This is a genomic window from Streptomyces sp. BK239 (genome assembly GCF_004217285.1).
Classification (GTDB): domain Bacteria; phylum Actinomycetota; class Actinomycetes; order Streptomycetales; family Streptomycetaceae; genus Streptomyces.
This window is the reverse complement of sequence record NZ_SHKS01000011.1, coordinates 114,213-209,300: the sequence shown is the minus strand read 5'-3', so window position 1 is coordinate 209,300 and position 95,088 is coordinate 114,213. Positions and strand designations below refer to the sequence as shown.

The window sequence follows — 95,088 nt, the reverse complement described above, 5'->3', positions numbered from 1 at the left end:
ACGCTGTTGAGTTCTCAAGGAACGGACGCTTCCTTTGTACTCACCCGAGAGACTCTCTCGTGGCTTTCCTCCGGGCGCTTCCCTTCGGTCTTGCGTTTCCGACTCTATCAGGGTTTTTCCGGCCCCCTGACCACTCTCCCGCAGGCATGCAGAAGATGATCCGAAGTAGGGATCCCACTGACAAGTTGGATGCCGCCCGGTCGAGCGCGCTCGTCGGCGTCGCTCACCCCCAGGCAGGTCTACGACTGTACAGCGGGCGGCGGAGCCGGGGCAAATCCCGTAGGCTACTGGTCTAGACCACCGTCTCACTGTCATGCGGAACCGGTAGTTCATGTGACATACCCTGCTGGACAGTGCGCCGTCCGGGTCTGGCAATGACGGCCCCTGTACATCTCCACCCCTGGGAGGCTTCCCATGACCACCGTCTCGTCCCCTCTGGCAGGACGCGCCATCGGACTGGCGTCGGTGCCGGATCCGGTCTTCTCCGGGGCCATGGTCGGCCCGGGGACGGCGATCGACCCTGTGCGCGAGCCTTCCGAGGCCGTCGCACCCGTGGACGGCGTCATCGTCTCCCTTCACCCGCACGCCTTCGTCGTGGTCGACGCCGACGGGCACGGTGTGCTCACCCACCTCGGCATCGACACCGTGCAGCTCAACGGCGAGGGCTTCGAACTCCTTGTGAACAAGGGGGACACCGTGACGCGGGGGCAGGGCATCGTGCGCTGGAACCCGGCCGCGGTCGAGGAGGCCGGCAAGTCGGCGGTGTGCCCGGTCGTGGCGCTCGAAGCCACGGCGGGCTCGCTGGCCGACCTCCGTGAGGACGGCGACGTGAAGACGGGCGACGTCCTCTTCTCCTGGCGCTGACGCCGGCTCCCGGCACTGACGCCGAGGCCGTCCCCATGACGGCGCCGGCCACGTAGGACAACCATCGCGGCGGCGGGACCCGCCGCACTATCGGAGACGGGTGAGATGGAGACAACGCTGCGAGGCGTCGGCGTGAGCCACGGTGTGGCCATCGGCGAGGTACGGCACATGGGAACGGCGGTGCTTGAACCGCCTGCCAAGCAGATCCCCACGGAGGACGCGGAGCGCGAACAGGGGCGTGCCCGCAAGGCCGTGGAGGCAGTCGCCGCCGATCTGATCGCGCGCGGCAACCTGGCCGGCGGTGAGGCCCAGGCCGTGCTCGAGGCGCAGGCGATGATGGCTCAGGACCCCGAGCTGATGGCGGACGTGGACCGGCGCGTCGCCGTCGGCAGCACCGCCGAGCGCGCCGTCTACGACGCGTTCGCCGCCTATCGGGAACTGCTCGCCGGCGCCGGGGAGTACCTCGCCGGGCGGGTGGCTGACCTGGATGACGTGCGGAATCGTATCGTCGCCCGGCTGCTGGGCGTGCCGATGCCGGGCGTCCCGGACAGCGACGAGCCGTATGTCCTGGTCGCCCGGGACCTGGCGCCGGCGGACACCGCTCTGCTGGACCCGACGCTGGTGCTCGGCTTCGTCACCGAGGAGGGCGGGCCGACCAGCCACAGCGCCATCCTGGCCCGTGCCCTCGGGGTGCCGGCCGTGGTGGCGCTGCCCGGGGCCGGTGAGCTGGCCGAGGGGACGATGATCGCCGTAGACGGCAGCACGGGTGAGATCTTCGTGAACCCGAGCGCGGAGAAGAAGGCGCGGCTGGAGGCCGCGGCGGCGGAGCGCAAGGCGGCGCTCGCGGCGTCGACGGGGCCGGGCGCGACCGCGGACGGTCACAAGGTGCCGCTGCTGGCGAACGTCGGTGGGCCGGCGGACGTGCCGGCCGCCCTCGAGGCGGGCGCGGAGGGTGTGGGCCTGTTCCGCACCGAGTTCCTGTTCTTGGACGACAGCAAGAACGCGCCGTCCGAGGAGAAGCAGGTGGAGGCCTACCGGCAGGTGCTGGAGGCGTTCCCTGAGGGCCGGGTCGTCGTGCGCGTGCTGGACGCGGGTGCGGACAAACCGCTGGACTTCCTGACTCCGTCGGACGAGCCGAACCCGGCGCTGGGCGTGCGCGGTCTGCGGACGCTGCTGGACCACCCGGAGGTGCTGCGGACGCAGCTGACGGCGCTGGCGAAGGCTGCCGAGGGGCTGCCCGTCTACCTCGAGGTGATGGCTCCGATGGTGGCGGACCGTGCTGACGCCAAGGCGTTCGCGGACGCGTGCCGTGAGGCGGGGCTGCGGGCGAAGTTCGGCGCGATGGTGGAGATCCCGTCGGCCGCGCTGCGGGCGCGTTCGGTTCTGCAGGAGGTCGAGTTCCTGTCGCTCGGGACGAACGACCTCGCGCAGTACACGTTCGCCGCGGACCGGCAGGTGGGTGCGGTCTCCCGGCTGCAGGATCCGTGGCAGCCCGCGCTGCTCGACCTGGTGGCGCTGTCCGCTGAGGCGGCCAGGGCCGAGGGGAAGAGCTGTGGTGTCTGCGGTGAGGCCGCGTCGGATCCGCTGCTGGCCTGTGTGCTGACCGGTCTGGGTGTCACCTCCCTGTCCATGGGGGCGGCGTCGATTCCGTATGTGCGGGCGACGCTGGCGAAGTACACGGTGGCTCAGTGCGAGCGGGCCGCGGCTGCGGCCCGGGCGGCGGACAGTGCCGAGGAGGCGCGCGCCGCCGCGCAGGCCGTGCTGTCCGGCGAGTAGCAGGCAGGGCCGTCGGTGAGGAGGGGCGCTCCGCCTTCGGGGGGAGCGCCCCTGCTGTGTCTCAGTGGTGGTGGTCCGGCGTCGGTCCCTGCCGTCCGGTGTCCTCGTGGTCGCCGAGGTCGGGCGGTGTGCAGTAGTCGACGCCCGGCTCGGGGGCGATGAGGTCGCCGGACTCGGCGTCGGTGCAGTAGGCGTCGAAGACCTCGCCGGCGGTCAGGGGCTGGAGTCCGTTGTCGCGCATGCGCCAGCCGTAGACGCGGTCGGGGGCGCCTGGGGCGGTGGTGCGCATGACGAGGCCGCCGGGGCTGTGGGTGGCCAGGCCGACGGCGAGGACGGTGGTGAATTCGAGGGCTTCCGCGTCGTCGAGCGGGGAGGAGCCCTGCGTCGTCCGGTCGGCGTGGAGTGCGGCGACGAGGGTCTCGGGTGTCCCGGTGACGCTGCAGACGAGGTGCCGGTCGCCCGGCGGCGCGCTGTCGAGGATGCGGGCGACCAGGTCGGAGGCCCGGTGGAAGGCGGTCCGGCCGAGGTCCTCGCCGCAGGTGGCGCAGGTTCCGAGGCGGGCCAGGAGGGTTGCCGCGTACTCCCAGGTCGCCTGGCGGACGGCTTCGTCGACGAGGGCGGGGACGAGGTCGGCGAGGGGCTGGCCCTCGTAGGGGAGGGTGGGCCCGGTGGTGGCGAGTTCCGCGGTGAAGAGGCCGCGGTGGGCCGGGACGTCGGGGTCCAGGCCCTGGACGGCGCAGAACTCGGCGTACTCCTGGGGGTCGAAGAGGGCGACGGTCGTGTGGATGCCTTGGAGGGCGCGGGTTTTGAGGAGGGACTCCACTTCTCGTAGGTAGGTGACGTGATCGTCGAAGGTGAAGCTGCGGTAGTGCCGCATGGCGTGGAAGTCGTGGTCGTCGGTGAGCAGGCCGATGGTGCCGGCGATCTCGCGGCGCAGGACGCGTCGCATGGTCTGGCGGTCGGTGTGTGCCATGGTTCCCCCTGTTGCGCACAGTCGATCAATGCTCACTCACAGTAATCGACGGTACTGACAACGGGTCCTGCGCGGGGGGGGTGCGGGCGTCAGGCCCGCTTGCGGGCCAGGTCCTCGTAGAAGTGCAGCAGGTCGAGGTCGTCGATGGATCCGGGGTTGACCGCCTTGTCGAGCGGGGTGCCCTGGAGGAGGCGCTTGACCGGGACCTCGATGCGCTTTCCGGTGAGGGTGTGCGGGATGCCGGGGACCTCGATGATCTCGTCGGGGATGTGGCGTGGGGAGAGCTGCTCGCGGATGGTCCGCTTGACGCGGTCGAGGAGGGCGTCGTCGAGGACTGCGCCGGGGGCGAGGTGGACGAAGAGTGGCATCCAGTAGCCGCCGTCGGGTTGTTCGATGCCGATGACCAGGGATTCCTTGATCTCGGGGAGTCGTTCGACGGCTTCGTAGATGTCGGCGGAGCCCATGCGGACGCCCTGGCGGTTGAGGGTGGAGTCGGAACGGCCGTGGATGACGACGGAGCCGCGTGAGGTGAGGGTGATCCAGTCGCCGTGGCGCCATACGCCGGGGTAGGTGTCGAAGTAGCTGTCGTGGTAGCGGCTGCCGTCGGGGTCGTTCCAGAAGCGGACGGGCATGGACGGCATGGGGTTCGTGACGACGAGTTCGCCGACCTCGTCGACGAGGGGCCGGCCGGCGGGGTCCCAGGACTGGAGGTCGGTGCCGAGGCCGGGGGCCTGGAGTTCGCCGGTGTGGACGGGGAGGGTGGGGACGGCTCCGGCGAAGCAGGAGCACACGTCCGTGCCGCCGCTGACGGAGGCGATCCAGAGGTCGGTCCGGACCTCGTCGTGGAGCCAGCGGAAGCCGTCGGGCGGGAGGGGGGAGCCGGTGGTGGCGACGCAGCGGACGGTGGAGAGGCCGAAGTCCCGGGCGGGGTGGACGCCGGCTTTGCGGCAGGCCATGACGTAGGCGGCGGAGGTGCCGTAGAGGGTGGCGCGGGTGCGTTCGGCGATGCGCCACTGGGCGGCGGTGTCGGGGTGGCCGGGGCTGCCGTCGTAGAGGACGACGGTGGTGCCGGTCAGGAGGCCGGAGACGAGGAAGTTCCACATCATCCAGCCGGTGGAGGTGTACCAGAAGAAGCGGTCCTCGGGGCCGAGGTCGCAGTGCAGGCCGAGTTGTTTGAGGTGTTCGACGAGGATGCCGCCCTGCGACTGGACGATGGCCTTGGGCAGGCCGGTGGTACCGGAGGAGTAGAGCACCCACAGGGGGTGGTCGAAGGGCACCTGTTCGAAGACGGGGTCCGTGTCCCCGGCGGTCAGGGACGACCACTCCAGGGCTCCTTCGGGCGCGTCGGTGCCGAGGAGGGGGATGTGGACGACGGCGCGCAGGGTGGGCAGTTCGCGGCGGAGTTCGGCGACGGTGTCGCGGCGGTCGTGCTCCTTGCCGCCGTAGCGGTAGCCGTCGACGGTGAACAGGACGACGGGTTCGACCTGCTGGAAGCGGTCGAGGACGCTGCGGGCGCCGAAGTCGGGGGCGCAGGAGGTCCAGACAGCGCCGACGGCGGCCGTGGCGAGGAGGGCGACGACTGCTTGCGGGATGTTGGGGAGGTAGCCGCTGATCCGGTCGCCTGGGCGGACGCCGAGGGCGCGCAGTTCGGCGGCGAGGGAGCCGACCTGGCGGCGCAGCTCGGACCAGGTCACCGGGCGGGGTTCGTGGGTCTCGTCGACATGCAGGAGGGCGGGTTCGTCCGCTCGGGTGGCGCTCGCGCGCAGGGCGTGCTCGGCGTAGTTGAGGGTCGCTCCGGGGAACCACTGGGCGCCGGGCATGGCGCGGTCGCCGAGCACGCGCGTGTAGGGGGTGGAGAAACGGACGTCGAACCACTGGGTGACGGCTTCCCAGAAGGTCTCCAGCTCGTCCACGGACCAGCGGTGCAGGGCCGGGTAGCCGCCTTCGGAGGGGGCTCCGTGGTGCTCGGCGGCCCAGGCCTGGAAGCGGGTGACCTGTGCTTCGTCGATGCGCTGCGGATCGGGCCGCCAGAGCGGCTCGGGGTTCACGGTCGGCATGGGGCGGCTCCCGGGACTGTGTGCGCGTCGTGTGCGTCGACCGCGCACGGGCTGGGGTGTGCGCGTGACGCGGCTGACACGGACGATGCCATGTGATCGACTTCAGCACCAGGGTGTGCCCCACACAGTCCCGGTCATGAACATGTGCTCTCAGCACGGGTGAACGGCAGTTGAACGCGGCTTGTGCATGGGGCGGTCAGTGACAGGGTGAGCAGCATGAACGGTCGTGACCTGGTGCGTTCGATGAAGGCGGTCGGTTCCGTGGGGGCGGCCCACGGGCTGGCCGCCGTGCGGGCCGCGTGGCGCAGGCGGCGCGCCGACGCGGACGGGTTGCCGACGCGGGGCGCCGAGCGGGCGCGGGTGCCCGGGCACGTGGTGGAGGCGGTGCCGGGGCCGGGCGGTGGGACGATCCGGTTCAGCCGCTCGGAGCTGCGGATTCACGTGGCGGTGAACGGGGCTGTGTTCTGGGGCTGGGACGGGGCCGGTCCGGAGCCGTCGTACGCGCTGGCCGGGGGCTGCCCGCAGGCCGATCCCCGGGCGGAGCTGGAGCCGGACAAGGACGGCGGCTGGCGGGTCGTGGCCGAACGGGTGACGGTCGTGGTGTCGCGGCACGGGGCGGTGGAGGTGTGCACGCCGGGCGGGGTGACTCTGCGGCGTGATCTGCCGCCGCGCTGGTGGGAGCCGGTGGACGGCGGGCCGGGGCGCTGGATGCAGCGGTCGGAGGTGGCGGCGGACGCGCGGTTCTTCGGCCTGGGCGGCCGGGCGTCCGGACCGCGTCTGCGTGAGGGCACGTACCGGCTGTGGAACACCGACCCCGGTCGCGCGTTCGGACGCGGTGAGGATCCGCTGAACGTGACGATGCCGGTGCAGTTGGTGGTGGCGGACGCGGGGTGCCATCTGGCGTTCCACGACTCGTCGTGGGACGGCACGGTGGTGCTGCGGGAGGGCGCGGAGGGGGCCGGTTCGGGGCATGACCGGCCCGGGGTGTGCGAGCTGCGGATGGACGGCGGTCCGTTGCGCTGCTGGGTGATGGTGGGCACTCCCGCGCGCGTGCTGCTCGCCTGGGCTTCGCTCACGGGGGCGCCCGCGGTGCCGCCGGCCTGGGCGTTCGGCCACCATCGCATGACGCCGGGTTCCGGCGGCGAGCAGGAGGTGCGGCGGGTGGTGGCGGGGCATGTGGAGCACCGCCTGCCGCTCGACGCGGTCCACCTGGGCGTGGGCCACCTCGACGGGCGGCGGGTGTTCACGGTCGACGAGGAGCGTTTCCCCAAGCTGCCGGTGCTCGCCGAGGAGCTGCGCCGGGACGGGATCCGTCTGGTGTCGGTGGTCGGTCCCGCGGTGCAGGCGGCGGCGGGCGACGCCGTCCATGACGGGGGTGCGGCCGCGGACGCGTTCGTGCGGGACGCCTCGGGGCGGGTCGTCGAGGGGGTGGCGTCGCCGGGTGAGGCGGTGTTCCCGGACTTCACGCACGCGCGTGTGCGTGCGTGGTGGGGAGGGCTGTATGCGGAGCGGCTGGCGCGGGGGTTCGCCGGGTTCTGGCACGACATGAACGAGCCGACGTCGTTGACCGCGTTCGGGGAGTCGACGTTGCCGCGGTCGGCTCGGCACGCCCTGGAGGGGCGGGGCGGCGATCATCGGGAGGCGCACAACCTCTACGGCCTGTGCATGGCCCGGGCGGGCTACGAGGGGTTGCGGGCGCTGCTGCCCGAGGAGCGGCCGTTGGTCGTCTCGCGGTCGGGCTGGGTGGGCCTGCAGCGCTACGGGGGCGTCTGGTGCGGGGGCGTGGCCGGCAGCTGGGCGGGGCTGCGGGCGTCGCTGTCGCTGGTCATGGGGCTCGGGCTGTGCGGGGTGCCGTACGCGGGGTCCGATGTGGGCGGTGTCGAGGGGACTGCGTCTGCGGAGCTGTATCTGCGGTGGTTGCAGCTGGGCGCGTACCTGCCGCTGTTGCGTACCCGTGCGGGCGGCCGGCCGGCCGGGGGTGAGGCGTGGGAGTTCGGCGCGGAGGTGCTGGAGCACGCGCGCGTGGTGCTCGCGGAGCGGCGCCGGCTGCTGCCGTACTTCGTGACGCTGGCGCATCTGGCGCGGCGTACCGGGGCGCCCTGTGTGCGTCCCCTGTGGTGGGGGGCGCCCGGGGACCGGGCGCTGCGGGACTGCGAGGACGCGTTCTTGCTGGGCGACTCCCTGCTGGTGGCTCCGGTGCTCGATCCGGGTGTGGAGCGGCGGGCGGTGCGGCTGCCGCGGGGGCTCTGGTACGACACGGCGACCGGGACGGCGTACACGGGGCCGGGGCGGGTGGTGGTGGACGCTCCTGTCGGGCGCGTGCCGGTGTTCGCGCGCGCGGGGGCCGTCATACCGGTGCGTGGGGAGGACGGGGGGACGGAGCTGGAGGTGTGGGCGCCGGCCCGGGGGCGGACGGGCGGCGGGCTGGTGGTGCGGGATGCGGGCGACGGCTGGGAGGCGCCCGAGATCGAGCGGTACGTCGCCCGCTGGGAGGGCGGTCGGGGGGTCGTGGTGGAGCGGGAGGGCCGGGCAGGCGAGGACGGCATGTGCGAGCCGTCCCACCCGGTACGCGTGCGCGGGCTGGCCTGAGGCGATCCTCGCGGAGCTCTGGGGCCGGCCTGACAAACCCCCGTCGTCCGCCCGCAGAGCGGGCGGGGGTTTGTCGGACAGGCCCTAGATGTAGCGGCCCTCGAAGAAGGCGCGTGCCGCCAGGGTGTGCAGGGGGAAGGCCAGTTCCTGCGGGCCGCGCAGGAGGTGCCAGCCGGCTGTCTCGTCGGTGGCGGCCGAGGTGGGGAGGCGGTCCGCGGGGCGCTCCGGCAGCAGGCCGAAGAGCAGGAGGTGGCCGTCGGGTGCGCTCATGGCGTCGGCGAGGCGCACGTCGCGGCTCTCGGCTTCGATGCCCGTCTCCTCCCTGAGTTCCCGGACGACGGCGTGCTTCCAGTCCTCGCGGTCGTCGATGTAACCGCCGGGCAGGGCGATGCCGCCGTCGGCGGGGGCGATGGTTCGGGTGACGACGACGAGGGCGGTGCCCTTGGTGTCGTAGACGGGCTGGAGGGCGACGGCGACCGGCAGGGGGTTGCGGTAGGCCACGCGGGCGCAGCCCGGGCAGGTGCGGGGCCAGCCGGTGACGCCTTCCCCGTAGGGCGCTCCACAGCTCGAACAGTGGGAGTCACGCGGGGAGTTGGAACTGGAGTGCTGAGTTTCGGACACGCGGCGGACTGTATCCGATCGGGGGACGCCGTCGCGCGCGGGTGACGCCGGCGGCGGTCCCGGCGCACCCCGCGGACAGGTACCCGGGCGGGGCTGTCCGTTCCCGGTCCGCCGTGCCACACTCCTGACGTTCCATCAGATTACCTACCTACGGGGGGTGTTGTGGCACGCAGGCGCATACCTGTGGTCGCCGGGTGGTTCACCGGGGAGGGCGAGGACTTCGCGCTCCTGGGGACGCGCTGCTCGGCGTGCGGCTCGGTGTTCTTCCCGCGTGAGGACACGTTCTGCCGCAATCCCGGCTGCCCGGGTGGGGAGCTGAGGGAGGTTCCGCTGTCCCGGAGGGGCCGCGTCTGGTCGTACACGGACAGCCGCTACCGGCCTCCGTCACCCTATGTGAGCGATCCGGAACTTCCCTGGGAGCCGTACGCGTTGATCGCTGTGGAGCTGGAGTCCGAGCGGATGGTGGTGCTGGGACAGGCGGCTCCCGGGGTCACCGTCGCCGATCTGACGGTGGGCGCGGAGGTGGAGGTCGTCCCCGGTGTGCTCGGGGAGGACGACGAGACGACCTGGACGACGTGGCAGTGGCGGCCCACGGGGGTGAGGGAATGACCGAAGACGTGGCGGTGCTCGGCGTGGGCATGCACCCTTGGGGCAAATGGGGCCGCGGCTTCGTCGAGTACGGGGTGGCGGCGGCCCGCGCGGCGCTCGCCGACGCGGGTCTGGACTGGCGGGACGTCGACGCCGTCGTCGGCGCGGACACGGTGCGCGGCGGCTATCCGGGGTACGTGGCGGGCGCGACGTTCGCCAGGGCGCTGGGCTGGCAGGGAGCCCGGGTCACCAGCGTGTACGCGGCGTGCGCGTCGGGGGCGCAGGCGATCGACGCGGCGCGGACGCGGATCCTCGCGGGGCTGGCGGACACGGTGCTCGTGGTGGGGGCCGACGCCGCGCCCAAGGGGTTCTTCCGTCCGGCCGGAGGAGACCGGCCGGACGATCCCGACTGGCTTCGGTTCCGTGTGCTCGGCGCGACCAATCCGGCGTACTTCGGGCTGTACGCGCGCCGGCGGATGGCGGTGCACGGGGACACGCCCGAGGACTTCGCCCAGGTCAAGGTGAAGAACGCCGCCATGGGGGCGCTGAATCCGAACGCGCGCTACCGCGAGCGGGTCACCGCGGAGGAGGTCGCCGCCTCGGCGGTGGTGGCCGATCCGCTGCGGCTGCTGGACATCTGCGCGACCTCGGACGGCGGTGCGGCCCTGGTGCTGTCCGGCGTGGAGTTCGCCCGGCGGCACGGCTCGGCGGATCCGGTGCGGATACGGGCCGTGTCCACGGTGACGCCCCGCTATCCGAGCACCGTGCTCGACCTGCCGGACATCGCGACCGACTCGTCGGCTGCGGTGGAACCGGCCGGCGGGTCGTTCAGGGCGTCGATCGCGGCGGCCGCCTACGAGGAGGCGGGCGTCGGCCCCGAGGACCTGTCGCTGGCCGAGGTGTACGACCTGTCGACGGCCCTGGAGCTCCAGTGGTACGAGGACCTCGCGCTGTGCGGTGAGGGCGAGGGGGCCAAGTTGCTGCGGGAGGGCGTGACGGCTCCCGGCGGTCGCATACCGGTGAACCCCAGCGGGGGGCTCGCCTCCTTCGGGGAGGCGGTGCCGGCGCAGGCGATCGCCCAGGTATGCGAGCTGACCTGGCAGTTGCGGGGCCAGGCGGGCGCTCGCCAGGTCGACGGCGCGCGCGTGGGGATCACGGCGAACCAGGGTCTTTTCGGGCACGGGTCGGCGGTGGTCGCCGTACGGTGAGCGGCGGCGCCTCGAGGGCCGGGCGCCGCCGCGCGCACGCCGCCGGCTACGCCGTGGTGACGGGACTGCGGCGGTCGGCGCCGTACTCCATGGCGTGCTGGACGACGCCCACCAGGATGTCCTTGACCGATTCCCGGTCGCGGGCGTCGCACAGCAGCACGGGCACGTCGTCCTCGAGGTCGAGGGCGCTGCGTACGTCCTCGACGGAGTGGCGGACAGTGCCCTCGAAGCAGTTGACGCCGACGATGAAGGGGATGTCGCGGCGTTCGAAGTAGTCGACGGCGGCGAAGCAGTCCTCCAGGCGGCGGGTGTCGGCGAGCACGACGGCGCCGAGCGCGCCCTCGGAGAGCTCGTCCCACATGAACCAGAACCGCTCCTGTCCGGGGGTGCCGAACAGGTAGAGCACGAGGTCCTCGCGCAGGGTGATGCGGCCGAAGTCCATGGCCACGGTGGTGGTGTGCTTGCGTTCGACGCCGGTGGTGTCGTCGACCGGGCGGCCGGCCTCGGTGAGGGACTCCTCCGTCCGCAGTGGTCTGATCTCGCTGACCGAGCCGACCAGCGTGGTCTTGCCCACGCCGAAGCCGCCGGCGACAAGGATCTTGAGCGTGACGGGCTCGACCGGGGGTCTGCCGCGCTCGGAGCGCCCGAGGATCATCGTTTGCTTCTCCTGCTCGAGGGGGTCACAGTGCCCGGAGGCCGTTGATCACGTCGCGGAGGATGCCCTCGTCCGGCAGTTCGGCCGGGGGCACGGGGCGGTTGACATGGACGAGCTCCGCGTGCACGAGGTCGCCGACGAGGACCCGGACGACGCCGATGGGCAGGTCGAGTCCGGCGGCCAGCTCGGCCACGGACTGCGGCGCCTCCTGGCACAGTTCCACGATGTGCACGTGCTCGGGGGACAGTGAGGGGTCGTCCTCCGCCTCGTCGGCGTGCGGCTCGGCGACGACGACCGCGATCAGGTCGAGGCGGTGCTGGATCGCGCTGGTCGTGCGTCCGCGCGTCATGGCGTACGGGCGGACGACCGGCCCGGCCTCGTCGTCGAACCAGCGGCTGCTTCCCTGACCGTCTGTGCTCATGCCGTCCCACTACCCGCCCGAGGGCAGATCGGTGCGCGGAGCGGTCGCCAGATGTGCGCCGACCCGCTTCACCAAGAGCGTCATCTCGTACGCCACCAGTCCGACGTCGGAGTCGGCGTCCGCGAGGACGGCGAGGCAGCTGCCGTCGCCGGCGGCGGTGACGAACAGGAACGCCTCGTCGAGTTCGACGACGGTCTGGCGGACGCCGCCGGCGTCGAAGTGACGGCCGACGCCCTTGGCGAGGCTGTGGAAGCCGGAGGCGACGGCGGCCAGGTGTTCGCCGTCCTCCCGCGTCAGGTCCTTGGACACGCCGGTCGCGAGGCCGTCGCCGGAGAGCACGACGGCCTTGCGGATGCTGCCGACGCGGTCGACGAGGTCGTCGAGGAGCCAGTTCAGTTCGCCGTTGCCGGTGGTGTGGCCGGTCGCCTTCGGTGCGGTCATCGACCGTCCCCCTTTGTCGTTCCTCGTGGTGCCGTGCCGCTGTGGGCTTCGTCGCCCGCGGCGTTCTCTGCGCGGCCGCGCTGCCAGCCCCGCTGGAGCGAGGCCATACGGCTGCGTACCTCGTCGGCGTCCCGGTCCGCCGGGTCCGCCGTGCGGTCGGCGGGGCGGGGCGCCGGGCCCTGCCGCAGTTGCGGGGCCAGGCTGGCCTGCCGTACGCGGCGCGGCAGGGCTCCCTGGACGCCGTCGGCGCCGCCGGTGGGCGCCGCGGTCTGCTGCGGGTCCCGCCGGGGAAGGGCGGGAGCCTGGGACGGTTCGTCGGCGGTACGGCCGGGGTGGTCGGCCGGGCCGGTGCTCCGGGGGATCTGGGGCGAGGCGCCTCGGCGTCGCGACGGCAGGGGAGCAGGGGCGTCGTCCTGCGGTCGCCGTGCGCCCGGACCGCTCGGGAACTCCTCGACGGCGTCCGCGCGCCGGGAGCGCCGGCCGGTGACGGGGCGGCCGTGGGAACTGACCAGCTTGGGCGTCCGGCGGTTCGGCAGGGACAGCGGGGCGACGGCGCCCTCCCCAAGGTCGGCCGGCTGCGGGCCGGGCGCGCCGCGGCGCTGGTCGGGGACCTCGGCGGCCGGTCCGTCCTCCGCTCCGGGCAGGGAGCGGCGCGGGACGAACAGGGCGCTGTGTTCCGCGTCGTTGCCCTCCAGACGGATCGGGAAGCCGTGGAGGGCGTCCAGGTCGACGGGCGCTTCCAGGTCGACGGGCGCTTCCAGTTCGACGGGGCCGTCCAGCAGTGCGGCGGGCACGCCCGGCAGTTGGACCGGGGTCCGCGACAGCGCGGCCCGGCGCGCGTCCGCGGGTTCTGCCTCCTTGGCGGGGCGGGGGCGGTCGAGGCGGAAGCCGATGCCGTTGGTGTCGGGGACGTCGTCGGTGAGCAGCGCGTCGGGGATGAAGATGACGGCGGTGGTGCCGCCGTACGGGGAGGGCTGGAGGGAGACGCGGACGTTCTGCCGCTGGGCGAGCCGGCTGACGACGAACAGGCCGAGCCGGTCGGTGTCGGAGAGTTCGAACTCGGGGGTCTCGGCGAGCCGGAGGTTGGCCTCCAGGAGCGCTTCGGGCGCCATGCCGAGGCCCCGGTCGTGGATCTCCAGGGTGAATCCGTTGGCCACCCGGTCGCCCATGACCTGCACGGCGGTGTGCGGCGGGGAGAACACGGTGGCGTTCTCCAGCAGTTCGGCCACGAGGTGGGTGAGGTCGGCGACGGCCGGGCCGGTCACGGCGACGCGCGGCAGCCGGCGGACCTCGATGCGCTCGTAGTCCTCCACCTCGGCGACGGAGGCCCGCACGATGTCCATGAGCTGGATGGGCTTGCGCCACTGCCGTGAGGGTGCGGCGCCGGAGAGGATCACCAGGCCCTCGGCGTGCCGGCGCATCCGGGTGGTGAGGTGGTCGAGGCGGAAGAGGTCGGCGAGTTCCTCGGTGTCCTCGGTGCGGCGCTCCATGGTGTCGAGCAGGGTCAGCTGCTTGTGCAGCAGGACCTGGCTGCGGCGGGCGAGGTTGACGAACACCTCGGAGACGCCGGCGCGCAGTTCCGCCTGTTTGACGGCGGCCTCGACGGCGGCGCGCTGAAGGGTGTTGAGGGCCTGGCCGACCTCGCCGATCTCGTTCTTGTCGTATTCGAGGCGCGGGACCTCGGTCTCGACGTCGACCTGCTCGCCGGCGGAGAGGCGGCGCATCACGCTGGGCAGGCGCACGCCGGACGCGTCGTGCGCCTCCAGCCGCAGCTGGCGCAGGTCGCGGATGTGGCCGCGGCCGATGCGCACCGACAGGTAGAGGGAGAGGAGCAGGGCGATCAGGCCGAAGACGCCGGCGACGACGGCCTTGACGATGACCCCGGTCGCCACGGGGCGGACGCGGTCCTGGTAGCGGTCGCTCGCCTGCTCGTCGAGGGTGCCGAGTTCGTCGAGGACGCCCGCGGCGGCGGTGTCCCAGCTCTTGGCGGTGACGCCGCGCGGCATCTCGCCCGGCGTCGCGGAGACGACGGCCTGCTCGGCGGAGCGCAGGGGCGCGGTGGTGGCGTTCTTCCAGAAGCTCTCGTAGCGGGCGCGTTCCGCGGCGGGCAGCTGGGCGAGGCTGATGTCGTAGACGATGTCGCGCTGGGCCTCGAGGTCGGAGACGTCGCGGATCTCCTGGCGGCTGAGCCGGCCGACGACCAGCGCGGAGCCGAGCAGGGCGTCCTCGCGGGAGAGCAGTTCGCGGGCGCGGGCGACGCTGACGAGGGCCCGGTACTGCTTGTCCATCTCCACACTGTCGACCACGTCGAGCTTGGCCAGCAGGGCGTAGCAGGGGTCGATCAGGCGGTTGTAGAGGTCCAGGGCCTGGGCGCGGGTGAGGCTGCCCTCCTCGACGCTGCGGCGCAGGGACGCCAGGCCGTCGAAGGCGTCGAGCACCGCGGTCAGGCCGTCGCCGTCGTCCTGGTCGAGGACGTCGCGCACCTCGTCGTCCTCGGCGTTGGAGCGGATCTCGGCGAGGGCCTGGTCGGTGGCGTTGCGGGTGCGCCGGAGCGCCGAGAGCGCGTCGGAGGCGCGGGGGTCGGCGAGGTAGACGAGGGTCTGGCGGCGTTCCTGCTGGACGTAGCGGACGGTGTCCTCGATCGGGTAGCCGACCTTCTCCACGACGTGCGACACGGTGAACAGGCGACTCGCCTCACGTCCCGTCAGCACCGTGGCGAAGCCCCAGATCGCCGTCAGGGAGAGCAGCGGCACGAGGAGCAGCGCCACGATCTTCCGGCGGATGGACTTCCCGCGAAAGCGCATGGCCTCCCCCAGCTCGGACCCCCACCGGTCAGGGGGTTCGCTCGTGCGTCAACAAACGGCGCGAGCCTACTACCGACACACAGTTAACTCGAAGAGGTGTCCGGAACCTGAACGTCCGTATCGACGTCGAGGCGTGACGGGTTGTCCTGGTATCGCGGTGGTTGGGCGCCGACGGGCCCGGTGTCAGGCCGATGAGGGAACCAGCGGGCACGGCGGGCGGGTTGGCCAGAATTTTTCCGAACCGGGGGAATCTTCGCCGCGTGTTCTTCGTCCTAATGATCAGGGGGCGGAACCGGCCACACGAGCCGCACGCCGTACCTGGGCGGCGTAAAAGAGCGCAAGCCGGGCAGCCAACTGGGGAGCCGGTCTTTTCGGGCCGGGGCAAGCTGTCTGCCGGCGGTGGGGAGTGACACGGTGATGGGCACGGCGGAGCGGCGCACGGCGAGCGAGCATACGGCGCGGTCCGGTGCTTCTGTGCGAGCGGGGAGCGGCGGCGGGAGAGCGGACGGCGGTGGCATGAGAGCCGAGAAGCGGGAGCGGCCCGTCCACCGGCCGTTGTGGGTCGAGGAACCGGCGCGTCGGCGTCGTCTTCCCGACCCGGTCCGTACAGCCGCCGTACGGGCGGTGATCATCATCGCTGTGACGCTGTTCCAGGCGATGGTCGCCTTCCTGTGCACCCTGGCCGGATCCTGGCTGGCCTTCCCCATGGTGATCAGCAGCGTGGTGAGCACGGTGGTGGCGACGTGGGGCGCGCTGGACGTCTGGGTGACCCGTCAGGTGTGGAACCAGCGCTACGGCGTGGTGTCGGCGCCGAGCAGCACCGCGCGGGCGCTGCGCCAGGAGCGCCGCCGTGCGCGCCGGCAGGCGCGGGCCGCCGCGCGCACCGAGCGGGGTCAGGAGCGGATACGTACGCGGGGCGGCGGGGCGGGACAGTTGTCCCACCCCTGAGCCGCACCTGATCAGGCGGTGGGGGCGGGCCGCTTGTACATGCGGGTCGCGGTGATCTCGCTGCGCACCGCCTCCCCCGCCTGGGGCTGCTGGGGCAGCCCCGGGCGGAGGTGTTCCTCGACGCTGATGTACTTCAGTCCCGCCCTCAGGTCGGCGTCGTTGCGCAGCCTGATGACCAGCGGGAACTCCGCCAGCGCCGTCGTGTCGAACAGGCCGGTGGTGTAGAGCAGCTGGACGCCGAGGGCGTCGGAGACGGCTCGCTGGAGTTCCAGCAGATAGGTCGCGTTGGCGCGGCCGATGGGGTTGTCGAGGAACAGCGTTCCGGCGTGCCGGTGCTTGTCCCGGCCCCGGTCGTTCGACCGGAGCGCGGCCATCGTGCAGTACAGCGCGATCGCGGCGGTGAGCAGCTGGCCGCCGGAGAACACGTCGCCCATCTGCCCGACGGGCACCCTCTCGGCCCGCAGCACGGCGTCCGGCTTGAGGATCTCGACGGCGACGCCCTTCGGCTGGAGCGCGGCGGCCACTCCGCGCAGCAGCAGGGACATGCCGTCGCGCCGCAGGTCGGAGTTCTTCTTCACGGCCGCGCGGGTCGCCTCGTCGATGACCTCGCCGAGCCGCTCGACGAGGGTGGCCTGGTCAGGCTCGTCGAAGCGGATGCGCAGGAACTCCTGACCCGACCACTCGCCGAGCCCCTCGGGCAGCCGGGACAGCCGCTGGGCGGAGCGGAGCGTGGCGAGCGCCGACTCGACCAGACCTCGCAGTCGGTCCACGATGGAGTCGCGGTTGCGTTCCAGCTGCTCCAACTCGTCGGTGAGGACGCGCAGTCGGGGCGCGAACGCGTCGGCCCACTTCTTGGCGTGCTCCGGCAGGGCGGCGGCGGGCAGTTCGCGGATCTGCTGCCGGGCGGGGGTGCGGACCTGCTCGTAGCGGGTGGAGTTGGCGTGCCGGACGAGGATGTCGCTCGCCTCGCGCACGGCGGACTCGGCGGCCGAGAGGTCGGCGGCGCAGCCGCGCAGGGAGCGGCGGGTCTCGGCGGCGGAGTGACGGGCCTCCTCCAGGGTGCCCGGGTAGGGCTCCGGCGTCTGCTGGTCGTCCTCGGGGGTGTGCTCGCGCAGCAGGTCGCGCAGCATCGCGGCGATCTCGTCGAAGCCGCCGGCCGCGTCCTCGGCGGCCCGATGGGCCTCCAGCAGCTCGGCGTGCGCCGCGCGGGCCTGGTCCAAAGCCTCGACGCGGGAGGAGAGTTCGGCGGTCGCGGTGCGCAGCAGCGCCTGGGCGTGCTCGGCGTCGCGAGGCTGGAGCTCCTCGGACAGTTCGGTGTGGGCCTCGCCGTCCTCGGGGGCGAGCCGCTCGGCTTCGCCGCGCAGCCGTCCGAGCTGCTCGCTCGCGGTCGACATACGGGTCTCCAGGAGCTGCACCAGCTCGTCGGCGCGGGCGGCGGCGGCCTGCCGGGACGGCCCGTCGGAGCCGTCGGGCGACTGGAGCAGCTGCTCCGCGCGCGTGCGGACCTTGTTGCTCAGCCGGTCCAGTTCGGCGCGGGCGGCGCTCTCGTCGCTCTCCGCGCGGGCCTGCTCGGCGCGCAGGTCGGCGCCGACGCCGACCTTCTCGTACAGCTGTGAGGCGGCCCGGTAGGCCTCGCGCAGGGCGGGCAGGGAGGCCTTGGGCGTCGCGTCGGCGTCCTCCGGTACGTCGTCGGGGGCGCCGGCGATCTCGGAGCGCTCGGCGCGCAGCGCACGCGCGGTGCGGCGGGCGTCGTCGGCGGCGCGCTGGGCGGCGCGGCGGTCCTCGTCGGCGGCGCGGGCACGCTCCAGGCAGGTCTGGGCGCGGGCCTCGGACTCGGCCGCGTCGTCGGCGAGTTCACGCAGTTTGACCTGCCAGCCGGCGCGTTCGCGCAGCCGGAAGGCGAGTCCGGCGAGGGCGTCGGCGGCGCGTCGGGCCTTCTGCGCGGCTTCCTGGCGTTCGTCGCGGACCTGCGCGGCCTCGGCGGCGGCCTCCTCGGACTCCGCGCGCGCGGTCCGCGCCTCGGCCAGCTCGGCTTCGGACTCCTCGGCGAAAGCGCGCGCCTCTTCCGCGGCCCGCGCCAGTTCGGTGAGCCGCCCGGCCGGGCAGCCGGTGCGCCAGGAGGTGAGGCGTGCGGCGAGTTCGCGGTCCTTGCCGAGCCGGGCGGCGAGCCTGCGGATCTCCTCGTCGCGCTCGGTGGCCCGGGCGCGCAGCGCCTGCCGTTCCTCGTCGGCGGCGTGCTCGTCGTGCATGGCCGGGTTCGGCGGCACGAGGAACACGTCCTGGCGGCCGGTGTCGGCGTCGGGCGCGGGGGTGGGGGCGAGCAGGGCGGCGGCGGTGCCGACCGCGACGGCGGAGCGGGGCAGCAGGGCGGCGTCGCCGAGCGCCTCGCGCGCGCGGGCGTGCGAGGCGGGGTCGGTGATGATCACGCCGTCGACCAGTTCGGGCCGGGCGGCGAGCACACGCGCGTGGTCGGCGGGGTCGACGGCCTGGGCGAGGTAGCGCCAGCCGGGCAGGGCGGGGATGCCGTGCTCGCCGAGGAACTCCACGGTGGCCAGGACGTCGGGGCCGGGCGGCAGCAGTCCGCCGTCGCCGAGGGCGCCGAGGATGCGGGAGTCGTCGGCGGCGGCGGTGCGCAGCTCGAAGAGCTGGCGTTCGGCGGAGGAGACGGCGTCGTCGAGGAGTTCGCGCAGTTCGTCGGCGTAGCGGTCCAGGTCCTCCGGGGCGAGTCCGGTGCCGGTCTGCTCCTCGCCCGACCGCGGCTGCGGGATGGCGCGGCGTTCGGTGGCGCCGGTGAGGCCCAGCAGTTCCGCGAGGCGTTCCTCGGCCGCCAGGGCCTCGGCGAGGCGGCGTTCGGCGTCGTGGGATCGCTGGGCGGCGGTGGCGGCGTCGGCCGCGCGGGCCGCGGTCAGTTCGGCGCGGGACTCGGCGGAGGCGGCCTCGCGCGCGTGCTCGGCGGTCCTGCGGGCCTCCTCGCGGGCGGTGTCCCAGGCGGCGACGGTCGTCTTCTCGGCGTCGCTGGCGGCGAGGGCGGCGCGTGCGGGGTCGGCGTCGGGGGCGCTGTCGTCCAGCCAGCCGGCGCGCACGGCTTCGGCGGTCTCCTGCTCGACCTCGGTGAGGCGCTGGCGCAGGTGCCCGATCTCGCTGCGGGCGCGCTGGGCCTCGGTGGCGGCGGAGGTGGAGTCCCGGTAGGCGGTCTCGCCGGCTTCCTGGAGGGCGGCGGAGCGCTCCTCCTCCTCGTTGGCGAGGGTTTCGGCGCTCTCGGCGGCGGCGTGCAGGGCGCGGACCAGGTCGACGGCGGCGCGGGCGCGGGCGGCCAGCGCGGGGGCGGCGTCGCGTTCGGCCTCCTGGATCGCGGCGGACACGCGTGCGACGCGGTCGGCGGCGGCGCGGTGGCGCAGGACGGCCTCGGCGGCCTGCCAGGCGGAGTGCAGGGTGCGCGCGTCGGCGAGTTCGCGTTTCTGCGCGGCGGCGGACTTCTCGGCGCCGGCCAGCGCCAACGACGCGTGCCGGTAGGCAAGTTCGGCGGCTACCAGGGAGCTGCGCTCGCGGGCGCCCTCGGAGTGCGTGACGGCGTAGGCGGCTGCGGTGACGCGCTGGGCGAGGTCGGCGGCGCGTGTCCGCTCCCGTACGCCCCGCGCGGACAGTCGCCGTGCCAGGGTGCGGGTGCGCCGTTCGGCGCCGGTGTGGACGTCACGCGCGCGTGTCCGCGCGTCGGCGGCTTCGACGATCCGCCCGAGGAGATCCACCGAGCCGGCGGTGAAGTCCCGTTCGGCGATCAGTTCGGCGCGCCGGCCGAGTTTGTTGCCGAAGCCGCTGACGAGGTCGGCGAGGCCGTCGGTGTCGCGGGTGTCGGTGACCGCCCGCAGCAGCAGATCGGTGAAGTCGGAGTCCTTCTTGACCGCGAACAGGCCGGCGGCTTCGCCCTCGTCGGCGTTCATCTCCCGCTGGTAGCGGAAGAGTTCCGGGTCGAGGCCCAGGTCGCCGAGGTGTTCGATCCACCGGTCGTGGATCTCCTCCCAGTGCACCTCCAGGTGCGGGTACGCCTTGCCGGCGTCGGTGAGGGCGTCCCGGAACCCCTTCATGGTGCGCCGGCGTCCCTGCGCCCCCGACTGCCCCTCCACGGACGGGCGTACGGCGGTGGACTCGGCGACGGGCAGGTTGTCCAGCGTGAGTCCGGGGCCGGGCCGGAAGGAGTACCAGGCCTCGGCGAACTTGCGCGGGTCGTTGGACACCTGGCGGCCGCGCCACTCGCTCACCTTGCCGACGACGACGCACTCGCCGGTCAGCACGTGCTGCCACTCCAGCGCGACGTGCCCGCAGTCGTCGGCGAGCAGGAACTTGCGCAGCACGCCGGAGCTGGCGCCGCCGAGTGTGTTGCGGTGGCCCGGGAGCATCACCGAGAAGATCAGCTTGAGCAGGACGGACTTGCCGCCGCCGTTCTCCAGGAAGAGCACGCCGGCGGGTGCGGGCCGGCGGGGTGGCCCGACGGGCTCCTCCTCGAAGAACTCCGCCTGGGTCGGGGCGGGTTCGGGCACGACGTCGCCCACGCCCCTCAGGTCGAGCACGGTGTCGGCGTAGCGCGCACCTGCGGGCCCGATGGAGTAGAGGCGGACGCGGGACAGCTCGTACATGGCGGACTCTCGTAGGTCTTCGGCAGATCGGTGGGGGGGCGGGCCACCGGGTTTCGGGGCCCGGGTGTCTCAGGAGTGGAACGGCAGTCCGGCGTCGGCCACCAGCTCCAGGTCGTCGCTCTCCTCGGCGGGCAGCAGCGTCGGCGAGCCGTCGGTGATCGGGACCACGCCCAGCTCCAGCAGCTCGGCCAGGGCCGCACTGCCGGCCATGTCCCGCACCTGGAGCTGGTAGCGGGCGGTGGTGCGGTAGGTGCCGCCGTTGTCGTCGCCGGTGCGCTGGAGGAACCCGGAGTCGGTGAGGAAGGCGACGGCCTTGCCGACGATCCCGGTCGTCGAACCCGCCAGCCGGCGGGCGTCCTTGGTGGCGCCGGTGGCGCTGCGCCGCACCCAGATCCGCCAGGCGGCCTCCAGGCCGGGCGCGTCGGTGGCCGGGTCGGTGTTCTCGCCCGCTTCCGCCGCCCGTTCCTCCAGCCGGCGGCAGGCCTGCCGGACGAAGGCGTCGACGCCGTTGACGCTGACCCGGCCGATGTAGCCGTCGTCGGCGAGGTCCTCGGGCCGCGGGAAGGCCATCGCGGCGACGGCGAGATGGGCGAGCCCGTGCAGGAAGCGGTCCGAGCCGTCGGCGGACGCCCGCCGCGCGTAGTCGCCCATCCGCACCGCGAACACGGAGTCCTCGGCCGCGGTCACGGCCATGCCCGCGCGCGGGGACACCTCCAGCACGACGAGGCCGAGCCCGGTGGCCACCGCGTCGGCGAGCCGGGCGAACGCCGGGTCCTCCCGGTAGCGCCGCAGCAGTTCGGTGTACTCCTGGTCCCGCGCGGGCTGCGTCTTGGGCTGCAGTCCGAAGGCGACGAGCCGAGCGGCGTCGGCGGCGTCGGCGGGGGTGACGGCGGCGGGCGCCGACGGGGCGGGCGCTTCCGTCTCGCTCCACTCGACGTGCTCGGTCACGGTGTCGGCTCCTTGCTGCGCTGGTGTTCGTCCATACGGTTCCCGGCCCTGCGTACGGGGCTCGGCCCTGCTCATGCCGCTTCCGTCCGGTCGGCGGCCATGCCCGCCGCGTCCAGCAGCGCCGTGCCCACTATCAGGTCGGCCCCGCCGAACTCGGGGTCGTCGAGTTCGGTGCCGTCGTCCACGGCGAACAGCAGCTTCTCCTCGCCCTGCCGGTAGGCGGTGCCGACCGCGGGGCTCGCCGCGTGCACCGCCAACAGCGCGACCAGGTACGGCAGATCGAGGTCGCCGGTGCGCCGCGCCTCGGCCAGGAGTCCCGACAGTCTGCGCGGCGCGTCGGCGGGCAGGTCGAGCAGCTCCCTGGCGGCGGCGAGCTGCTCCTCGCTGAACCGGCTGTCGTCCGGCGTGGCGATGAGGTCGGGTTCGGGCATCTCGGCGCCCAGGTGCTCCCGCTCCACCGGCGGCGTCAGCAGCAGGTCGACCAGGTCGCCCACGCGCACGGACGCGGGCGTGCGCAGTCCCGTGCCGCGGGCGAAGAACGCGTCGGTGACGCGTACGGCCTCTTCCAGGGGCAGCGGCAGCAGGGGGGCGAGGAGATGGCCGTAGAGGTCCGTGCCTGAGGAGGTCATCGGCGTGGCGAAGGCCTGCCGGTCCTGCTCGGCGCGGAAGAGGGGGCCCGCCTCCAGCAGCCGGGACTGGAGCTGGGTGTGCCGCCGGATGCAGTCCTTGACGATGTCGACGAGCTCGGCGGCCCGCCGCTTGTTGTCGGCGTCCTCGATCTCGTCACGGGCCTTGCGGATGTTGGTGAGGATCGCGTTCTCGTGGCGGTAGCGGTCGGCCACGTGGTCGAGGGCTTCGGCGATCATGTCGGGGACGGTGTGGAGCCAGTCCACCGCGCGTACGTTGCGCCGGGTCGCCTCCAGGGCCCTCCGCAGCGTCTCGGAGTACTGCACGGTGCGGTAGCGGGCCTGTTCGGCGGCGAGCTGGGCGTCGGCGAGGCGCCCGCGCCGGACGAGGACCTCAAGCTTGACCTCGGCGGCGATCTGCGCGCTGGTGACGTCGGTGTCGAGGGCGCCGACCAGGACGTTGACCGCCTCGTCGGTCGTGCGGAGGTAGACCGCGCCGCCGTAGCCGGGGACCTCCTCGATCAGCTTGAAGTCGTAGTCGCGGCGCACATAGGTGCCGTCGGCCGTGAAGGTGCCGTACACGGCGCGGAAGCCGCGGTCGACGCTGCCGACGTTGATCAGGTTCTCCAGGACCCAGCGGGCCACGCGCTCGTGTTCCTCGGCGGGCCGGGGCGGGGCTTGCGCGGCCACGCGCGGGACGAGGCGGGCGACGATCTGGTCGTGGTCGGCGCCGGTGTCGAAGTCCATGTTGAGGGTGACGAGGTCGATGGCCGCGAGGGCGATCTCCGCCATGCCGTACACCGAGTACTCGCCGGCCAGGTTCGCCTTGCGCGCGTCGAGGTCGTGGATCGGGGCGGTGCAGGCGAGCGCGCGCAGCCGCCGCGCCAGCCCCTCGTCGGCGGCCGGGCCCGGCGCCGGGCGCGGTCCCGCGCTGAGCTGGGGCGGAACACGGTCCGTCGAGTCCGTCGGTGCAGGCGAAGTCACGGTGCACAGACTAGGTCCTCGGTCTGACAACGACCCAAACGACGGCCTGCCGTCAGCGGCGCTCAGCCGGCGGCTCGCCCCTCGTCGCCCACTCTGCGCCGGTACACCTCCACGATGCGCCGCAGCGAGTCGTGGAGGTAGACCACGAGCAGTTCCTCCGCCGCGCCCCTGTCCCCGGATTCGAGCGCCCGGAGGATCTGCCGGTTGCGCGCGAGGTACGGCTCGTGCAGCCGGTGCGGGTCGTCGACGACGTGGAAGGCGAGCCGTAGTTCGGCGAAGACGCCGCGCATGAGTTCGTCCGTGCGGGCGCTGCCCGCCAGCGCCACCAGCTCCTGGTGGAAGTGGATGTTGGCGGTGCCCAGCCCCTTCCAGTCGTTCCCGGAGGCCGCAACGTCCCCCTCGGTGACGGCCGCCCTCAGGCGGTCCAGCCTGTACGGCGGCTCCCCGAGGCCGCGCACGACGGCGCACTCGACGAGGGCGCGCGTGCGGTAGATGTCCTCCACGTCCTCCACGGTCAGGACGCGGACGAACACCCCCCGGTTCAGCTCGTGGACGAGGAGGCGTTCATGGGTGAGCAGGCGGAACGCCTCGCGCAGCGTGTTGCGGGAGACGCCGAGCGCTCCGCCGACGCTGTCCTCGGACAGCCGGGTGCCGGGCGGGAAGTAGCCCTCGGCGATACGGCTCCTGAGGATGTCCGCGACCCGCTCGGCCGTGCTGGTGCGGCCCAGGAGGGCGCGGTCGTCGGCCAGTCCCGCCAGCTGCTCTGCCATGCCCGGAATTCAATCGCAGGGGGGAGCGGAACAACAGGGGTATTGAAGGATCGTTGAACGATCCTCTAGCTTCGGAGGTATGACCCTCATCGACTTGAACGCCGACCTCGGAGAGGGCTTCGGGCGCTGGCAGCTGACCGACGACGAACGCCTGCTGTCCGTGGTCACCAGTGCCAACGTGGCCTGCGGCTTCCACGCGGGGGACGCGCCCACCATGCGGCGGGTGTGCGAGCTGGCGGCCGAGCGGGGCGTGACGATCGGCGCGCAGGTCTCCTACCGGGACCTCGCCGGGTTCGGGCGGCGCGCGATGGACGTGCCGCCGGCCGAACTGACCGCCGAGGTGGCCTACCAGATCGGCGCACTGGAGGTCTTCGCGCGGGCGGCGGGCGCGCGCGTGGCGTACGTCAAGCCGCACGGCGCGCTCTACAACCGGGTCGTAGGCGACGAGGAGCAGGCCGCGGCCGTGGTCGCCGGTGTGCTCCTCGCCGGCTCCGCGCTGCCCGTGCTGGGGCTGCCCGGCTCCCGTCTGCTGGAGCTCGCCGCGCGGGCGGGCCTGCCTGCGGTCACGGAGGCGTTCGCGGACCGGGCGTACACCGAGGAGGGCACGCTGGTGCCGCGCGGGCTCGCGGGCGCCGTGGTCGCCGACCCGGACGCCGTGGTGGAGCGGTCGGTGGAGCTGGCCCGGTCCGGCACGGTGGCCTCCCTGGCCGGGCCGCGCATCGACGTACGCGCGCGTTCCCTGTGCGTGCACGGCGACACGCCCGGCGCGGTGGAGCTGGCCCGGCGGGTCAGGCGGCGGCTGGAGGAGGGCGGCGTGCGGGTGGAGGCGTTCGCATGAGAGCGCTGGCCGTCGGCCTGGACGCCCTGCTCGTCGAAACGGCCTCGGGCGAGGAGGCCCAGGCCCTGCACGCGGAGCTGCTGCGGCGCCGCGAGGAGGGCTCGCTCGTCGTCCGCGAGATAGTCCCCGCGGCGCGCACGGTCCTCCTCGACGGCCTGGCCGACCCGGTCCGCTGGGCCCGCGAACTGACCTCGGCGGCCGTCCCGCCCGCTCCCCCACGCTCGGGCGCGGTGGTCGAGCTGCCGGTGCGCTACGACGGCCCCGACCTCGCCGACGTGGCCGCCCACTGGGGCGTCCCGGAGCCCGAGGTGGCTCGGGTCCACGCCGCCACCGAGTTCCGGGTCGCGTTCTGCGGCTTCGCCCCCGGGTTCGGCTATCTCACCGGCCTGCCGGCGCGCTACGACGTACCGCGCCGGGCCACTCCGCGTACGGCCGTCCCGGCGGGCTCGGTGGCGCTGGCCGGGCCCTACACGGGCGTGTACCCGCGCTCGTCGCCGGGCGGCTGGCAGCTGATCGGCACCACGGACGCGGTGCTGTGGGACCACACGCGCGTGCCCGCGGCGCTGCTCACACCGGGCACACGGGTGCGTTTCGTGCCGGCGGGCCAGGGGGACGCCGTATGACCGATCGCGCGCTCACCGTCGTCCGCGCGGGGGCGCTCACCACCGTTCAGGACCGCGGCCGTCCGGGGCACGCACATCTGGGTGTGCCCCGCTCGGGCGCGCTGGACGCGCCGGCGGCGGCGCTCGTCAACCGGCTGGTCGGCAACCCGCCGGAGGCGGCCGTGCTGGAGACCACGCTCGACGGCTGCGCCGTGCGCACCCGTTCCCCCGTCACCGTGGTCGTCGGCGGCGCGCCCTCGGCCGTCACGGTGGACGGCCGGCCCGTCGCCTGGGGCGCGCCGGTGCACGTGCCGTCCGGGGCGCTGCTGGACGTCGGGCCCGCCCTCGCCGGGGTGCGCGGCTACCTGGCCGTGGGTGGCGGCGTCACCGTGGAGCGCGTCCTCGGCAGCCGTTCGACGGACCTTCTCTCGGGCCTGGGCCCCGCACCCCTCACGGACGGCGCGGTGCTGCCCCTGGGGCCGCCGCCCGCCCCGTACACACGCGTGGACGTCGCCCCTCAGCCGGCGCCGCCTGCCGAGCTCGTCCTGCGGGTGAGGCCGGGCCCGCGCGACGACTGGTTCACCCCGGAGGCGGTGCGCGTGTTCACCACGCGCGTGTACCGCGTGTCGGCGTCGAGCAACCGGATCGGGCTGCGCACGGAGGGTCCGGCGCTGGAGCGTGCGAGGGCCGGGGAGCTTCCCAGCGAGGGCATGGTGCTGGGGGCGGTCCAGGTGCCGCCGGACGGCAGGCCCGTGGTCTTCCTGGCCGACCATCCGACCACGGGGGGCTACCCGGTGATCGGTGTCGTCCACCGGCCCGATCTGGCCCGTGCCGCGCAGGCGGTGCCGGGGACGCCGACGCGCTTCGTGGCGGTCCGCCCCCGCTTCACCGCGCTCCGGACGACCGGGACCCGGTAGAGCGCCGAGCGACCGGAGGGCCGGGCGGCGTCCATCTCCGCCTGGCCGGCCGGCCACCGCCCGTTCACCCGGCGGACGGACGTCCGCCGCCCGCCCCTGCCGTCGGGGCCGTCGTCACATGGCCGAGGCCGCGTCCGGTCCGATCCTGCTGCGTACGGCCGTCTGGACCTCGGCCTCCTCGGCCGGGTCGGCGGCGAGCCGGCGCAGCCGTTCGACGACCCGGGCGTCGCCGGTCTCGGCGTGCCGGGCGGCGATCTCGCGGGTGGTCTCCTCGCAGTCCCACAGGCATTCGACGGCGAAGCCCGCGGCGAAGGAGGGGTCGGTGGCGGCGAGTGCGCGGGCACAGCGGCCCCGCAGATGGGACGACGCGGTCTCGCGGTAGATGTGCCGCAGCACGGGGGCCGCGCACGCGATGCCGAGCCGCCCGGCGCCGTCGACGAGGGTCCACAGGGTCGGGGCGTCGCAGCCCTCGCCCCGGACGGCCTCACGCAGGGCGCCGAGGACGAGGTCGCCGTCGTGGGCGCCGCCCCGGCAGGCGAGCACACGGCCGGCGGCGGCGCCGAGGGCGTCGGGCCGGTGGACCCAGCCGCGGGCGCGGTCCACGGCGGCCGGCACCCGCATGCGTTCGAAGGCGTCGACGGCCGCCTCCACCACGGCCGTCGAGCCCGCCACGACGGCCCGTTCGATCAGGTCGAGGGCGCCTGGATCGTCGCTGTCGGCGAGATAGCGCAGGGCGGTGCACCTGGCGCCGTCGCCGCCGTCCCGTGCGGCCCGCACGATCTCCGGCCGGTCCTCGGGGCCGGCCACCGCGGCCAGACATCGGGCCGCGGGGACATGGAGCGCGGCGCCCCGGTCCAGGCCCTGCTGGGCCCAGTCGAAGACGGCCTGGACGCTCCAGCCGGGCCGGGGCCCGGTGGGCCTCATCTGCCGCTGCCACCGGTCGAAGGAACCGGCTTCCTGGGCGGCTCGCACCCGCGTGGAGACGTACTCGCGCGGGTCCTCCGCCCACAGCCGCCACGGCCGCGGCTCGAAGGCGTCGCGCACGGCGACGACCAGTTCCGCCTCGCCCTCGGCGTCGGCGGCGAACCGTGCGAGCACCGGGGCGGCCAGGGCGCGCAGCCCGGCGTCGTCGTCGCGCAGGGCGAGCTCGTCCAGGGCCCAGGCCCAGTTGGAGCCCGAGGCGGCGTAGCGGCGCAGCAGTTCCAGGGCGTCCCGCCTGCCGTAGGAGGCGAGATGGCCGAGGACGGCCAGGGCGAGGCCGGTGCGGGACTCCTCGGTGTCGAAGGCGTCCTCGACGTCGAAGAGGTGCGCCTCGATCTCGTCCAGCTCGCCGCCGAGGTCGAGGAAGAGCCGGGCGTAGTAGAGGGAGCGGTTCTCCACCTGCCAGTCGTGGCGGGGATCGCGCAGCACACAGTGGTTGAGGGCCGCGAGCGCCTCTCGGCGGGGCGCGGTGAGCGCGTGCAGCGTGCCGTCGCCGCGGCCCCGCTGCAGCAGGCCGAGCAGCGTACCGCTGGGCGCTATGACCGGATCGAACATGGGAAACAGCCTCACATCAAGCGTCGACGCAACCGGGGAACACGCGTTACCTGGCCACGTGACAACACGTCGGGGCGCCCGCCGTCTCTTGCTTGTGGTAGACCATCTCTCTCTGCCTCTCGTCGGTGGCCCATGCGGACCGTGTCACGGCCCGCGCGGTGCGGCAACACCTGCCCATCCGTCGCGTCCGTGAATCACGACGTCATGATGACCCGGCTGTTCTGCCTGCCGCGACCGATATTTCCGGCGGCCTCGTACCGCCTCCCCCGTGTTCGTCGTCCAGTCCGGTCGGGAACGTCGTTCCGGCTGATCAGGGACTGCCGGTGCGGTGGCCCCCGAACAGTTCGAGCAGCTCGGCCCGGTCGAACATCCTGGCCGTGTCGACGGCCGAGGGGGTGCCCGCGGCCGGGTCGGCGCCGGCCTCGACGAGGGCCTTGACGACCTCCGTCTCCCCCTTGAAGACGGCTCCCGCGAGCGGGGTCTGGCCTCGGTCGTTGATCCGGTCCGCCTCGGCGCCGCGGGCCAGCAGGGCCCGTACGGCCTCGGCGTGGCCGTGGTACGCGGCGAGCATCACGAGCGAGTCGCCGCGGTCGTTGGTGAGGTTGGCCGGAACGCCCGCGTCGACGTAGGCCACGAGCGTCTCCGTCTGTCCCTGGCGGGCCAGCTCGAAGATCTTGCTCGCCAGCTCCACGACCTCGGGGTCGGGGGCTTCGGTCATCGTCGGACCGCCTCTCGTCACAGCCGTTCAGGTGAATCGCCAGGGTACTGGCTCGCCCGGCACATGGCGGGCCGCGCGAGAGGCAAAGATCAGCGCGAGACCCGTTCGACGCAACTCCGCTGCTCAGCCACCCCGACGAGACTTCCGCCGACCGAGCGAAAACTCCCGAAATTCACCCAGTTGCACCTTTAATCGTATAGACACATCCTGTGATCCTGGAAGTACTCATGGTGACTGTCCCCACGAACCAGGAGAGCCCAAATGATCCTGTCCATCTCAGGTGTGGTCCTGCTCGGCATCATCGTCTTCCTGTTCTTCCGCAAGGACGGGCTGAAGGCGTCGCACGCCCTGGTCTCGGCCCTGTTCGGCTTCTACCTGGCCAGCACGGCCCTCGCCCCCAGCATCAAAGCCGGCGGCGAGAGCCTGGCCGGACTCCTGGGCGGCATCAAGTTCTGACGCCGTCCGGCTCCGCCGCCCCGTCCCCGCCGTCCGATCCGTCCGCCCCCACCTCCAGGAGACCGCAGTGGCCCGGCGCCCCCTCCCCCGCATCCTGAGCACAGGCAGCGCGCAGATCGCCCGGAGCCGGGAGCTGGCCCGGACGGCGGCGGACAGCGCCACCGACATCCTGCACCCGCTGATCACCGTCGCCCGCGGTCTGCGCCGGCTGGCCGCGGCCGGCCGGCTGAAGTGGGCCGAGACACCCAAGGACCGGCGCGGTCCGCTGCTGTTCCTGGCGGCCTCGGTGGTCCTGGTGGTGGCCCTCGTCCCCTACGGCCCGCTGCTCGCCGTCATCACCCTGATGGCGGCGGCAGCCTGGCAGGGCCGGGACCGCACCCCACCGGTCCCCGAAGGCCCCGACGAGTCGCAGGCCCAGCGGCTCCGGTCGCTGTACGAGGCCCTCGTCCCGTACTTCTCGACGGCCGAGGACCCCGCTCCCCTGTACGCCCACGGCGGCGACTGGGAGAAGGCCTTCCCGGAGTACGAGTTCGACGGGTCCGGCCGCGTCGCCCACCTCGCGGTCCACTACCCGGCGTACTTCCCCGACGGCGAGGCCGAGCCACGCGCGCGCGTGGAGCACCTCCTCGCCGCCAAGTCGGGCCGCGGCCGCGAGTACCTCTTCGACTGGGACGAGGAGGGCAACACGCTCACCCTGCGCGTCCTCGCCCCGCTCCCCACCGACATCGCCGCCCAGCGTTTCGTCACCGCCCCGGGCGAGACGGTCCTGGGCTTCACCGACCCCTCCCACGTCCTGCGCACCCTGCCGCTCGCCCACGGCGAGGAGCGGCGGGACGTCCCGCCCGTCGTCTGGCGCACCGGCGTCCGCTCCACCGAGCCCCACCTCCTGGCCGTCGGCCGGCCCGGCAGCGGCACCTCGACCCTGCTGCGCTCCCTCGCCCTTCAGGCCCTCCAGTATGGCGACGTCCTGATCGTCGAGGGCGGCGGCACCGGCGAGTACGCCTGTCTCGCCGGCCGGGACGGCGTCCTGGGCGTCGAGGTGGGACTCGCCGGTGCGCTGGCCGGCCTCGAATGGGCGGCCCAGGAGACGGAGCGCCGGCTGATCGCCGCGAACCAGGCCCGCCAGGAGGGCAACCCCCCGCCGGACGACGTCAAGCGCCCGCTGTGGATCGTCCTCGACCGCCCCACCGCGTTCACCCACCTCGCCGAGGCTGAGGGCCGCGAGGACCCGCAGACATTCCTCCAGGTCCCGCTGCGGCACGGCCGCGCGGCCTCCGTGACGGTGGTGGTGGCCGAGCAGTTCGACAACCTGGACGCCCTCAGCGAAGCCGTACGGCAGCACACGCGCGCGCGTGTCGTCCTCGGGCCCGCCTCAGGCAGGCAGCTGGAGGCGATCCTCGGCGCGCCCGCGCACACCACTCCCGTCGACGACGTCCCGCCCGGGCGCGGCTACGCCCGGCTCGGCGCGGGACCGGTGCACCGCCTCCAGGTACCGGCGACCCCGGACCCCTACGACGACGCGACGAGCGACGCCCACCGGCAGGCGGTCCTCGACCTGCTGCCGCCCCGCTCGACCCCGGCGGACGCCGAGGCGCCGCCGGTCCCGGCGGAGCCCGTGGCTCTGGAGAGCTCGTAGGGGTACGGGCGGGGCCTGCCGCCCGCACCCTTGCCGCACCGGCCGGGCCGGGCCCCGTCTATGCGACGAACGTGCGCGGGGCCTCCCCGCCCGCCGTCCCCCCGCTCTGCACGATCCGGGCCGCCGCCGCCAGCCGTGCCGCCGCCTCGTCGGCCACCGCTCCCCCCACGGTGAACGGCAGCCGCACATAGCCTTCGAAGGCGCCGTCAACCCCGAAGCGCGGTCCGGACGGCACCCGGACCCCGACCCGCTCGCCCGCCTCGGCGAGCCGCGACCCGGACAGCCCGCCGGCCCGCACCCAGAGCGTCAGGCCGCCCCGGGGCACCTCGAACTCCCAGTCCGGCAGCTCCCGCCGCACCGCGGCGACCAGCGCGTCCCGGTTCTCCCGGGCCTGACCGCGCCGCAGCTCCACGGCCTGCTCCCAGCCCCCGGTGCTGAACAGCCAGTTCACCGCCAGCTGCTCCAGCACCGGAGTGCCCAGGTCGGCGTAGGCGCGCGCGGCGACCAGGCTGCGGATGACGTCCGGAGCCGCCCGCACCCAGCCGATGCGCATCCCGGCCCAGAAGGCCTTGCTGGCCGAGCCGACGGTGATCACCGTGGACCCGGCCGGGTCGAAGCCGCACACCGGGCGGGGCATGGCGGCGGCCGCCTCCTCGTCGAGCCACAGCTCGCTCATCGTCTCGTCGGCGACCAGCACCGTCCCCGCCGACCGGGCCGCCTCCACGAGCCGCCGCCGCTGGTCCTCGTCGGCGAGGGCGCCGGTGGGGTTGTGGAAGTCGGCGACGACGTAGGCGATGCGTGGCGCGGCCTCGCGCAGGACCTGCCGCCAGCGGTCCATGTCCCATCCGGTGAGCCCTTCCGCCATGGCGACCGGGACCAGCCGGGCCCCCGCCTCCCGCATCAGCTGGAGGATGTTGGCGTACGACGGCGACTCGACGGCGATGCGTTCGCCCCGCCCGCCGAACAGATGGCAGATCGCGTCGATGGCGCCCATGGCGCCGGTCGTCACCATGATCTGCTCGGGCATGGTCGGGATCCCGCGCGCGGTGTAACGCTCGGCGATCATCGCCCGCAGGGCGGGCAGCCCCGCCGGGTAGTCGCCGTGCGTGTGGGCGTAGGGGGGCAGCTCTTCCAGTGCGCCCCGCACGGCGCGGGTGAGCCACGGCTCGGGGGCCGGGAGGGCGGCGCAGCCCAGGTCGATCATCGAGCCCAGGGTCTCCGGCGGCAGGGGTTCGAGCCCGCGCGCGGGGACGGGGTTCCCCGCCGGGACGGCCGTCCAGCTGCCGGCTCCACGCCGGGACTCGAGAAAGCCCTCCGCGCGCAGCGCCTCGTAGGCGGCGGCGACGGTCGTACGGCTGACGGACAGCGCCAGGGCGAGCTCCCGCTCGGCGGGCAGCCGGGCCGCGACCGGGACGCGGCCTTCGAGGACCAGCAGCCGGACGCCGTCGGCGAGGGCGCGGTAGGCGGGCGGGCGGCGCGTGCCGGGGCCCGCCGGACGGTCCTGCTGCGAGTTGAGCAGCCGCGCCAGTTGCGCGGCCCCCACCGCGGAGGTCCACTGCGCCATGATTACCAGTCCACCTTCCCCAAATTGGCCATGGATGGAGTTTCCTCCCCCGCCCCAGAGTGTCATGAGTCAGGCCACTACCACCACCAGGGGGACCACTTGTTCACCAACGGCCACCATCTCGTCCGACGGCTGGTCCAGCTGTACGCCGGCCTCGCGCTCTACGGCATCAGCTCGGCCATGCTCGTCAGGTCCGGCCTGGGGTTGGAGCCGTGGAACGTGCTCCACCAGGGGCTCGCCGCGCACACCGGCCTCTCCATCGGCACCGTCCTGATCATCGTGGGCGTGATCGTGCTGCTCACATGGATCCCGATGCGGCAGCGCCCGGGGCTCGGCACGGTGTCCAACGTGGTCGTCATCGGGATCGTGATGGACGGGGCGCTCGCCGTCATCCCCGAGGCGCACGGTCTGTCCGTGCGCCTGCCCATGCTGGTGGCGGGGGTCGTCCTGAACGGCGCGGCGACCGGCAGCTACATCGCGGCGCGCTTCGGGCCGGGTCCGCGCGACGGACTGATGACGGGACTGCACCGGCGGACGGGCCACTCGATCCGGATGATCCGCACGGCCGTCGAGATCAGCGTCGTGGCGACCGGTTTCCTCCTCGGCGGCACCGTGGGCGTCGGCACCCTGCTGTACGCGCTGTCGATCGGGCCGCTCGCACAGTTCTTCCTCCGGGTGTTCGACGTGCCCGCGGCACCGGCCGGCAGCACGATCGTTGCCGCGAGGCCACCCCGTGGAGCGATACTGCGTCCGTGACCGTCCTCCTGCGCCACCCGTACCTCGACCATCCGGGGCCCATTCCCTTCGCCCACCGTGGCGGGGCCGCGGACGGCCTGGAGAACACCGTGGCGCAGTTCCGGCGTGCGGCCGAGGCGGGCTACCGCTACATGGAGACCGACGTGCACACCACGCGGGACGGCAGACTGGTCGCCTTCCACGACGCGACGCTGGACCGGGTGACCGACGGGGCGGGCCGCATCACCGAGCTGCCGTGGGCCGAGGTGCGGCACGCGCGCGTGGGCGGCGCGGAACCGGTCCCCCTTTTCGAGGAACTCCTGGAGACCTTCCCCGGGGTGCGCTGGAACGTCGATCTCAAGGCGGAGCCCGCGCTGCACCCTCTGCTCGACCTGATCGCGCGGGCCGACGCCTGGGACCGGGTCTGCGTGGGCTCCTTCTCCGAGGCGCGGGTGCTGCGCGCGCAGCGGCTGGGCGGACCGCGCCTGGCGACCTCGTACGGCACCCGGGGCGTGATCGGCCTGCGGCTGCGGTCGTGGGGCGTGCCCACGGCGCCGCGCCGCTCGGCGGTGGCCGCGCAGGTGCCCGAGACCCGCTCGGGCATCCCGGTCGTGGACCGCCGTTTCGTGCGCGCCGCCCACGCGCGCGGGCTGCACGTGCACGTGTGGACGGTCAACGAACCGGATCGGATGCGCCGGCTCCTGGATCTCGGCGTCGACGGCATCATGACCGATCACATCGACACGCTGCGGGAGGTCATGCAGGAGCGGGGCGTGTGGGCCTGACCCGCGCCTTCAATGACTGCCGTCGCGGCATGTGATCACCGGCGCGGGGAAACCGGCACCCGAGAAGATTTAGCGCTCAACGCCAAAGGGCGGTAGTGTACGCGTTTGGCCTGCACGGCGTACCGTTACCGCGCGTCAAAGATGCCGAAACGCTGGGTGACATCTGCTTTCAGATGTGACAAACCGGGCGCCTGTGGGTACTGCAATGGTTGACAAGGCTGCGGCTACGACGGCGACGCATGACCCGGAACGGGACACGGAACGGGAATCTTTACCGCCGACCGGACGTTGACCGGATGACGACGACAGCGACACCTGTCCTGTGGGCGACAAGCCCGGGAGGCACGATTCATGAGTGAGCGAGCTCTTCGCGGCACGCGCCTCGTGGTGACCAGCTACGAGACGGACCGCGGCATCGACCTGGCACCGCGCCAGGCCGTGGAGTACGCATGCGAGAAGGGGCACCGCTTCGAGATGCCCTTCTCGGTCGAGGCGGAGATCCCGCCGGAGTGGGAGTGCAAGGTCTGCGGTGCCCCAGCACTCCTCGTGGACGGCGACGGCCCTGAGGAGAAGAAGGCCAAGCCCGCGCGTACGCACTGGGACATGCTGATGGAGCGGCGGACCCGCGAGGAACTCGAAGAGGTCCTCGAGGAGCGGCTCGCCGTTCTGCGGTCCGGGGCGATGAACCTGGCGGTGCATCCCCGCGACAGCCGCAAGTCCGCCTGATCCTGGGCGGCAGACATAACGACCGCGGGCGCCGCACATCGAAAGATGTGCGGCGCCCGCGGTCGTCGTGTGTCCGCTCCGGCGGGGCGGAGGGCGAGCCCCCGCAATCAGGAGTTGTCGTCCCGGACGACCTCGCCCTGGACCACCTTGCCGTCCGGGCGGTGGATGCGCGCCTGCTGGAAGGCGTCGCCCAGGACGCCCGAGCCGGCATCGCGCAGCTTGCGGTCCACGGTGCGCTGCGTGTAGCGGCCGACGGCCTTCTGGACCGGCGGAAGCAGCAGGAGCAGTCCCGCCGCGTCGGACACCAGGCCCGGGATCATCAGGAGCAGGCCGCCGAGCATCGTCAGACCGTTGCCGCCGCCCCGGGTGGGGGCCGTGCCGCGCTGGATCGCCTCGTTCAGGTTCTGGAAGGCGCGCCGGCCGGCCCGCTTGATGACCACCGCGCCGAGGACGAGCCCGGCGAGGAGCAGCATGAAGAGCGCGAGCCCGCCGGCCGCGCCGGCGACCACGGACAGCAGCCAGATCTCCAGCACCAGCCACGCGGCGAACCCCAGGGGCAGGAACGTCCGCAGCCGGGAGCGCCGGGGCCGGGGCTGCTGAACGGGCTGCTGCACGGAGTACGCGGGGGTCGGAGCGCCAGTCGTCATGCGTCCAGTGTGCCTGGACCCGGCTCAGAGCGGCATAAGGGGACGATCAGCCGTCGCTGTGCGGCTTCTCGGATGCCGCCGGGTCCTTCGTCTCGTCGCTCGCCGACGGCTGCGGACGCTGCGGGACGGCGGGTCTGCCGGTCCTGGCGGGCTTGCCCGCGATCTTGCCGACGCGTTCGCCCACGCCCCACGCCGTGACGCGCCACAGCGCCTCGACGAGGATGTCGCGGCTCATCTTGGAGTCGCCGAGTTCACGCTCGACGAAGGTGATGGGCACCTCGACGACATGGAAGCCGGCCTTGACCGCGCGCCGGGCGAGGTCGACCTGGAAGCAGTAGCCCTGGGAGGCGACCCCGTCGAGGCCGAGCCCCTCCAGGGTCTCGCGGCGGAACGCGCGGTAGCCGCCGGTGATGTCGCGCAGCGGGAGGTCCAGCGCGAGGCGCGAGTACAGGCTGCCGCCGCGGGAGATCATCTCGCGGGACTTGGGCCAGTTCACGACCCGGCCCCCCGGTACCCAGCGGGAGCCCAGGACCAGGTCGGCGCCCTTGAGCGCGGTGAGCAGCCGGGGCAGCTCCTCGGGCTGGTGGGAGCCGTCGGCGTCCATCTCGATCAGTACGCCGTAGCCGTTGTCCAGGCCCCAGCGGAAGCCCGCGAGGTAGGCGGCGCCGAGGCCTTCCTTGCCCTTGCGGTGCAGCACGCGCACGTGGTCGTCCACGGCGGCCAGCTCGTCGGCCAGCTTGCCGGTGCCGTCGGGGCTGTTGTCGTCGGCCACGAGGACGTGGGCCTCGGGGACGGCCTTGCGCACCCGGCCGACGATGGCCTTGATGTTCTCCGCCTCGTTGTAGGTCGGAATGATCACCAAGGCCAGGCCGAGCGGGCCGAACTTCCTCCCCCGGTCCTGTGCCGCGAGAGTCCCGTCGCCGTCGTTCACTGCTGCCCCTTCGAGTCCGTACGCAGGGGACCACCATAGTGGCCGCCGCCTGCGATGACATGGCGGGACCTTTCATAAGGTGGTGTCGTTTTCCGAAGATCGGGGTAAGTAGGTCTTTTCGGCGTCTTCGGAAGCCCTCGCTCCGTCAGGGAACGCGCGGGGCGCGCGTACGCGTCGGGGTGAGCCCGCGGTGTGACGCGTCGCTGCGGATGGGGGCCCGGCGCCCTTCGGGCCGACCTGGGGCCCGCTGGCTGCGGGTCGACCTAAAGCCGTTGTCTACTGAGCGCCCGGGCCCCACCCGGGTCACACCTCCCCGACCGGCCGGAAAGTTCCCTCGCGCGCGGCGCGGGCGCTGAGCCTGGCTCCCAGTGACGGCGGCCCGGTGGGGCGCACCGTCCCTGACCCAGCGGCGCCGCGGCGAGTGCGCGAACGTTCGCCGGCGGGGTGTCCGGTGGTGGACCCGGCCGAACCTACCGGCCCCCCGCCGTCGGCTGTCAACAGCCGCCCTACCTGCGGGTCTTCGGTCAAAGCGCTGGTCAGCGCGGAGACGGCGGGGTCCGCGGGGCGGCGCGCGGACGGGTGATCTTCGCCGCTCCGCGCGGCCGGATCACTCGCCCGGCCGTACGAACACCGTCCGTCCCGCGACCACCGTACGCAGGCATACGGGCAGGTCGGCGCCCGGGGTGAGGTCGGGCAGGCCGGGAGTTCCGGAACGGGGGTCGGTGGACCAGCGGGCGACCCGGTCGTCGGGCGCCTGCACGACCAGGTGGTCCGTGCGCCACACCGCGTAGTCCGCGGGCGCCCCGGGCACCAGGACCCCGGCGTCGTCCCGCCCGATCGCCCGCCAGCCGCCGCGGGTGTGGGCCGTGAACGCGGCGCGCACGGAGACGCGGTGCTCGGGGGTGCGGTGGAAGGCGGCGGCCCGGACCGTGCCCCAGGGGTCGAGCGGGGTGACGGGGCTGTCGGAGCCGAAGGCGAGCGGCACCCCGGCGCGCAGCAGGGCCGCGAGGGGGTTCAGCGAGCGGGCCCGTTCGACGCCGAGACGCTGGGCGTACATGCCGTCCTCGCCACCCCACAGGGCGTCGAAGGCGGGCTGGACGGAGGCGGTGAGGCCGAGTTCGGCGAACGCGGCGATGGTTTCGGGGGTGAGCATCTCGGCATGCTCGACGCGGTGCCGGGCGGCGCGGATCCGGGCGAGGCCGACCTTCTCCGCGGCGGCCCGCACGCCCTCGACGACGGCGGTGACGGCCGCGTCGCCGATGGCGTGGAAGCCCGCCTGGAGCCCCGCCTCGGTGCAGGCCGCGACGTGCTCCGCGACCTGGCGGGCGTCGAGGTAGGCCTTGCCGGTGTGGGCGGCGTCGGTGTACGGGGCGTGCAGGCAGGCGGTGTGGGAGCCGAGCGCGCCGTCGACGAAGAGGTCGCCGGCCGCGCCGAGGGCGCCGAGGGCGCGCGCCTTGGCCGCGCCGTCCGCGCCCTGTTCGGCCCAGTAGCCGACGATCCGGGGGCCCGCCTCCTCGGCGGCGAGCCGCAGCAGGCCGGCGAGGTCGTCCTCGGAGGAGATCTCCGGTCCGGCGCACTCGTGCACCGAGCCGATGCCGAGGGAGGCGGCGTGGGCGAGGGCGGCGCGCTGGGCCTCGGTGCGCTGCCCGGCCGTCACGGCCGCGAACGCGGCGGCGCGTACGGCGTGGTGGGCGTCGGCGGTGAGCGGGCCGTCCGCGGGACGGGCGGCGAGGCTCGGGACCAGGTCCAGCAGGGCCGTGGTGACGACCGCCGAGTGGACGTCGATGCGGGACAGGTAGAGGGGCCGGCCGCCGGTCGCCTCGTCGAGTTCCGTGCGCGTCGGGGGACGGCCGCCGGGCCAGCGGGAGGCGTCCCAGCCATGGCCGAGCAGCACCTTGTCACCCGGCCTGGCCGCGGCGAAGTCCCGCACCCGGGCGAGGGCCGTCGTCAGGTCGGGCGCGGTCGACAGGTCGAGGCCGGTCAGGGAGAGGCCCGTGGCGGTGGTGTGCACATGGGCGTCGGTGAAGGCGGGGGTGACGAGGGCGCCGTCCAGGTCGACCACCTCGTCGACCCCGTCGGCGAAGGCGTCGGCCGCCCCCTCGGAGCCGACCCAGGCGACCTGGCCGCGCTCGACGACCATCGCGGTCGCGAACGGGTCGGCGGGGCTGTGGACCTCTCCACGGCGGAGCAGGACGGTCTTCGGCTCGGGGGTGCGCTCACTCATGGGCACCAGTCTCGCGCCTCGCCGGGCCCGCCCCGCACACGGGCCCCGTCAGGCGCGCCCGGCCGGTCCGTCCGCCGGGTCTGCCGGACCCGGGCGGCCGGGCGTCGTCATATCCGCGGCGGCCGGGCCTCGTACGGCGTGGACAGGACGACCGTCGTACGGGTGGAGACGCCCGCGAGGGCGCGCAGCCGGCTCAGCAGCTCCTCCAGTTCGTGCGGGGTGGCCACCCGCACCTTGAGGATGTAGTTCTCGTCGCCGGCCACGCTGTGGCAGGCCTCGATCTCGGGCACGCCGGAGAGCCGGTCGGCGATGTCGTCGGGCGCGCTGGGGTCGAACGGTTTCACCGAGATGAAGGCCGTCAGGGGCAGCCCGACCGCTTCCGGGTCCACCACGGCCGCGTAGCCGCGGATGACGCCGCGCTGCTCCAGCCGGCGCACCCGCTGGTGCACGGCCGACGTGGACAGGCCCGTGGCCTTGCCCAGGTCGGTGTAACTCATCCGCCCGTCCTTGACGAGCAGCTGCACGATCTGTCGGTCCAGCTCCTCCATGGCGCAAGAACCTACAGTGCGCCCGATCTCCGCGTATACCTATGCAGCCCAGGTCATACGCGGTTCGGGACAGAACGAGGGGGTGTGCGGGAGACGCGGGCGGGGCATGTGGAGAGACGCGGGGACGGGCATCTGCGTTTGGCATGTGACGAACGCCACAGCGTACGCCGACGGTACGTCTGTTCCTCGTGGTTACCGCCGAGACGTGCAGGGAAGTGCTTGCTGTGGTCGAGGCCGCAGTGCCGTCACGGCCCAGCCCTAGGGGGAGAGTCCCATGCAGAGTCTTAAGCGCCCTGGTCGCACCGCGCCCAAGCGGCTCCAGCCGGTCGCCGTCGAACCCGAGCCGGAGGGCGTCGAACCCGACGACCCGGCCGACGAGTTCGACGCCTACGACACCTTCGAGATGTACCGGGTGATCTGCCCGGACTGCGCGCAGCCCATCGCGCTGCTGGCGGACGAGGAGGTCCTGCCGGAGCACGCGCTGTGCGCCTCGCCGTGGAACCCCTTCGGGCTCACGGTCTGCGCCGGCACCGGACGCGCGGCGGCCGAGGCCCGCCCGGCGGACGCGTCGGCGGAGCCCCAGGAGCAGGACACCGCGCTGCTGTTGACGCTCCCTCAGGGGCTCGACTGGCGTACGCAGCCCTTCTCGCACGTCGGCGGTCCGGGCTCGCGCCCCATCCGCGTGCAGGTGCTGCGCCGCCAGGCCGCCTGAACCCCTGGCCCCGTCCGGCCGCCTCGAATCCCGCCCTCGCCCCGGGCCACGGCATCCGCAGACCGCCGTGGTGCGGGACCGGCATGCCCGCGGCCGTCTTGGACGGCGGCCCCGGTGAGGTGACCGGCCCCCGGGGGAACACGGGCCTCCCCCGGCTGACGAGCCGTGACCTGGAGCCGAGGGTGCGCGTTGGCCTGGTATGACCCCCACCCACACGGCGGCACCCGGGCGGCACCGCCAGCTGTTCGTCCCCGCGCCGGCAGGAGCGGTCCCACCGGCTCCGCCGGCCGCGCAGGACCCTCCGATCTACCGTGACCTGATCCGGGTGTGGGCCGAGCGGGGCCGCACCCTCCCCGGGCGGCACGACCCGGAGTGGGTGCGGCTGGTGGCCCCGCTGGTGCGGCCGGGGCAGTTCAGCGGGTCTCCGGACCCACTAGGTGACGTGCGATGACCATGCGCTGGACCTGGTTCGTGCCCTCCACGATCTGCAGCGCCTTGGCTTCGCGCAGATAGCGCTCGACGGGGAAGTCGGCGGTGTAGCCGTAGCCGCCGAGGACTTGCACGGCGTCGGTGGTGACCCTCATCGCCGCGTCGGTGCAGTGCAGCTTGGCCATGGCCGCCTGCGCCGCGAACGGCCGGCCGGCGTCCCGCAGCCGCGCCGCCGCCAGGTACAGGGCGCGACCGGCCTCGACCCGGGTCGCCATGTCGGCGAGCAGGAAGCGCAGCCCCTGGAAGTCGGCGACCGGCCGGCCGAACTGCCGCCGGTCCCGGGCGTAGGCGACCGCCTCGTCGAGTGCCGCCTGAGCCACCCCGACCGCGCAGGCGGCGATGCCGAGCCGGCCGGAGTCGAGCGCGGCCAGGGCGATCGCGAAGCCCTGACCGACCTCACCGAGGCGCCGCGCGTCCGGGACGCGCACGCCGTCGAAGTGGAGCTGTGCGGTGGGCGAGCCCTTCAGTCCCATCTTCCGCTCGGGCGGCGCGGCGCTCAGCCCGTCGGCGTCGCCCGGCACCAGGAACACGGTGATCCCGCGCCGGCCCTCGCCGCCGGTGCGCGCCATGACCGTGTAGAAGTCGGCGATGCCGCCGTGCGTCGTCCAGGCCTTGGCGCCGGTGATCACCCAGGTGTCGCCGTCGCGCACCGCACGGGTGCGCAGGGAGGCGGCGTCCGAGCCGGAGGCGGGCTCGGAGAGGCAGTACGCGCCGAGGAGCCCGCCGCCGAGCATCGCGGGCAGGTGTGCGGCCCGCTGCGCCTCGGTGCCGTGGGCGGCGAGCGGGTAGGCGGCCAGGGTGTGGACGCTGATGCCGAGACCGACGGTGAGGCGGGCGGCGGCGAGCTCCTCCAGGACCTGGAGGTAGACCTCGTAGGGCTGGTCGCCGCCGCCGTGGGCGGAGTCGTACGGCAGACCCAGCAGGCCCGCTTCGGACAGCAGGGTGAACAGCTCGCGCGGGAAGCGGCCGGCCTCCTCGTCCTCGGCGGCCGTCGGGACGATCTCGCGGCGTGCGAGGTCACGGACGAGTGCGAGCAGGTCACGGGCCTCGTCGGTCGGAAGCGGCCGGTCCACCGGCGGCGGGAAGCGATCGGGCACGGTGACTCCTCTCCTCGCCGGCCGGCGGCCTCGCGCTGTGAGTATGCCCGCGGGCGGTCGCCGCCGCACGGGCGGACGGGCCGTCGGCGGTCAGCGCACGCGGGCCGCGCGGCCCGGTCTCACGCGTCCTCCCGCTGGGCCTCCTTCGGGGCGGGGAAGGCGGGGTCGAGTTCCTCGATCGCGCGCAGGGCGCCGCCCAGGGTCCGCACGAGGAGTTCGCGCATGGTGTCGCGGGTCAGCCCCCGGGGGCGGTCGATCCAGTCGAGGGTGGCGCCTTCCACGCTGCACACCCAGGAGAGCAGGCCCATCCGGGGCAGCGAGGGGATGTCGGCACGGCCGTAGGCGCCCTCGGCGATGGTGACCACGAAGGCCTCGCGCACGCCGTCCCGGATGCCGTGCACCTCGGCGTCGAAGCCGACGCCGCCGCTCACGATCGTGCGGTAGGAGGCCTGGTGGTCCTCGGCGAAGCGCAGATAGCCGTCGATCGTGCGGTGCACCCGGTCGAGCTGGGGCAGCTCCAGGCCGCTCGCCGCGAAGGAGACCAGTTCGGCGACGGAGTCCTGGATGATCGCCAGGTAATAGCCGCGCTTGGACTGGAAGTAGTAGTAGATCAGCCCCTTGGCCACGTGCGCCTGCCGGGCGATGTCGTCCATCGAGAGTGCGTCGTAGGACGTGTCGGCGAACAACTTCCGCCCGATGGCGATGAGTTCGGCGCGACGCGCGAGTGAGCGCTCGGTACCGCGCGCCCGGGGACGGGCGGCGTCGCGCTGGTGACTGATATTCAACTCGACCCTGGTCTCCAACGGTCGGCGGGACGACGTCAGTATGTCAGGTCGAAGCGTGGGTCAGGTCACACCGGTCACCGACCGGAGGGCGGCACTCCGAGCCGGTGTCAGACCAGCTGGAGCTGGGCCACGAGCATCGCGAGGACCACCACGAGGGTCCACCCCAGGACGTGTTCGAAGATCTTGGGGCCGTCGTCCTGAGGGCCGCCGGTGCGGGCTCGGGCGGGGGCGGTCGCGATGTGTGCGGTCATGACGTCTCTTCGCTGGCTCTCTGCTGGCGGTGCGGGCGGGTGCCGGACTCGGTCTGTCCACCTTGCCACCGAAAAGGGCTTTTGCGGCAGAGAGCTTGCTCACACGAATCACACGGCTCGGCGGCTCAGCGGTCAGCGGTCAGCGGTCAGCTGCTCGTACGCGAACGGCCCCCGGCCATGTGCGCCGGGAGCCGCCGCGCGTGAGGTCAGCGCACGCCGACCGCCGCCAGCGCCGTGCGCTGCGCCGCCGTCGGACGGGCCGGGAAGTAGAGGTAGCAGACGCCTCCGCTGCCGGAGACGACCTTGCCGCCGGCGTTGAGGCGCTTGGTCCGCAGCCACACGTTCTCGAACTCCCGCCGCCGGTAGACGCGCCGCACCTCCGCGTTGGTCGGAGAGGCCGGGTCGTTGGCGATCACGTCGCCGTCCACGGTGAAGCCGATCACGGTCATCAGATGGCCGGCGGTGCCGTAACCCGCGCCGGTCAGCTCCTCCTCGATGAAGGACTGGGACGTCATGGCCGGGATGCCGGCCGCGATCAGCGTCTCGAGCTCGGTCAGCGAGCCGAGCCGGGTCACGACGCCCTGGAGGCCCTCGAAGGTGGCCGCGTAGGCGGCGTTGAACGGCCAGTTGCCGCAGCCGGCGTACTGGTGGTCGTAGGTGTACCGAGCGGCGTGGCAGACCTGGGGGTCGGCGTAGGAAGGGTTCACCCAGGCCAGCTGGCCTGGGGTGAGGCGACCACCCCAGTACTCGATGATCATCTGCGAGGAGGTGGGACTGCACCAGGCCTCGCCGCCGTCGTCGTACTCCGGGTACTGGCCCTCGTGCGTCTCCTGCGAGTAGCGGGGCACCTCCAGCTCCCGGGCGACGCCGGGCACGGAGGCGGGGACGGTGAAGCGGTCGGGGACGTCGGAGCCCATCGCGCCGAGTCGCCACACCGCCGGGCTGGTCTGCGCGCCGGGCCGGCGGTAGAGGGTCAGGCGCAGCCGGTACGAGACGAGGCGCAGACCGCCTGAGGCGTCGTCGACAGCGACGGTGTCCGTCCAGACGGTGCTCTTGCCGTCGCTCTGCCCGGCCACCGAGGCCCGCTTGACGTCCTGGTCGCCGGACGCCCATCGGCCCAGCACGTACCAGGGGGTCTCCGTGCCGTCGGAGTACGTGCCCTCGAACTCGACGGCGATCCAGGTGCCGGCGGGGGTGCTCGCGTTCCAGGAGGCGATCGCCTCGGTCGCGGGGACGGGCAGTCGGTGGACGGGGGACGTCCAGGTCGCGTACTCCCAGCGAGCGGTGGTCCCGGTGTGCGGGTCGGTGTGGTCCAGGACGCCGAGCGGAGTGTCGACCACGATCGCGGGCCGGTCTCCCGCGACGGCCCGGACGCCCTGGGCGACACCGGAGCGCCAGTCGTCGTACGTGGTCCAGGCCCGGTAGTCGACGGGGCGCGTGGGGGCCGTCGTCGCGACGGGCGTCACGGCGTCCGGTCCGGCCGGGTCGACGGCCGCAGCGGACCCGGAACCGCCCGCCACGGCGGCGCCGACCGCGGCGGCGAGGACGGACCTGCGGGAGGGCCGGTCGGCGGCGGGCGCGCACCGGTCCGCGGTGCGGGAGAGCTGGTCGGTCCCGCCGGGGCCCTGGTCGGTCCCGCTGAACGGCTGTTCGGCTCTGCTCATGGACGGAAGACTCCCCGGGGGGTGCGGGACGGGTCCGGTACGACGGTAGTGCGCCCACTATGAACGCGGACGCCCGGGCCCGCCAGCACCCGCACCCGTGCCACGCCGCCCGGCCCGGCGAGGAGCGACCGAATAGACTCGTACGCCACCGGACAAGCCCCGCACACGCCGCACGCCCGTCAGGCGCGCCACCTCACCCGCCCCCTCGGGCCCGCCACCGGACAAGCCCTTCTGGAGCCGTCATCCACCAGCTCGCCGCCCGGCTCCGCCGGCTGCCGCCGTCCTGCGGTCCGGTCCGTCTCGTGGGCGTCGACGGACACGCCGGATCGGGGAAGTCCACCTTCGCCGCCCGGCTGGCCGAGGCCCTCGGCGGTGCGCCGGTCCTGCACCTCGACGACATCGCCAGCCATGACGAGCTGTTCGCGTGGACGCCGCGTCTGATGGCCGAGGTGATCGAGCCGCTCGGCCGGGGCGAGACGGCGCACTACTCCCCCTACGACTGGCGCGCCCGCCGTTTCGCCCCGCCCCGGCCGCTGCCGCCGGCCCCCGTGGTCCTGATGGAGGGCGTCGGCGCGGGCCGTCGCGCGCTGCGGCCGTACCTGGCGCGGCTGCTGTGGATGGAGATGCCGCCCGAGGAGGCCTGGGCGCGCGGGCGGGCACGTGACGGAGAGGAGCAGCGGGAGTTCTGGGACGGCTGGGTCCGGGCCGAACTGCGTCATGTCGTCGAGGACCCTTCGCGCCCCCATGCCGATGCGCTGGTACGGCAGTTGGGCGAGGGATACGAGGTGCTGCCGGGGCCTGCGGCGCGGTCTGGTCCGGACCGCGATGTCACGCACCGTGAGGATCCGCGTTCGATGTGGTGAACCTGTGAAGGGACTTGCGCTCGAACTTCGCCAACTGCTCCGGCGACGCTTGACCGGTGGCCGGGGCAGGACTTACGTTCTCAATGTGCGGCAATCGAAGCCGCCCGAAGGACACGAAGCCCCCGGTTGTTCCCCCGTGACCGGGGGCTTCGTTCTGTCCGCGCCCCGTTCCCGCGCCCCTTTTCGAGCGCGATGTGACGCCAGGCTCTCACTCAGCGTCACCGTGCTGTCATGCGCCCCCTCTGCTCCCACCTGGCCGGACGGCCCGTGCGGCACCCTACGGCGGGCCACGTCCGCGCGGGTACGATGCCCTCGGTGCGACCTGGGACAGCCGCTAGCACCTTCCAACTCCGGTCCGCGGCACAGCGGTTCGACCACCGGCGGGCGACGGTCCGGCGGCACACCGACGGGGGCAGGGTCTGTGGGGGACGTGATGGACTTCGGCACGCAAGGCCCCGACGCCCCGGCCGACCTGGCCTGGCTGCGCGGCGTGGACGCCTACACGATGGGCGCGTATCCGCAGGCGGAGGAGGAGTTCCGAGCCGCCGTGCGGATGGACCCCGGCATGGCCGACGGCTGGCTGGGCCTGCACGCGCTGCGCGTCGACACCACCACCGCGCTGCTGCGGATGTTCCGTCACCGCGACCGCTTCGGCGAACAGCGCACCCGGCACCGCCGGACGCTCAACTCCTGGTACTGGCTGGGCTGGTGGGTGCAACCGGTGCTGGAGAGCCCCCGCGACCTGCTGCTGGCGCACGCCTCGCACTGGCTGGACGGCCGCCATGTGCCCGAGCTGGACCGGGCGCTCGCCGGACTCCCGCCCGTCGACACCGACCACCAGGTCCGCTTCCTGCACGCCTGCCGCGCCTATCTGGTCAAGGACTGGGAGCAGCTCGCCCGGCACACCGACCCGCTGATCGACGACCCGCTGCTGGGCATCGAGGCGGGCCTGTTCGGCGGCATGGCCCGGGTCCGCCTGGAGATGTACGGGCAGGCGGAGCCCCTGCTCTCGGCGGCGCTGATGCGTTGCCGCAGCGAGCAGCCGCAGCGCAAGGAACTGCGGTACTGGCTGGCCCGCGCCCATGAGGGCACCGGCCGTTCCGCGGCCGCCCTCCCCCTCTACCGGGCCGTGCACCGCGTGGACCCCGCGTTCATGGACACCTCGGCCCGGCTGGCCGCGATCGCCGAGGGCGACGGCTACGACGATCCCGCCGACTTCGCCGCGGTCGCGCTGACCGGCGCCGGCCAGGACGCCGGGGACGGGCCGGACGGCCTGGACCCGCTGTTCGGAACGGAGGGGCGGGACCTCAGGCTCCCCGAGCCCGCCGATCTGCCGCCGGCCGGACCGCTGCCGTCGGCGGTAGACCCGGCGGTGCGCGCGAGGACGCTCGGGGCCACGACCCTGCCCGCCGGCCCCACCGACCCGGCCCTCCTGGAGGAAGCGCTCGCGGAGCTGGAGCGCATGGTGGGCCTGGAGCCGGTGAAACGTCAGGTCAAGGCCCTGTCGGCGCAGCTCAACATGGCGCGGCTGCGGGCCGGGCAGGGGCTCCCGGTGCAGCCTCCGAAGCGGCACTTCGTCTTCTCCGGCCCGTCCGGCACCGGCAAGACCACGGTGGCCCGCATCCTCGGCCGGGTCTTCTACGCCCTCGGGCTGCTGGGCGGGGACCATCTGGTGGAGGCGCAGCGGGCCGATCTGGTCGGTGAGTACCTCGGCCAGACGGCGGTGAAGGCCAACGAGCTGATCGACTCCGCGCTCGGCGGGGTGCTCTTCGTCGACGAGGCGTACTCACTGTCGAACTCCGGTTACGGCAAGGGCGACGCGTACGGGGACGAGGCGTTGCAGGTGCTGCTGAAGCGGGCCGAGGACAACCGGGACCACCTGGTGGTGATCCTGGCCGGCTACCCGGAGGGGATGGACCGGCTGCTGGCCGCGAACCCGGGCCTGTCGTCCCGCTTCACGACGCGGGTCGACTTCCCGTCGTACCGGCCGCTGGAGCTGACCTCGATCGGCGAGGTGCTCGCGGCGGAGAACGGCGACGTGTGGGACGAGGAGGCGCTGGAGGAGCTGCGGTCCGTCGCGGGGCATGTCGTCGACCAGGGATGGATCGACGAGCTGGGGAACGGGCGGTTCCTGCGCACGCTGTACGAGAAGAGCTGCGCCTACCGGGATCTGCGGCTGTCGGCCTACCCGGGGAGGCTGTCGCGGGACGACTTGTCGACTCTGCGGCTGCCGGACCTGATGCAGGCGTACGGAGAGGTGCTGTCGGGCCGGGGCCCGCAGGACCCTCCGGGGATGTGACCCGGAAGGGCCCCGCGGGCGACCGCCTCTCAGGGCGACACGCCTAGGTCGTGTTTCGAAAGACGCCGCCGGGCAGGCGGGACTTTCGAAACGCGCCCTAGGTCGCCATCACCACCTCGGGGACGCCGGGGGCGGACCGGTGGGCCGGGTCGCGTACCTCACCGACCAGCAGTTCGAGTACGTCCTCCAGGGCCACCAGGCCCAGGACCTTGCCCGAGCCGTCCACCACCTGCGCCAGGTGGGTGGCAGCCCGGCGCATGACCGTCAGCGCGTCGTCGAGCGGCAGGTCCGGGCGGAGCGTCGTCATCGGGCGCCACACCTGCTGGGGCACCGCCCGCTCGGACTCCTCCAGGTCGAGGACGTCCTTCACGTGCAGGTAGCCCATGAAGGCGCCGTTGCCCGCGCCGACGGGGAAGCGGGAGTAGCCGGTGCGGGCGGTCAGCCGGACGATCTCGCCGGGGGTGACCGACGGGCTGACCGTCACCAGGGACTCGCGCTTCAGCAGCACGTCCGTCACCGGGCGGGAGCCCAGCTCGAGAGCGTCCTCCAGCCGCTCCTGCTCCTCCGGGTCGAGCAGGCCCGCCTGGCCGGCGTCCTCCACCAGCCGGTTGAGCTGCTCGCTGGTGAAGACGGCCTCGATCTCGTCCTTCGGCTCCACGTGGAAGAGCCGCAGCACGGCCTGGGCGCAGGCGCCGAGGGCGACGGTGATGGGCCGACACAGACGCGCGAACCAGACCAGGCCGGGGCTGAGCCACAGCGCGGCCTTCTCCGGGGCGGCCATGGCGAGGTTCTTCGGGACCATCTCGCCGATGACGAGGTGGAAGAAGACCACGGCCGCGAGGGCGATGACGTAGGTCAGCGGGTGGATCACGCCCTGCGGCAGGTGGATCCACTCGAAGACGGGTTCCAGCAGGTGCGCCACCGTCGGTTCGGCGACCGCGCCCAGGGTGAGCGAGCAGACGGTGATGCCGAACTGGGCGGCGGCCATCATCTGCGGCAGGTGCTCCAGGCCGTGGAGGACCTGACGGGATCGGGCGGTGCCGAGTGGTTCGATCTGGCTGCGGCGCACCGAGACGAGCGCGAACTCGGCGCCGACGAAGAAGCCGTTCGCGAGCACGAGGAGTCCTGCGAAGACGAGTTGGAGGACGCTCATCGGGCGGCCTCCACGGCCGCGCCGGTGCGCACCAGGCGGACCCGTTCGGCCCGGTAGTGGCCGACACGGCGCACCGACAGCCGCCAGCCGGGCAGTTCGGCCCGGTCGCCGACGGCGGGGATCCGGCCGAGCAGGTCGGCGACGAGCCCGGCGACCGTCTCGTAGGGTCCCTCGGGCGCGTCCAGGCCTATGCGCCGCAGGGTGTCGACGCGGCAGCTGCCGTCGACGTCCCAGGCGGGCCTGCCGTCCTCGGGCGGCACGGGGGCGAGTTCGGGCGTGTCCAGCCCGTCGTGCTCGTCGCGGACCTCGCCGACGATCTCCTCGACGATGTCCTCCAGGGTCACCACGCCGGCCGTGCCGCCGTACTCGTCGACGACGACGGCGATGGGCTGCTCGCTGCGCAGCCGGGCCAGCAGCGGCTGGACGGGGAGGGTCTCGGGGACGAGCAGCGCCGGGCGGGCGATGCGGCCCACGGGGGTGCGCAGCCGGTCCTGGACGGGGACGGCCAGGGCGTCCTTGAGGTGGGCCATGCCGACGATCTCGTCGATCTTCTCGCGGTAGACGGGGAAGCGGGACAGGCCGGTGGCGCGGGTCAGGTTGACCACGTCCTCGGCGGTGGCCGACGCCTGGAGGGCGCTGACCTTCACGCGCGGGGTCATCACGTGCTGCGCGGTCAGCTCGGCCAGGGACAGGGTCCGCACGAAGAGGTCGGCGGTGTCCTGTTCGAGGGCGCCGGCCCGGGCGGAGTGGCGGGCCAGGGAGACGAGCTCGCCGGGGGTGCGGGCGGAGGCCAGCTCCTCGGCGGGCTCGACGCCCAGGGCGCGCACCAGCCGGTTGGCGACGGCGTTGAGGCCGGCGATGACCGGTCGGAAGAGCCGGGCGAAGACATGCTGCGGGCCCGCGACGAAACGCGCGACCTGCATCGGCTTGGACACCGCCCAGTTCTTCGGGACGAGCTCGCCGATCACCATCTGCACGGCGGACGCCAGCAGCATGCCGACGGCGACGGCGACACCGGAGACGGCGCCCTCGGGGACGCCGACGGCGGTGACGGGGCCGTCGAGCAGCTCGGCGAGCGCGGGTTCGGCGAGCATGCCGACGACGAGCGAGGTGATGGTGATGCCGAGCTGGGTGCCGGAGAGCTGGAAGGACAGCTCCTTGAGCGACTCGACGACCGTGCGGGCCCGTCGGTCGCCTTCGGCGGCGGCCTTCTCGGCGTCCGGGCGCTCCACGGTGACCAGGCCGAACTCGGCGGCCACGAAGAACCCGTTGGCGAGAATGAGCAGGAACGCGGCTGCCAGGAGCAGCAGGGGCGTTGTCATGATGCCGCCGCCTCCATGTCGGAGGGGGCGGCGCAGGTACTACAGGACGAACCGTCCATCGCCGGAGAGGGTCACTCCTCGGTTAGCAGGAACCCCTGTGCACCCGGCCGGGCGCCACAGGGGTGGAGGCGAAAGGGGAACGCCTCCGTCACCAGATTAATCAAGACAGGCGCTTTTGCGGCAGGGCGGGCGGCCCCGAGTCAGCCCTGATCCTTCCCCGGGCCGGACTCGGGGTCGCGGACGGAGCGGTTCTCCACGAGGGCGCGCAGGGCGCGCGCGTCGGCGATGGCCTGCTGTTTGGCGATCCCGGGCTGGATGCCGAGCGCGGGCAGGCTGGTGCCGTCGCTGAGGTCGAGGAACACCCAGGGGTCGCCCGGCCGGAGGTTCACCCGGAGGATCTCCGCCCAGTCCAGACGCCGCCTGCTCGCGATGTTGACGACGGTGACGCCGGTGTCGTCGGCGACGACCCGTACCCGGGCGAGCTGGGCCAGCACCCAGAAGATGAGGCCGCCGGTGACGATGAAGCTGAGCCGCTCGCCGGGGCCGAGCTGCTCCAGGAGCAGCGCGATCCCGGAGATGACGACGAAGATCACCGCTCCGGCCGTGAGAAGCACCACACGGGTGCGTCCGGGCCGGAAGGTGACGGGGAGGGCGGGCAGGTCGGACATCGCTGCGTATCCCCCGGGGTCAGAGACGGCAGGCGTGGATGGCCGTGGTGAGGATGGCGCGGGCGCCGATCTCGTAGAGGTCGTCCATGATCCGCTGGGCCTCCTTGGCGGGGACCATGGCGCGGACGGCGACCCAGCCCTCGTTGTGCAGCGGGGAGACGGTGGGCGACTCCAGGCCCGGAGTGAGCGCGACGGCCTTCTCCAGCTGCTCGACGCGGCAGTCGTAGTCCATCATCACGTACGTCCGGGCGACGAGGACGCCCTGGAGGCGGCGCAGGAACTGCTGCACCTTGGGCTCGGCCTCGTCGGGCTCGGCGCCGGTGCGGCGGATCACGACGGCCTCGGACTTCATGATGGGCTCGCCGAAGACCTCGAGGCCCGCGTTGCGCAGCGAGGTACCGGTCTCGACGACGTCGGCGATGACCTCGGCGACGCCCAGTTCGATGGCGGTCTCGACGGCGCCGTCGAGGTGGACGACGGAGGCGTCGATGCCCTCCTGGGCGAGGTGCTTGGCGACGATGCCCTCGTAGGAGGTGGCGACCGTCTTGCCCTTGAGGTCCGCGAGGGTGTTCGCGGTGCCCGGCTTGGTGGCGTAGCGGAAGGTGGAGCGGGCGAAGCCGAGGGGGAGGATCTCCTCGGCTTCGGCGCCGGAGTCGATCAGCAGGTCGCGGCCGGTGATGCCGATGTCGAGGCGGCCGGAGGAGACGTAGATGGCGATGTCGCGGGGGCGGAGGTAGAAGAACTCGACCTCGTTGCCCGGGTCGACGATCCGCAGTTCCTTGGACTCGCGGCGCTGCTGGTAGCCGGCCTCATGCAGCATCTCCCCCGCAGGTCCGGACAGGGAACCCTTGTTGGGGATGGCGATGCGCAGCATGGGGTCGGCTTCCTTCGCGTGGTGTGTCGGCGTGGTGTTGACGGACGCGGGTCACAGGTGGGCGTAGACGTCGTCGAGGGAGATCCCCCGGGCGACCATCATCACCTGGACGTGGTACAGCAGTTGCGAGATCTCCTCGGCGGCCGCGTCCTTGCCCTCGTACTCGGCGGCCATCCAGACCTCGGCGGCCTCCTCGACGACCTTCTTGCCGATGGCGTGGACGCCCTTGCCGACGAGTTCGGCGGTGCGGGAGGTGGCGGGGTCGCCGGTGGCGGCCTTCTGCTGGAGCTCGGTGAAGAGCTCCTCGAACGTCTTCTTGGACATGGTGTCGCCCACTGTACGCGCTGTGCCGACCGGCCTAATGCCACGGTTCGGATACTGAGCGCAGGGTGGCCGCCGTGGCCACCGCCGCCGTCACCGCCTCGTGTCCCTTGTCCTCGTTGGAGCCCTCGATGCCGGCCCGGTCCAGGGCCTGTTCCTCGGTGTCGCAGGTGAGGACGCCGAAGCCGACGGGGACGCCGGTCTCGACGGAGACCTGGGTGAGGCCCTGGGTGACGCCCTGGCACACGTACTCGAAGTGGGGGGTGCCGCCGCGGATGACGACGCCGAGGGCGACGATCGCGTCGTAGCCGCGTCCGGCGAGGACCTTGGCGACGACCGGGAGTTCCCAGCTGCCGGGGACCCGGAGCAGGGTCGGCTCGTCGATGCCCAGGTCGTGCAGGGCGCGCAGGGCGCCGTCGACCAGACCGTCCATCACCTTCTCGTGCCACTGGGCCGCGATGACGGCGACCCTGAGGTCGCCCACATTGCGTACGGACAGTTCGGGTGCGCCCTTGCCGCTCACGTTCTCGTCTCTCCTTGGTGCTCGTCTTGCCGGTTTGCCGCTTGCTCGGTTGCCGCTCGGTCGCGGCTACTGGTTGCCGCAGGGGGACACGGGGGCCGTGTCCAGCCAGGGCAGGTCGTGTCCCATCCGGTCGCGCTTGGTGCGCAGGTAGCGGATGTTGTGCTCGCCCGCCTGTACGGGCATCGGCTCGCGGGCGCTGACCTTGAGGCCGTGCCGGACGAGCGCGTCGGTCTTCTCGGGGTTGTTGGTCATCAGGCGGACGCCGCGCACCCCGAGGTCCTCCAGGATCCGCGCGCCGGCCGCGTAGTCCCGGGCGTCGGCGGGCAGGCCGAGCTCCAGGTTGGCGTCGAGGGTGTCGTGGCCCTGCTCCTGGAGTTCGTAGGCGCGCAGTTTGGACAGCAGGCCGATGCCTCGGCCCTCGTGTCCGCGCAGGTAGACGACGACTCCGCGGCCCTCGGCCTGGATGCGCTCCAGGGAGGCGTCGAGCTGGGGGCCGCAGTCGCAGCGGGCGGAGCCGAACACGTCGCCGGTGAGGCATTCGGAGTGGACGCGGACGAGCACGTCCTCGCCGTCGCCGATGTCGCCGTGGACGAGGGCGACGTGCTCGACGCCGTCGACGGTGGAGCGGTAGCCGTACGCGGTGAACGTGCCGTGGACGGTGGGGAGCCGGGTCGCGGCCTCGCGGCGGACGGTGGGCTCGGCGGAGCGGCGGTAGGCGATCAGGTCCTTGATGGAGATGATCGTCAGGCCGTGCTTGCGGGCGAAGGGGATGAGTTCGGGGAGCCGGAGCATCCGGCCGTCCTCGCCGGCGATCTCGACGATCGCGCCGGCCGGGCGCAGGCCGGCGAGCCGGGCGAGGTCGACGGCGGCCTCGGTGTGGCCGTCGCGGACCAGGACGCCGCCGGGCTTGGCGCGCAGCGGGAAGACATGGCCGGGCCGGACGAAGTCGCCGGGTCCGGCGACGCCGCCCGCGAGGAGCCGCAGGGTGGTGGCGCGGTCGGAGGCGGAGATGCCGGTGGTCACGCCGTGCGCGGCGGAGGCGTCGACGGAGACGGTGAATGCGGTCTTCATCGACTCGGTGTTGTCGGCGACCATCTGCGGCAGGTCGAGGCGGTCGAGTTCGTCGCCCTCCATGGGCGCGCAGATCAGGCCGCGGCACTCGCTCATCATGAAGGCGACGATCTCGGGGGTGGCCTTCTCGGCGGCGATGACGAGGTCGCCCTCGTTCTCCCGGTCCTCGTCGTCGACGACCACCACGGGACGGCCGGCCGCGATGTCGGCGACGGCCTGCTCGACGGGGTCGAGGGTGAAGTCCTCGACGGCGTCACCGGGGTACGTGATCTGTGCCGGGTTCATGCCGGCGCTCCTTCCAGGGCGGGCCGCGGTCCCCTGCGGGAGCGCAGCCACCAGTCGCGCATGCCCCACAGGACGAGCGCGCCGTAGATGACGTAGACGAAGCCGGAGAAGGCGTAGCCGTTGGCGAAGTTCAGGGGGACGCCGACGAGGTCGACGAGGAGCCAGGCGAACCAGAACTCGACCATGCCGCGGGCCTGGGCGTACATGGCGACGATGGTGCCGACGAAGATGTAGGCGTCGGGCCAGGGGTCCCAGGACAGGTCCGGGTAGGCCTTGAAGAGGAGGGCGACGGCGACGGTGCCGGCGGCCGCTGCGGCGAGCATGGCCGCGCGCTCGGTCCAGGTGGCGAAGCGGGGGGCGATGTGGCCGTCGTCGGTGCGGCCCTTGTCGCGGTTCCACTGCCACCAGCCGTACAGGGCGACGACCATGACGACGGCCTGCTTGCCGGCGCTGCCGGTGAGGTGGCCGAAGAAGGCGCCGAAGAGGATCAGGCCGGAGAGGAACTGGACGGGCCAGCTCCAGATGGAGCGGCGCCAGCCGAGGGCGAGGGCGACCAGACCGAAGATGTTCCCGATCATGTCCGACCAGAGGATGTGCTGGTCGAGGAGGGTGAACGCCTCTGAGTTGAGCCAGTTCACCGGGTGCCTCCCTGACCGGCCATCAGCCGCTCGACGTACTTGGCGACGATGTCCACTTCGAGGTTGACCGGGTCGCCGGGCTGCTTGCGGCCGAGCGTGGTCAGGGCGAGGGTGGTGGGGATGAGGCTGACGGTGAAGTAGTCGGGGCCGGCGTCGACGACGGTGAGGCTGATGCCGTCGACGGTGATGGAGCCCTTCTCCACGACGTACCGGGAGAGACCGGCGGGGAGCGAGACCTTGACGATCTCCCAGTGCTCGGACGGCTTGCGCTCCAGCACCTCGCCGGTGCCGTCGACATGGCCCTGCACGATGTGCCCGCCGAGGCGCGCGCCGACGGCCGTGGGCCGTTCCAGGTTGACGCGGGAGCCGACGGTCAGGGCGCCGAGGCTGGAGCGGTCGAGGGTTTCCGCCATGACGTCCGCGGTGAACTCGTCGCCCTCGTGTTCGACGACGGTGAGACAGACCCCGTTCACGGCGATGGAGTCGCCGTGCTTCGCGCCGTCGGTCACGACGGGGCCGCGCAGCCGGAAGCGGGAGGCGTCGCCGAGATTCTCGACGGCGGTGACCTCACCCAGCTCTTCGACGATTCCGGTGAACACTTCCCGGGTCCTCCTGCCTCTTCGGGCACGGACTCCGGGGCTGTCGAGACGACAGAAGTACGGGCGAGGACACCGGGGGCGACGCCGGACAGACCCGTCCGCGGACGGGTACGTATACGGCGGCGCGCACGAATGCCCGCCCGCCGCGCACTGCCTCCCATCCGGACTTTAACCGTCGGTCCAGGAATTCCACCTGGTCAACCGGTCGCTGGAAGCGACCGGGTCGCGGACTGTAACCGCCGGTTCGGACTTTCACCGACCCCGGAGTGCGCTGCTTTAGGTACAGGGCCAGTGTGCCACGCCGGATCCGCGTCCATACGGGTGAAGAATGTGGGGTGCCTCACAGGGATTGGTCCGTACCTATTGACGCATTGGTCTAGTCCTCTTAATGTCGACGGACACGGCCCCGGCGGCGGTGACGACGGCCCTTGCCCGCCGCCGGGGCCCCTGGCGCCGCGCGTCACCTGGCGCGCGAAGCCCTCAGCGCGCCTCGGGCGTCGCCCCGAACAACTCCCCCTGAGCGGACTGACGCGCCGTCAGCAGGGCGCCGTGCAGCACAGCGCCGCCGCCCAGGACGCCGGGCCGCACCTCCGTCGGCAGCGGCGCCATCCGCCGCAGCCGCTCGGCCACCCGGGCGGCGAGCGCCTCCCCGCCCGCCTGACCGACCTCGCCGCCGAGCACCACGCAGCCCGGGTCGAGGACCGCGACGACGGACGCCACCCCGATGGCGACCCGGTCGGCCAGCACGTCGAGGAACCGCACGGCGACCTGGCTCCCCGCGAGGCCGGCCGCCTGTGGCGCCTCGCCCTCCGGTCCAACGCCCCGCTCCCCCACCGCGGCCACGGCCCACCGCACCAGAGCGGCGGCGTCCGGCTCACCGGCCGCCGCCCTCCGCTCCGCCACCGCCCGGCCGCGCGCCGCCGGCACTCCGCACTCCCCCGCCAGCCCCACGATCGCCGCCGAGCCCGCCAGGCTGTGGAAGCCGCCCTCGCAGTCCCTCGCCGAGGGGAGGGCGGCCGTGCCCGGCACCGGGAGGAAGCCGATCTCACCCGTGCCGCCGGAGGCCCCCCGGCGCAGGACGCCGTCCAGGACGACGGCCGCGCCGGTGCCGTGGCCCAGCCAGAGCAGGACGAAGGTGTCGCGGTCCCGGGCCGCGCCCGCGTACTGCTCGGCCAGGGCGGCGAGGTTGGTCTCGTTCTCGACGCTGACGCGGGCCTCGGGGAGCCGCTCCTGAAGGGCGGCGACCAGCCGGCGGTGCCAGGCGGGCAGGCCGGAGGAGACCCGCAGTTCGCCGCTCGCGGGGTCGATCAGGCCGGGCGCGCCGATGCCGACGGTGTGCAGCCGGTCGGCGCCGGCCTCCTTCACCGCCCGCTCGACCAGCGTGACCGCCTGCTCCACCGCGGGGCCCGTGCCGGCGTCGTCCCCGATCGGCGCGGACGCCTCGGCGAGGACCCGGCCGAGCAGGTCGGACACGACGACGGTGACGCCCTCGGTGCGCACGTCCAGCGCCGCGAGCTGGGCCCGGCCGGCGACGATGCCGTAGACCCTGGCGTTGGGGCCGCGCCGCTGCGCGCCGGTCTCGCCGACGACCTCGATCAGCCCGGAGGCGGCGAGGCGCTCGACGAGGTCGGCGACCGTCGGCCGGGACAGACCGGTGAGCTCCTTCAACTGCCCGGCCGTCAGGGGGCCTTCGTCCTGCAACAGCCGCAGGGCGAGCCGGTCGTTGATGGCCCGGGCGGTGCTCGGGGATGCGGGCATGCGGGGAATCCTCCCATGGGGAGCCGGCGTCCGGCTCCTGACGGCCCCCTATTTATCAGGCAGGCTTCCTGATAGTTTACGGCGCGCACCGTACGACGGTCCGGAGAGGGGACAGAGAGCATGAGCGAAGTGATCTGCGCACCCGCGGAGGTGAAGCGGGCCCGGTACGCCGTGGCCGCCGTCTTCGCCGTGCACGGCGCGGTCACCGGCTCCTTCGCCACCCGCGTCCCCTGGATCCAGGACCACGCCTCGGTGAGCGCGGGACAGCTCGGGTTCGCCCTCGCCTTCACGGCGTTCGGCGCGTCGTGCTCCATGCCGCTGGCCGGCCGGATCTCCCACACGCTGGGCAGCCGGGCCGCGCTGCGCGCGCTGATCGCGTCGTGGACGCTGGCCCTGGTGCTGCCCTCGCTGGCGCCGAACCTGCTCACCCTGTGCCTGGCGATGTTCGTCTACGGCGCCACGGCCGGCATGGCCGACGTCGCCATGAACGCGCTGGGCGTGGAGGTGGAGCGGCTGCTCGACAAGTCGATCATGTCCGGGCTGCACGGCCTGTGGAGCGCGGGCGCGCTGGTCGGTTCGGCGGGCGGGACGCTCGCGGCGCACCTCGGCGCGGACGCGCGCGTGCACCACGCGCTGGCGGCGGCCGTCCTGACGGTGCTCGGTCTGCTGGCCTGCCGCTGGGTGCTCGACGTGCGGCCCACCGAGGACGAGGAGCCGCCGCCACGGTTCGCACTGCCGCCCCGCTCGGCGCTGCTGATCGGCGCGGTCGGGTTCTGCGCGGTGTTCGCGGAGGGCGCCGCACTGGACTGGTCGGCCGTGTACCTGCGCGATCAGCTGGAGTCGTCGGCCGGTGTCGCGGCGGCCTGCACGACGGGCTTCATGCTCACCATGGCGGTGGCCCGGATCGCGGGCGACACGGTGGTGAACCGTTTCGGCGCGGTGCGCACCGTACGGGTGGGCGGCGTGCTGGCGGCGCTCGGCGGCCTGCTGATCGTGTTCGGAGGTCACCCGGCGGTGGCCACGGGCGGGTTCGGGCTGATGGGCCTGGGCATCGCCGTCGTCGTCCCGCTCTGCTTCGCGGCGGCCGGGCACAGCGGGCCGAACCCGAGTCAGGCCATCGCGGGCGTCGCCACCATCACGTACACCTCCGGCCTGATCGCGCCGAGCCTGATCGGCGGGGTGGCGCAGATGACGAGCCTGGTGGTGTCGTTCGGCGTGGTGACCTTGCTGGCCTGCGGCCTGGTGGTGTTCGCGGGGGTGCTGCGCGGCGGCGAACGGATGCCCGAGGGGGCCGCCGCACGGGGCGAGACGGTGGCCGAGCCCCGCGCCTGAGGGGTTCGACCAGGGGGCGGACGGGCAAGCGGTCGGTTGCATTCCGGTTTTCGCGTGAGAATGGGCCGGTCATCCGCACCCGCACGAAAGCGAAACCGCACCATGGATCTCGGCGTCGGCTGGAAACTTCACGGAGACGGCCGCGTCCCCGCGCCGGGCGCGGTGGTCCGCCCCGACGAGCGGCTCTCCTGGCCCCGCACGGTGGGGCTGGGCGCGCAGCACGTGGTCGCGATGTTCGGCGCGTCCTTCGTCGCGCCCGTCCTGATGGGGCTCGACCCGAACCTCGCGATCATGATGTCGGGCGTCGCGACCGTGATCTTCCTGCTCGCCACCCGCGGCCGGGTGCCCAGCTACCTGGGCTGCTCGCTGTCCTTCGTGGGCGTGGCGGCCGTCATCCGCGCCCAGGGCGGCACGAGTGCCACGGTCACCGGTGCGGTGCTCGTCGTGGGCGTGGCGCTGTTCCTGGTGGGGCTGGCCGTGCAGCGGTTCGGCGCGCGGATCATCCACGCCGCGATGCCGCCGATCGTGACCGGCGCGGTCGTGATGCTGATCGGCTTCAACCTCGCCCCGGTGACCGCTTCCACCTACTGGCCGCAGGACCAGTGGACCGCGCTGCTGGTCATGGCGTTCACCGCGCTGGCCGTGGTCTGCCTGCGCGGCTTCTGGTCCCGCGTCGCCATCTTCCTCGGCCTGGTCTTCGGCTACGCCGTCTCCTGGGCGTTCGACCGGATCTTCGGACGGATCCACTCGGCGGACGCGAGCGGCAAGGTCACCGACCACTGGCGGCTGGACCTCTCCGGGGTCGGCCGGGCGGACTGGATCGGCCTGCCCTCCTTCCACGGACCGAGCTTCCAGTGGTCGGCGATCCTGGTCGCGCTGCCGGTCGTCATCGCGCTGGTCGCGGAGAACGCCGGGCACGTCAAGGCGGTCGGCGAGATGACCGGCGACCCGCTCGACGACAAGCTCGGCACGGCGATCGCGGCCGACGGCCTCGGCTCGGTGCTGTCCACCGCCGTCGGCGGCCCGCCGAACACCACGTACTCCGAGAACATCGGCGTGATGGCCGCGACCCGCGTCTACTCGACCGCCGCCTACTGGGCCGCCGCCGGTTTCGCGCTGCTGTTCGGCCTGTGCCCCAAGTTCGGCGCGGTGGTGGCCGCCGTCCCGGGCGGCGTCCTCGGCGGGATCACCGTCATCCTGTACGGCATGATCGGCCTGCTCGGCGCGCAGATCTGGACCAACGCGGGCGTCGACCTGCGCAACCCGCTCAACCTGGTCCCGGCCGCCGCGGGCATCATCATCGGCGTCGGCAACGTCACCCTGACGTTCACCGACACCTTCTCCCTCAGCGGCATCGCGCTCGGCACCCTCGTCGTCATCGTCGGCTACCACGCGCTGCGCGCCTTCGCCCCCGCCCACCTCAAGACCCAGCAGCCCCTGCTGGACGAGGGCACCAGTTCCTACGACGACCCCGAACGCGCCAGCTCGTAGGCGTACGACGGGCTGAACGACCCCGCCTCGCCCTTGCAGCCGTCGGACTCGCCCGGCAGTTTCACCCACAGGTAGGCGTCGACGCGGGCCTCGCCGGTGTCGAGGGTGGGGGCCCGGCCCACCGCACGGCCGTCCGGGTCGCACCACTCGCCGCCGGCGGGCGCGCCGTTGCCGTTGCGGCTGGTGTCGATGACCGCGCCGAGTCCCGCGGGGCCGCCCAGCGCGGCGAGGACCTCGCGGGCGTAGGCGACCTCGTCGGCGGTGCGCTGGTAGTTGGAGACATTGGTGAAGATCCCCGCGGACGACGCGGAGGCCGCGCCCGCCTGCCTGAGCAGGTCCGCCTGCCGCGCCGGCCCGTTCCAGTGGGAGTGGCCGGCGTCGTAGTAGACGCGGGCCCGGGGGTCGGCCGCGGTGAGGACCCGGCCGGCGCGGGCCAGCGAGGCGAAACGGGCGGCCCGCCGCTCCGCCGGGAGGCAGTCGGCGTAGGCGATCGCGTCGGGCTCCAGGATGACGACGACCTCCCCCGAGCCGAGGCCGGCGGCGAACCGGTCGATCCAGGCGTCGTAGGCGTCGAGATCGGGTGCGCCGCCCCCGGACGCCCCGCCGCAGTCCCGATCGGGGATGAGGTAGGGCACGAGGACCGGCACCCGGCCCTGCGCGGCGGCGCCCGCGGTGACGGCGCGGACCCGGGAGGTGATCGTGTCCGGCGTGTGGTCGACGAACCACACCGCGGCCGGCCGGCTCGCGATGCGCGACTCGATGACCGCGCGGCGCGCGTCGCCCGGGTTGGCCCGGACCCAGTCCGCGACCTGGGACTCGGGGTGGCGGTAGAGCCGGCCCGGGGCGGCCGCCCCGCGTCCCTTCCGGCGGGCCGTGACAGTGGGCGCGGGCGAGGCGCTCCGGCCGGCCGCGGGCGTCCTCCCGGAAACTGACGGGGAAGGCGACGCGGCCGGGGACGGGGAGACGGGCGCGAGGGCCCGGGGGCCGCTCGTCTCCCGCCGAGGCTCACTCGCCCTGCCCCGGCGTGCGTCGCCGGTGTCGTCTCCGTCGCCGGACGACGCCACCACGGCGGCCGCCGCGGCCAGGGCGACGGCCCCCGAGGCGACGGCGACCACGACGCGCCGCCGGACGGCCCGTCGCTGACGCGGTACTCGCACGGTGCTGCTCCCCCTCCCGCGCGACGGGCACGTCCCCCGTTCCGGGGAAGCCCCGGGCCCGCCGGCGCGCGAGTCAGCCTAGGGCTGCGACCCTTCCCCCATGCCGCACTCGGAACAGTCCGCCCCACCCGTCACCCCGGCCGCCGCCGTTCTCGACGGGGTGCTCGCCCGGATGCGCGACCTTGACGCGGCCCTGCCACCGCGGGACGGGATCGCGGTCTTCAACCGGGTCTGCCTGGCCGTCAGGCGGGAGGCCGAACGGCGCGTCGGCACGGGCCTGTTCGCGACCCCCGGCGCCGCCGGCACGCTGGACGTTCGGCTCGCCGAGCGCTACCTCACGGCGGTCGACGCGGACGCCCGCGGCCACCGTCCGCCGGCCTGCTGGCGCCCGCTGTCGCAGTTCCGCCGCCATCCCGGCGTACGGCCCGTGCAGTTCGCACTCGCGGGCATGAACGCGCACGTCGGCCACGACCTCGCGCTCGCCGTCGTGGACGCCTGTCGTAGTCGCGGCTGCGAACCGGCGGACATGGAGGACGAGTTCGACCGCGTGGGCGATCTCCTCGTCACGCTGGAGGAGCGCATCCGCGAGGAGCTGACGCCGGGCCCCGACCTTCTGCGGATCGCCGATCCGCTCACCCATCTCCTGGGCTCGTGGAGCCTGGAGCGCGCCCGGGACGCCGCCTGGTCCGCGGCCCGCGCCCTGTGGGCCCTGCGCCGACTCCCGGACCTCGCCCGGGAGTCGGCCGACCGCCTCGACGCGGCGGTCGGCTTCGCCGGCCGGATGCTGCTCACCCCGCTGTGAGCCCGGCCCTCAACGCGCCTCAGTCCTCCGGGAGTTCCACCGGGGCGATCTCGTCGTACAGGTCACCCGGGCCCGGATTGGTCGCGTCGGTCGCCCCGCCGAAGTGGTGCATCACTCCCCAGACCGCGTTCAGCGCGGTCTGCACGGCGCCCTCGGCCCAGCCCGCGGTCCAGGAGATGTCGTCGCCGGCGAGGAAGATGCCCCGCTTGTCCTCGGGGAGCCGGTCCTGCATGAAGTGGGTGAACAGGCGCCGCTGGTATCGGTAGTGACCGGGCAGGTTGGCCTTGAACGCGCCCATGAAGTAGGGCTCGTTCTCCCAGGAGACCGTCACCGGGTTGCCGATGACGTGCTTCCTGATGTCGACGTTCGGGTAGATCTCGCCGAGCGACTTCAGCATGACCTCCATCCGCTCGTTCGCGGACAGCGGCAGCCACTTCAGGCTGTCGTCGCACCAGGTGTACGACAGGCAGATCACGGCGGGCTTGTCGGGGCCGTCGTCGAGGAGGTAAGTCCCGCGCGTCATACGGTCGGTGAGCGTCATCGACATGACGTCCCGGCCGGTGCTCGCGTCCTTGTCCAGCCAGAACGGCCGGTCGACGGGCACGAACAGCTTGCTGGACTCCATGTAGTGGGTACGCTCGATCGCCGTCCAGTGGTCGATCGGGAACAGCGAGTCGTCGCAGGCGATCTTCGACAGCAGCATCCAGGACTGGGCGGTGAAGATCGCCGCCCGGTAGGTGCGGATGTCTCCGTCGGCGTCCGTCACCGTGATGCGGTTGCCGGCCGTGCGGTGCAGCCGGGTCACGGCGGGGCGGGGCTCGCCGCCCTCGTGCAGGCTCGCCAGCGAGGTGCCGTACGGCCAGTGCACGATCTTCTCCGGCTCGCGCTCCCACAGGCGCAGCGGCAACTGCTGACTGCCGCCGACGATGCCGCGGTGGTGGTCGTCGGCCTCGGTGTAGACGACGCGCAGGATCTCCAGGATGGAGTTGGGGAAGTCGGTGTCCCAGCCGCCGGTGCCGAAGCCGACCTGGCCGAAGATCTCGCGGTGGCGGAAGGACTTGAACGCCTCGGAGTCGCAGAGGAAGCCGTAGAAGGTCTGGTTGTCGAGCTTTTCGACGAGCTTGGACCAGATCTCGCGGATGCGCGGCACGTCCCGCTCGCGCAGGGCGCGGTTCATGTCGCTGAAGTCGGCGCCCTCTTCGAGGCACTTCGCCCAGGCCTCCGCGACGTCCCGGTAGACCTGGGGGAGGTCGTCGATCGTCTCGGCGTAGTGGGACTCGCCCTTGAGGTCGACGACGGTCGAAGGCGTCGCCTCCGAGAGGGGGTTGGGGAACGGGCGGGTCTCCAGACCCACCAGGTCGATGTAGTGCTGGAGCGCCGTGGAGGACGGCGGGAAGCGCATCGCGCCCATCTCGGCGGTGAGCGAGGGGTCGCAGCCCTCGAAGCCGACGGTGCGCAGCCGGCCGCCGATGCGGTCGGCCTCGTATACGACGGGCTTGAGGCCCATCTTCATCAGCTCGTACGCGGCCACGATGCCGGACAGTCCGCCGCCGATGACCGCGACCTCGGCGCCGTGCTCGGTCGCCGGGATCTGGCCGAGCCCCGCCGGATGGGCGAGGAAGTCGTCGTAGGCGTACGGGAAGTCCGGGCCGAACATGGTGATCGGCGGCTGCTGCGCGTCGGTGTGCTCGACGGCGTTGGGCACCGTGGACGTCATGGGGTGCGGACTCCTTGCGGCGAGGAAGAGCGGGGGGCGGGGGCGGCCGGGGGCCGGGTCAGACCAGGGAGCCGTAGAGGCCGGGGCGGCGGTCCTGGAGGTAGGGGTTCGCCTCGCGGGAGGCGGCGAGGAAGGCGGGGTCCACGTCGGCGAACACCAGTTGCTCCTCGCGTCCGGCGCGGGTGCGGGCGACGCCGTCGGGGCCGGCCAGCGTGGACAGCCCGACGAACTCGAACTCCCCTTCCACACCGACTCGGTTGACGTACGCGACGTACATCTGGTTCTCGAAGGCGCGCACCGGGATCATCGACTCGGCGACGAACTGGAAGGGGTGCATCTGCGCCGTCGGCACCACCAGGAGGTCGGTGCCGGCCAGGGCGTGGGCGCGGACGTTCTCCGGGAACTCGACGTCGTAGCAGACGAGGAGGCCGACGGTGAGGCCGTTCAGCTCGGCCTGGACGACCTGCTGCCCGCCGGGGGCGAAGTGGTCGCGCTCGAAGCAGCCGAAGAGGTGGGTCTTGCGGTAGCCGGCGAGGCGGGCGCCTTCGGCGGAGATCAGCTGGACGGAGTTGTGGACCGTCGCGCCCTCGCGCTCCGGGTAGCCGTACGCCACGGCGAGCCCGTGCCGGCCGGCGATCTCGGCGACCGCGTCGGCCGAGTCGCCGTCGGCGGGCTCGGCGAGACGGGCGATGTCGTCGCCGATCGCGTACCCGGTGAGGAACATCTCCGGCGTGACGAGCAGGCCCGCGCCCGCGGCGGCGGCCCGGCCGGCGGCCTCGTCGAGGACCTTGAGGTTCTCGGCGACCGAGCCGGGCCGGCCGGAGCTCTGGAGCAGGGCGGTGCGCATGCGTGATCCTCACCGGGGGCAGGGGTGATTGTGGGGGCCACGTAGACGGTACGGGCGTCGCCCTCGGCGGAACAAGAAGCACCCGTTGCGCGCTGACCAGCGGTTCGTTGCGTCGATTCCGGGCGGGGCGGCGATTCGTTGCAGGCACCGGGGTGCGCTTCAACGGCAGCGCGTTCGCGCCGGTCTCACCGCCCGTGCCGCGAGCACCGCCGCCGCCAGCAGGTACGGCGCCGCGAACAGCGCGAACGTCGTGGTGTGGGCGCCGGTGGAGGTGAGGGCGGTCGCGTAGGCGGCGTAGACGGCGATGGTGGTCAGCTCGGTCGCCAGGCCCGCCAGCGAGGTGACGGTGGCCCGGCCGGTGCCCTCGATGCGCTGCTGGAGGCGGGCGTCGGCGAGCACCGTCGCCAGCTGGAAGCCGCCGAAGGCCGCGGCCACCAGCGCGATTCCGGCCGGTGTCCCGGCGGCCGCGCCGGCGGCGAGGGCGAGCGCGGAGACAGCGAGCAGCGCGGCGAGCCCCTTGGGCGCGCTGCCGAGGCGTTCGGCCGGACCGGCGAGCAGGCTGCCCGCCGTGACGCCCGCCCAGATCACCACGAGCAGGTAGGGGACGGTCGCGTCCGCCACGCCGGTGTCCCTGGCCAGCAGGGGGGTGTACTCGTCGAGCGCGCCCCAGACCGCCCCGACGGCCGGGACGAGCAGCAGCGCCCCGCGCACGGAGCGGTCACGGCGCACCTCGCCGAGCCCGGACCGCAGGGCGGCGGCCCAGCCGGCAGCCGCCCCCTCGCCCGCTCCGGAGGCGGGACCGGCGGCCGGGTGGCGGTGTTCGGGGAAGCGGGTCGCCGTCGCGGCGCAGAGCAGGCAGGCCAGGACGCTGGCCGCGCCGACGGCCGGGTAGCCGTGGGCCGCGAAGACCGGGCCGGCCGCGGCCATGGCCGTCATCGCGGCGGCCTGTCCGGCCGCGTGGGCCCGGCCCATGATCCGGGCGTAGGTGTCCGCCGCGCCGAGCCGCTCCAGCTCCTCGTAGACCAGGGCCTCCAGCGCCCCGGAGGCCAGCGCGCCGCGCGCGCCCCACAGGACGAAGCCGAGCGCGAAGGCCCAGTACGAGGGGAAGAGCACCCACAGGGCGAACCCGGCCCCGCCGAGCAGCGGGCCGAGCCACAGCAGGGTCCGGCGGGAGACGGCGTCCGCCCAGGCGCCGGAGGGCACCTCCAGCAGCACGCCGGTCGCCGACCACAGGACGAACAGCGAGGACGTCTGCCAGACGGACAGCCCGGTGTCGGCGAACAGCAGCGCGTACACGGGGTAGAGCAGGACGAACTCGTCGAGGAACGCGTAGACGTACAGCGTGGCCGTGAGACGGCCGGGGGTGGGTGACATGGGGCCTTCCCGGAGGGGGCGGTTCGGACGTCGTGGACACGGCGTCCGAGGCGGCCCTCGGGAGGCGTGAGCGGTGGATCAATGTCGCCAGGTCATGAAGCCGATGCTAGCCCCGACCGACCTGCCGGCCACCGGAATTTCCCCGACCCGCGCGATCCGCGTGAGCGTCGCGCGGCCGGCGGTCGGGCACCGGCGGTGCCGGGCTGGGCCTCGCGGCGGTCGACCCGGCGGCCCCGCCCCACGGCTCAGCCCGGCCCGGCGGCCGGCGTCACGTCGGGGAGCCCGACGAGAAGCGTCTCAGGAGCGGGGACAGGACCAGCACCGACTTGGTGCGCTCCACGAACGGCTCGCCCGCGATGCGTTCCAGCACGCGTTCGAAGTGGCGCATGTCGGCCGCGAAGACCTGGGCCACCGCGTCCGCGTCCCCGGTGACGGTGGACGCGGCGACGACCTCCTGGTAGCGCTCCAGGCCCCGCTGGATGGTCTCCGGGGAGGTGTTGCGCCGACAGTAGATCTCGACGAACCCCTCGGTCTCCCAGCCGAGCGCCGCCGGGTCGACGCGGACGGTGAAGCCGGTGATGGCCCCGGTGGCGCGCAGCCGGTCCACGCGCCGTTTCACGGCGGGGGCGGAGAGGCCGACCAGCTGGCCGATGTCCGCGTAGGAGCGGCGGGCGTCCTCGGCGAGGGCGTGCACGATGCGTTCGTCGAGATCGTTCAGCACGGCGGTTGGTTCACTTCACTTCTGACGCAGCTGACGCTGCTTGCGGTGCGAGACGGGAGCGGCGGTAGCCGTAAAGGAAGTAGAACACGAGCCCGACGGCCATCCAGACGCCGAAGACCACCCAGGTGATCGCGGACAGGCTGCCCATCATCCAGACGCAGAAGGCGAAGCCCAGAACGGGCAGAAACGGCGAGAGCGGGACCCGGAAGGTGCGGGACATCTGCGGGCGCGTCCGGCGCAGGACGACGACGGCGACGTTGACCAGCGCGAAGGCGAACAGGGTGCCGATGCTGGTGGCGTCGGCGAGCTGCCCGAGCGGGACGGCGGCGGCGAGGACGCCGCAGAACAGGGAGACGATCAGCGTGTTGGCGCGGGGCGCGCCGGTCCTCGGGTGGACGCGGGAGAACACCTTGGGCACGAGTCCGTCGCGGGACATCGCGAAGAGGACCCGCGTCTGGCCGTAGAGCACGGTCAGGACGACGCTGGCGATAGCGACGACGGCGCAGAACGCCAGCAGGGTGCCCCAGAAGGTCTGCCCGGTGACGTCCCGCATGATCTGGGCGAGCGCGGCCTCGGAGTCGTTGAAGCTCCGCCAGGGCCGGGCGCCGACGGCGACGGCGGCGACGAGGACGTACAGCGCCGTCACGATGACCAGGGAAAGCATGATCGCGCGGGGCAGGTCGCGCTGGGCGTTCTTCGCCTCCTCGCCGGCGGTGGAGGCAGCGTCGAAGCCGATGTACGAGAAGAACAGCGTCGCCGCCGCCGCGCTGACGCCCGTCATGCCGAGCGGCATGAAGTTCTCGTAGTTGCCCGAGCGGAAGCCCTGGACGCCGATCGCGCAGAACATCACCAGCGCGGCGATCTTCACGACGACCATGACGGTGTTGGCGCGGGCGGACTCCCGGGCCCCGCCGAGCAGGAACGCCATGGCCAGCAGGACGACGACGAGGGCGGGCAGGTTGAACACGCCTCCGTCGCCCGGCGGGGCGGACAGCGCGGCCGGGATGGTGACGCCGAGGGTGCCGTCGAGCAGTTCGTTGAGGTACTCGCCCCAGCCGACGGCGACGGCGGCCACCGACACGCCGTACTCCAGGACGAGGCACCAGCCGCAGACCCAGGCGACGAGTTCGCCCATCGTTGCGTACGCGTACGAGTACGAGGAGCCGGCGACCGGGATGGCGCCCGCGAGCTCGGCGTAGGACAGCGCCGAGAACAGGGCGGTGAGGCCGGCGATCACGAAGGAGAGGGTCACGGCGGGGCCGGCCTTGGGTACGGCCTCGCCGAGGACGACGAAGATGCCGGTGCCCAGCGTGGCGCCGATGCTGATCATGGTCAGCTGCCAGAGGCCGAGGGAGCGCCGCAGGGCCCCTCCCTCACCCTGACCGCCTTCCGCCACCAGGCGTTCCACGGGCTTGCGCCGCATCAGACCGGCGACCGGACCCGGGGGCGGCGGGGCGGCCTGGGTGCGGTGGTCGGGGGGTGCGCCATGGTCGAGCACGCTCTGACTCCTTCGTCGCTGCCTCTCGACGCGAGGGGACCGCGCGGGCACACCTGCACCGGGCAGGAACCCACCGAGCGGGGTCCCCGCCACGCCACGTACAGCGCACGACACTATGACCCGGGACGTCGCAGGTGTAATGCAGCAACCATGCGCGCACACACAGAATCGTTGCGTTCCTGGCGACGAGGTTGCACATCTGTTGCAGGCTGCCCGAGGGCACCCTGAGGGGCGCGGGGAACTGCGCGACCAGCCACAGCCTCCCCGCACCCGAAATCCGGCCCCGCCTGCGGAGCTACCAGCTGGCGTGCAGCGGCTTGCCCTCCGCGTAGCCCGCCGCGCTCTGGACGCCGACGACGGCGTTCGCGGCGAACTCCGCCAGGGAACCCGCGCCGGCGTAGGTGCAGGAGGAGCGTACGCCCGCGATGATCGAGTCGATCAGGTCCTCGACGCCCGGGCGGGCCGGGTCGAGGAACATGCGGGAGGTGGAGATGCCCTCCTCGAACAGCGCCTTGCGGGCGCGGTCGTAGGCCGACTCCTCGGCGGTGCGGTTGCGGACCGCGCGCGCGGAGGCCATGCCGAAGGACTCCTTGTAGGCGCGGCCGTCCGCGTCGTGCTGGAGGTCCCCGGGGGACTCGTAGGTGCCGGCGAACCAGGAGCCGACCATCACGTTGGACGCGCCGGCCGCCAGGGCCATCGCCACGTCGCGCGGGTGGCGGACGCCGCCGTCGGCCCACACGTGCTTGCCGTGGCGGCGCGCCTCGGCCGCGCACTCCAGGACGGCGGAGAACTGCGGCCGGCCGACGCCGGTCATCATGCGGGTGGTGCACATGGCGCCGGGTCCGACACCGACCTTGACGATGTCGGCGCCCGCCTCGATCAGGTCCCTGACGCCCTCGGCGGAGACGATGTTGCCCGCGACGATCGGGACTCGGGGGTCCAGGTCGCGCACCAGCCGGACGGCGTTGATCATCGACTCCTGGTGGCCGTGCGCGGTGTCGATGACGAGCGTGTCCACGCCCGCGTCGAGCAGCAGCTTGGCCTTCTCGGCGAAGTCGCCGTTGATCCCGACGGCGGCGGCGATCCGCAGCCTGCCCTCGGCGTCGGTGGCCGGCGTGTACAGCGTCGCGCGCAGGGCGCCCTTGCGGGTGAGGATGCCGGCGAGCCGGCCCTCGGAGTCCACGGCGGGGGCGTAGCGCCGGTTGCGGCGGTCGAGGGTGTTGAAGGCCTCACGCGGGTCGATGTCCGCGTCGAGCAGCAGCAGGTCCTTGGACATGACCTCGCTGAGCTGTGTGAAGCGGTCCACGCCGGTGAGGTCCGCGTCGGTGACGACGCCGACGGGGCGGCCGTCCGCGTCGACGACGACGCCCGCATTGTGGGCGCGCTTGGGCAGCAGGGCCAGCGCGTCGGCGACGGTCTGGTGGGGCGCGAGCACGATGGGGGTGTCCAGGACCAGGTGGCGGCCCTTCACCCAGGAGATGACGTCGGTGACGACGTCGAGGGGGATGTCCTGCGGTATGACGACGAGTCCGCCTCGCCGGGCCACGGTCTCGGCCATGCGGCGGCCGGCGACGGCGGTCATGTTGGCGACGACCAGCGGGATCGTGGTGCCCGTGCCGTCCGGTGAGCTGAGGTCCACGCCCTGCCGCGAGCCCACGGCACTGCGGCTCGGCACCATGAAGACGTCGTCGTAGGTCAGGTCGTGGGCGGGCTGGATGTCGTTGAGGAAACGCACGTGCTGCACATCCCGGTCGATCAGAGGTGACCCCCGGGCAGGTAGCCAGGGGGGAGAAGCACGTACTTCATTCTCCCACGGGGCCCGTGGCACGCCGCCCGGTCGGATCGTCCAGGGGATCCGCGCCGCCGTTAGGAGGATCGTCCGAGGGCCAGCACCACGGAGAGGGCGGGCGCCCGGTCCACCGCCGAGGAGAACACCGCCTGCGCGATCTCCCACTCCTCCGGCCGCGCCTTCGCGTACGGCGTCCAGTTCCGTACGACGACGAGCACGCCCTCGGTGTCGGGGCGGGCGGGCAGGTCGCCGAGGCTGTCGGCGAGGGCGTCCCAGTTGCGCCCGAACCGGTCGGGCAGCTCGAGGTCGCGGACGCAGCGGTCCATCAGGTCGGCCTTGTCCTCGACGCCGTCGAGGTCCAGCGTGAGCACGTGATCCGTCATCCAGGCACCGCCCTGCGCGAGTCGTGGTCTCCGGTTCCGGGGACGGCCGCCCGGCCGTCCCCGTGTCTGACGTTACGTCAGGAACCGTCGGGATCGGTGCGGTTGAGGGCCGGTTTCGGCATCGGTCCGGCCGTCATCAAATAGTCCGCGGCCGAGGTGTCCGTCACCAGGCTGGTGACGAGCCCGGACCGCAGCACCGCGTCGATCGCGGCCGCCTTGCGCTGCCCGCCCGCGATCGCGACGACCTCGGGGACGCGGCGGAGCTGGTCGGCCTTGACGGTGATGCACCGCTCGCCCAGATCGCGCCCGACCCGGCGGCCGTCCGCGTCGAAGAGGTGCGCTGACATCTCGGCGGCGACGCCGAGCGAGGCGTAGTGGCCGCGTTCCTCGTCGCTGAGCATGTCGTGCACCGTGGAGATGCCCGGCTCCCAGGAGCCGATGGAGACGCAGGCGACCGTGACCTTGTCGAAGTACTCGAAGGCCCGGGCGATCCCCGTCTGGTGGCGCAGCGCGGCCGCGGTGGCGGCGTCCGGCAGCAGCATCGGCGCGTAGATGGGGTGCGCGTCGCCGCCGGACACCTGGGCCGCGCGGCGGACGGCCTCGACCGAGCCGCGCTCGGCGGTCCCGGCGTCGTACACGCCGGTCAGCTGCACCACCGTGCACGGAGGCAGCCGGTCCAGCGCCGCCGCCATATGGATGGTGGAGCGGCCCCAGGCCAGGCCCAGGACGTCCCCCTCGTTGACGAGTTCGCCGAGCAGGTCGGCGGCCACTTCTCCCAGGTTCTCCGGGTCGGGCGACTCCTCGACGTCCGCCGGGGACTCGACCACGACGGCGTGCCTGAGGCCGTAGCGGGCGCGGAGCGCGTCGGAGCGCTCGGCGTCCAGTTCGGCCGGCACACGGATCTCGATGCGCACGAGATCCCGTTCGAGAGCGGTTTCCAGGACCCGGGCCACCTTGAAGCGGCTGACGCCGAACTCCTCCGCGATCTGGATCTTGGACTTGCCCTCGAGGTAGAAGCGGCGGGCCATGGCCGCCGCCTGCACCAGCTCAGCGGGTCCCATCCGCATGGCTGACCGGCCCGCCGACATACCCGACACGGCGATCTCCTCACTGCTGTTCACACTTGGATTCGCCGTTCATCCTTGCAGATCCGGCGCATTCGATCAGTCCCGATGAAAGCCGTTCACGTACCTGTGGCTCAGTGGTCGCACGCCCAGGAGGCCTTGGCGGTGGCCGCTTCCGCCTGCGTGCGCAATGCACGTACCGCTTCGGCCGGGTCCTCGGCGCCGTAGACCGCCGACCCGGCCACGAACACGTCGGCGCCGGCTTCCGCGCACCGCTCGATCGTCGAGGCCGAGACACCGCCGTCCACCTGGAGCCACAGCTGCAGGCCGTGCTTGCCGATCAGCTCCCGGGTGCGGCGGATCTTGGGCAGCATGATGTCGAGGAACGCCTGCCCCCCGAAGCCCGGCTCCACCGTCATGATCAGCAGCATGTCCAGCTCGGGCAGCAGGTCCTCGTACGGCTCGATGGGCGTGGCGGGCTTGAGCGCCATGGACGCGCGGGCGCCCTTCGCCCTGATCTCGCGGGCGAGGCGGACGGGCGCGGCGGCCGCCTCCACGTGGAAGGTGACCGACGAGGCGCCCGCCTCGACGTACTGCGGGGCCCAGCGGTCGGGGTCCTCGATCATGAGGTGGCAGTCCAGCGGGGTGTCCGTCGCCCGGGCCAGGGACTCCACCACGGGCACGCCGAGCGTGAGGTTCGGGACGAAATGGTTGTCCATGACGTCGACGTGGAGCCAGTCGGCTCCTTCCACCGCCTTCGCCTCGTCCGCGAGGCGGGCGAAGTCGGCGGACAGGATGCTGGGGTTGATCTGCGCGGCCATGCCTCCAAGCCTGCCATGCCCTCCGGGGGTTGGTGGCACCGGTCCGGTCGCTGGTCCCCGTGGGGCCGGCCGTGGGCACGGAGCGGGTCCCCGTCCGGCGTCAGGCGGTGCGGCGCAGGATCGCCAGGTACATGGCGTCCGTGCCGTGCATGTGGGGCCAGAGCTGGACGTCGGGGCCGTCGCCGAGGGCCGGTACGTCCGGGAGCAGGGGGCGGGCGTCGATCAGCTCGGCCCCGGGGTGCTGCTTGAGGACGTCGGCGACGACGGCGCGGGTCTCGGCGAGGTGCGGCGAGCAGGTGGCGTAGCCGACGACGCCGCCGACGCGCACGGACTCCAGCGCGGAGCTCAGCAGCCCCCGCTGGAGGGGCGCGAAGCCCTCCAGGTCCTCCGGCCGGCGCCGCCACCGCGCCTCGGGCCGGCGGCGCAGGGCGCCGAGGCCGGTGCAGGGCACGTCCACCAGCACCCGGTCGAAGGAGCCGGGCCGCCACGGCGGGCGGGTCCCGTCGGCCGCGATGACCTGGTACGGGCCCGGGTTGCCGTCCAGTGCCTTCGCCACCAGGCCCGCCCGGTGCGGCTGCTTCTCGGAGGCGAGGAGCAGCGCCCCGCGCTCGGCCGCGAGGGCCGCCAGCAGCGCGGCCTTGCCGCCGGGCCCGGCGCAGCCGTCGAGCCAGCGCTCGTCGCGTCCGTCCAGTGGGGCGGCGGCGAGCGCGAGCGCGACGAGCTGGCTGCCCTCGTCCTGCACGCCGGCCCGCCCCTCCCGCACGGCGTCGACGGCCCCGGGCTCGCCGCCCTCGGTCAGCCGCACGGCGTACGGCGACCAGCGGCCCGGCACTGCGGCCTCCTCGCGCAGCAGCTCGTCCACGGTGGACCGGCCGGGCCGGGCGACCAGCGTCACCTCGGGCCGCTCGTTGTCGGCCTCCAGCAGGTCCTCGATGCCGTTGCGGCCGCCGCCGAGGGAGTCCCACAGCGCGGAGACGACCCATCTCGGGTGCGAGTGGACGACGGCGAGATGGTCCTCGGGGTCGTCGTCGTAGGGCGGGGCGACCTGCTCCAGCCAGGTGTCGAGGTCGTGCTGCGCCACCTTGCGGAGCACGGCGTTGACGAACTTGGCCCGCCCGTCCCCGAGCACGACCCGCGCGAGCTCGACGGATGCGGAGACGGCGGCGTGGGTCGGGATGCGGGTGCCGAGCAGCTGGTGCGCGCCGAGGCTGAGCACGTCCAGCACCGGCGGGTCGACCTCCCTGAGCGGCCGGTCGACGCACGCCGCGATCACGGCGTCGTACGTTCCCTGCCGCCGCAGCGTCCCGTACACCAGCTCGGTGGCCAGCGCGGCGTCCCGCCCGTCGAAGTCCCCGCCCTCGCGCGCCTTGCGCAGCAGCGGCGGCAGCACGAGGTTGGCGTACGCGTCCCGCTCGTCCACGGCCCGCAGCGCCTCGAACGCGAGGATGCGGACGGGGTCCTTCTGGGGCCGGCGGTAGGGCTTGCCGGTGGAACGGGGCCGGGGACGGCGGGGCTGATCGCTCACGAAAAAGGTGCTCCGGGTGAAGGTGAACCAGACTCCCCCAGCGTACGCGGCACCCGTCGGGCCCGGACCGCGGGCCGGGGCCCGCCCAAGCCGGGGCCGGCGCCCCCGCCCGTCGGGCCCGGGGCTCAGCCGCCTACGTGCTCGCCCTCCGTGATGCGGGCGCCGCGGGCCCAGTCCGCCGCGCTCATCGGCTTCTTGCCCTGGGCCTGGACCCACAGCAGCTCGACGGCGTGCGAGCCGGTGCCCACGTGGACGCTGTTCTTGCCGACGGCGAGCGCGCCGGGGGCGATGTCGTCGCGGCCCGGGACCGGACGCACCTGGATCAGCTTCAGCCGCTCGCCCCGGAACGTCGTCCAGGCGCCCGGCGCGGGCGTGCAGCCCCGCACGACCCGGTCGACGCGCAGCGCCGGCGCGGCCCAGTCGACGCGCGCGTCCTCCACGGTGATCTTCGGGGCGAGGGTGACACCGTCCTGCGGTTGCGGCACGGCCTTCAGAGTGCCGTCCTCGACCCCGTCCATCGTCGCCGCGAGGAGACCGGCGCCCGCGAAGGCGAGCCGCGTCAGCAGGTCCCCGCTGGTGTCGGTGGCGCGGACCTCCTCCGTCACCGTCCCGTAGACGGGCCCCGAGTCCAGCCCCTCCTCGATGAGGAACGTGGAGGCGCCGGTGATCTCGTCCCCCGCCATCACGGCGTGCTGCACGGGCGCGGCCCCCCGCCAGGCCGGCAGCAGCGAGAAGTGCAGGTTGACCCAGCCGTGCGCCGGGATGTCGAGGGCCACCTTGGGGAGCAGCGCGCCGTAGGCGACGACGGGACAGCAGTCCGGCGCGATCTCCCTGAGCCGCTCCAGGAACTCCGGCTCCTTCGGCCTGGCCGGCTTGAGCACCTCGATGCCGGCCTCCTCGGCCCGCTGGGCCACCGGGGAGGCGACCAGCCGCCGTCCCCGCCCGGCCGGGGCGTCGGGCCGCGTGACGACGGCGGCCACCTCGTGCCGCCCGGAGGCGATCAGGGCGTCCAGGGCGGGGACGGCGACCTCGGGGGTGCCGGCGAAGACGAGCTTCATGGGTGGGACGGGCCTCTCGGACGGGTCGGACGGCGGGCAACGCCCAAGTTTATTGGGGGCCGGGCGCACCGCCTGAAGGCGAGTACGGGATGCCGTGTGCCGCAGGTGTTGCTTCCGCCGGCGACCGCCCGGAGGCAGGAGAGGTACGCCTGCCCGCCATCGGTCGCGCGCACCCCGCGCAGGGGGCGTACGCATATGCCCATACGCCCCCACACCGTGACCAGCGGAGCGAACCCGCGTTGGTCAAGAAAGAGTTGACCACACCGGACCGCGCCCCACCGCGGCCCGCCCCTTTCTCCTCATCGCCGGTTCGAGAGGCTTGTTCATGGCCGACCACGCAACCCACGACGCCCAGGCCCGGGCCAGCCTGCACTTGCTGGTACGGGACATCGAGCGGGTCCGCCGACAGGTGGACGCGCTCCGCACCCTCACCGCCCAGCTGGGCAACGTCTACCGACCGCGCCGCTCCGGCCCCTCCACGGGCTTCGTCGTCTACGGACGCGCCCCCGCCCCCACCGTCCGCCTCGCCCAGGAGCTGCGGGACAGCGTGGAGACGCTGGTGACCGCGGCGGTGGACTTCGACCGTTCGCTCGGCTTCTCGTGGGACGCGGTGGGCTCCGCGCTCGGCGTCACCAAGCAGGCGGTCCACCGCCGCTACGGCGCCCGCCGCGCCGCCGCCCAGACCGCCGCCGCGGAGCCCGAGCGGGCGCCGGAGCCCACGGGCGGCCGCACGGTGAACGTGGGCGCCGGGATCGCCGCGGTCCCGACCGTGCCGGCGGCCCGCTCCATGCCGACCCAGCCGACGGCGGGCAGCCCGTCCCTGCGCGAGGAGGTCCGCCCGACGGCCTTCCCCGGCCCCCGCAACGGCTGACGCCCCACCCCGCCACCCCTGCCCTCTCGCCCCTGCGAGAGGGCAGCCCGCCTCACCGCTCGACCCCGTCGGCCACCGGATGGCCCGCCGCCTTCGGCGAGCCCGCGGCCGCAGGGCCGACGTGACCGGCCGGCGCGACAAGGACGTCCGGCCCGCCCGACCGAGGCCACCCGGCCGACAACGCGGAGCATCCCGGCCGCCGGGAACCGCCCCTCAGCCGATGTCCGGCGGGTCGATCCTTACCCACACCGGGGTGCCCGCGCCGCTTCCCGCGGTCGGGCCGCCCGTGCCGCCGCTGCGGGCCATGCGGGCCGCCTGGGCGGTCTTCAGCGCTGCGGCCAGTGCGGCTCCGCGACCCGGTGGGACACGGATCAGCGCCCGTTCCCAGTGTTCGCCGGGCGGTGGCGCGCCGGGGCGGCGCGGCCGGCCCGCCGGGGTGGGCGGCACGGGGACGGGCCCCAGCACCTCCGCCTCCCGCGGCAGCTCCACCGCGCCCAGGAACGCCGCGACCGCCTCACCCGCTCCCGTCACCGACGCCATCCGCGACACCGGCGGGAAGCCCAGCTCGGCCCGCTCGGCCAGCTCCCGCACGGCGTGGCCGACCGGGTCCCACCGCACCAGCGCCTGCACGGGCCGCAATGTCGGCTCGGCGACGACGACCACCGTCCCCCCGTCCCCCTGCGGCCGCACCAGCGAGGCCGCCGCGATCCAGCGCCGCAGCGCGTCCTCCCCGGCCCGCAGGTCGGGCCGCCCCAGCATGGCCCAGCCGTCCAGCAGCAGCGCGGCCGCGTACCCGCCCTCGGCGACGGGTTCCGCGCCCGGCGTGCTCACCACGAGCGCCGGCGCCCCCGGCACGGTGTCCAGCACGTGTTCGCGCCCCGAGGTGCGCACCGGCACCGCCGGGAACGCCCGCCCCAGCTCCTCGGCGGTCCGCCGCGCCCCCACGACCTGGGCCCGCATCCGGAACCCCCCGCACTCCGGGCAGTGCCACGCACCCTCCTCACGCCCGCACCAGCCGCACGCCAGGGCGGTGCCGCCGTCCCGCGCCTCGAGCGGTCCCGAACAGTGCCCGCAGCGCGCCGGCGCCCGGCAGTCCGCGCACGCCAGCCGCGGCACATAGCCCCGGCGCGGCACCTGTACCAGCACCGGCCCGTGCCGCAGCCCCTCCCGCACGGCCTGCCAGGCGAGCGTCGGCAGCCGGGCGGCGCGCGCGGCCTCGTCCCGGGCGAGATCCTGGTCGCCCACCGTCCGCACCAGCGGAGCCGCCCGCCGCACCTGCTCCCGCCCCGCCGCCAGGGGCCGCGCCCACCCGCTCTCTACGAGCTGGGCGCCCTCCACGGTGCAGCTCCAACCCCCCATCAGGAAACCGCACTTGTCCTGCGTGGCACGCAGCATCAGCACATCGCGGGCGTGCGGCTGCGGAGCGTGCTGCTCGCTGTGGCTGTCGTCGCCGTCGTCCCAGACGGCCACCAGCCCGAGGTCGCGCACGGGGGCGAACATGGCGGCTCGCGTCCCGACGACGGCCCGTACGGCCCCGCGTCGCACGGAGAGCCACTCCCGGTACCGCTTCTGCGGCCCGGCGTCGGCGGTCAGCAGCGCGTGCCGCCCCTCGCCCAGCAGGGCGGTCAGCGCGGCGTCCACGCGCGCGGCGGCACGCCCGTCCGGCACGACGACGAGGGCGCCGCGCCCGGAGGCCAGCGTCGCGGCGACGGCCCGCGCCAGCTCCTCGCCCCACTCGGGCCCGGGCAGAGCGTTCCACACGGCCCGTGGGGACGCGCCGGAGGCCAGGGCCTCCAGGAACGCGGGCCCGTGCTCGTAGCGCGCCCAGGTGCCCGCCTCGGGGCTCCTGGGCGGCGGCAGCGGCGCGGGCGAGGGCTGCTGTTCCGCCTTGGCGCTGCGCGGCGGCACCGCGAGCTGCAGCACGTCGGCGAGGCTCCCCGCGTACCGGTCGGCGACGGCCCGCGCCAGCCCGAGCAGTTCCGGGCTCAGCACCGGCTCGGGCGACACCACCTGGGCGAGGGCCGCCAGCGGGCCGGAGTAGTCGGACGCGGCCAGCCGCTCGACGAGGAAACCGTCGATGAGCCCGCCGCCCTCGCGCCGCCCCTCGCGCACCCGCCCCCGCCCGGCGCCGAAACGCACCCGCACCCGCACCCCCGGCTGCGCCTCGGCGTCCAGCTCGGCCGGCACCGCGTAGTCGAAGTAGCGGTCGAGGTGCAGCACACCCTTGTCGACGAGGACCCGCGCGACCGGCAGCTCCCCCGCCAGCGCGGCTCCCCGCCAGGTCCGCGGCTTCGCCCGGGGCGCCTTCGCCTTGCGCACGCTCTCCCGGATCAGCGCGAGCTGCTCCGGCGCCGCCGCCTCCCCGGCCCCGCCGCCCCCCTGCCCGTTGTCGCTGCTCACGCTTGCATTCTTACCAAACGGCACCGACAACCACGGCCCACGCACGCGCCGAGGCCCGGCCCCCCTCGAAGGGGACCGGGCCTCGTGCGTGGGTCGGAAGCGGCTACGGCCCCGAGGGCCCCGCCTCCCGTGTCACAGACCCGCGGCCTCGCGCAGCGCGTCCACGCGGTCCGTGCGCTCCCAGGTGAACTCGGGAAGCTCACGGCCGAAGTGGCCGTACGCGGCGGTCTGGGCGTAGATCGGGCGCAGCAGGTCGAGGTCGCGGATGATCGCGGCCGGGCGGAGGTCGAACACCTCGTCGATGGCCTTCTCGATCTTCTCGGGCTCGATGGTGTGCGTGCCGAAGGTCTCGACGAAGAGACCGACCGGCTCGGCCTTGCCGATCGCGTAGGCGACCTGGACCTCGCAGCGCGAGGCGAGACCGGCGGCGACCACGTTCTTGGCGACCCAGCGCATCGCGTAGGCGGCCGAGCGGTCGACCTTGGACGGGTCCTTGCCGGAGAAGGCGCCGCCGCCGTGCCGGGCGAAGCCGCCGTAGGTGTCGATGATGATCTTGCGGCCGGTCAGGCCGGCGTCGCCCATCGGACCGCCGATCTCGAAGCGGCCGGTGGGGTTGACCAGCAGACGGTAGTTCTCGGTGTCGAGCTTGATGCCCTCGCCGAGGAGCGCCTGCAGCTCCGGCTCCACGACGAACTCGCGGATGTCGGGCGTGAGCAGCGATTCCAGGTCGATGTCGGACGCGTGCTGCGAGGAGACGACGACCGTGTCCAGGCGGACCGCCTTGTCGCCGTCGTACTCGATGGTGACCTGGGTCTTGCCGTCGGGGCGCAGGTAGGGGATGGTCCCGTTCTTGCGGACGTCCGACAGGCGCTTGGACAGGCGGTGCGCCAGGAAGATCGGCAGCGGCATCAGCGTGGGCGTCTCGTCGGACGCGTAGCCGAACATCAGGCCCTGGTCGCCGGCGCCCTGGCGGTCCAGCTCGTCCTCGTCGCCCTCGACGCGGGACTCGTACGCCGTGTCGACGCCCTGGGCGATGTCGGGGGACTGCGCGCCGATGGACACCGAGACGCCGCAGGAGGCGCCGTCGAAGCCCTTCTTGGAGGAGTCGTAGCCGATCTCGAGGATCTTCTCCCGGACGAGCTGGGGGATCGGCGCGTAGGCCTGGGTGGTGACCTCGCCGGCCACGTGCACCAGACCGGTCGTGATCAGGGTCTCGACCGCGACCCGGGAGGTCGGGTCCTCGCGCAGAAGCGCGTCGAGAATGGTGTCGCTGATCTGGTCAGCGATCTTGTCGGGGTGACCCTCGGTCACGGACTCCGAGGTGAACAGGCGACGGGACACAACGCTCCCTGGGGTTGCAGCGGCTGCTGGCTGATCATAGGCGGACGCGTCGGAGGCTGCGCCCGGCGTCGTCCGAGAAACAGTTTATCGGTCTGGCTCGTCCACCGGTCCTGGTGTCTCGCCTCTCGGGAGCACTGTGACCTGCGGCACGCGCATTCTGCACAATGCGGTACGCCCTTGGCCAGGGGGCACGCCCCGATCACGAAGGTTCCCACCGACGGTGGGGCCATGCGGCGGCTCCACGGAGGATTCACCCGGGGGTTCATCCGAGGCGACGCGCCACCAGGTCCCACACCGTGTCGGCGAGGGCTTCCTTCGGGCCGTGCGGCACGGGCGTCTCGCTGCCGTCGGCGCCCAGCACGACCGCCTCGTTCTCCTCGGCGCCGAAGGTCTTGCGCTCCCCCACCTCGTTCACCACGAGCAGATCGCACCCCTTGCGGCGCAGCTTGGCCCGGCCGTTGGCCAGGACGTCGTCCGTCTCGGCGGCGAAGCCGACCACGACCTGGCCGGGGCGGGCGCGCTCGGCGGAGACCTCCGCGAGGACGTCGGGGTTGCGCACCAGGACGATCGGGTCGGGTTCCTGGCCGTCCTTCTTCTTGATCTTGCCGGCCCGGTATGCCGCCGGGCGGAAGTCGGCGACGGCCGCCGCCATGACGACCGCGTCGGCGTCCCCGGCGGCCTTCAGGACGGCCTCGCGCAGGTGCACGGCCGTGTCGACGTGCACGACGTCGACGCCCGCCGGGTCGGGCAGGGCGGCGTTCGCCGCGACCAGGGTGACCCGGGCACCGCGGGCGGCGGCGGTGCGGGCGAGGGCGTAGCCCTGCTTGCCGGAGGAGCGGTTGCCGAGGAAGCGCACGGGGTCGAGGGGCTCGCGGGTGCCGCCGGCGCTGACGACGACGTGCCGTCCGGCGAGGTCGGGCTCCCGCACCCCCCGGGCGAGGACGCGCCGGCAGACCTCGAAGATCTCGGCCGGGTCGGGCAGCCGCCCCTTGCCGGTGTCGACGCCGGTGAGGCGGCCGACGGCCGGTTCGACGACGACGGCGCCGCGGCGGCGCAGCGTCGCCACGTTCTCCTGGGTGGCCGGGTGCTCCCACATCTCGGTGTGCATCGCGGGCGCGAAGACGACCGGACAGCGGGCCGTGAGCAGAGTGTTGGTCAGCAGGTCGTCGGCGAGGCCGTGGGCGGCCCTGGCGAGCGTGTCCGCGGTGGCGGGGGCGACGACCACCAGGTCGGCGTGCTGGCCGATGCGGACGTGCGGGACCTCGTGGACGTCGTCCCAGACCTCGGTGGAGACGGGGTTGCCCGAGAGGGCGGACCAGGTGGCGGCGCCGACGAAGTGCAGCGCGGATGCGGTGGGCACGACCCGGACGTCATGGCCGGACTCCGTCAGTCTGCGCAGCAGCTCACAGGCCTTGTAGGCGGCGATGCCACCGCTGACTCCCAGTACGACCTTCGGCTTGTCCACCGTCTCTCCCCGGACTCGGCGCCCGCACTCCGTGGCTCCGGCGTGCGGGTCCATGCTGCCATCACGGCGGGGGCCGGCCACCCGCCTCCCCCGAGCAGACCACAGGCCCGGCAGAGAAGACTGCCGGGCCTGTGGAAAAACCTACTGCGAGCTGAAAATACTACTGAGCCGGGCCTTCGATGGCCTCGGAGGTCAGCAGGCCCGCGTTGATCTCGCGAAGGGCGATCGAGAGCGGCTTCTCGTGGACGTGGGTGTCGACGAGCGGACCGACGTACTCGAGGAGGCCCTCGCCGAGCTGCGAGTAGTACGCGTTGATCTGGCGGGCCCGCTTGGCCGCGTAGATCACGAGGCTGTACTTCGAGTCGGTGGCCTCGAGGAGCTCGTCGATCGGCGGGTTGATGATGCCCTCGGGCGCGGAGATGGAAGAGGACACGCTCTACCTTCCGATGGATGGGAAACGAGGAACGGTGATCACAGTCGCGATCACACGCCATCCGTCAAGGCTAGCAGCTCACGCGCCACATCCTCGACGGAGGTGTTGACCAGGGTCTCGTCGAACTCGGGCTCGGCCGCGAGTTCGATCTTCGCCGCGTCCAGACGGCGTGCGATCACCTCGGGCGGCTCGGTGCCCCGGCCGGTGAGCCGGCGGACCAGCTCCTCCCAGGAGGGAGGGGCCAGGAAGACCAGCTGGGCCTCGGGCATGGACTCGCGGACCTGCCGGGCGCCCTGGAGGTCGATCTCCAGGAGCACGGGCTCGCCCGCCTCCAGCCTCTCCAGCACGGCGGCCCGGGGGGTGCCGTAGCGGTTGCCGGCGAACTCGGCCCACTCCAGCAGCTCGCCGTTGGCGATCAGCTTGTCCATCTCGTCGTCGGTGACGAAGAAATAGTGGACGCCGTGCCGCTCGCCGGGGCGCGGCTTGCGGGTGGTCGCCGACACCGAGAGCCAGAGCTCGGGGTGCTCCTTGCGCATATGCGCGACGACCGTGCTCTTGCCGACCCCGGAGGGGCCGGAGAGCACGGTCAGCCGCGGACGTGCGTCCGGGGGTACGGGGGACGTCCCCCGGGGTGTTGCAGCCATACAGCGATTATTCCAGTTGTCACGCGGTGCCCGGGACGGTCCTCCCGGAGCACCCGGGACTCACTTGGCGGTCTCGCCGAACTCGCGCTCCAGGGAGGCGATCTGGTTGGAGCCGAGACCGCGCACGCGACGGCTCTCGGAGATGCCGAGACGCTCCATGATCTGCTTGGCGCGGACCTTGCCCACGCCGGGGAGCGACTCGAGCAGGGCGGAGACCTTCATCTTGCCGATGACGTCGTTCTCCTGGCCCTGCTTGATGACCTCGTGAAGGGAGGCGCCGGAGTGCTTGAGTCGATTCTTGACCTCGGCCCGCTCCCGGCGAGCCGCGGCGGCCTTCTCGAGCGCGGCTGCGCGCTGTTCGGGGGTAAGGGGCGGAAGAGCCACGCCTACGTCACCTCGGATGTCGAACTGTCGGATACGGACCGGTGAGGAACCTAGTCGCCCCACACCTGGTGAGCGACGAGCAACACGCTCGCCCGTTCACTCTCCGTCGGAGACTAGCGGCCAACTCCGCCGGAGTCAGCGAGAACCAAGGAAAAGTCCTGGTCAGCCTCCGCCAGGACGGACATTCGGGACAAAATGCCCCGGATTCGGGGCTGTATTCAGACTCACGCCCCCGGCGGGCCGTCCGACCGAGCCCCCGGTCGGACGGCCGGAGAGGCTCAGACGGCCGTCACGGCTGCGCGGATCTCCTGTGCGAACCGTTCCGCGGCGTCACGCAGCGCGACCACGTCGGGCCCGTGGCGCAGCACACCGCGGCTGACGTTCGGGACGACGTTGCGCACCGCCCCGCGGAAGACCCGCGGCAGATCGGCCGGCGTCGCCCCCTGCGCCCCGATGCCGGGCGCGAGCAGCGGGCCGTTGACATCGAGGTCGTACGCGGACAGGTCGCCCAGCGTGGCGCCGACGACCGCGCCGAAGGAGCCGAGGGGCTCCTCCCCCGCGTTCTCGGCGGCCAGGTGCGCCAGCATCGTCGCGCCCACGTTCCGGCCGGCGTGGTCCTCCACACGCACCGCGTGCTGCACCTCGCGGCCCTCCGGATTGGAGGTCAGCGCCAGCACGAACAGTCCGGCGCCGCTCTCCCGCGCCATCGCCACCGCCGGCGAGAGCGAGCCGTAGCCGAGGTACGGCGAGACGGTGAGCGCGTCGGAGAACAGCGGCGCGTCCTTGTGCAGGAAGGCCTCGGCGTACGCGGCCATGGTCGAGCCGATGTCGCCGCGCTTGGCGTCCATCACGACCAGCGCGCCGGCCGCCCGCGCCTCCTCCACCGACTTCTCCAGCACGGCGACGCCGCGCGAGCCGAAACGTTCGAAGAAGGCGGCCTGCGGCTTCAGGACGGCGACCCGGCCGGCCAGCGCCTCGACGACCGTCCGGCTGAACCGCTCCAGCCCGGCGACGTCGTCGTTCAGGCCCCACTCGGCGAGCAGGGAGGCGTGCGGGTCGATGCCGACGCACAGGGGGCCGCGCTCGTCCATGGCCCGGCGCAGCCGCGCACCGAAGGGCTCCAGGGTCATACCGTCCTCCTGACGTCGGCGCCGACCGCGTCGGCCAGCGTGGCGTAGGGGCTGGTGCGCAGCCGGGCCGCGAGCCCCTTGTGGATCGCGCGGCCCCAGAAGGGCCCCTCGTAGACGAAGGCGCTGTAGCCCTGGACGAGCGTGGCGCCGGCGAGGATGCGCTGCCAGGCGTCCTCGGCGCTCTCGACGCCTCCGACGCCCACCAGGGTGATCCGGTCGCCCACGCGCGCGTAGAGGCGGCGCAGCACCTCCAGGGAGCGTGCCTTGAGCGGGGCGCCTGACAGTCCGCCGGTCTCCTTGACCAGCGCGGGAGCCGATGTCAGTCCGAGGCCCTCGCGCGCGATGGTGGTGTTGGTGGCGATGATGCCCTCCAGACCGAGTTCCACGGCGAGGTCGGCGACCGCGTCGACGTCCTCGTCGGCGAGGTCCGGGGCGATCTTCACCAGCAGCGGCACCCGGCGGGTGGTCACCGTGCGGTCGGCGGCCTCGCGCACGGCGCTCAGCAGGGGGCGCAGCGCCTCGGTGGCCTGGAGGTTGCGCAGTCCGGGGGTGTTGGGCGAGGAGACGTTGACGACCAGGTAGTCGGCGTACGGCGCGAGACGCTCGGTCGACTTCACGTAGTCGCCGACGGCCTCCTCCTCGGGGACGACCTTGGTCTTGCCGATGTTGACGCCCACGACCGTCTTGAAGACCGGCTCGCGGGAGGCGAGGCGGGCGGCGACGGCCAGCGAGCCCTCGTTGTTGAAGCCCATGCGGTTGATCAGCGCACGGTCGGACACCAGCCGGAACAGCCGCTTCCTGGGGTTGCCCGGCTGCGCCTCACCGGTGACCGTGCCGATCTCGACGTGGTCGAAGCCGAGCATCGCCATGCCGTCGATCGCGACCGCGTTCTTGTCGAAGCCGGCGGCGAGCCCGAAGGGGCCGTGCATGCGCAGTCCGAAGGCCTCGGTGCGCAGCTCCCGGTGGCGGGGCGCGAGGGCGGCGGCGACGAAGGTGCGCAGGACGGGGACGCGGGCGGCGAGGCGGATCCAGCGGAAGGCGAGGTGGTGGGCCCGCTCGGGGTCCATCCGCTTGAAGACGAGAGTGAAGAAGATCTTGTACATGATTCCCTCATGAAGAGCCCTCATGACGAGGGGGACACCGTTTCCGGTGTCCCCCTGTGGGCTGCTAGTCGCGGGCCGCGGTCAGGTGTTCCGCGTGTTCCTGGAGCGAACGGACGCCCACGTCACCGTGGTTGAGGGCGTCGATGCCCTGGACGGCTGCGGCGAGCGCCTGCACCGTCGTCAGGCACGGCACGGAGCGGGCCACGGCCGCCGTGCGGATCTCGTAGCCGTCGAGACGGCCGCCGGTGCCGTAGGGGGTGTTGACGATGAGGTCGACCTCGCCGTCGTGGATGAGCTGCACGATGGTCTTCTCGCCGTTCGGGCCGGTGCCCTCGTACTGCTTGCGCACGACGGTGGCCTTGATGCCGTTGCGCTTGAGGACCTCGGCGGTGCCGGAGGTGGCGAGCAGCTCGAAGCCGTGGGCGACCAGTTCGCGCGCCGGGAAGATCATCGAGCGCTTGTCGCGGTTGGCGACCGAGATGAACGCGCGGCCCTTGGTGGGCAGCGGTCCGTAGGCGCCCGCCTGCGACTTGGCGTACGCCGTGCCGAAGACGGAGTCGATGCCCATGACCTCGCCGGTGGAGCGCATCTCGGGGCCGAGGACGGTGTCGACGCCGCGCCCGGAGGTGTCCCGGAAGCGGGTCCACGGCATCACGGCCTCCTTGACGGAGATCGGCGCGTCCAGCGGCAGTTCGCCGCCGTCGCCGGTCGCCGGGAGGAGCCCCTCGGAGCGCAGTTCGGCGATGGTCGCGCCGAGCGAGATCCGGGCGGCGGCCTTGGCCAGCGGCACCGCGGTCGCCTTGGAGGTGAAGGGGACCGTGCGGGACGCGCGCGGGTTGGCCTCCAGGACGTAGAGGATGTCGCCGGCCATCGCGAACTGGATGTTGATCAGGCCGCGCACGCCGACGCCGTGGGCGATGGCCTCGGTGGAGGCGCGCAGGCGCTTGATGTCGAAGCCGCCGAGGGTGATGGGGGGCAGGGCGCACGCCGAGTCGCCGGAGTGGATGCCGGCTTCCTCGATGTGCTCCATGACGCCGCCGAGGTAGAGCTCGTCGCCGTCGTAGAGCGCGTCGACGTCGATCTCGATGGCGTCGTCGAGGAAGCGGTCGACGAGGACCGGCCGGGAGGGGCTGATCTCGGTCGACTCGGCGATGTAGGACGAGAGCCGGGTCTCGTCGTAGACGATCTCCATGCCGCGTCCGCCGAGGACGTACGAGGGCCGCACCAGGACCGGGTAGCCGATCTCGTCGGCGATGGCCTTGGCCTCGGCGAAGGTGGTGGCCGTGCCGTGCTTGGGGGCCGGCAGACCCGCCTCGGCGAGGACCCGGCCGAAGGCGCCGCGGTCCTCGGCGGCGTGGATCGCCTCGGGCGGGGTGCCGACGATCGGCACGCCGTTGTCCTTGAGCGCCTGCGCCAGGCCCAGCGGGGTCTGGCCGCCGAGCTGGACGACGACGCCGGCGATCGGGCCGGCCTGCGCCTCCGCGTGCACGATCTCCAGCACGTCCTCGAGCGTCAGCGGCTCGAAGTACAGGCGGTCGGAGGTGTCGTAGTCGGTGGAGACGGTCTCCGGGTTGCAGTTGACCATCACGGTCTCGTACCCGGCGTCGGACAGCGCGAAGGAGGCGTGGACGCAGGAGTAGTCGAACTCGATGCCCTGGCCGATGCGGTTGGGGCCGGAGCCCAGGATGATGACGGCCGGCTTCTCGCGCGGGGCGACCTCGCTCTCCTCGTCGTAGGAGGAGTAGAAGTACGGGGTCTTCGCGGCGAACTCGGCGGCGCAGGTGTCGACCGTCTTGTAGACGGGGCGGACGCCCAGGGCGTGCCGCACCTCGCGCACGACGTCCTCGCGCAGCCCGCGGATCTCGGCGATCTGCTGGTCGGAGAAGCCGTGCCGCTTGGCCTCGGCGAGCAGGCCTGCGTCGAGGCGGTCGGCGGCGGCCAGCTCGTCGGCGATCTCCTTGATCAGGAAGAGCTGGTCGACGAACCAGGGGTCGATCTTCGTGTAGTCGAAGACCTCCTCGGGCGTGGCGCCCGCGCGGATGGCCTGCATGACGGTGTTGATGCGGCCGTCGGTGGGACGGACCGCCTCTTCGAGCAGCGCGATCTTGTCGCCGGGCTCGCCCACGAAGGTGAACTGGCTGCCCTTCTTCTCCAGCGAGCGCAGCGCCTTCTGGAAGGCCTCGGTGAAGTTGCGGCCGATGGCCATGGCCTCGCCGACCGACTTCATGGTGGTGGTCAGCGTGGAGTCGGCGGAGGGGAACTTCTCGAAGGCGAACCGGGGGGCCTTGACGACCACGTAGTCGAGCGTGGGCTCGAAGGAGGCCGGGGTCTCCTGGGTGATGTCGTTGGGGATCTCGTCGAGGGTGTAGCCGACGGCGAGCTTGGCGGCGATCTTGGCGATCGGGAAGCCGGTCGCCTTGGAGGCGAGGGCCGAGGAGCGCGACACGCGCGGGTTCATCTCGATGACGATGACGCGGCCGTCCTCGGGGTTCACCGCGAACTGGATGTTGCAGCCGCCGGTGTCGACGCCGACCTCGCGGATCACGGCGATGCCGACGTCGCGCAGGATCTGGTACTCGCGGTCGGTGAGCGTCATCGCCGGGGCGACGGTGATCGAGTCGCCGGTGTGCACGCCCATCGGGTCGAAGTTCTCGATGGAGCAGACGACTACGACGTTGTCGTTCTTGTCGCGCATCAGCTCCAGCTCGTACTCCTTCCAGCCGAGGATGGACTCCTCCAGGAGCACCTCGGTGGTCGGGGAGAGCGTGAGGCCCTGGCCGGCGATGCGGCGCAGCTCCTCCTCGTCGTGGGCGAAGCCGGAGCCGGCGCCGCCCATGGTGAAGGAGGGGCGCACGACGACCGGGTAGCCGCCGAGCGTGTCGACGCCGGCGATGACCTCGTCCATGGTGTGGCAGATGACCGAGCGGGCGGACTCGCCGTGGCCGATCTTGCGGCGGACCTCCTCGACGACCTCCTTGAACAGGTCGCGGTCCTCGCCCTTGTTGATGGCCTCGACGTTGGCGCCGATCAGCTCGACGCCGTGCTTGTCCAGGACGCCGCTCTCGGCGAGGGAGATCGCCGTGTTGAGGGCCGTCTGGCCGCCCAGGGTGGGCAGCAGGGCGTCGGGGCGCTCCTTGGCGATGATCTTCTCGACGAACTCGGGGGTGATCGGCTCGACGTAGGTGGCGTCGGCGATCTCCGGGTCGGTCATGATCGTCGCCGGGTTGGAGTTCACGAGGATGACCCTGAGGCCCTCGGACTTCAGCACCCGGCACGCCTGGGTGCCGGAGTAGTCGAACTCGGCGGCCTGGCCGATGACGATCGGGCCGGAGCCGATGACCAGGACGGACTGGATATCGGTGCGCTTAGGCACGCTGGCCCTCCATCAGAGAAACGAAGCGGTCGAACAGGTAGGCGGCGTCGTGCGGGCCGGCGGCGGCTTCGGGGTGGTACTGGACGGAGAAGGCCGGCTGGTCCAGCAGCTGGAGCCCCTCCACGACGTCGTCGTTCAGGCAGACGTGGGAGACCTCGGCGCGGCCGAACTTCGTCTCGCTGACCTGGTCGAGCGGCGCGTCCACGGCGAAGCCGTGGTTGTGGGCGGTGACCTCGACCTTTCCGGTCGTTCGGTCCTGCACCGGCTGGTTGATGCCGCGGTGGCCGTACTTCAGCTTGTAGGTGCCGAAGCCGAGGGCGCGGCCGAGGATCTGGTTGCCGAAGCAGATGCCGAACAGGGGCGTCCTGCGCTCCAGCACCTCGGTCATCAGCGCCACGGGACCGTCCGCGGTGGCCGGGTCGCCGGGACCGTTGGAGAAGAACACGCCGTCGGGGCGCACGGCGTACACCTCGTCCGCGGTGGCCGTGGCGGGCAGGACGTGCACCTCGATGCCGCGTTCGGCCATGCGGTGCGGGGTCATGCCCTTGATGCCCAGGTCGATGGCGGCGACGGTGAACCGCTTCTCGCCGACCGCGGGGACGACGTACGCCTCCTGGGTGGCGACCTCCTCGTAGAGGCTCGCGCCCTTCATCTGCGGCTGGGCCTGCACCCGTGCGACGAGGTCGGCCTCGGCGGCGATCGCCTCGCCGGAGAAGATCCCGGCCCGCATGGAGCCGCGCTCGCGCAGGTGGCGGGTGAGGGCGCGGGTGTCGATGCCGGAGATGCCGACCACGTTCTGTGCGACCAGCTCGTCGTCGAGGGACCGCTTGGCCCGCCAGTTGGACGGCACGCGCGCGGGGTCGCGCACGACGTAGCCGGAGACCCAGATGCGGCGGGACTCGTCGTCCTCGTCGTTCCAGCCGGTGTTGCCGATCTGCGGGGCGGTGGCGACGACGATCTGCCGGTCGTACGACGGGTCGGTCAGGGTCTCCTGGTAGCCGGTCATGCCGGTGGAGAACACCGCCTCGCCGAAGGTCTCCCCCACGGCCCCGTAGGCGCGGCCGCGGAAGATCCGGCCGTCCTCCAGGACGAGTACGGCGGGAACCTTCGAGGTCCCCCTGGTGGAGGTCGTCATCGTGCGCCTTCCGTCGTGTTGTTCTTGGTCATTGAGTTGATGGCGTCGACCCATGCGCGGTGTTCGGCCGCGTGGTCGGACCGGAAGCCGGAGTCGATCAGCCGGTCGCCGTGCGCCCAGGTCACCACGAGCAGTCCGCCCTCGGTGAGGACCTTGCCGGCGATGCCCTTGCCGAGGACCGCCTCGCGCAGCGCGCCGGCCGGGATGAAGAAGTCGCTCGCGCCGGGGCGTACGACGTCCACTCCCGCGTCCGTGAGGGTGAGCTCGACACGGCTGCGGGCGCCCAGGCCCTGCGCCACGATGCGGTCGAGCCACTGCCCCGCGGTGGTGGAGCCGTGGTAGCGGCCGCTCATGGTCAGTCTCGCCGGGCCCGGGTCGTCCGGCGCGGACGGCAGCTCGGGCAGGTCGCCCTGGAGCGTGCCGCGCCACTTCCAGCCCTCGCGCATCAGCCAGTAGACGAGCGCGACGAACAGGGCGAGGCCGACGACCCAGCCGGCGCGGGCGGCCCAGTCGGTCACTTCGGCCGACTCCTTGTCGGCCGCCAGCAGGATCACAGGTGTCACGTGAGCTTCCCGTCGACGAGGGTGGCCTTGCCCCGCAGCCAGGTGTGCGTGACACGGCCCGGCAGCTCGCGCCCCTCGTAGGGGGTGTTGCGGCTGCGCGAGGCGAAGCCCGCGGGGTCCACCTGTCCACGGTATGCCGAGTCGACGAGCGTGAGGTTGGCGGGCTCACCTGCCGAGACGGGACGCCCGTGGCCGCCGGCCCGGCCGATGCGCGCGGGCGCGAAGGACATGCGGTCGGCGACCTGGGCCCAGTCCAGCAGGCCCGTGTCGACCATCGTCTCCTGGACCACCGACAGCGCGGTCTCCAGGCCGACCATGCCCATGGCGGCCGCGGCCCACTCGCAGTCCTTGTCCTCGTGCGGGTGCGGGGCGTGGTCGGTGGCGACGATGTCGATGGTGCCGTCGGCGAGCGCCTCGCGCAGGGCGTGCACGTCACGCTCGGTGCGCAGCGGCGGGTTGACCTTGTAGACGGGGTTGTAGGAGCGCACCAGCTCATCCGTGAGGAGGAGGTGGTGCGGGGTGACCTCGGCGGTGACGTCGATGCCGCGGGACTTGGCCCAGCGGACGATCTCGACGGAGCCGGCGGTCGACAGGTGGCAGATGTGGACGCGGGAGCCGACGTGCTCGGCGAGCAGGACGTCCCGGGCGATGATCGACTCCTCGGCCACCGCGGGCCAGCCCCCGAGGCCCAGCTCGGCCGAGACGACGCCCTCGTTCATCTGGGCGCCTTCGGTCAGCCGCGGCTCCTGCGCGTGCTGGGCGACGACCCCGCCGAAGGCCTTCACGTACTCGAGGGCGCGCCGCATGATCACGGCGTCGTCGACGCACTTGCCGTCGTCGGAGAAGACGGTGACCCCGGCGGCCGACTCGTGCATGGCGCCCAGCTCGGCGAGCTTGCGGCCCTCCAGGCCGACGGTGACCGCGCCGATGGGCTGTACGTCGCAGTAGCCGTGCTCCTTGCCGAGCCGGTAGACCTGCTCGACCACGCCGGCGGTGTCGGCGACCGGGAAGGTGTTGGCCATGGCGAACACGGCGGTGTAGCCGCCGGAGGCGGCGGCGCGGGTGCCGGTGAGGACGGTCTCGGAGTCCTCGCGGCCGGGCTCGCGCAGATGGGTGTGCAGGTCGACCAGGCCCGGCAGCAGCACCTTGCCCGCCGCCTCGACTACCTCCGCGCCCTCATCGGACAAGCCGGTCCCGACGGCCGCGACGACCTCGCCGTCGATCAGGACGTCCTGCGGCTCGCCGCCGAGCACCTTCGCACCACGGATCAGGATCTTGCTCATGGTCGCTTACTTCTCCTCGGTGGAAGCGGTGGTACGGGCGTGGCTGACGGCGGGTTCGTTGCCGCCCAGGAGCAGGTACAGGACGGCCATGCGGATCGACACCCCGTTGGCGACCTGTTCGACGACGGTGCACCGGTCGGAGTCGGCGACCTCGGCGGTGATCTCCATGCCCCGGACCATCGGCCCGGGGTGCATCACGATCGCGTGCTCGGGCATCCGCGCCATGCGGTCGCCGTCGAGGCCGTAGCGGCGGGAGTACTCGCGCTCGGTCGGGAAGAACGCGGCGTTCATCCGCTCGCGCTGGACGCGCAGCATCATCACCGCGTCGGACTTGGGCAGCGTGCTGTCGAGGTCGTACGACACCTCGCAGGGCCAGGTCTCCACGCCGACGGGCACCAGGGTGGGCGGGGCGACCAGGGTGACCTCGGCGCCGAGGGTGTGCAGCAAGTCGACGTTGGAGCGGGCGACCCGGCTGTGCAGGACGTCGCCGACGAGGGTGATGCGCCGGCCGGACAGGTCCTGGCCGAGGCCGGCGTCCCGTCCGACGAGCCTGCGGCGCATGGTGAAGGCGTCCAGCAGGGCCTGGGTGGGGTGCTGGTGGGTGCCGTCGCCGGCGTTGATGACGGCCGCGTCGATCCAGCCGGAGTTGGCCAGGCGGTAGGGGGCCCCGGACGCGCCGTGCCGGATGACGACGGCGTCGACGCCCATGGCCTCCAGCGTCTGGGCGGTGTCCTTCAGGGACTCGCCCTTGGAGACGCTGGAGCCCTTGGCGGTGAAGTTGATGACGTCGGCGGAGAGGCGCTTCTCGGCGGCCTCGAAGGAGATCCGGGTGCGCGTGGAGTCCTCGAAGAAGAGGTTGACCACGGTGCGGCCGCGCAGGGTCGGCAGCTTCTTGATGGGCCGGTCGGCGACCCGGGCCATCTCCTCGGCGGTGTCGAGGATGTGGACGGCGTCGTCGCGGGTGAGGTCGGCGGCCGAGATGAGATGACGCTGCATCTGTCAGGCTCCGTTGAAGACAAGTGAGGACAAATGAGACAGGGAGGACTTTTCGGGCATGCGAGCGCGCGGAGGCGCGCACGCGCGGCAAAGGCCGGACAGCTACTGCTGCGCGCCCGGGGCGGTCTGCTTCGCACCGAGCAGCACGGTGTCGCGACCGTCCTCCTCGGCGAGCTGGACCTTGACCGTCTCCCGCAGCGACGTGGGGAGGTTCTTGCCGACGTAGTCGGCGCGGATGGGCAGTTCGCGGTGGCCGCGGTCGACCAGGACCGCGAGCTGCACCGCGCGCGGGCGCCCGATGTCGTTCAGGGCGTCGAGGGCGGCGCGGATGGTGCGGCCGGAGAAGAGCACGTCGTCGACGAGGACGACCAGCTTGCCGTCGATGCCGTCACCGGGGATCTCGGTGCGGGCCAGCGCGCGCGGCGGATGCATGCGCAGGTCGTCCCGGTACATGGTGATGTCGAGCGAGCCGACCGGGATCTTCCGCTCGGTGATCTGCTCCAGCTTGGCGGCGAGCCGGCGGCCGAGGAAGACGCCCCGGGTCGGGATGCCGAGGAGCACCACGTCGTCGGCGCCCTTGGCGCGCTCGACGATCTCGTGAGCGATACGGGTCAGCACCCGTGCGATGTCAGGGCCTTCGAGGACGGGCCTCGCCTCTGACGCTTGCGTGTCCTGCTGCTTGTCCATACGAAACGGACCTCCTTCTCCGCCTCACGGGACGGACCTTAAAGGACGTCGGATTTGCGCCATCCACCGTAGCAGGCCCCGGGGACGCCCCCGATCACCCCCTTGGCGTAATCGGCCATCGATACCACGGAAGCGTCGGGGTGGACCATTCGGCTTGACGCAGAAGAATCACGCTGCGTAACCTCACAGTGAGTTACCAACCGCGCGGCATGGAAACCAAGCTCCAGTCGCGTCGACCCAGTGCCGGGAGCCATATGTCCAGCGAATACGCCAAACAGCTCGGGGCCAAGCTCCGGGCGATCCGCACCCAGCAGGGCCTTTCCCTCCACGGTGTCGAGGAGAAGTCCCAGGGACGCTGGAAGGCGGTCGTGGTCGGGTCCTACGAGCGCGGCGACCGCGCCGTGACCGTGCAGCGGCTCGCGGAGCTGGCCGATTTCTACGGCGTCCCCGTGCAGGAGCTCCTTCCCGGCACCACCCCGGGCGGCGCGGCGGAGCCCCCGCCGAAGCTGGTCCTGGACCTGGAGCGGCTGGCCCATGTGCCGGTGGAGAAGGCCGGCCCCCTTCAGCGGTACGCGGCGACGATCCAGTCCCAGCGCGGTGACTACAACGGCAAGGTGCTCTCGATCCGCCAGGACGACCTGCGCACGCTCGCCGTCATCTACGACCAGTCGCCCTCGGTCCTCACCGAGCAGCTGATCAGCTGGGGCGTCCTGGACGCGGACGCGCGTCGCGCCGTCTCCCACGAGGAGGGCTGAGCCCCAACGGGCCCAGCAGAAACGTACCGCCGGGGTGGCCGGAACCTGATGGTTCCCGCCACCCCGGCGGTTTTTCGTGACGGTCGCACGCCTCTCGCGTGAGCTGCGTCCGGGCGCGGTCCCCCGCGCCCCCGTGTCTAGCCTCTGCGGAGGGTCGGCTTGAGCTCCTTCAGACGGCCGAGGAGGCCGTTGACGAACGAGGGCGACTCGTCCGTGGAGAACTCCTTCGCCAGCTGCACCATTTCGTCGAGGACGACGGCGTCCGGCGTCTCGTCGACCCAGACGAGCTCGTAGGCGCCGAGCCGCAGGATGTTGCGGTCGACGACCGGCATCCGGTCCAGCGTCCAGCCGACCGAGTACTGGGCGATCAGCTCGTCGATGCGCTTGGCCTGCTCGGCGTAGCCCTCGACCAGCTGCATCGTGTACTCGCTCACCGGTGGCTGCCGGGTGTCGGCCCGGGAGAGCCGGATCCAGTCCGCGAGGACGGTCAGGACGTCGACGCCACGCTGGTCGCCCTCGAAGAGGATCTGGAAGGCGCGCTTGCGGGCCGTGTTGCGGGCGGCCACGGTTAGCTGTTCACCCGGCCGAGGTAGTCGCTCGTGCGGGTGTCGACCTTGATCTTCTCACCGGTGGTGATGAAGAGCGGGACCTGGATCTGGTGGCCGGTCTCCAGGGTGGCGGGCTTGGTGCCGCCGGTGGAGCGGTCGCCCTGGACGCCCGGCTCGGTCTCCTGGACGACCAGCTCGACGGCGGCGGGCAGCTCGACGAAGAGCACCTCGCCCTCGTGCTGGGCGACGGTGGCGGTGAAGCCCTCGATCAGGAAGTTGGCGGCGTCGCCGACGGCCTTGCGGTCGACCATCAGCTGGTCGTAGGTCTCCATGTCCATGAAGACGAAGTACTCGCCGTCCATGTACGAGAACTGCATGTCGCGCTTGTCGACAGTGGCCGTCTCGACCTTGACGCCGGCGTTGAACGTCTTGTCGACGACCTTGCCGGAGAGCACGTTCTTGAGCTTGGTGCGCACGAAGGCCGGGCCCTTGCCGGGCTTGACGTGCTGGAACTCGACGACGGACCAGAGCTGGCCGCCTTCGAGCTTGAGCACCAGGCCGTTCTTGAGGTCGTTCGTGGAAGCCACGGTTGCGGAATCTCCTGGACTGACGTGGACGACCCCGGGCCACGCGTCCAGCCGATGAGCTAGAGCGCGAGCAGCTCCTTGGTCGTGATGGTGAGTAGCTCGGGTCCGCCGTCCGCCTCGGGGCGCACGACGAGCGTGTCATCGATCCGGACCCCGCCCCGCCCCGGGAGGTGGACCCCGGGTTCGACGGTGACCGGCACGCAAGCGTCCAGTTTACCCATGGCCGCGGGAGCCAACTGCGGGTCCTCGTCGATTTCGAGTCCGACCCCGTGCCCGATGAGCGCCGGGAGGCGTTCCGAATAGCCCGCGCAGTCCAGGACCTGGCGTGCGGCGCGGTCCACGTCCCGGTGCGCGGTGCCCGGCACCAGGCTCTCACGGCCGGCCCGCTGGGCGGCGAACACCAGGTCGTACAGCTCGATCTGCCAGTCCGCCGGTGAGGTGCCGATGACGAAGGTGCGGCCGATCTCGCAGCGGTAGCCGCGGTAGGAGGCGCCGAGGCAGACGGAGAGGAAGTCGCCCTCCTCCACCCGCCGGTCGGTGGGCCGGTGCCCGCGCCGCCCGGAGTTCGGGCCGGTGCCCACGGACGTGGGGAAGGCGGGCCCGTCGGCGCCGTGGTCGACGAGACGGCGCTCCAGTTCGAGGGCGAGGTGGCGTTCGGTGCGGCCGACGAGGATGGACTCCAGCAGCTCCCCCAGGGCCTGGTCGGCGATCTCGGCGCCGATGCGCAGGCAGGAGATCTCCTCCTCGTCCTTCACCACCCTGAGCTGTTCGACCGCGCCGCCCAGATCGGCGAGGCGGATCCGGGGGGCGACGGAGCGCAGGGCGCGGTGCCGGGTGACCGTGAGGTGGTGCTCCTCGACGGCGAGGCGGTCGCCGCCGGCGCCGCCGGCCGCGAGGAGGCCCACGGCGGCCACGGCGGGGTCGCCGCCGGCGCCGGGGAGGGTGTGCACCTTCAGGCTGTCGTCCGGGCGGGCCTCGGCGGGGCGGTCGTCCGGCGGCCCCGCGCACACGAGGAGGTCCTCGTCGCCCAGCAGCAGGACGGCTCCCCGCGGGGCCGCGCCGGCGAGGTACCTGACGTTGGCGGGCCGGGAGATCAGCGCTGCCGCGTTGCCGGACGCGTGGCAGCGTTCTTTCAGTCGTGTGCGACGGGTCGCGTACACCTCTGACATGTGTCGAGCCTAGGAGCGGTGGCCGGAAACCGCCGGTCGGGCTGCGCCGAGCGGGGACCGGCGTCAGCGGCCTACCACTTCGGAGGGCTGGCGATCGCCCTCGCCAGCACCTCGTCCAGGACCCTCGCCGTGGTGGGCACGTCGAGCTGGGAGTTGTCGATGATCGGCAGGCCGGAGCCGTACCAGCCGGCCATCCGGCCGTGGATGCGGGCCACCTCCTCGTCGGTGAGGCGGCGGTTGCCGGAGCGTTCGGCGTTGCGCTCCAGGACCACCTCCAGGCCGGGGAGGAGGACGACCGGCAGCAGCCCGGGACCGACGTGCCGCTTCCAGCCGCCGAGGCCGACGGCGGGGCGGTCGGGGAAGATCGCGTCGTCGAGAACGCAGGAGATCCCGTTGGCGAGGAAGTTGCGCGCGGCGAAGCCGCAGGTGCGGCGGGCCAGGCGGTACTGGGCCTCGGAGTGGTCGTTCCAGCCCGACTGGGGGTCGGCGAAGCCCGAGCGGAC

At 73.1% G+C, this 95,088-nt stretch carries 84 protein-coding genes and 1 riboswitch (1 of these 85 cut by a window edge); of the genes, 22 read left to right on the top strand and 62 right to left on the bottom strand.

All coding sequences use genetic code 11. From position 1 onward, the window contains the following. Window positions 1–414 precede the first annotated feature (414 nt). Together EV567_RS27165 and ptsP are read left to right on the top strand one after the other, a co-directional pair. Window positions 415–864 (top strand): PTS glucose transporter subunit IIA, encoded by a 450-nt coding sequence (locus EV567_RS27165; protein WP_130444656.1) that lies wholly within the window; start codon window positions 415–417, stop codon window positions 862–864. A 105-nt stretch (window positions 865–969) separates the two neighbouring features. Next, the gene (gene ptsP, locus EV567_RS27160) at window positions 970–2,640 is read left to right on the top strand and encodes a phosphoenolpyruvate--protein phosphotransferase (protein WP_130444654.1); all 1,671 of its coding nucleotides are present in this window, start codon (window positions 970–972) and stop codon (window positions 2,638–2,640) included. 61 nt (window positions 2,641–2,701) lie between these two features. Here ptsP and EV567_RS27155 read toward each other — a convergent pair whose 3' ends face one another. Both EV567_RS27155 and EV567_RS27150 read right to left on the bottom strand, forming a co-directional pair. Then, on the bottom strand, window positions 2,702–3,613 hold the full coding sequence (locus EV567_RS27155; RefSeq protein ID WP_130444652.1) for a hypothetical protein: 912 nt from the start codon (window positions 3,611–3,613) through the stop codon (window positions 2,702–2,704). Window positions 3,614–3,702: 89 nt separating this feature from the next. Continuing rightward, a complete protein-coding gene (locus EV567_RS27150) occupies window positions 3,703–5,670 on the bottom strand; it encodes an acetoacetate--CoA ligase (RefSeq protein ID WP_130444650.1) in 1,968 nt (655 codons plus the stop codon). 216 nt (window positions 5,671–5,886) lie between these two features. On the opposite strand from EV567_RS27150, the gene EV567_RS27145 reads away from it, so the two are divergent. Continuing rightward, the gene (locus tag EV567_RS27145; RefSeq protein ID WP_130444648.1) at window positions 5,887–8,259 is read left to right on the top strand and encodes a glycoside hydrolase family 31 protein; all 2,373 of its coding nucleotides are present in this window, start codon (window positions 5,887–5,889) and stop codon (window positions 8,257–8,259) included. A gap of 84 nt (window positions 8,260–8,343) precedes the next feature. Here EV567_RS27145 and EV567_RS27140 read toward each other — a convergent pair whose 3' ends face one another. Continuing rightward, window positions 8,344–8,880, bottom strand: a complete 537-nt coding sequence (locus EV567_RS27140; protein ID WP_130444647.1) for an NUDIX domain-containing protein — start codon at window positions 8,878–8,880, stop codon at window positions 8,344–8,346. 183 nt (window positions 8,881–9,063) lie between these two features. Here EV567_RS27140 and EV567_RS27135 point away from each other — a divergent pair, with 183 nt between their 5' ends. After that, window positions 9,064–9,489 (top strand): Zn-ribbon domain-containing OB-fold protein, encoded by a 426-nt coding sequence (locus EV567_RS27135; RefSeq protein ID WP_130444684.1) that lies wholly within the window; start codon window positions 9,064–9,066, stop codon window positions 9,487–9,489. After that, the gene (locus tag EV567_RS27130) at window positions 9,486–10,676 is read left to right on the top strand and encodes a lipid-transfer protein (protein WP_130444645.1); all 1,191 of its coding nucleotides are present in this window, start codon (window positions 9,486–9,488) and stop codon (window positions 10,674–10,676) included. Before EV567_RS27135 ends, EV567_RS27130 begins: the two co-directional genes overlap by 4 nt. Window positions 10,677–10,722: 46 nt before the next feature. Here EV567_RS27130 and EV567_RS27125 read toward each other — a convergent pair whose 3' ends face one another. From EV567_RS27125 to EV567_RS27110, 4 genes are read right to left on the bottom strand one after another with little or no spacing between them, the layout of a single operon-like run. Further along, window positions 10,723–11,331 carry an ATP/GTP-binding protein gene (locus tag EV567_RS27125; protein ID WP_130444643.1) on the bottom strand — a complete coding sequence of 203 codons (609 nt, stop codon included), beginning with the start codon at window positions 11,329–11,331 and terminating at the stop codon, window positions 10,723–10,725. A 25-nt stretch (window positions 11,332–11,356) separates the two neighbouring features. After that, on the bottom strand, window positions 11,357–11,752 hold the full coding sequence (locus tag EV567_RS27120) for a DUF742 domain-containing protein (RefSeq protein WP_130444641.1): 396 nt from the start codon (window positions 11,750–11,752) through the stop codon (window positions 11,357–11,359). Between the two features lie 9 nt (window positions 11,753–11,761). Further along, window positions 11,762–12,193, bottom strand: a complete 432-nt coding sequence (locus EV567_RS27115) for a roadblock/LC7 domain-containing protein (protein ID WP_130444639.1) — start codon at window positions 12,191–12,193, stop codon at window positions 11,762–11,764. Continuing rightward, window positions 12,190–14,997 carry a nitrate- and nitrite sensing domain-containing protein gene (locus EV567_RS27110; RefSeq protein ID WP_130444637.1) on the bottom strand — a complete coding sequence of 936 codons (2,808 nt, stop codon included), beginning with the start codon at window positions 14,995–14,997 and terminating at the stop codon, window positions 12,190–12,192. Before EV567_RS27110 ends, EV567_RS27115 begins: the two co-directional genes overlap by 4 nt. A 417-nt stretch (window positions 14,998–15,414) precedes the next feature. Here EV567_RS27110 and EV567_RS27105 point away from each other — a divergent pair, with 417 nt between their 5' ends. Further along, the gene (locus tag EV567_RS27105) at window positions 15,415–15,945 is read left to right on the top strand and encodes a hypothetical protein (RefSeq protein WP_130444682.1); all 531 of its coding nucleotides are present in this window, start codon (window positions 15,415–15,417) and stop codon (window positions 15,943–15,945) included. An 11-nt stretch (window positions 15,946–15,956) separates the two neighbouring features. On the opposite strand, the gene EV567_RS27100 is transcribed toward EV567_RS27105, so the two are convergent. The 4 genes from EV567_RS27100 to EV567_RS27085 all read right to left on the bottom strand — a co-directional run bounded on the left by EV567_RS27100 (window position 15,957) and on the right by EV567_RS27085 (window position 23,904). After that, entirely contained in the window at window positions 15,957–20,576 is a 4,620-nt protein-coding gene (locus EV567_RS27100) for a hypothetical protein (RefSeq protein ID WP_130444635.1), read from the bottom strand. Between the two features lie 69 nt (window positions 20,577–20,645). After that, a complete protein-coding gene (locus EV567_RS27095; RefSeq protein WP_130444633.1) occupies window positions 20,646–21,524 on the bottom strand; it encodes a hypothetical protein in 879 nt (292 codons plus the stop codon). 71 nt (window positions 21,525–21,595) lie between these two features. Further along, window positions 21,596–23,134: a hypothetical protein gene (locus EV567_RS27090; RefSeq protein WP_130444631.1), complete on the bottom strand. Its 1,539-nt coding sequence runs from the start codon at window positions 23,132–23,134 to the stop codon at window positions 21,596–21,598. Between the two features lie 62 nt (window positions 23,135–23,196). Next, window positions 23,197–23,904: a GntR family transcriptional regulator gene (locus EV567_RS27085; RefSeq protein WP_130444629.1), complete on the bottom strand. Its 708-nt coding sequence runs from the start codon at window positions 23,902–23,904 to the stop codon at window positions 23,197–23,199. A 79-nt stretch (window positions 23,905–23,983) separates the two neighbouring features. Here EV567_RS27085 and EV567_RS27080 point away from each other — a divergent pair, with 79 nt between their 5' ends. From EV567_RS27080 to EV567_RS27070, 3 genes are read left to right on the top strand one after another with little or no spacing between them, the layout of a single operon-like run. After that, entirely contained in the window at window positions 23,984–24,742 is a 759-nt protein-coding gene (locus EV567_RS27080) for a LamB/YcsF family protein (RefSeq protein WP_130444627.1), read from the top strand. Then, complete coding sequence (locus EV567_RS27075; RefSeq protein WP_130444625.1) at window positions 24,739–25,365, top strand: allophanate hydrolase subunit 1; 627 nt, start codon at window positions 24,739–24,741, stop codon at window positions 25,363–25,365. Before EV567_RS27080 ends, EV567_RS27075 begins: the two co-directional genes overlap by 4 nt. Further along, window positions 25,362–26,261 (top strand): biotin-dependent carboxyltransferase family protein, encoded by a 900-nt coding sequence (locus EV567_RS27070; RefSeq protein ID WP_130444623.1) that lies wholly within the window; start codon window positions 25,362–25,364, stop codon window positions 26,259–26,261. The genes EV567_RS27075 and EV567_RS27070 overlap by 4 nt, the downstream gene beginning before the upstream one ends. Window positions 26,262–26,375: 114 nt before the next feature. Here EV567_RS27070 and EV567_RS27065 read toward each other — a convergent pair whose 3' ends face one another. Together EV567_RS27065 and EV567_RS27055 are read right to left on the bottom strand one after the other, a co-directional pair. After that, window positions 26,376–27,797: a HEAT repeat domain-containing protein gene (locus EV567_RS27065; RefSeq protein ID WP_130444621.1), complete on the bottom strand. Its 1,422-nt coding sequence runs from the start codon at window positions 27,795–27,797 to the stop codon at window positions 26,376–26,378. Between the two features lie 310 nt (window positions 27,798–28,107). Continuing rightward, complete coding sequence (locus EV567_RS27055; RefSeq protein ID WP_130444619.1) at window positions 28,108–28,515, bottom strand: ankyrin repeat domain-containing protein; 408 nt, start codon at window positions 28,513–28,515, stop codon at window positions 28,108–28,110. 261 nt (window positions 28,516–28,776) lie between these two features. On the opposite strand from EV567_RS27055, the gene EV567_RS27050 reads away from it, so the two are divergent. Together EV567_RS27050 and EV567_RS27045 are read left to right on the top strand one after the other, a co-directional pair. Next, on the top strand, window positions 28,777–28,971 hold the full coding sequence (locus EV567_RS27050; RefSeq protein WP_130444617.1) for a hypothetical protein: 195 nt from the start codon (window positions 28,777–28,779) through the stop codon (window positions 28,969–28,971). Window positions 28,972–29,038: 67 nt separating this feature from the next. Beyond that, window positions 29,039–30,607, top strand: a complete 1,569-nt coding sequence (locus EV567_RS27045; RefSeq protein WP_130444615.1) for a hypothetical protein — start codon at window positions 29,039–29,041, stop codon at window positions 30,605–30,607. A gap of 58 nt (window positions 30,608–30,665) precedes the next feature. Here the strand turns inward: EV567_RS27045 and EV567_RS27040 are convergent, their stop codons facing one another. Then, entirely contained in the window at window positions 30,666–32,171 is a 1,506-nt protein-coding gene (locus EV567_RS27040; RefSeq protein WP_130444613.1) for a PLP-dependent aminotransferase family protein, read from the bottom strand. Window positions 32,172–32,201: 30 nt separating this feature from the next. On the opposite strand from EV567_RS27040, the gene EV567_RS27035 reads away from it, so the two are divergent. The 3 genes from EV567_RS27035 to EV567_RS27025 all read left to right on the top strand — a co-directional run bounded on the left by EV567_RS27035 (window position 32,202) and on the right by EV567_RS27025 (window position 34,417). Further along, window positions 32,202–32,927: a YczE/YyaS/YitT family protein gene (locus EV567_RS27035; RefSeq protein WP_407071624.1), complete on the top strand. Its 726-nt coding sequence runs from the start codon at window positions 32,202–32,204 to the stop codon at window positions 32,925–32,927. Then, window positions 32,924–33,691, top strand: a complete 768-nt coding sequence (locus EV567_RS27030; protein WP_130444609.1) for a glycerophosphodiester phosphodiesterase — start codon at window positions 32,924–32,926, stop codon at window positions 33,689–33,691. The genes EV567_RS27035 and EV567_RS27030 overlap by 4 nt, the downstream gene beginning before the upstream one ends. 351 nt (window positions 33,692–34,042) lie before the next feature. Further along, window positions 34,043–34,417 carry an RNA polymerase-binding protein RbpA gene (locus EV567_RS27025; protein ID WP_020128921.1) on the top strand — a complete coding sequence of 125 codons (375 nt, stop codon included), beginning with the start codon at window positions 34,043–34,045 and terminating at the stop codon, window positions 34,415–34,417. A gap of 107 nt (window positions 34,418–34,524) precedes the next feature. Here the strand turns inward: EV567_RS27025 and fxsA are convergent, their stop codons facing one another. The 4 genes from fxsA to EV567_RS27005 form a co-directional block, all read right to left on the bottom strand. After that, window positions 34,525–35,064 carry an FxsA family membrane protein gene (fxsA, locus tag EV567_RS27020; RefSeq protein WP_130444607.1) on the bottom strand — a complete coding sequence of 180 codons (540 nt, stop codon included), beginning with the start codon at window positions 35,062–35,064 and terminating at the stop codon, window positions 34,525–34,527. A 46-nt stretch (window positions 35,065–35,110) separates the two neighbouring features. Beyond that, window positions 35,111–35,995, bottom strand: coding sequence for a polyprenol monophosphomannose synthase (locus EV567_RS27015; protein ID WP_242621015.1), 885 nt, complete (start codon window positions 35,993–35,995; stop codon window positions 35,111–35,113). A 607-nt stretch (window positions 35,996–36,602) separates the two neighbouring features. Next, entirely contained in the window at window positions 36,603–38,219 is a 1,617-nt protein-coding gene (locus tag EV567_RS27010; RefSeq protein ID WP_130444605.1) for an amidohydrolase, read from the bottom strand. Between the two features lie 107 nt (window positions 38,220–38,326). After that, window positions 38,327–38,767, bottom strand: a complete 441-nt coding sequence (locus tag EV567_RS27005; RefSeq protein ID WP_130444603.1) for an Lrp/AsnC family transcriptional regulator — start codon at window positions 38,765–38,767, stop codon at window positions 38,327–38,329. A 274-nt stretch (window positions 38,768–39,041) separates the two neighbouring features. Between EV567_RS27005 and EV567_RS27000 the strand changes: the two genes are divergently transcribed. Beyond that, entirely contained in the window at window positions 39,042–39,479 is a 438-nt protein-coding gene (locus EV567_RS27000) for a hypothetical protein (RefSeq protein WP_130444601.1), read from the top strand. Window positions 39,480–39,892: 413 nt separating this feature from the next. Here EV567_RS27000 and EV567_RS26990 read toward each other — a convergent pair whose 3' ends face one another. The 4 genes from EV567_RS26990 to EV567_RS26975 all read right to left on the bottom strand — a co-directional run bounded on the left by EV567_RS26990 (window position 39,893) and on the right by EV567_RS26975 (window position 43,765). Beyond that, the gene (locus EV567_RS26990) at window positions 39,893–41,065 is read right to left on the bottom strand and encodes an acyl-CoA dehydrogenase family protein (protein WP_130444599.1); all 1,173 of its coding nucleotides are present in this window, start codon (window positions 41,063–41,065) and stop codon (window positions 39,893–39,895) included. 119 nt (window positions 41,066–41,184) lie between these two features. After that, a complete protein-coding gene (locus EV567_RS26985) occupies window positions 41,185–41,850 on the bottom strand; it encodes a TetR/AcrR family transcriptional regulator (RefSeq protein ID WP_130444597.1) in 666 nt (221 codons plus the stop codon). A 107-nt stretch (window positions 41,851–41,957) separates the two neighbouring features. Beyond that, window positions 41,958–42,101, bottom strand: a complete 144-nt coding sequence (locus EV567_RS26980; RefSeq protein ID WP_130444595.1) for an SCO1431 family membrane protein — start codon at window positions 42,099–42,101, stop codon at window positions 41,958–41,960. A 206-nt stretch (window positions 42,102–42,307) separates the two neighbouring features. After that, window positions 42,308–43,765 carry a peptidase C39 family protein gene (locus EV567_RS26975; RefSeq protein ID WP_130444593.1) on the bottom strand — a complete coding sequence of 486 codons (1,458 nt, stop codon included), beginning with the start codon at window positions 43,763–43,765 and terminating at the stop codon, window positions 42,308–42,310. A gap of 242 nt (window positions 43,766–44,007) precedes the next feature. Between EV567_RS26975 and EV567_RS26970 the strand changes: the two genes are divergently transcribed. Next, window positions 44,008–44,628: a uridine kinase gene (locus EV567_RS26970; protein WP_130444678.1), complete on the top strand. Its 621-nt coding sequence runs from the start codon at window positions 44,008–44,010 to the stop codon at window positions 44,626–44,628. 433 nt (window positions 44,629–45,061) lie between these two features. Then, window positions 45,062–46,927 carry an AAA family ATPase gene (locus EV567_RS26965; RefSeq protein ID WP_130444591.1) on the top strand — a complete coding sequence of 622 codons (1,866 nt, stop codon included), beginning with the start codon at window positions 45,062–45,064 and terminating at the stop codon, window positions 46,925–46,927. 97 nt (window positions 46,928–47,024) lie between these two features. Here EV567_RS26965 and EV567_RS26960 read toward each other — a convergent pair whose 3' ends face one another. From EV567_RS26960 to EV567_RS26915, 10 genes are all read right to left on the bottom strand, one after another. Beyond that, window positions 47,025–48,080 (bottom strand): hemolysin family protein, encoded by a 1,056-nt coding sequence (locus EV567_RS26960; RefSeq protein WP_130444589.1) that lies wholly within the window; start codon window positions 48,078–48,080, stop codon window positions 47,025–47,027. Further along, window positions 48,077–49,402, bottom strand: coding sequence for a hemolysin family protein (locus EV567_RS26955; RefSeq protein WP_130444587.1), 1,326 nt, complete (start codon window positions 49,400–49,402; stop codon window positions 48,077–48,079). The genes EV567_RS26960 and EV567_RS26955 overlap by 4 nt, the downstream gene beginning before the upstream one ends. 200 nt (window positions 49,403–49,602) lie before the next feature. After that, on the bottom strand, window positions 49,603–50,070 hold the full coding sequence (locus tag EV567_RS26950; protein WP_130444585.1) for a PH domain-containing protein: 468 nt from the start codon (window positions 50,068–50,070) through the stop codon (window positions 49,603–49,605). 19 nt (window positions 50,071–50,089) lie between these two features. Beyond that, window positions 50,090–50,944: an ATP phosphoribosyltransferase gene (gene hisG, locus EV567_RS26945; RefSeq protein ID WP_130444583.1), complete on the bottom strand. Its 855-nt coding sequence runs from the start codon at window positions 50,942–50,944 to the stop codon at window positions 50,090–50,092. 51 nt (window positions 50,945–50,995) lie between these two features. Continuing rightward, window positions 50,996–51,268 (bottom strand): phosphoribosyl-ATP diphosphatase, encoded by a 273-nt coding sequence (locus EV567_RS26940; RefSeq protein WP_081223298.1) that lies wholly within the window; start codon window positions 51,266–51,268, stop codon window positions 50,996–50,998. Window positions 51,269–51,302: 34 nt separating this feature from the next. Further along, window positions 51,303–51,788: a 6,7-dimethyl-8-ribityllumazine synthase gene (gene ribH / locus EV567_RS26935; RefSeq protein WP_030946752.1), complete on the bottom strand. Its 486-nt coding sequence runs from the start codon at window positions 51,786–51,788 to the stop codon at window positions 51,303–51,305. Between the two features lie 66 nt (window positions 51,789–51,854). Continuing rightward, window positions 51,855–53,144, bottom strand: a complete 1,290-nt coding sequence (locus tag EV567_RS26930; RefSeq protein WP_130444581.1) for a bifunctional 3,4-dihydroxy-2-butanone-4-phosphate synthase/GTP cyclohydrolase II — start codon at window positions 53,142–53,144, stop codon at window positions 51,855–51,857. Further along, window positions 53,141–53,782 (bottom strand): nicotinamide mononucleotide transporter family protein, encoded by a 642-nt coding sequence (locus tag EV567_RS26925; RefSeq protein ID WP_130444579.1) that lies wholly within the window; start codon window positions 53,780–53,782, stop codon window positions 53,141–53,143. The genes EV567_RS26930 and EV567_RS26925 overlap by 4 nt, the downstream gene beginning before the upstream one ends. Next, on the bottom strand, window positions 53,779–54,381 hold the full coding sequence (locus EV567_RS26920) for a riboflavin synthase (protein ID WP_130444577.1): 603 nt from the start codon (window positions 54,379–54,381) through the stop codon (window positions 53,779–53,781). The genes EV567_RS26925 and EV567_RS26920 overlap by 4 nt, the downstream gene beginning before the upstream one ends. A gap of 143 nt (window positions 54,382–54,524) precedes the next feature. After that, window positions 54,525–54,655, bottom strand: a riboswitch (FMN riboswitch). Between the two features lie 206 nt (window positions 54,656–54,861). After that, window positions 54,862–56,139, bottom strand: coding sequence for an ROK family transcriptional regulator (locus EV567_RS26915; protein WP_130444575.1), 1,278 nt, complete (start codon window positions 56,137–56,139; stop codon window positions 54,862–54,864). A gap of 120 nt (window positions 56,140–56,259) precedes the next feature. On the opposite strand from EV567_RS26915, the gene EV567_RS26910 reads away from it, so the two are divergent. Further along, a complete protein-coding gene (locus EV567_RS26910) occupies window positions 56,260–57,471 on the top strand; it encodes an MFS transporter (RefSeq protein ID WP_130444572.1) in 1,212 nt (403 codons plus the stop codon). Between the two features lie 102 nt (window positions 57,472–57,573). Further along, window positions 57,574–58,962, top strand: coding sequence for a uracil-xanthine permease family protein (locus EV567_RS26905; RefSeq protein WP_130444570.1), 1,389 nt, complete (start codon window positions 57,574–57,576; stop codon window positions 58,960–58,962). Here the strand turns inward: EV567_RS26905 and EV567_RS26900 are convergent. Beyond that, window positions 58,932–60,077: a glycoside hydrolase family 6 protein gene (locus EV567_RS26900; protein ID WP_130444676.1), complete on the bottom strand. Its 1,146-nt coding sequence runs from the start codon at window positions 60,075–60,077 to the stop codon at window positions 58,932–58,934. The genes EV567_RS26905 and EV567_RS26900 overlap by 31 nt on opposite strands. Before the next feature lie 142 nt (window positions 60,078–60,219). On the opposite strand from EV567_RS26900, the gene EV567_RS26895 reads away from it, so the two are divergent. Further along, window positions 60,220–60,921, top strand: coding sequence for a DUF5995 family protein (locus EV567_RS26895; protein ID WP_130444568.1), 702 nt, complete (start codon window positions 60,220–60,222; stop codon window positions 60,919–60,921). A 19-nt stretch (window positions 60,922–60,940) separates the two neighbouring features. Here the strand turns inward: EV567_RS26895 and EV567_RS26890 are convergent, their stop codons facing one another. The 11 genes from EV567_RS26890 to fmt all read right to left on the bottom strand — a co-directional run bounded on the left by EV567_RS26890 (window position 60,941) and on the right by fmt (window position 73,718). Beyond that, window positions 60,941–62,638: an NAD(P)/FAD-dependent oxidoreductase gene (locus EV567_RS26890; RefSeq protein WP_130444566.1), complete on the bottom strand. Its 1,698-nt coding sequence runs from the start codon at window positions 62,636–62,638 to the stop codon at window positions 60,941–60,943. Between the two features lie 58 nt (window positions 62,639–62,696). After that, window positions 62,697–63,485, bottom strand: coding sequence for a carbon-nitrogen hydrolase family protein (locus EV567_RS26885; RefSeq protein WP_130444564.1), 789 nt, complete (start codon window positions 63,483–63,485; stop codon window positions 62,697–62,699). Window positions 63,486–63,644: 159 nt separating this feature from the next. After that, window positions 63,645–64,859 (bottom strand): MFS transporter, encoded by a 1,215-nt coding sequence (locus EV567_RS26880; protein WP_130444562.1) that lies wholly within the window; start codon window positions 64,857–64,859, stop codon window positions 63,645–63,647. A 268-nt stretch (window positions 64,860–65,127) separates the two neighbouring features. Further along, window positions 65,128–65,580 carry an Lrp/AsnC family transcriptional regulator gene (locus EV567_RS26875; RefSeq protein ID WP_130444560.1) on the bottom strand — a complete coding sequence of 151 codons (453 nt, stop codon included), beginning with the start codon at window positions 65,578–65,580 and terminating at the stop codon, window positions 65,128–65,130. Between the two features lie 10 nt (window positions 65,581–65,590). Then, window positions 65,591–67,078 carry an amino acid permease gene (locus EV567_RS26870; RefSeq protein WP_130444558.1) on the bottom strand — a complete coding sequence of 496 codons (1,488 nt, stop codon included), beginning with the start codon at window positions 67,076–67,078 and terminating at the stop codon, window positions 65,591–65,593. A gap of 295 nt (window positions 67,079–67,373) precedes the next feature. Then, on the bottom strand, window positions 67,374–68,813 hold the full coding sequence (locus EV567_RS26865; protein WP_165430500.1) for a GuaB1 family IMP dehydrogenase-related protein: 1,440 nt from the start codon (window positions 68,811–68,813) through the stop codon (window positions 67,374–67,376). A 131-nt stretch (window positions 68,814–68,944) separates the two neighbouring features. After that, window positions 68,945–69,250 carry a barstar family protein gene (locus tag EV567_RS26860; RefSeq protein ID WP_130444554.1) on the bottom strand — a complete coding sequence of 102 codons (306 nt, stop codon included), beginning with the start codon at window positions 69,248–69,250 and terminating at the stop codon, window positions 68,945–68,947. A gap of 77 nt (window positions 69,251–69,327) precedes the next feature. Further along, complete coding sequence (locus EV567_RS26855; protein ID WP_130444552.1) at window positions 69,328–70,371, bottom strand: sugar-binding transcriptional regulator; 1,044 nt, start codon at window positions 70,369–70,371, stop codon at window positions 69,328–69,330. A 77-nt stretch (window positions 70,372–70,448) separates the two neighbouring features. After that, a complete protein-coding gene (gene rpe, locus EV567_RS26850) occupies window positions 70,449–71,135 on the bottom strand; it encodes a ribulose-phosphate 3-epimerase (protein ID WP_130444550.1) in 687 nt (228 codons plus the stop codon). A gap of 100 nt (window positions 71,136–71,235) precedes the next feature. Next, window positions 71,236–72,660 carry an RsmB/NOP family class I SAM-dependent RNA methyltransferase gene (locus EV567_RS26845; protein ID WP_130444548.1) on the bottom strand — a complete coding sequence of 475 codons (1,425 nt, stop codon included), beginning with the start codon at window positions 72,658–72,660 and terminating at the stop codon, window positions 71,236–71,238. Between the two features lie 125 nt (window positions 72,661–72,785). Beyond that, window positions 72,786–73,718 carry a methionyl-tRNA formyltransferase gene (gene fmt, locus EV567_RS26840; protein ID WP_130444546.1) on the bottom strand — a complete coding sequence of 311 codons (933 nt, stop codon included), beginning with the start codon at window positions 73,716–73,718 and terminating at the stop codon, window positions 72,786–72,788. Window positions 73,719–74,043: 325 nt separating this feature from the next. Between fmt and EV567_RS26835 the strand changes: the two genes are divergently transcribed. Then, window positions 74,044–74,589, top strand: a complete 546-nt coding sequence (locus tag EV567_RS26835) for a hypothetical protein (RefSeq protein ID WP_130444544.1) — start codon at window positions 74,044–74,046, stop codon at window positions 74,587–74,589. 213 nt (window positions 74,590–74,802) lie between these two features. On the opposite strand, the gene EV567_RS26830 is transcribed toward EV567_RS26835, so the two are convergent. The 14 genes from EV567_RS26830 to pyrR form a co-directional block, all read right to left on the bottom strand. Next, the gene (locus EV567_RS26830; RefSeq protein WP_130444542.1) at window positions 74,803–76,989 is read right to left on the bottom strand and encodes a primosomal protein N'; all 2,187 of its coding nucleotides are present in this window, start codon (window positions 76,987–76,989) and stop codon (window positions 74,803–74,805) included. A gap of 132 nt (window positions 76,990–77,121) precedes the next feature. Continuing rightward, the gene (metK, locus tag EV567_RS26825) at window positions 77,122–78,330 is read right to left on the bottom strand and encodes a methionine adenosyltransferase (protein WP_130444541.1); all 1,209 of its coding nucleotides are present in this window, start codon (window positions 78,328–78,330) and stop codon (window positions 77,122–77,124) included. A 262-nt stretch (window positions 78,331–78,592) separates the two neighbouring features. Next, entirely contained in the window at window positions 78,593–79,795 is a 1,203-nt protein-coding gene (gene coaBC, locus EV567_RS26820) for a bifunctional phosphopantothenoylcysteine decarboxylase/phosphopantothenate--cysteine ligase CoaBC (RefSeq protein WP_130444539.1), read from the bottom strand. Between the two features lie 160 nt (window positions 79,796–79,955). Beyond that, a complete protein-coding gene (rpoZ, locus tag EV567_RS26815; RefSeq protein WP_003977348.1) occupies window positions 79,956–80,228 on the bottom strand; it encodes a DNA-directed RNA polymerase subunit omega in 273 nt (90 codons plus the stop codon). A 50-nt stretch (window positions 80,229–80,278) separates the two neighbouring features. Next, window positions 80,279–80,872 carry a guanylate kinase gene (gmk, locus tag EV567_RS26810; protein ID WP_130444537.1) on the bottom strand — a complete coding sequence of 198 codons (594 nt, stop codon included), beginning with the start codon at window positions 80,870–80,872 and terminating at the stop codon, window positions 80,279–80,281. A 60-nt stretch (window positions 80,873–80,932) separates the two neighbouring features. Next, a complete protein-coding gene (locus tag EV567_RS26805) occupies window positions 80,933–81,256 on the bottom strand; it encodes an integration host factor (protein WP_130444535.1) in 324 nt (107 codons plus the stop codon). Window positions 81,257–81,534: 278 nt separating this feature from the next. Then, a complete protein-coding gene (gene pyrF / locus EV567_RS26800; RefSeq protein ID WP_165430498.1) occupies window positions 81,535–82,386 on the bottom strand; it encodes an orotidine-5'-phosphate decarboxylase in 852 nt (283 codons plus the stop codon). After that, on the bottom strand, window positions 82,383–83,489 hold the full coding sequence (locus tag EV567_RS26795; RefSeq protein ID WP_130444533.1) for a quinone-dependent dihydroorotate dehydrogenase: 1,107 nt from the start codon (window positions 83,487–83,489) through the stop codon (window positions 82,383–82,385). The genes pyrF and EV567_RS26795 overlap by 4 nt, the downstream gene beginning before the upstream one ends. Window positions 83,490–83,553: 64 nt before the next feature. Beyond that, window positions 83,554–86,862: a carbamoyl-phosphate synthase large subunit gene (gene carB / locus EV567_RS26790; RefSeq protein ID WP_130444531.1), complete on the bottom strand. Its 3,309-nt coding sequence runs from the start codon at window positions 86,860–86,862 to the stop codon at window positions 83,554–83,556. After that, a complete protein-coding gene (gene carA / locus EV567_RS26785; RefSeq protein ID WP_130444529.1) occupies window positions 86,855–87,997 on the bottom strand; it encodes a glutamine-hydrolyzing carbamoyl-phosphate synthase small subunit in 1,143 nt (380 codons plus the stop codon). The genes carB and carA overlap by 8 nt, the downstream gene beginning before the upstream one ends. Then, window positions 87,994–88,560, bottom strand: a complete 567-nt coding sequence (locus EV567_RS26780; protein ID WP_130444527.1) for a hypothetical protein — start codon at window positions 88,558–88,560, stop codon at window positions 87,994–87,996. Before EV567_RS26780 ends, carA begins: the two co-directional genes overlap by 4 nt. Next, the gene (locus EV567_RS26775) at window positions 88,557–89,843 is read right to left on the bottom strand and encodes a dihydroorotase (protein WP_130444525.1); all 1,287 of its coding nucleotides are present in this window, start codon (window positions 89,841–89,843) and stop codon (window positions 88,557–88,559) included. The genes EV567_RS26780 and EV567_RS26775 overlap by 4 nt, the downstream gene beginning before the upstream one ends. A gap of 6 nt (window positions 89,844–89,849) precedes the next feature. Next, window positions 89,850–90,839, bottom strand: a complete 990-nt coding sequence (locus tag EV567_RS26770) for an aspartate carbamoyltransferase catalytic subunit (RefSeq protein ID WP_130444523.1) — start codon at window positions 90,837–90,839, stop codon at window positions 89,850–89,852. Between the two features lie 102 nt (window positions 90,840–90,941). Then, complete coding sequence (pyrR, locus tag EV567_RS26765; RefSeq protein WP_130444521.1) at window positions 90,942–91,526, bottom strand: bifunctional pyr operon transcriptional regulator/uracil phosphoribosyltransferase PyrR; 585 nt, start codon at window positions 91,524–91,526, stop codon at window positions 90,942–90,944. Between the two features lie 254 nt (window positions 91,527–91,780). Between pyrR and bldD the strand changes: the two genes are divergently transcribed. Continuing rightward, window positions 91,781–92,281, top strand: a complete 501-nt coding sequence (bldD, locus tag EV567_RS26760) for a transcriptional regulator BldD (RefSeq protein ID WP_020128858.1) — start codon at window positions 91,781–91,783, stop codon at window positions 92,279–92,281. A gap of 137 nt (window positions 92,282–92,418) precedes the next feature. On the opposite strand, the gene nusB is transcribed toward bldD, so the two are convergent. From nusB to EV567_RS26740, 4 genes are all read right to left on the bottom strand, one after another. Beyond that, the gene (gene nusB, locus EV567_RS26755; protein WP_130444519.1) at window positions 92,419–92,847 is read right to left on the bottom strand and encodes a transcription antitermination factor NusB; all 429 of its coding nucleotides are present in this window, start codon (window positions 92,845–92,847) and stop codon (window positions 92,419–92,421) included. Between the two features lie 2 nt (window positions 92,848–92,849). Beyond that, on the bottom strand, window positions 92,850–93,416 hold the full coding sequence (efp, locus tag EV567_RS26750) for an elongation factor P (RefSeq protein WP_037742222.1): 567 nt from the start codon (window positions 93,414–93,416) through the stop codon (window positions 92,850–92,852). Between the two features lie 59 nt (window positions 93,417–93,475). Next, complete coding sequence (locus tag EV567_RS26745; RefSeq protein ID WP_130444517.1) at window positions 93,476–94,585, bottom strand: aminopeptidase P family protein; 1,110 nt, start codon at window positions 94,583–94,585, stop codon at window positions 93,476–93,478. A gap of 71 nt (window positions 94,586–94,656) precedes the next feature. Then, window positions 94,657–95,088, bottom strand: the end of a protein-coding gene (locus EV567_RS26740) for an AAA family ATPase (RefSeq protein ID WP_130444515.1). The gene runs 594 nt beyond the window's last position; 432 of the gene's 1,026 nt are visible here — the last part of the coding sequence; its start codon lies beyond the right edge, outside the window — the gene reads right to left on this strand; its stop codon occupies window positions 94,657–94,659.

Coding starts and splice junctions, on each gene's coding strand:
- EV567_RS27165 (WP_130444656.1), top strand. CDS start 415: ATGACCACCGTCTCGTCCCCTCTGGCAGGACGCGCCATCGGACTGGCG.
- ptsP (WP_130444654.1), top strand. CDS start 970: ATGGAGACAACGCTGCGAGGCGTCGGCGTGAGCCACGGTGTGGCCATC.
- EV567_RS27155 (WP_130444652.1), bottom strand. CDS start 3,613: ATGGCACACACCGACCGCCAGACCATGCGACGCGTCCTGCGCCGCGAG.
- EV567_RS27150 (WP_130444650.1), bottom strand. CDS start 5,670: ATGCCGACCGTGAACCCCGAGCCGCTCTGGCGGCCCGATCCGCAGCGC.
- EV567_RS27145 (WP_130444648.1), top strand. CDS start 5,887: ATGAACGGTCGTGACCTGGTGCGTTCGATGAAGGCGGTCGGTTCCGTG.
- EV567_RS27130 (WP_130444645.1), top strand. CDS start 9,486: ATGACCGAAGACGTGGCGGTGCTCGGCGTGGGCATGCACCCTTGGGGC.
- EV567_RS27125 (WP_130444643.1), bottom strand. CDS start 11,331: ATGATCCTCGGGCGCTCCGAGCGCGGCAGACCCCCGGTCGAGCCCGTC.
- EV567_RS27120 (WP_130444641.1), bottom strand. CDS start 11,752: ATGAGCACAGACGGTCAGGGAAGCAGCCGCTGGTTCGACGACGAGGCC.
- EV567_RS27115 (WP_130444639.1), bottom strand. CDS start 12,193: ATGACCGCACCGAAGGCGACCGGCCACACCACCGGCAACGGCGAACTG.
- EV567_RS27110 (WP_130444637.1), bottom strand. CDS start 14,997: ATGCGCTTTCGCGGGAAGTCCATCCGCCGGAAGATCGTGGCGCTGCTC.
- EV567_RS27105 (WP_130444682.1), top strand. CDS start 15,415: ATGGGCACGGCGGAGCGGCGCACGGCGAGCGAGCATACGGCGCGGTCC.
- EV567_RS27100 (WP_130444635.1), bottom strand. CDS start 20,576: ATGTACGAGCTGTCCCGCGTCCGCCTCTACTCCATCGGGCCCGCAGGT.
- EV567_RS27085 (WP_130444629.1), bottom strand. CDS start 23,904: ATGGCAGAGCAGCTGGCGGGACTGGCCGACGACCGCGCCCTCCTGGGC.
- EV567_RS27080 (WP_130444627.1), top strand. CDS start 23,984: ATGACCCTCATCGACTTGAACGCCGACCTCGGAGAGGGCTTCGGGCGC.
- EV567_RS27075 (WP_130444625.1), top strand. CDS start 24,739: ATGAGAGCGCTGGCCGTCGGCCTGGACGCCCTGCTCGTCGAAACGGCC.
- EV567_RS27070 (WP_130444623.1), top strand. CDS start 25,362: ATGACCGATCGCGCGCTCACCGTCGTCCGCGCGGGGGCGCTCACCACC.
- EV567_RS27065 (WP_130444621.1), bottom strand. CDS start 27,797: ATGTTCGATCCGGTCATAGCGCCCAGCGGTACGCTGCTCGGCCTGCTG.
- EV567_RS27055 (WP_130444619.1), bottom strand. CDS start 28,515: ATGACCGAAGCCCCCGACCCCGAGGTCGTGGAGCTGGCGAGCAAGATC.
- EV567_RS27050 (WP_130444617.1), top strand. CDS start 28,777: ATGATCCTGTCCATCTCAGGTGTGGTCCTGCTCGGCATCATCGTCTTC.
- EV567_RS27040 (WP_130444613.1), bottom strand. CDS start 32,171: ATGGCGCAGTGGACCTCCGCGGTGGGGGCCGCGCAACTGGCGCGGCTG.
- EV567_RS27035 (WP_407071624.1), top strand. CDS start 32,202: ATGGATGGAGTTTCCTCCCCCGCCCCAGAGTGTCATGAGTCAGGCCAC.
- EV567_RS27025 (WP_020128921.1), top strand. CDS start 34,043: ATGAGTGAGCGAGCTCTTCGCGGCACGCGCCTCGTGGTGACCAGCTAC.
- fxsA (WP_130444607.1), bottom strand. CDS start 35,064: ATGACGACTGGCGCTCCGACCCCCGCGTACTCCGTGCAGCAGCCCGTT.
- EV567_RS27010 (WP_130444605.1), bottom strand. CDS start 38,219: ATGAGTGAGCGCACCCCCGAGCCGAAGACCGTCCTGCTCCGCCGTGGA.
- EV567_RS27005 (WP_130444603.1), bottom strand. CDS start 38,767: ATGGAGGAGCTGGACCGACAGATCGTGCAGCTGCTCGTCAAGGACGGG.
- EV567_RS27000 (WP_130444601.1), top strand. CDS start 39,042: ATGCAGAGTCTTAAGCGCCCTGGTCGCACCGCGCCCAAGCGGCTCCAG.
- EV567_RS26980 (WP_130444595.1), bottom strand. CDS start 42,101: ATGACCGCACACATCGCGACCGCCCCCGCCCGAGCCCGCACCGGCGGC.
- EV567_RS26975 (WP_130444593.1), bottom strand. CDS start 43,765: ATGAGCAGAGCCGAACAGCCGTTCAGCGGGACCGACCAGGGCCCCGGC.
- EV567_RS26965 (WP_130444591.1), top strand. CDS start 45,062: ATGGACTTCGGCACGCAAGGCCCCGACGCCCCGGCCGACCTGGCCTGG.
- EV567_RS26960 (WP_130444589.1), bottom strand. CDS start 48,080: ATGAGCGTCCTCCAACTCGTCTTCGCAGGACTCCTCGTGCTCGCGAAC.
- EV567_RS26955 (WP_130444587.1), bottom strand. CDS start 49,402: ATGACAACGCCCCTGCTGCTCCTGGCAGCCGCGTTCCTGCTCATTCTC.
- EV567_RS26950 (WP_130444585.1), bottom strand. CDS start 50,070: ATGTCCGACCTGCCCGCCCTCCCCGTCACCTTCCGGCCCGGACGCACC.
- hisG (WP_130444583.1), bottom strand. CDS start 50,944: ATGCTGCGCATCGCCATCCCCAACAAGGGTTCCCTGTCCGGACCTGCG.
- EV567_RS26940 (WP_081223298.1), bottom strand. CDS start 51,268: ATGTCCAAGAAGACGTTCGAGGAGCTCTTCACCGAGCTCCAGCAGAAG.
- EV567_RS26930 (WP_130444581.1), bottom strand. CDS start 53,144: ATGAACCCGGCACAGATCACGTACCCCGGTGACGCCGTCGAGGACTTC.
- EV567_RS26915 (WP_130444575.1), bottom strand. CDS start 56,139: ATGCCCGCATCCCCGAGCACCGCCCGGGCCATCAACGACCGGCTCGCC.
- EV567_RS26910 (WP_130444572.1), top strand. CDS start 56,260: ATGAGCGAAGTGATCTGCGCACCCGCGGAGGTGAAGCGGGCCCGGTAC.
- EV567_RS26905 (WP_130444570.1), top strand. CDS start 57,574: ATGGATCTCGGCGTCGGCTGGAAACTTCACGGAGACGGCCGCGTCCCC.
- EV567_RS26895 (WP_130444568.1), top strand. CDS start 60,220: ATGCCGCACTCGGAACAGTCCGCCCCACCCGTCACCCCGGCCGCCGCC.
- EV567_RS26890 (WP_130444566.1), bottom strand. CDS start 62,638: ATGACGTCCACGGTGCCCAACGCCGTCGAGCACACCGACGCGCAGCAG.
- EV567_RS26885 (WP_130444564.1), bottom strand. CDS start 63,485: ATGCGCACCGCCCTGCTCCAGAGCTCCGGCCGGCCCGGCTCGGTCGCC.
- EV567_RS26880 (WP_130444562.1), bottom strand. CDS start 64,859: ATGTCACCCACCCCCGGCCGTCTCACGGCCACGCTGTACGTCTACGCG.
- EV567_RS26860 (WP_130444554.1), bottom strand. CDS start 69,250: ATGACGGATCACGTGCTCACGCTGGACCTCGACGGCGTCGAGGACAAG.
- rpe (WP_130444550.1), bottom strand. CDS start 71,135: ATGGCCGCGCAGATCAACCCCAGCATCCTGTCCGCCGACTTCGCCCGC.
- fmt (WP_130444546.1), bottom strand. CDS start 73,718: ATGAAGCTCGTCTTCGCCGGCACCCCCGAGGTCGCCGTCCCCGCCCTG.
- EV567_RS26835 (WP_130444544.1), top strand. CDS start 74,044: ATGGCCGACCACGCAACCCACGACGCCCAGGCCCGGGCCAGCCTGCAC.
- gmk (WP_130444537.1), bottom strand. CDS start 80,872: ATGGCTGCAACACCCCGGGGGACGTCCCCCGTACCCCCGGACGCACGT.
- pyrF (WP_165430498.1), bottom strand. CDS start 82,386: ATGACCCTGGAGCCCTTCGGTGCGCGGCTGCGCCGGGCCATGGACGAG.
- EV567_RS26795 (WP_130444533.1), bottom strand. CDS start 83,489: ATGTACAAGATCTTCTTCACTCTCGTCTTCAAGCGGATGGACCCCGAG.
- carA (WP_130444529.1), bottom strand. CDS start 87,997: ATGACGACCTCCACCAGGGGGACCTCGAAGGTTCCCGCCGTACTCGTC.
- EV567_RS26775 (WP_130444525.1), bottom strand. CDS start 89,843: ATGAGCAAGATCCTGATCCGTGGTGCGAAGGTGCTCGGCGGCGAGCCG.
- EV567_RS26770 (WP_130444523.1), bottom strand. CDS start 90,839: ATGCAGCGTCATCTCATCTCGGCCGCCGACCTCACCCGCGACGACGCC.
- pyrR (WP_130444521.1), bottom strand. CDS start 91,526: ATGGACAAGCAGCAGGACACGCAAGCGTCAGAGGCGAGGCCCGTCCTC.
- bldD (WP_020128858.1), top strand. CDS start 91,781: ATGTCCAGCGAATACGCCAAACAGCTCGGGGCCAAGCTCCGGGCGATC.
- EV567_RS26745 (WP_130444517.1), bottom strand. CDS start 94,585: ATGTCAGAGGTGTACGCGACCCGTCGCACACGACTGAAAGAACGCTGC.